This window comes from Herbidospora daliensis, assembly GCF_001570585.1.
GTDB classification, from domain to species: Bacteria; Actinomycetota; Actinomycetes; order Streptosporangiales; family Streptosporangiaceae; genus Herbidospora; species Herbidospora daliensis.
On record NZ_BBXF01000004.1, the window covers coordinates 221,918 to 335,679 of the forward strand.

At 70.9% G+C, this 113,762-nt stretch carries 105 protein-coding genes and 1 tRNA gene (2 of these 106 running past the window's edge); 47 read left to right on the forward strand and 59 right to left on the reverse strand.

What is annotated here, in order from left to right:
* A protein-coding gene (locus AW274_RS21345) for a TetR/AcrR family transcriptional regulator (RefSeq protein WP_062435397.1) crosses the window boundary here: on the reverse strand, positions 1–357 show its 5' portion. It extends 228 nt beyond the left edge of the window; only the first 357 of its 585 coding nucleotides appear in the window; the start codon lies at positions 355–357; its stop codon lies off the left edge, out of view.
* 56 nt (positions 358–413) lie between these two features.
* On the opposite strand from AW274_RS21345, the gene AW274_RS21350 reads away from it, so the two are divergent.
* Entirely contained in the window at positions 414–1,520 is a 1,107-nt protein-coding gene (locus tag AW274_RS21350; protein ID WP_062435400.1) for an FAD-dependent monooxygenase, read from the forward strand.
* On the opposite strand, the gene AW274_RS21355 is transcribed toward AW274_RS21350, so the two are convergent.
* Both AW274_RS21355 and AW274_RS42675 read right to left on the reverse strand, forming a co-directional pair.
* The gene (locus tag AW274_RS21355; RefSeq protein ID WP_062436174.1) at positions 1,510–2,367 is read right to left on the reverse strand and encodes a DMT family transporter; all 858 of its coding nucleotides are present in this window, start codon (positions 2,365–2,367) and stop codon (positions 1,510–1,512) included. The two genes, AW274_RS21350 and AW274_RS21355, sit on opposite strands and share 11 nt — an antisense overlap.
* Positions 2,368–2,412: 45 nt before the next feature.
* Positions 2,413–3,984 carry a phytoene desaturase family protein gene (locus tag AW274_RS42675; protein ID WP_062435403.1) on the reverse strand — a complete coding sequence of 524 codons (1,572 nt, stop codon included), beginning with the start codon at positions 3,982–3,984 and terminating at the stop codon, positions 2,413–2,415.
* A gap of 145 nt (positions 3,985–4,129) precedes the next feature.
* Between AW274_RS42675 and secA2 the strand changes: the two genes are divergently transcribed.
* Both secA2 and AW274_RS21370 read left to right on the forward strand, forming a co-directional pair.
* Positions 4,130–6,364, forward strand: coding sequence for an accessory Sec system translocase SecA2 (gene secA2, locus AW274_RS21365; protein ID WP_062435406.1), 2,235 nt, complete (start codon positions 4,130–4,132; stop codon positions 6,362–6,364).
* 106 nt (positions 6,365–6,470) lie between these two features.
* Entirely contained in the window at positions 6,471–7,460 is a 990-nt protein-coding gene (locus AW274_RS21370) for a S1 family peptidase (protein ID WP_232320268.1), read from the forward strand.
* On the opposite strand, the gene AW274_RS21375 is transcribed toward AW274_RS21370, so the two are convergent.
* Complete coding sequence (locus AW274_RS21375; protein ID WP_062435412.1) at positions 7,457–8,122, reverse strand: TetR/AcrR family transcriptional regulator; 666 nt, start codon at positions 8,120–8,122, stop codon at positions 7,457–7,459. The genes AW274_RS21370 and AW274_RS21375 overlap by 4 nt on opposite strands.
* A 67-nt stretch (positions 8,123–8,189) precedes the next feature.
* Between AW274_RS21375 and AW274_RS21380 the strand changes: the two genes are divergently transcribed.
* The gene (locus tag AW274_RS21380) at positions 8,190–9,080 is read left to right on the forward strand and encodes an SDR family oxidoreductase (RefSeq protein ID WP_062435415.1); all 891 of its coding nucleotides are present in this window, start codon (positions 8,190–8,192) and stop codon (positions 9,078–9,080) included.
* Positions 9,081–9,128: 48 nt separating this feature from the next.
* On the opposite strand, the gene AW274_RS21385 is transcribed toward AW274_RS21380, so the two are convergent.
* Positions 9,129–9,344 (reverse strand): hypothetical protein, encoded by a 216-nt coding sequence (locus AW274_RS21385; RefSeq protein WP_062435419.1) that lies wholly within the window; start codon positions 9,342–9,344, stop codon positions 9,129–9,131.
* Positions 9,345–9,581: 237 nt separating this feature from the next.
* Positions 9,582–10,802, reverse strand: a complete 1,221-nt coding sequence (locus AW274_RS43155) for a CHAP domain-containing protein (protein WP_439648779.1) — start codon at positions 10,800–10,802, stop codon at positions 9,582–9,584.
* Between the two features lie 126 nt (positions 10,803–10,928).
* Here AW274_RS43155 and AW274_RS21395 point away from each other — a divergent pair, with 126 nt between their 5' ends.
* Positions 10,929–11,735: a DUF1206 domain-containing protein gene (locus AW274_RS21395; protein WP_062435422.1), complete on the forward strand. Its 807-nt coding sequence runs from the start codon at positions 10,929–10,931 to the stop codon at positions 11,733–11,735.
* Positions 11,736–11,794: 59 nt separating this feature from the next.
* On the opposite strand, the gene AW274_RS21400 is transcribed toward AW274_RS21395, so the two are convergent.
* The 3 genes from AW274_RS21400 to AW274_RS21410 form a co-directional block, all read right to left on the reverse strand.
* Positions 11,795–13,351, reverse strand: a complete 1,557-nt coding sequence (locus tag AW274_RS21400) for a hypothetical protein (RefSeq protein ID WP_062435424.1) — start codon at positions 13,349–13,351, stop codon at positions 11,795–11,797.
* Position 13,352: 1 nt separating this feature from the next.
* Positions 13,353–14,012: a cysteine hydrolase family protein gene (locus AW274_RS21405; RefSeq protein ID WP_062435426.1), complete on the reverse strand. Its 660-nt coding sequence runs from the start codon at positions 14,010–14,012 to the stop codon at positions 13,353–13,355.
* 120 nt (positions 14,013–14,132) lie between these two features.
* On the reverse strand, positions 14,133–14,768 hold the full coding sequence (locus AW274_RS21410; protein ID WP_198169346.1) for a GntR family transcriptional regulator: 636 nt from the start codon (positions 14,766–14,768) through the stop codon (positions 14,133–14,135).
* Between the two features lie 271 nt (positions 14,769–15,039).
* Here AW274_RS21410 and AW274_RS21415 point away from each other — a divergent pair, with 271 nt between their 5' ends.
* A complete protein-coding gene (locus tag AW274_RS21415) occupies positions 15,040–15,771 on the forward strand; it encodes an endonuclease/exonuclease/phosphatase family protein (RefSeq protein ID WP_062435429.1) in 732 nt (243 codons plus the stop codon).
* Positions 15,772–16,017: 246 nt separating this feature from the next.
* On the opposite strand, the gene AW274_RS21420 is transcribed toward AW274_RS21415, so the two are convergent.
* Genes AW274_RS21420 through AW274_RS21455 form a run of 8 tightly spaced genes read right to left on the reverse strand, consistent with a single transcriptional unit; the run spans position 16,018 to position 30,166 of the window.
* Positions 16,018–16,191 carry an MbtH family protein gene (locus AW274_RS21420; RefSeq protein ID WP_062341273.1) on the reverse strand — a complete coding sequence of 58 codons (174 nt, stop codon included), beginning with the start codon at positions 16,189–16,191 and terminating at the stop codon, positions 16,018–16,020.
* Entirely contained in the window at positions 16,188–17,117 is a 930-nt protein-coding gene (locus tag AW274_RS21425) for a methyltransferase (protein WP_062435431.1), read from the reverse strand. Before AW274_RS21425 ends, AW274_RS21420 begins: the two co-directional genes overlap by 4 nt.
* Positions 17,098–18,396 (reverse strand): MFS transporter, encoded by a 1,299-nt coding sequence (locus AW274_RS21430; RefSeq protein ID WP_062435434.1) that lies wholly within the window; start codon positions 18,394–18,396, stop codon positions 17,098–17,100. Before AW274_RS21430 ends, AW274_RS21425 begins: the two co-directional genes overlap by 20 nt.
* The gene (locus AW274_RS21435; RefSeq protein ID WP_157520625.1) at positions 18,381–22,433 is read right to left on the reverse strand and encodes a non-ribosomal peptide synthetase; all 4,053 of its coding nucleotides are present in this window, start codon (positions 22,431–22,433) and stop codon (positions 18,381–18,383) included. The genes AW274_RS21430 and AW274_RS21435 overlap by 16 nt, the downstream gene beginning before the upstream one ends.
* Positions 22,430–23,077 (reverse strand): DUF6875 domain-containing protein, encoded by a 648-nt coding sequence (locus tag AW274_RS21440; RefSeq protein WP_062435439.1) that lies wholly within the window; start codon positions 23,075–23,077, stop codon positions 22,430–22,432. Before AW274_RS21440 ends, AW274_RS21435 begins: the two co-directional genes overlap by 4 nt.
* Positions 23,074–24,360 carry an FAD-dependent oxidoreductase gene (locus AW274_RS21445; RefSeq protein WP_062435443.1) on the reverse strand — a complete coding sequence of 429 codons (1,287 nt, stop codon included), beginning with the start codon at positions 24,358–24,360 and terminating at the stop codon, positions 23,074–23,076. Before AW274_RS21445 ends, AW274_RS21440 begins: the two co-directional genes overlap by 4 nt.
* Positions 24,360–27,245, reverse strand: a complete 2,886-nt coding sequence (locus AW274_RS21450; protein WP_062435446.1) for a non-ribosomal peptide synthetase — start codon at positions 27,243–27,245, stop codon at positions 24,360–24,362. The genes AW274_RS21445 and AW274_RS21450 overlap by 1 nt, the downstream gene beginning before the upstream one ends.
* Positions 27,242–30,166 carry a non-ribosomal peptide synthetase gene (locus tag AW274_RS21455; protein ID WP_062435449.1) on the reverse strand — a complete coding sequence of 975 codons (2,925 nt, stop codon included), beginning with the start codon at positions 30,164–30,166 and terminating at the stop codon, positions 27,242–27,244. The genes AW274_RS21450 and AW274_RS21455 overlap by 4 nt, the downstream gene beginning before the upstream one ends.
* Before the next feature lie 134 nt (positions 30,167–30,300).
* Here AW274_RS21455 and AW274_RS21460 point away from each other — a divergent pair, with 134 nt between their 5' ends.
* The gene (locus tag AW274_RS21460) at positions 30,301–33,456 is read left to right on the forward strand and encodes an AMP-binding protein (RefSeq protein ID WP_062435452.1); all 3,156 of its coding nucleotides are present in this window, start codon (positions 30,301–30,303) and stop codon (positions 33,454–33,456) included.
* A 740-nt stretch (positions 33,457–34,196) separates the two neighbouring features.
* Here the strand turns inward: AW274_RS21460 and AW274_RS21465 are convergent.
* Positions 34,197–35,207 carry an RNA polymerase sigma factor gene (locus tag AW274_RS21465; RefSeq protein ID WP_198169347.1) on the reverse strand — a complete coding sequence of 337 codons (1,011 nt, stop codon included), beginning with the start codon at positions 35,205–35,207 and terminating at the stop codon, positions 34,197–34,199.
* Between the two features lie 774 nt (positions 35,208–35,981).
* Between AW274_RS21465 and AW274_RS21470 the strand changes: the two genes are divergently transcribed.
* On the forward strand, positions 35,982–36,995 hold the full coding sequence (locus AW274_RS21470) for a zinc-binding dehydrogenase (protein ID WP_062436180.1): 1,014 nt from the start codon (positions 35,982–35,984) through the stop codon (positions 36,993–36,995).
* A gap of 28 nt (positions 36,996–37,023) precedes the next feature.
* Here the strand turns inward: AW274_RS21470 and AW274_RS21475 are convergent, their stop codons facing one another.
* The 8 genes from AW274_RS21475 to AW274_RS21510 all read right to left on the reverse strand — a co-directional run bounded on the left by AW274_RS21475 (position 37,024) and on the right by AW274_RS21510 (position 46,161).
* Positions 37,024–37,800: an ABC transporter permease gene (locus AW274_RS21475; protein WP_062435455.1), complete on the reverse strand. Its 777-nt coding sequence runs from the start codon at positions 37,798–37,800 to the stop codon at positions 37,024–37,026.
* Positions 37,793–38,545, reverse strand: a complete 753-nt coding sequence (locus AW274_RS21480; protein ID WP_062435458.1) for an ABC transporter permease — start codon at positions 38,543–38,545, stop codon at positions 37,793–37,795. The genes AW274_RS21475 and AW274_RS21480 overlap by 8 nt, the downstream gene beginning before the upstream one ends.
* A gap of 208 nt (positions 38,546–38,753) precedes the next feature.
* Entirely contained in the window at positions 38,754–39,671 is a 918-nt protein-coding gene (locus AW274_RS21485; RefSeq protein WP_062435461.1) for an ABC transporter ATP-binding protein, read from the reverse strand.
* Between the two features lie 67 nt (positions 39,672–39,738).
* Positions 39,739–41,274: a glycoside hydrolase family 13 protein gene (locus tag AW274_RS21490; protein WP_062435464.1), complete on the reverse strand. Its 1,536-nt coding sequence runs from the start codon at positions 41,272–41,274 to the stop codon at positions 39,739–39,741.
* A 44-nt stretch (positions 41,275–41,318) separates the two neighbouring features.
* Positions 41,319–42,293 (reverse strand): carbohydrate ABC transporter permease, encoded by a 975-nt coding sequence (locus AW274_RS21495; RefSeq protein WP_062435467.1) that lies wholly within the window; start codon positions 42,291–42,293, stop codon positions 41,319–41,321.
* 28 nt (positions 42,294–42,321) lie between these two features.
* Positions 42,322–43,245 carry a carbohydrate ABC transporter permease gene (locus AW274_RS21500; RefSeq protein WP_062435470.1) on the reverse strand — a complete coding sequence of 308 codons (924 nt, stop codon included), beginning with the start codon at positions 43,243–43,245 and terminating at the stop codon, positions 42,322–42,324.
* Between the two features lie 68 nt (positions 43,246–43,313).
* Positions 43,314–44,696, reverse strand: a complete 1,383-nt coding sequence (locus tag AW274_RS21505) for an ABC transporter substrate-binding protein (protein ID WP_063813529.1) — start codon at positions 44,694–44,696, stop codon at positions 43,314–43,316.
* A 454-nt stretch (positions 44,697–45,150) separates the two neighbouring features.
* Positions 45,151–46,161 carry a LacI family DNA-binding transcriptional regulator gene (locus AW274_RS21510; RefSeq protein ID WP_062341258.1) on the reverse strand — a complete coding sequence of 337 codons (1,011 nt, stop codon included), beginning with the start codon at positions 46,159–46,161 and terminating at the stop codon, positions 45,151–45,153.
* 564 nt (positions 46,162–46,725) lie between these two features.
* Here AW274_RS21510 and AW274_RS21515 point away from each other — a divergent pair.
* Positions 46,726–49,587: a discoidin domain-containing protein gene (locus AW274_RS21515; protein WP_062435473.1), complete on the forward strand. Its 2,862-nt coding sequence runs from the start codon at positions 46,726–46,728 to the stop codon at positions 49,585–49,587.
* Between the two features lie 66 nt (positions 49,588–49,653).
* Here the strand turns inward: AW274_RS21515 and AW274_RS21520 are convergent, their stop codons facing one another.
* Both AW274_RS21520 and AW274_RS21525 read right to left on the reverse strand, forming a co-directional pair.
* Positions 49,654–50,961, reverse strand: coding sequence for a lanthionine synthetase LanC family protein (locus AW274_RS21520; RefSeq protein ID WP_062435475.1), 1,308 nt, complete (start codon positions 50,959–50,961; stop codon positions 49,654–49,656).
* Positions 50,962–50,993: 32 nt separating this feature from the next.
* On the reverse strand, positions 50,994–53,108 hold the full coding sequence (locus AW274_RS21525; protein ID WP_157520629.1) for a HelD family protein: 2,115 nt from the start codon (positions 53,106–53,108) through the stop codon (positions 50,994–50,996).
* 324 nt (positions 53,109–53,432) lie between these two features.
* Here AW274_RS21525 and AW274_RS21530 point away from each other — a divergent pair, with 324 nt between their 5' ends.
* Positions 53,433–54,287, forward strand: a complete 855-nt coding sequence (locus AW274_RS21530; RefSeq protein WP_062436186.1) for an alpha/beta hydrolase family protein — start codon at positions 53,433–53,435, stop codon at positions 54,285–54,287.
* Between the two features lie 104 nt (positions 54,288–54,391).
* Complete coding sequence (locus AW274_RS21535) at positions 54,392–54,835, forward strand: hypothetical protein (RefSeq protein WP_062435478.1); 444 nt, start codon at positions 54,392–54,394, stop codon at positions 54,833–54,835.
* Position 54,836: 1 nt separating this feature from the next.
* On the opposite strand, the gene AW274_RS39370 is transcribed toward AW274_RS21535, so the two are convergent.
* The gene (locus AW274_RS39370; protein ID WP_062435481.1) at positions 54,837–55,361 is read right to left on the reverse strand and encodes an STAS domain-containing protein; all 525 of its coding nucleotides are present in this window, start codon (positions 55,359–55,361) and stop codon (positions 54,837–54,839) included.
* A 132-nt stretch (positions 55,362–55,493) separates the two neighbouring features.
* Here AW274_RS39370 and AW274_RS21545 point away from each other — a divergent pair, with 132 nt between their 5' ends.
* The 5 genes from AW274_RS21545 to AW274_RS21565 all read left to right on the forward strand — a co-directional run bounded on the left by AW274_RS21545 (position 55,494) and on the right by AW274_RS21565 (position 59,673).
* Entirely contained in the window at positions 55,494–56,738 is a 1,245-nt protein-coding gene (locus AW274_RS21545) for a sensor histidine kinase (protein ID WP_062435484.1), read from the forward strand.
* Positions 56,729–57,373, forward strand: coding sequence for a response regulator (locus tag AW274_RS21550; RefSeq protein ID WP_062435487.1), 645 nt, complete (start codon positions 56,729–56,731; stop codon positions 57,371–57,373). The genes AW274_RS21545 and AW274_RS21550 overlap by 10 nt, the downstream gene beginning before the upstream one ends.
* Entirely contained in the window at positions 57,370–57,777 is a 408-nt protein-coding gene (locus AW274_RS21555; RefSeq protein WP_062435491.1) for a hypothetical protein, read from the forward strand. Before AW274_RS21550 ends, AW274_RS21555 begins: the two co-directional genes overlap by 4 nt.
* A 43-nt stretch (positions 57,778–57,820) precedes the next feature.
* The gene (locus AW274_RS21560; RefSeq protein WP_062435494.1) at positions 57,821–58,315 is read left to right on the forward strand and encodes an FBP domain-containing protein; all 495 of its coding nucleotides are present in this window, start codon (positions 57,821–57,823) and stop codon (positions 58,313–58,315) included.
* Between the two features lie 200 nt (positions 58,316–58,515).
* On the forward strand, positions 58,516–59,673 hold the full coding sequence (locus AW274_RS21565) for an alginate lyase family protein (RefSeq protein WP_062435496.1): 1,158 nt from the start codon (positions 58,516–58,518) through the stop codon (positions 59,671–59,673).
* On the opposite strand, the gene AW274_RS21570 is transcribed toward AW274_RS21565, so the two are convergent.
* Positions 59,670–60,071 carry a DUF2000 domain-containing protein gene (locus AW274_RS21570; protein ID WP_062435499.1) on the reverse strand — a complete coding sequence of 134 codons (402 nt, stop codon included), beginning with the start codon at positions 60,069–60,071 and terminating at the stop codon, positions 59,670–59,672. The genes AW274_RS21565 and AW274_RS21570 overlap by 4 nt on opposite strands.
* Positions 60,072–60,172: 101 nt before the next feature.
* Here AW274_RS21570 and AW274_RS21575 point away from each other — a divergent pair, with 101 nt between their 5' ends.
* The 3 genes from AW274_RS21575 to AW274_RS21585 are packed head-to-tail and all read left to right on the forward strand — an operon-like array spanning position 60,173 to position 61,949.
* Entirely contained in the window at positions 60,173–60,643 is a 471-nt protein-coding gene (locus AW274_RS21575) for an Lrp/AsnC family transcriptional regulator (protein WP_304608157.1), read from the forward strand.
* 23 nt (positions 60,644–60,666) lie between these two features.
* Positions 60,667–61,368, forward strand: a complete 702-nt coding sequence (locus AW274_RS21580) for a MerR family transcriptional regulator (protein WP_062435504.1) — start codon at positions 60,667–60,669, stop codon at positions 61,366–61,368.
* A complete protein-coding gene (locus AW274_RS21585; protein ID WP_062435506.1) occupies positions 61,365–61,949 on the forward strand; it encodes a hypothetical protein in 585 nt (194 codons plus the stop codon). The genes AW274_RS21580 and AW274_RS21585 overlap by 4 nt, the downstream gene beginning before the upstream one ends.
* Here the strand turns inward: AW274_RS21585 and AW274_RS21590 are convergent.
* Positions 61,846–62,619 (reverse strand): hypothetical protein, encoded by a 774-nt coding sequence (locus AW274_RS21590; protein ID WP_157520639.1) that lies wholly within the window; start codon positions 62,617–62,619, stop codon positions 61,846–61,848. The two genes, AW274_RS21585 and AW274_RS21590, sit on opposite strands and share 104 nt — an antisense overlap.
* A 119-nt stretch (positions 62,620–62,738) precedes the next feature.
* On the opposite strand from AW274_RS21590, the gene AW274_RS21595 reads away from it, so the two are divergent.
* Both AW274_RS21595 and AW274_RS21600 read left to right on the forward strand, forming a co-directional pair.
* Positions 62,739–64,166 carry an alpha/beta hydrolase gene (locus tag AW274_RS21595; protein ID WP_062435511.1) on the forward strand — a complete coding sequence of 476 codons (1,428 nt, stop codon included), beginning with the start codon at positions 62,739–62,741 and terminating at the stop codon, positions 64,164–64,166.
* Positions 64,163–64,627: a hypothetical protein gene (locus AW274_RS21600; RefSeq protein ID WP_062435514.1), complete on the forward strand. Its 465-nt coding sequence runs from the start codon at positions 64,163–64,165 to the stop codon at positions 64,625–64,627. The genes AW274_RS21595 and AW274_RS21600 overlap by 4 nt, the downstream gene beginning before the upstream one ends.
* Here AW274_RS21600 and AW274_RS42680 read toward each other — a convergent pair.
* Together AW274_RS42680 and soxR are read right to left on the reverse strand one after the other, a co-directional pair.
* A complete protein-coding gene (locus tag AW274_RS42680; protein WP_062435517.1) occupies positions 64,595–65,818 on the reverse strand; it encodes a cytochrome P450 family protein in 1,224 nt (407 codons plus the stop codon). The two genes, AW274_RS21600 and AW274_RS42680, sit on opposite strands and share 33 nt — an antisense overlap.
* Positions 65,819–65,887: 69 nt before the next feature.
* Positions 65,888–66,328 (reverse strand): redox-sensitive transcriptional activator SoxR, encoded by a 441-nt coding sequence (gene soxR / locus AW274_RS21610; protein ID WP_062436188.1) that lies wholly within the window; start codon positions 66,326–66,328, stop codon positions 65,888–65,890.
* Between the two features lie 53 nt (positions 66,329–66,381).
* Between soxR and AW274_RS21615 the strand changes: the two genes are divergently transcribed.
* Both AW274_RS21615 and AW274_RS21620 read left to right on the forward strand, forming a co-directional pair.
* A complete protein-coding gene (locus AW274_RS21615; protein WP_369408658.1) occupies positions 66,382–67,272 on the forward strand; it encodes an NADP-dependent oxidoreductase in 891 nt (296 codons plus the stop codon).
* Between the two features lie 9 nt (positions 67,273–67,281).
* Positions 67,282–67,590, forward strand: a complete 309-nt coding sequence (locus tag AW274_RS21620) for a PRC-barrel domain-containing protein (protein WP_062435522.1) — start codon at positions 67,282–67,284, stop codon at positions 67,588–67,590.
* Positions 67,591–67,641: 51 nt separating this feature from the next.
* Here the strand turns inward: AW274_RS21620 and AW274_RS21625 are convergent, their stop codons facing one another.
* Positions 67,642–68,238, reverse strand: coding sequence for a nucleotidyltransferase family protein (locus AW274_RS21625; protein ID WP_062435525.1), 597 nt, complete (start codon positions 68,236–68,238; stop codon positions 67,642–67,644).
* Positions 68,239–68,296: 58 nt separating this feature from the next.
* Here AW274_RS21625 and AW274_RS21630 point away from each other — a divergent pair, with 58 nt between their 5' ends.
* On the forward strand, positions 68,297–68,791 hold the full coding sequence (locus AW274_RS21630) for a DUF1360 domain-containing protein (protein WP_062435527.1): 495 nt from the start codon (positions 68,297–68,299) through the stop codon (positions 68,789–68,791).
* Positions 68,788–69,294, forward strand: a complete 507-nt coding sequence (locus AW274_RS21635; RefSeq protein WP_062435529.1) for a DUF6328 family protein — start codon at positions 68,788–68,790, stop codon at positions 69,292–69,294. The genes AW274_RS21630 and AW274_RS21635 overlap by 4 nt, the downstream gene beginning before the upstream one ends.
* Here the strand turns inward: AW274_RS21635 and AW274_RS21640 are convergent.
* On the reverse strand, positions 69,261–70,208 hold the full coding sequence (locus AW274_RS21640) for a TIGR03557 family F420-dependent LLM class oxidoreductase (protein ID WP_062435533.1): 948 nt from the start codon (positions 70,206–70,208) through the stop codon (positions 69,261–69,263). The two genes, AW274_RS21635 and AW274_RS21640, sit on opposite strands and share 34 nt — an antisense overlap.
* A 62-nt stretch (positions 70,209–70,270) precedes the next feature.
* Between AW274_RS21640 and AW274_RS41410 the strand changes: the two genes are divergently transcribed.
* Positions 70,271–70,420 (forward strand): GPGG-motif small membrane protein, encoded by a 150-nt coding sequence (locus AW274_RS41410; RefSeq protein ID WP_169807523.1) that lies wholly within the window; start codon positions 70,271–70,273, stop codon positions 70,418–70,420.
* Positions 70,421–70,474: 54 nt separating this feature from the next.
* On the opposite strand, the gene AW274_RS21650 is transcribed toward AW274_RS41410, so the two are convergent.
* Entirely contained in the window at positions 70,475–71,194 is a 720-nt protein-coding gene (locus tag AW274_RS21650; protein WP_198169348.1) for a metallophosphoesterase family protein, read from the reverse strand.
* Positions 71,191–71,436, reverse strand: a complete 246-nt coding sequence (locus AW274_RS21655) for a BON domain-containing protein (protein ID WP_062435536.1) — start codon at positions 71,434–71,436, stop codon at positions 71,191–71,193. Before AW274_RS21655 ends, AW274_RS21650 begins: the two co-directional genes overlap by 4 nt.
* A gap of 276 nt (positions 71,437–71,712) precedes the next feature.
* On the opposite strand from AW274_RS21655, the gene AW274_RS21660 reads away from it, so the two are divergent.
* On the forward strand, positions 71,713–72,909 hold the full coding sequence (locus tag AW274_RS21660; RefSeq protein ID WP_062435538.1) for a glycosyltransferase: 1,197 nt from the start codon (positions 71,713–71,715) through the stop codon (positions 72,907–72,909).
* Positions 72,906–73,829 (forward strand): glycosyltransferase family 9 protein, encoded by a 924-nt coding sequence (locus AW274_RS21665; protein ID WP_062435541.1) that lies wholly within the window; start codon positions 72,906–72,908, stop codon positions 73,827–73,829. Before AW274_RS21660 ends, AW274_RS21665 begins: the two co-directional genes overlap by 4 nt.
* Here the strand turns inward: AW274_RS21665 and AW274_RS21670 are convergent.
* Positions 73,819–74,826, reverse strand: coding sequence for a glycosyltransferase family 9 protein (locus tag AW274_RS21670; protein ID WP_062435544.1), 1,008 nt, complete (start codon positions 74,824–74,826; stop codon positions 73,819–73,821). The genes AW274_RS21665 and AW274_RS21670 overlap by 11 nt on opposite strands.
* 111 nt (positions 74,827–74,937) lie before the next feature.
* On the opposite strand from AW274_RS21670, the gene AW274_RS21675 reads away from it, so the two are divergent.
* Positions 74,938–76,239 carry a PfkB family carbohydrate kinase gene (locus AW274_RS21675; RefSeq protein WP_198169349.1) on the forward strand — a complete coding sequence of 434 codons (1,302 nt, stop codon included), beginning with the start codon at positions 74,938–74,940 and terminating at the stop codon, positions 76,237–76,239.
* Positions 76,240–76,269: 30 nt separating this feature from the next.
* A complete protein-coding gene (locus AW274_RS21680) occupies positions 76,270–76,536 on the forward strand; it encodes a hypothetical protein (RefSeq protein WP_062435549.1) in 267 nt (88 codons plus the stop codon).
* Positions 76,537–76,594: 58 nt separating this feature from the next.
* Here the strand turns inward: AW274_RS21680 and AW274_RS21685 are convergent, their stop codons facing one another.
* The gene (locus AW274_RS21685; protein ID WP_062435552.1) at positions 76,595–77,122 is read right to left on the reverse strand and encodes a hypothetical protein; all 528 of its coding nucleotides are present in this window, start codon (positions 77,120–77,122) and stop codon (positions 76,595–76,597) included.
* Between the two features lie 146 nt (positions 77,123–77,268).
* Here AW274_RS21685 and AW274_RS21690 point away from each other — a divergent pair, with 146 nt between their 5' ends.
* Positions 77,269–77,775, forward strand: coding sequence for an RICIN domain-containing protein (locus AW274_RS21690; protein WP_062435555.1), 507 nt, complete (start codon positions 77,269–77,271; stop codon positions 77,773–77,775).
* Between the two features lie 54 nt (positions 77,776–77,829).
* On the opposite strand, the gene AW274_RS21695 is transcribed toward AW274_RS21690, so the two are convergent.
* Positions 77,830–78,093 carry a DUF6458 family protein gene (locus AW274_RS21695; protein ID WP_062435559.1) on the reverse strand — a complete coding sequence of 88 codons (264 nt, stop codon included), beginning with the start codon at positions 78,091–78,093 and terminating at the stop codon, positions 77,830–77,832.
* A 90-nt stretch (positions 78,094–78,183) separates the two neighbouring features.
* Between AW274_RS21695 and AW274_RS21700 the strand changes: the two genes are divergently transcribed.
* Entirely contained in the window at positions 78,184–78,690 is a 507-nt protein-coding gene (locus AW274_RS21700; protein WP_062435563.1) for a shikimate kinase, read from the forward strand.
* Positions 78,691–78,694: 4 nt separating this feature from the next.
* On the opposite strand, the gene AW274_RS21705 is transcribed toward AW274_RS21700, so the two are convergent.
* Entirely contained in the window at positions 78,695–79,735 is a 1,041-nt protein-coding gene (locus AW274_RS21705; protein ID WP_157520642.1) for a hypothetical protein, read from the reverse strand.
* Positions 79,736–79,822: 87 nt separating this feature from the next.
* Positions 79,823–80,248, reverse strand: coding sequence for an ATP-binding protein (locus tag AW274_RS21710; protein WP_062435568.1), 426 nt, complete (start codon positions 80,246–80,248; stop codon positions 79,823–79,825).
* A gap of 305 nt (positions 80,249–80,553) precedes the next feature.
* On the opposite strand from AW274_RS21710, the gene AW274_RS41415 reads away from it, so the two are divergent.
* Together AW274_RS41415 and AW274_RS21720 are read left to right on the forward strand one after the other, a co-directional pair.
* The gene (locus AW274_RS41415; protein ID WP_063813533.1) at positions 80,554–82,113 is read left to right on the forward strand and encodes a trypsin-like serine peptidase; all 1,560 of its coding nucleotides are present in this window, start codon (positions 80,554–80,556) and stop codon (positions 82,111–82,113) included.
* Between the two features lie 131 nt (positions 82,114–82,244).
* On the forward strand, positions 82,245–83,363 hold the full coding sequence (locus AW274_RS21720; protein WP_062435571.1) for a PP2C family protein-serine/threonine phosphatase: 1,119 nt from the start codon (positions 82,245–82,247) through the stop codon (positions 83,361–83,363).
* A gap of 56 nt (positions 83,364–83,419) precedes the next feature.
* Here AW274_RS21720 and AW274_RS42685 read toward each other — a convergent pair whose 3' ends face one another.
* Complete coding sequence (locus AW274_RS42685) at positions 83,420–85,786, reverse strand: glycoside hydrolase family 6 protein (protein WP_062435573.1); 2,367 nt, start codon at positions 85,784–85,786, stop codon at positions 83,420–83,422.
* A gap of 108 nt (positions 85,787–85,894) precedes the next feature.
* Positions 85,895–86,494, reverse strand: coding sequence for a TetR/AcrR family transcriptional regulator (locus AW274_RS21730; protein ID WP_062435575.1), 600 nt, complete (start codon positions 86,492–86,494; stop codon positions 85,895–85,897).
* Positions 86,495–86,811: 317 nt separating this feature from the next.
* On the opposite strand from AW274_RS21730, the gene AW274_RS39380 reads away from it, so the two are divergent.
* The 4 genes from AW274_RS39380 to AW274_RS21750 all read left to right on the forward strand — a co-directional run bounded on the left by AW274_RS39380 (position 86,812) and on the right by AW274_RS21750 (position 90,272).
* Entirely contained in the window at positions 86,812–87,453 is a 642-nt protein-coding gene (locus AW274_RS39380) for a hypothetical protein (RefSeq protein ID WP_083974628.1), read from the forward strand.
* A 52-nt stretch (positions 87,454–87,505) separates the two neighbouring features.
* A tRNA-Lys gene (locus tag AW274_RS21740) sits at positions 87,506–87,582 on the forward strand.
* Positions 87,583–87,750: 168 nt separating this feature from the next.
* Entirely contained in the window at positions 87,751–89,190 is a 1,440-nt protein-coding gene (locus tag AW274_RS21745; RefSeq protein WP_157520645.1) for a hypothetical protein, read from the forward strand.
* Positions 89,191–89,231: 41 nt separating this feature from the next.
* Positions 89,232–90,272 carry a hypothetical protein gene (locus AW274_RS21750; protein ID WP_062435580.1) on the forward strand — a complete coding sequence of 347 codons (1,041 nt, stop codon included), beginning with the start codon at positions 89,232–89,234 and terminating at the stop codon, positions 90,270–90,272.
* Here the strand turns inward: AW274_RS21750 and AW274_RS21755 are convergent.
* The 7 genes from AW274_RS21755 to AW274_RS21785 form a co-directional block, all read right to left on the reverse strand.
* Positions 90,250–90,867, reverse strand: a complete 618-nt coding sequence (locus tag AW274_RS21755; protein ID WP_062435583.1) for an HD domain-containing protein — start codon at positions 90,865–90,867, stop codon at positions 90,250–90,252. The genes AW274_RS21750 and AW274_RS21755 overlap by 23 nt on opposite strands.
* Before the next feature lie 35 nt (positions 90,868–90,902).
* A complete protein-coding gene (locus AW274_RS21760) occupies positions 90,903–92,105 on the reverse strand; it encodes a lamin tail domain-containing protein (protein WP_232320223.1) in 1,203 nt (400 codons plus the stop codon).
* Positions 92,106–92,174: 69 nt separating this feature from the next.
* Entirely contained in the window at positions 92,175–92,786 is a 612-nt protein-coding gene (locus AW274_RS21765) for a response regulator transcription factor (RefSeq protein ID WP_157520648.1), read from the reverse strand.
* Between the two features lie 90 nt (positions 92,787–92,876).
* Positions 92,877–95,054 carry a sensor histidine kinase gene (locus tag AW274_RS21770; protein ID WP_062435589.1) on the reverse strand — a complete coding sequence of 726 codons (2,178 nt, stop codon included), beginning with the start codon at positions 95,052–95,054 and terminating at the stop codon, positions 92,877–92,879.
* 59 nt (positions 95,055–95,113) lie between these two features.
* Positions 95,114–96,562: a SagB family peptide dehydrogenase gene (locus AW274_RS21775; RefSeq protein ID WP_062435593.1), complete on the reverse strand. Its 1,449-nt coding sequence runs from the start codon at positions 96,560–96,562 to the stop codon at positions 95,114–95,116.
* An 11-nt stretch (positions 96,563–96,573) separates the two neighbouring features.
* Complete coding sequence (locus tag AW274_RS21780; protein ID WP_062435596.1) at positions 96,574–98,526, reverse strand: TOMM precursor leader peptide-binding protein; 1,953 nt, start codon at positions 98,524–98,526, stop codon at positions 96,574–96,576.
* Positions 98,523–98,762: a hypothetical protein gene (locus tag AW274_RS21785; RefSeq protein WP_062435598.1), complete on the reverse strand. Its 240-nt coding sequence runs from the start codon at positions 98,760–98,762 to the stop codon at positions 98,523–98,525. Before AW274_RS21785 ends, AW274_RS21780 begins: the two co-directional genes overlap by 4 nt.
* A 239-nt stretch (positions 98,763–99,001) precedes the next feature.
* On the opposite strand from AW274_RS21785, the gene AW274_RS21790 reads away from it, so the two are divergent.
* The 8 genes from AW274_RS21790 (at position 99,002) to AW274_RS21825 (ending at position 105,444) form a co-directional block, all read left to right on the forward strand.
* On the forward strand, positions 99,002–99,868 hold the full coding sequence (locus tag AW274_RS21790) for a LysR substrate-binding domain-containing protein (protein ID WP_062435602.1): 867 nt from the start codon (positions 99,002–99,004) through the stop codon (positions 99,866–99,868).
* 10 nt (positions 99,869–99,878) lie between these two features.
* Positions 99,879–100,487 carry a DUF6461 domain-containing protein gene (locus AW274_RS21795; RefSeq protein ID WP_157520652.1) on the forward strand — a complete coding sequence of 203 codons (609 nt, stop codon included), beginning with the start codon at positions 99,879–99,881 and terminating at the stop codon, positions 100,485–100,487.
* A 97-nt stretch (positions 100,488–100,584) separates the two neighbouring features.
* Positions 100,585–101,070, forward strand: coding sequence for a hypothetical protein (locus AW274_RS21800; RefSeq protein WP_062435608.1), 486 nt, complete (start codon positions 100,585–100,587; stop codon positions 101,068–101,070).
* A gap of 109 nt (positions 101,071–101,179) precedes the next feature.
* Positions 101,180–103,078: a hypothetical protein gene (locus AW274_RS21805; protein ID WP_062435611.1), complete on the forward strand. Its 1,899-nt coding sequence runs from the start codon at positions 101,180–101,182 to the stop codon at positions 103,076–103,078.
* Positions 103,079–103,206: 128 nt separating this feature from the next.
* Positions 103,207–103,542 (forward strand): PadR family transcriptional regulator, encoded by a 336-nt coding sequence (locus tag AW274_RS21810; protein WP_062435614.1) that lies wholly within the window; start codon positions 103,207–103,209, stop codon positions 103,540–103,542.
* Positions 103,539–103,943 carry a DUF1048 domain-containing protein gene (locus AW274_RS21815; protein ID WP_062435618.1) on the forward strand — a complete coding sequence of 135 codons (405 nt, stop codon included), beginning with the start codon at positions 103,539–103,541 and terminating at the stop codon, positions 103,941–103,943. The genes AW274_RS21810 and AW274_RS21815 overlap by 4 nt, the downstream gene beginning before the upstream one ends.
* A complete protein-coding gene (locus tag AW274_RS21820; RefSeq protein ID WP_062435621.1) occupies positions 103,940–104,686 on the forward strand; it encodes an ABC transporter ATP-binding protein in 747 nt (248 codons plus the stop codon). Before AW274_RS21815 ends, AW274_RS21820 begins: the two co-directional genes overlap by 4 nt.
* On the forward strand, positions 104,683–105,444 hold the full coding sequence (locus AW274_RS21825; RefSeq protein ID WP_062435624.1) for an ABC transporter permease: 762 nt from the start codon (positions 104,683–104,685) through the stop codon (positions 105,442–105,444). The genes AW274_RS21820 and AW274_RS21825 overlap by 4 nt, the downstream gene beginning before the upstream one ends.
* Before the next feature lie 4 nt (positions 105,445–105,448).
* Here AW274_RS21825 and AW274_RS21830 read toward each other — a convergent pair whose 3' ends face one another.
* Positions 105,449–106,393, reverse strand: coding sequence for an acyltransferase domain-containing protein (locus AW274_RS21830; protein ID WP_062435627.1), 945 nt, complete (start codon positions 106,391–106,393; stop codon positions 105,449–105,451).
* 44 nt (positions 106,394–106,437) lie between these two features.
* Complete coding sequence (locus AW274_RS21835) at positions 106,438–106,974, reverse strand: TetR/AcrR family transcriptional regulator (RefSeq protein WP_062435630.1); 537 nt, start codon at positions 106,972–106,974, stop codon at positions 106,438–106,440.
* 96 nt (positions 106,975–107,070) lie between these two features.
* Between AW274_RS21835 and AW274_RS21840 the strand changes: the two genes are divergently transcribed.
* Positions 107,071–107,835: an SDR family NAD(P)-dependent oxidoreductase gene (locus AW274_RS21840; RefSeq protein ID WP_062435632.1), complete on the forward strand. Its 765-nt coding sequence runs from the start codon at positions 107,071–107,073 to the stop codon at positions 107,833–107,835.
* A 1-nt stretch (position 107,836) separates the two neighbouring features.
* Here AW274_RS21840 and AW274_RS21845 read toward each other — a convergent pair whose 3' ends face one another.
* The 6 genes in view from AW274_RS21845 to AW274_RS21870 are tightly spaced (at most 11 nt apart) and all read right to left on the reverse strand, a layout consistent with a single transcriptional unit that may run on beyond the window.
* Complete coding sequence (locus AW274_RS21845; RefSeq protein WP_062435635.1) at positions 107,837–108,994, reverse strand: sulfate adenylyltransferase subunit 1; 1,158 nt, start codon at positions 108,992–108,994, stop codon at positions 107,837–107,839.
* Positions 108,994–109,872: a sulfate adenylyltransferase subunit CysD gene (gene cysD / locus AW274_RS21850; protein ID WP_062436194.1), complete on the reverse strand. Its 879-nt coding sequence runs from the start codon at positions 109,870–109,872 to the stop codon at positions 108,994–108,996. Before cysD ends, AW274_RS21845 begins: the two co-directional genes overlap by 1 nt.
* A complete protein-coding gene (locus tag AW274_RS21855) occupies positions 109,872–111,746 on the reverse strand; it encodes a M20/M25/M40 family metallo-hydrolase (protein WP_062435637.1) in 1,875 nt (624 codons plus the stop codon). Before AW274_RS21855 ends, cysD begins: the two co-directional genes overlap by 1 nt.
* A 3-nt stretch (positions 111,747–111,749) precedes the next feature.
* Positions 111,750–112,517 (reverse strand): SDR family oxidoreductase, encoded by a 768-nt coding sequence (locus AW274_RS21860; RefSeq protein WP_062435639.1) that lies wholly within the window; start codon positions 112,515–112,517, stop codon positions 111,750–111,752.
* Positions 112,518–112,528: 11 nt separating this feature from the next.
* On the reverse strand, positions 112,529–113,431 hold the full coding sequence (locus AW274_RS21865; protein ID WP_062435642.1) for a sulfotransferase family protein: 903 nt from the start codon (positions 113,429–113,431) through the stop codon (positions 112,529–112,531).
* Positions 113,424–113,762, reverse strand: the final stretch of a protein-coding gene (locus AW274_RS21870) for a family 3 encapsulin nanocompartment shell protein (protein WP_062435645.1). The gene runs 486 nt beyond the window's last position; only the last 339 of its 825 coding nucleotides appear in the window; its start codon lies beyond the right edge, outside the window; the stop codon is at positions 113,424–113,426. The genes AW274_RS21865 and AW274_RS21870 overlap by 8 nt, the downstream gene beginning before the upstream one ends.

A 113,762-nucleotide genomic window follows, 5' to 3' on the forward strand; every position in this document is an offset into this window, starting at 1 on the left:
GCGCAGTTCCGGGCGCCGGGTGGCCTCCAGGGCCAGTTCGTAGCGGGCGACGCTGCGCCGCCGGTCGACTTCGATCATCTTGTGCGTCGACACCGCCAGCAGCTCGGCCATGGCCGCGCGCCGGTCGGCCGGCAGCGGCCGGGTGAGCAGTTCGCCGAAGTGCGCGTCCTCCAGCTCGGTCAGCCGGGCGAGGGCGAGCTCCAGCAGCGCGGCCCGGCTGCGGGCCAGGTTGGAGGTGGACCCGGGCGGCAGCCCGGCCGCCGCGTCGACCGCCCGGTGGGTCAGGCCGCGCATGCCCAGATCGCAGAGGATCTCGATCGCGGCGTCGCCGACGAGCCGTACTCGCTCAGTGCTCACTTCCGCAGACTACACATGTAGTGCATACTACAGATGTAGTTTCCCAAGGAGGCATCATGAGACACGCCGTGGTGGTCGGCGCCGGGATCGGCGGTCTGACCTCGGCAGCCGCGCTGAGACAACAGGGGTGGGCGGTGACCGTGCTGGAGCGGGCCGCCTCGATCGAGCCGGTCGGCGCGGGCCTGGCGATGGCGCCCAACGCCCTGCGCGCCCTCGACGTGATCGGGGTGGGCGACCGGGTGCGCACGTTGTCGGCGTTCCAGGGCTCGGCCGGCATCCGGACCAAGACCGGCAAGTGGTTGTCGCGCACCAGCGCCGAGGCCGCCGAGGCGCGCTACGGCGACCCGACCGTGCTGCTGCACCGGGCGGTGCTGGCCGAACTGCTCGCCGAGCAGGCCCCGGAGATCCAGCTCGGCACCTCGGTCGAGTCGGTCACCCCCGAAGGCGTGGTCACCACCACGAGGGGCGATCTGGACGCCGACCTCGTGGTGGCCGCCGACGGCATCCGCTCCCGCATCCGGCAGGCCCTGTTCCCGGCCCTGCCCGGCCCGGTCTACGCGGGCGTGACGAGCTGGCGGGTGATCGTCGACGGCGCCGCCCCGCCCGCCGAGTCGTGGGGCGACGGACAGGTCTTCGGCATGGCCCCCCTCGCCGGAGAACGGGTCTACGCCTACGCCACCGCACCCTCGGCCCCCGGCCTGACCAGCCCCGACGAGCTGGGCGAACTGCGGCGGCTGTTCGCCGGCTGGCACGACCCGATTCCCGGCCTGCTCGCCCGCGCCGACCCGGCGGCGGTCATCCGCACCGACATCTACAGCCTGGAGACCGCTCCCCCGGCCTTCCACTCCGGCCGGGTCGCGCTGGTCGGCGACGCCGCCCACGCCATGACCCCGAACCTGGGCCAGGGGGCCTGCCAGGCGATCGAGGACGCGGTCACGCTGGCGTACACGGACGATCTGGAGAGCTATTCGGCCGTGCGGATGGCGCGCACCGCGCCGATCGTGAAGCGGTCGCGGACCATCGCCCGGATGACCGCGTGGCGCAACCCGGTCGCGGCGGCGGCGCGGAACACGATGATCAGCATGGTCGGCCGGCTGGGCACCACGGCGATGTTGCGCCAGATGGACCCGATCCTGGGCTGGCGGCCGCCCGTCAGACCGTGACGGGCTCGGGCTTGGCCTCGGGCGCCGGCGAGTGGTCGGGCGCGAGGCGGCTGAGCGTGATGGTGCCCCAGACGAGGATCGCGGTCGCGATGAGCGCGGGCACGACCTGGCCGACCCCGGCCGGCAGGGGCTCGCCGAGCAGCACGGTCCCGGCGGTGATCGAGGTGATGGGGTCGACGATCTGCACGGTCGCGTAGGCGATGCCGAAGTAGCCGACCTCGTAGGACTTCTGCAGCAGCACCACGGCCGCGACCAGCAGGAGGGGGATCGCGAGGGCGAACCAGTGCAGCAGGTCGCCCCACGCGCCGGTGAAGTTGCCGCCGACGACGCGCACGAACGTCGAGACGGTCGCGGTCACCGCCCCCGCGCCGATCGACATCCAGATCGCCTTGCCGGGCCCGGCGAAGAACCGCGCCGACACGAAGCTGGCGGCCGCGATCAGCGCCACCACCAGGATCATCCCGACGCCCTCGCCGGTCGTCATCGACGGTTTCACGTTGTGGGCCGGGACCAGCAGCATCAGCCAGAGCAGCCCGACCGCGACGGCCAGCGAGCCGAGGTATTCGGCCCGGTGGGCCTTGCGCCCGTGCAGCCAGGCCGCGAGCGGCACCGCGAAGACGAGCGTGGCGACGCTGATCGGCTGGACGATGATGAGCGGCGCGAGGCTGAGCGCCACCGCGTGGAGGCAGGCGCCGCTGAAGCTGATGACTCCGCCGATCCACCAGCGCGGCCGGCGGACCAGCCGTAGGGTGGCTCCCTGGGCGACGGCCTCGAACTGCTGGAGGGCCGCGCCCAGCGCGTATCCGAGCGCGCCGAGCAGGGCGATGGTGAACCCCAGCCAGGTCATGGGCATGCTCCGGAAGATTCGTGGGTGCGGGTCACCCGATTCAGCTTAGGGACAATCTCCTGTTCCCCGGGTCGAGTCTCCCATATCTACCAGAACGGCCATTGCGGCATTCCGCCCATTGAGGGCGATCACACTGCCCCCCGGATGGGTCGCCGCGCCGCACAGATAGACCCCGTCCATGGGCGTACGGGGGGTCAGCCGCCGGTCCCACATCTGGTCGGGCCGCACCTCCCCCTGGAAGATGTGGCCCCCGGTCAGCCCCACGCGGGCCTCGATGTCGGGCGGCCCGAGCACCTCGTAGTCGACCAGGCAGTCGGCGAAGTCGGGGGCGTACCGGCCGATGAGGTCGATGAACTGGCGGGCCACCTCGTCGCGCCGGGCCTCCCAGCCGCCTTTGAGCCCGTAGGGGGCGTACTGCCCGAAGACGCTCATCAGGCCGTCCTGTACGTAGATCTCCCCGAACCCCACCGCCGGTTCGCCGGCCTGGCAGCGTTCGAAGGCGCGCTGGGCCTCGTCGAGGCCGGTCGTCACGTCGACCACGCCGTCGGCCATGAAGGTCTGGCCGGGGGCGGCCGTCCAGGAGGGCAGACGGCTCAGGGCGGCGTTGAACTTGACGACCGGGCTGCGCACGTCCCATTCGGCGATCCGCAGGCGGTAGTCGTCCGGCGCGTCGACCATGGTCATCAGGCGCTTGGGGTCGGCGTTGGAGACGACCCGGCCGGCGGCGATGAAGGTGCCGTCGTCGAGGCACACCCCCTCGCCCGGGAGCACCCGCGCCACCGGCACCCCGGCCGCCAGCACCGCCCCGGCCTCGCGGGCGGCGTCGGCGATGGCGAAGCTCACCATGCCCATGCCGCCCTTCACGTAGCCCCAGACCGCGCCGACGCCGTCGAGCTCGCCGATGAAGTGCATCAGCTTGACGGCCGCGGTGCCGGGGTCGCGCGGCCCGGCGTAGGTGCCGATGATCCCCTGGCCGAACAGGGCGTCCTTCAGGCGCTGGTCGGTGACGAAGTCGTCGATCACGTCGGCGATCGAGGCGTGGAACAGGACGTCGGACATATAGGTGTCGCCCAGGATCTCGCCGAGCTCCTCGCGGGAGGGCGAGTCGCCGGCCCAGGTGTCCCTGGCGCCCTTGCGGAGTTTGATCCGCATGCGGTCGAACAGGTCCTCGTAGGCGAAGTAGCCGTCGATCTCCTTCTGCGGCAGCCCGAGGTCGGTCAGGGCCCGGACCGTGCGGTCGTGGTCGAGCCACTGGGCGAAGGCGGTGCCGTCGTCGAAGGGGATCCAGAGCTGCGGGTCGGCGATGGTGAAATCGAGGCCGCGATCTTTCAGGCCGAGCTCGCGGATGACCGTCTCGTCGAGCAGCCCGACGACGTAGGCGCAGGGGCTCACGACGTACCGGGGATCTTCGAACGGGCGTTCCAGGGTGCACGCGCCGCCGAGGCGCTCCCGGGCCTCCAGCACCAGCACCCGTTTGCCCGCCCGTGCCAGGTAGGCGGCGCACGTCAGGCCGTTGTGGCCGCCGCCGACCACGATCACGTCCCAGCGGCGACGCGCCAGGTCTTTGACGGGTTCCGGGAGGCCCACCTGGCCGAGCTGGGCGGCGATCTCGTTCATCCATCAACACTGACTGGATAACCAGTCAAAGCGCAAGGGCCGCCCTTGGGTCTAGCATCGGTCATTCCGGGGTTTTTCCTACGGGGTGCCCAGGAACGACCTACTCGTGCGGCGCGTTGGAGCGGGCGTGGCCTCGATATCCCAGATGATCCGGCGCTTCCTGGAGAAGCCCGGCAGCGTCGACATCGCGCCGTTCGAGCGCACCGTCGCCGCCGCCGGGGCACTCGCCGACCGTGCGCGCGACCTCTCGATCGAGGAGTTGCGCGAGATGGCCGCCGGGAACGTCGGCTCGGCCGAGTTCTGCGCGGCGGTCCGCGAGGTCGCCGACCGGACCCTCGGCGAGCGCCCGTTCGACGTGCAGCTCGTCGGCACGCTCGCCATGTTGTCGGGGAACGTCGTCGAGATGGCCACCGGTGAGGGCAAGACCCTCGCGGGCGCGCTCGCGGCCGCGGGATTCGCGCTGCGGGGCAAGTCGGTGCACGCCATCTCGGTCAACGACTACCTGGCCCGCCGCGACGCCGAGTGGATGGCGCCCTTCTACACCGCGATGAACCTCACGGCCGGCTGGATCGCCGAGGCGTCCACGCCCGAGGAGCGCCGCGCCGCCTACGCCTGCGACATCACCTACGCCAACGTCAGCGAGATCGGCTTCGACCTGCTGCGCGACCGCCTGGCCACCGACCCCGAGGCGACCGTGCAGCCGGTGCCGCAGGTCGCGCTGGTCGACGAGGCCGACTCGGTGCTCGTCGACGAGGCCCGCGTGCCGCTCGTGCTGGCCGGGGCCACCGACGCGGGCGCGGCGGTGCCCGAGATGGCCGCGCTGGTCCGCCGCCTGTCGCGCGGCTACCACTTCGAGCTCGACGACGAGGGCCGCAACGTCTTCCTGACCGCCAAGGGCACCGACACCGTCGAGAGCGCCCTGGGCATCTCCCTGTACGACCACCCCGGCACCGTCACCGAGGTCAACCTCGCCCTCCACGCCCACGCGCTGCTGGTGCGCGACGTCGACTACATCGTGCGCGACGGCCGGGTCCAGCTCGTGAACCCCTCGCGCGGCCGGGTCGCCCAGCTCCAGCGCTGGCCCGACGGCCTCCAGGCGGCGGTGGAGGCCAAGGAGAAGCTGGCCCCCTCCGACACCGGCGAGATCCTCGACTCGATCACCATCCAGGGCCTGCTGACGCGCTACCCCGAGATCTGCGGCATGACCGGCACCGCCGTCGCGGTCGGCGAGAACCTGCGCGAGTTCTACAAGCTCAAGGTCGCGGTGATCGCCCCCAACCGGCCGTGCGTCCGCGAGGACGAGCCCGACCGCATCTACCCGTCGCTGATCGACAAGGAGATCGCGCTGGCCGACGAGATCGTCGCCCAGCACAAGACGGGCCGGCCGATCCTGATCGGTACGCTCGACGTCGCCGAGTCGGAGTCGCTCGACAAGGAGCTGCGCTCGCGGGGCCTCGAACCGGTCGTGCTGAACGCCAAGAACGACGCCGAGGAGGCGGCCATCATCGCCCGCGCGGGCGAGCTGGGCGCGCTGACGGTGTCGACCCAGATGGCCGGGCGCGGCACCGACATCCGCCTCGGCTCCCCCGAGGTCGCCGAGCTGGGCGGCCTGCTGGTCATCGGCACCGGCCGCCATCCGTCGAGCCGCCTCGACGACCAGCTGCGCGGCCGGTCGGGCCGCCAGGGCGACCCCGGCCGGTCGGTGTTCTTCGTCAGCGGCGAGGACGACCTGCTCAAGGCCTACCTGCCGGAGGAGACCCTGCCGAAGGCCGAGAAGGACGGCCGCATCCGCGACAAGCAGGCCGCCTACCTGGTCGGCCACGCCCAGCGCATCGCCGAGGGCGTCAACACCGAGATCCACCGCAACACCTGGCGCTACACCCGCGTCCTGGAGGAGCAGCGGACCCGGCTGCTCGACCACCGCGACCGCATCCTCTACGGCGACGCGGGCGCCGAGGCCCTGCGCGAGGCCCGTCCCGAGCGTTACCGGGAGCTGGTCGAGCAGGCGTCGGAGGAGGCCGTCGCCACGGCGGCCCGCCAGATCGTGCTGTTCCACCTCGACCGCTGCTGGACCGACCACCTCGGCTACTTCGCCGACCTGCGCGAGGGCATCCACCTGCGCGCCCTGGGGCGGCTCAGCCCGATCGACGAGTTCAACCGGGAGGCGCTCCCGGCGTACCGGAAACTGCTCGAAGAGATCGAGAAGCGCTCGACGGCGAGCTTCGACTCCCTCGACCTGTCCGCGCCGCTGGCCGAGCAGGGCATGAAGCGGCCGTCGGCGACCTGGACCTATCTGGTGTCGGAGAACCCGTTCGGCAGCGACTGGGACCGGGTGCTGCGCCGGGTGTCCTCGGCGCTGCGCGGCCGCAAGAAGGGCTAGCCCCGGCCGGAACGGCCGTGGAACACCGGCGGAACGCCGAACGGGTGTGACGTTCCATTCTCGAAGATGGACCCGCCCGCTGGCCGTGGTGGCCGCAGGCGTGCTGATGCTCCTGATGTCGGGCCGGGCCCTGGCCCAGCCCGACCCCGGGCCGGAACAGTCGATCGTCGGCGGGACGGTGTCCCCCTGGTCGGCCTACCCCTACGTCGTCCGGCTCTCCAACGGGTGCACCGCCACCCTGATCTCGCCGACGGCGGTGCTCACCGCCCAGCACTGCGTCGACGGCTACGGGCCGCTGAGCGCCCACTTCAGCAACGGCGGATCGTCGCCGTCGCCCGTCTACTCGGCGATGCCGGGCTTCGACCCCGACGAGCCCTGGGTCTACGACCTGGCGATCCTGTCGGTCGACCCGGCGGCGACCGTGGGGGTGACCCCGGTCCAGGTGGGGTCGCCGTGGAACCCGCAGATCTACCGGCCGGGGGTGCCGGCCACCATCGCGGGCATCGGCGCGACCGCCCCGAGCGGCGCCGGCTCCGGTGTGCTCCGGGCCGCCGACGTGCCCATCCTCAGCGACGACGCGATGGACGACGTCTACAACCCCTGGTACTGGTTCGACGACTGGATCGAGCACCTGATGATCGGCGCGGGCGGCTCGGCCCGGACGACCTGCTCGGGTGACAGCGGCGGCCCCCTGGCGGTCTGGGACCACGCCCGCGGCCGGGTCGTGCAGGTCGGCGTGACGTCCTGGGGACACGAGGACTGCAACAGGCCCACCGCGTTCATGGAGCTGGCGGGGCCGAACCTGGCGTGGCTGGCGTCCATGCAGCCGTCGGTCATGTACGCCTGGGGCCCCTGCACCACGCCCGCCGGGGAGACCGGCGTGCCCGACGTGGGCTGGGGCCAGACCTACGCCGGCGGGCCGAGCGAGAACGGCATCCCCTGGCGGCTGCGCTGCGTCGCGCCGCCGACCGGCCCGCTGCCGCCCGCGCCGGTCCCCGACCCGGAGGACGACCCGCCGCCCCCGCCGGACTGCCACTGGAACCTGAACGGCGGCAAGCCCGTCTCCGCGCCCTCCGCCCGGCACTGCCCCGACTAGCGGCCGGCGCCCGCCCGCGCCGACAGGCCGACGAGCTGGTTGACCAGGCCCTCGCGCAGCCCGGCCGCGAACATCTCGGCGGCCGGGGGCACGCCCATCTCGGCCGACACCCGGGCCACGGTCTCCGATGGGGTCGCGTAGGGCCACAACCCGGCGGTGACGACGAAGACGGCCCCCGCGAAGTGGCCGACCTGCGGCTTGGCCAGATGGGGCAACGCGGCGCCGACCGCCAGCGCGAGGCGGTCGGTGTTGGCGCTCGCCCGGCGTTTGAACTCGCGGGCGTAGTCGAGCGGCATGTTGCGTTCGAGCACCGAGGCCATCGCGGCGACCAGCTCGCACAGGCCCGGGTCGGCGACGACCGCCTCGGCGACCTGGGCGGCGACACGCTCCTCCTGGACGTAGCCGCCGCCCGGCTCCCCCGGGTCGAGGACGAGGCGGTCGAGCCAGGCGCGCCAGGTCTCGTCGAGCACCTCCAGGAAGATCACCTCCCGGCTGCCGAAGTAGCGCAGCACGTTGGACTTGGCCAGCCCGACCGTCGCGCTCAGCTCGTTGAGGCTGATCTCGGCCAGGGGGCGCTCGCGCAGCAGGTCGCGGGCGACGCCGAGGATCGCGGCGCGGCGCGCCTCCACCTGTTCCGGCTTGCGCGCCCGCTGGAAGTCCACCTGATCGACTTTATAGCAGACCGCCGGTCTCTTGCTAACAGACCGGCGGTCTCTTAATCTGGTCGGCATGTACGCAGTCATCACCGGAGCCAACTCCGGCATCGGATACGGCCTGGCCCGGCGCTTCGTCCGCGAGGGCGCCGAGGTCGTCATGGCCGTCAGGAACGGCGACAGGGGCCGCGCGGCGGCCGGCCGGATCACAGACGAGTTCCCCCGGGCGAAGGTGCGGGTCGAGCTCGTCGACCTGGCCGACCTGGGGTCGGTCGCGGCGCTGGCCGGGCGGCTGCTGGCCGAGGGGCGGCCGGTCGACCGGCTCGTCAACAACGCGGGCATCATGACCCCGCCGGTCCGCGACGAGACGAAGGACGGCTTCGAGCTGCAGTTCGGCGCCAACTACCTGGGCCACTTCGCGCTGACCCTGCCGCTCCTGCCGCTGCTGCGCGGCGGGCGGGTGACGACGATGAGCAGCCTGACCAACCGGTGGGGGCGGCTCGACTTCGACGACCTGCAGAGCACCCGGAACTACACGCCCCGCATCGCCTACGGCACCTCGAAGCTCGCCAACCTGATGTTCGCGCAGGAGCTCGACCGCCGCTCGCGCCGCAACGGCTGGGGGGTGCTGAGCAACGCCGCCCATCCCGGCGCGACCAAGACCAACCTGCAGGTCACCGGGCCCACCCACGGGGCCTCGGGGCTGCGCACCCGGCTGGTGGGCGTGGTCAACGCGGTGAGTTACCGCATCCCCGGCATGTGGCAGGAGGTCGACGGCGGGATCCTGCCCGCCTGGTACGCCGCGACGAGCCCCGACGCCACCGGCGGCGGCTACTACGGGCCGGGCGGCTTCGGCGAGCTGACCGGCCCGGCGAAGGCGGCCCGGGTGCCGGGAAAGGCGCTGCGCGAAGGCGACGCCGAACGGCTCTGGCTCGTCTCGGAAAGGCTCACCGGAGTGGTCGCGTGAAAAGGGCCCGGCCGTTCACCGGCCGGGCCCTTTATCGTTCAGGGGTATTTACCGCCACGCGGTGAAGTGCCACTTGTTCGGGGTCGAGTAGGTGCACGACGACACATTCCACCCGGCCGCCTTCACGGCGGACCGCCAGTAATTGCAGTTACCCGAGTCGGGGTAACCGCCGTAGAACTTGCTTTCCGCGTGGGCGGTTCCTGACATGGAGAAAACCGCTCCGGCGATGGCGAGACCGACGAACGCCCTTTTCAGAACTTTCATGGTGTTGCCTTTCCTGTGGCTCCGCGGGGAATTGCCGCTACACCGGTCATCCTCAACCGGAGATCACCCGCACGCAAGGCCGCCGAGACGCTGGAACGCGCCATTGGCAGAAATAGGCAAATCGCCGAAGCGATTCGAGCAGCTCGAAATTCACCGCGAATTCAGCGCCGGAACGCGAGACGATCCGCGCCCCCTGGGAGACGGGGCGCGGATCGCCGTTCGGGGCCCGCTTCTTCCTTATGCCCCGGTCTTCTCGTGCCTGCCCTTCCTGGCCTGGACGATCAGGAAACGCAGACCGACCGCGACCAGCGCGCAGGCCACCAGCCCGGAGGCGAGGACCGGCACGGGCGTCTCCGGCCGCGGGGTCGTGGTGTCGGCGGCCACGTGGCTCGCCGACGGGATGGCGATGGTCTTCGGCTTCGCCGCCGGCGAGGCGACGGCCTTCTTCTCGGGGACGGCCTTCTGCGGGGCGACCGCATGAGGGACCGCCTTCTGGGGGGCGACCGGCTGCGCCGCGATGGGCGCCTCGTCGGGCATGCAGTTGACGTCCTGGACGTCCGACTGCTTGAACGTGACGGGCGGGGCCTCGTCGGTGCCGCTGCGGGAGTTGTACGCGCCCGACGCGAACGGCTCAGGCGCGCCCTTCTTGCCGAGGCCGTCGCCCCACTTGGTGATGACGTAGTCGATGTCGATGTGGCCGGCGCCGCCGTTGCCCTCGACGGTCAGGCTGCCGTCGTTCCAGGTGCCGCCGGTGAGCTCGGCGAAGGTCTTGCCGTCGAGGTCGAGCATGACGCCGTTGCTCGACGGCGAGCCCGGCCCTCGGTCGCCGACGAAGAAGGGGGCCTTCCTGCCGTCGTGCATGACGTAACCTTCGGTGCCCATGGGCCAGCTCGGACTGGCCGCCAGTCCTTTCTGCATGGGCTTGCCCGACGCGGGGGCGCCGGTGTCTCCGTTGCGGCCCGAACCGTCGTCCCAGAAGTAGGACGCGGTGGTCGAGCCTTCGTACACGGGATGGACCACCAGGTCCGGCACGCCATACCCGGAGAAATCGGACGTGGACCGGGTCACCCGCTGGACCGAGCCGTTGAGGGCCTCGATCGTGGTGACTTTGCCGTCGGCGGTCTTCTCGACGACGCCGACCTGGCCGTGGTGCTTGAGGAAGGCGATCGCGCCGGGCTGGGGCTCCGAGGTCCAGGCGCTCTTGGACTTGAACCACTCGGCGTGGTCGGTGGAGGCGGCGAAGCTGCCGACCTGCTTCAGCACCCCGGCCGACTGGCCGGCGTACGAGACGAACGTGTCGCACCAGGGGGCGGAGGCGAGGGCGGGGTCTTTGCCCTCGCTATACCAGGCGCCGTACTTGCTCTGCGTACCCTCCTGCGCGCGGTAGCCCAGTTCCTGCCGGGCCGCGGCGAGCAGCGAGTCTGTGATGGGGGAAATGGGGGAATCTCCTTTGGTCACATCGAAGTAACCGGACATTAGGCCCCATTTACGACAGACCGTAAGAGAACACGACAAAACTTTGCCGTTGGTTTACTGATCGTCCTGGAAGGAAGAGGGGGTCCAGCCTCAACGAAGGGACCTCCCATGACGACCACGGAGACGGTCGGCGGCGCCGCCCGCAGGGCCGTACAGCACCCGCTGCTCGACAGGCTGGCGAAGGTCGGATTCGCCGCCCGCGGCGTCCTCTACGCGCTGATCGGACTGGTCGCGCTACAGATCGCCTTCGGCGGGTCCAGCGGGGAAGAAGCCGACAAGTCAGGCGCGATCCACATGGTGGCGGCACAGCCCTTCGGCTCCGTGCTGCTCTGGATCATGGCCGTCGGCCTGGCAGGCCTGGCGATCTGGCAGGTCGGCGAGGCGATCTGGGGCGACCCGAAGATGCGCGCCCGCGTCGAGTCGGTCGCCCGAGCCGTGGTGTACGCCGCCCTGGTGTTCTCCATCACCAGCCTCCTGCTCAAGGGCAAGGAGGCGACCAGCACCGACTCGCAGTCGCAGGACGCCACCCGCGCCCTGTTCGAACTGCCCGGCGGCCAGTTCCTGGTCGGCCTGTTCGCGCTCGGCATCATCGCCCTCGGCGTCTACTGGATCCACGAGGGCTGGACCGAGAAGTTCATGCGCGACATGCACGTGACCGAGCCGAAGGCCCGCACGACGGTGGTCCGCCTCGGCAAGGCCGGCTACATCGCCCGCGGCATCGTCGCCATCGCGGCCGGCGTGCTGGTCGGCCAGGCCGCGATCACCTACGACCCCGACAAGGCGGCCGGCATCGACGACGCCCTGAAGTCCCTCTCGGACACCCCGATGGGCCCCTGGCTCCTCGCGGCCGTGGCGATCGGCCTGATCCTGTTCGCCGCCTACTGCTTCGCCGAGAGCCGCTGGCACCGCACCTGATCCAGGGCGCGGAGAAAGGGGCCTCCCGACCGGCCGGCGGGAGGCCCCTTTCGCTTGTGTCAGACCTCGACGGCGGTCTCCTCCTTGGCCTCGGGGACCGCCTCGGGGGTGCGTCCACGCCAGAGCCCGAAGCCCGCCAGGACCACCGCGGCGAAGACGTAGCCCAGCGCGATCTGGCCGCCGACGTTCCAGCCGACCTTCTCCGCGTGCACCAGCCCGATGAACGACAACAGCGCGCCGAACAGCGCGTACCCGGCCGCCCAGTAGAAGTTGCGGTCGATGATGAACGCGACGACCGCGCCCAGCACCAGGCCCGCCAGGATCGCGCCGCCGCCCAGCAGCACCGTGCCGTGGTAGACCGTCCCGGCCGCCGCGATCTGGTCGGGCGTCACCGCCACGCCGGAGGCGGCGATGACGTTGTTCATCTGGGTGGCGGCCCAGGACGCGATGTTCGGGATGATCGCCATCACCACGGCGACCGCGTGGACACGCGGCACCTCCTGGAACGCCTGGGCGCCGATCAGCAGGCCGATGTAGAGCAGGATCGGCACGATCGCCGGGGTCGGCAGCAGCGTCGCCAAAACGCTGAACAGGCCGAGGAAGCAGAACAGCGCGATCACGACGCCGCTGGCCATCGAGTAGGCCGTGCGGCCGCCGGCCGCCTTCCAGCCCGGGTGGCCGATGTAGACGGCGGGCGGGAACGGCGAGCCCAGGGCCGAGCCGACCACCGCGCCGGCGCCGTCGGCGATCAGGACCGCCCGCAGGTTGTACGTGTCACCGGCGACGGCGGCCGACTCGACGTTGGCCATGCCCTCGGTGAAGTTGTAGATGCCCAGCGGGATGGCCGTCGCCAGCAGCGGCGCGACCTCGCTCAGCCCGTTGACCAGCAGGTCGAGTTTGAGCGTCGGCAACCCGACCGCGATGTCGCTGACCGCCGCGCCGACGGCCGCGGGCTCCATGTAGCCGCCGATCCAGCCGATGGCCGAGCCGACGAGCAGCGCCGCCAGCCCGATCGGGATGTTCCCGGGCAGCTTCAGGTCGGTGAAGAAGCCGACCAGGATGATGACCAGCACCGGCAGCGCGATCCAGAGCGCCTCCCACATCTGCGCGGCCGGGCGCATCGAGATGAACGCGATCGAGATGCCGGCCAGGGTGCCGAGCATGGCCGCCTGCGGGGTGTACTTCCTGATCACCGGGCCGATGAACGCGCCCAGCAGCACGATCAGGCCGATGATGAAGCACCAGGCGAGCCCGGCCTGCCAGGCGGCGATCGGGTCCTTGGTCGCGAGGTACGTCGGCAGCATGATCACGAACACGACGATGAACATGTGCGGGACCGACGGACCGTAGGGCATCGCGCAGACGTCGAGGCGGTTCTCCTTCTTCGCCAGCCGTCTGGCCAGGTAGGTGTAGTAGACGTTGCCGATCAGCAGCTGGATGCCGAGGGCCGGGAGGATCACGCCGTACACGTCGCCCTCGGAGATGTGCACCACGCCGACGCACAGGGCCGTCAGGGTCAGCACGTTGACCAGGACGTTGAAGCCCAGGCCGAAGAAGGCGTTGGTGTCGCCGGGCACCCACCGGGGCACCTTCACCGGCTCTGTGGTGGACGTCATCTCACATCACCTCGATGAGCTTGTCGGAGGGCGTGACCCAGCCGAAAATGCCGCCCTGCGCGGCGATCATGGCGAGTCCCGCTTCCTGGAACTCGTCGAAGTACGACCCGACGCAGTCGGACACGACGAGGCACTCGAAGCCCCGGTCGTTGGCCTCCCGCACGGTCGTGTGCACGCAGACCTCGGTCGTGACGCCGGTCACGATCAGCGAGGTCACGCCGTGGCCGGCGAGCAGCTCGCCGAGGTTCGTGGCGTAGAACGAACCCTTGCCGGGTTTGTCGATCACCGGCTCGTCGCCGAGGGGCTTGAGGTCGTCGACGATGTCGTGACCGTACTCACCCCTGATCAGGATCCGGCCCTTCGGGCCGGGATCCCCGATGCGCATCGACGGCGCGCCGCGGTTGCGCTTCGCGGGCGGGCAGTCGGACAGGTCGGGCAGATGGCCCTCCCGCGTGTGGACGACCAGCAGCCCCGCCGCGCGGGCCGCGCCCAGCAGCCGGACCAGCGGCGGGATGACCTTCCGCAACTTGCCGACGTCGTTCCCGAGGGTCTCTCCGAAACCGCCGGGCTCGACGAAGTCGCGCTGCATGTCGATGACGAGCAGCGCGGTTGACTCGGGATCGAACGTGAACGAATAGGGGGACGCGTCGACAGTGGGCACGCCGGCTCCTTGGTGATTCCAGGGCCGGTACGTCCCCCGACGCCAGACCGGCCGGACGGTCCATTCGTCGATTGTCGACAGAATATGTATCCGCTGCCGCCGCGCCGCGTTAACGGCCGGTTACCCGATATACGTCCGGGCGCCGTGGGAGGCGAGGGCGGCCAGCACGGTCGGCGCGTCCTGGCTCACGACGGCGTCGAGCAGCTTGCGGTGCCGGCGCACCCCGTCGCCCGGGTCGCCGACGTGCTCGACCTCGCGCCGCAGGTTGGCGGCCATGTAGAGCTGGAGCTTGCGGATGACGGGCCGGTAGGCGAGCAGCAGCTGACGCTGCCCGGCCAGCGCGACCATCGCGATGTGGAACCGGCAGTGGGCGTCGTTCTCCTCGCGGAGGTCGCCCTTGCGGGCGGCGACGTCCATGGCGTGCAGCGCGTCTTCGAGCTCGCCCACGTGGGTGCCCTCGGCCAGGGGGGTGGAGAGCGCGACGGCGTACTGTTCGAGCACGTCGCGCAGCCCGAACAGCTCGTCGACGTCGCGTTCGGACAACTGCGCCACCCGGACCCCGCGCCGGGGCAGGTGCTCCACGAGCCCCTGCTCGTCGAGCAGGCGCAGCGCCTCGCGCAGCGGCGCCCGGCTGATGCCGAAGCGCCGCGTGAGCTGCTCCTCGATCAGGCGCTCCCCCGGCTGGAGCGCACCACTCAGGATGTCCTCGCGGAGCTGGTTCATCGACAGCTCGACGAGGCTGGTCGCTTCGAGCACGCCCACCTCCTCAGACCCCAACTCTGGCAGATCATGCGCTTCTCCGGGCAGACCTTCCCACCAGCCCAAAAAGGCACTTCTGTACCATTAGAAGTGCCTTTGGGGGAGGTAAAGCGTGATAACACGAGTAATTACCATAATGGGGCTTTTGTCGACTCCAGCGTCGGCACCCGCGGCCACACCGGCACCGCCACCCGCGCCCTCGGCGCCCGCGCCCGCGCCGATTCCCGCGCCCACGCCGGCACCCGCACCGGCACCGGATCCGGCGGCCGTGACCACGCCGGATCTGGAGCCCATCGGCGACCCGCTCAGATTCCTCACCTTCAACGTCTGCGGCGGCCTGTGCGAGAACGGTTTCTCGCTGCGGTCGTGGACGTCGTCCCTGCTGCGCGAGACCAAGGACGCCGACGCCTTCTTCCTCCAGGAACTGTGCGGCCGGCAGTTCGACGCCCTCCGCAACCGGCTTTCCGGCCGGTACCACGCCGAATACGTGGTGACCGTGCGCAAGAACAGGTCATGCCGCCGGAATTGGGGCGACCGCCGTTTCGGCATCGCGGTGTTCGTGAAAGGCCCGGCGTTCGCCCGCGCGGTCTGGGCACTGCCGAACCCGCACCGCGACGAACCCCGCGCCCTGCTGTGCGTGGACGCCGTCCTCGCCCACCGGCCGACCCGCCTGTGCACCACACACGTCGACTACAAGGGCCACAACCGGGAGATGCACGTCAACTACATCGACGCGGTCGTCCGGGGCTGGACCGGCCCGCTCGTCATCGGCGGCGACCTCAACCTCAGCCCCGGCACCCTGCCGATCCGCAACCTCTACCGCCGCCTCCACGAGATCGACCCCAGGGCCCGGGTGACCTTCCCCGAACAGGACCTGAAGATCGACTACATCCTGCTGAGCGGCCACTTCTCCCACTTCACGGCGAGCGGCGGCGGCTGGCGCCCCTGGTTGTCCGACCACCGCGTACTCCGGGGGTCGGCCCGCGCCCAGGACATGTGAATACTTGCTCAGACGTTTGATCGAGGTGCGAACCGTCGATAACTCTCCGTAACCATCATCGTTCAGACGGAGGGGACATCGATGAACGACCACCCGCATCACGACCACGAGGACGCCGACCACGAGCACGAGCTCGACTGCGGCGCCGAGGCCGCCTGTGGTCCCGGCCACTGCCACGACCACTCGGCTCACTGAGAAGACACGTCCGGGCGGGCCGGCGCTTGGCCCGCCCGGACGCGTGTCTCGTCAGGCCGGGCGGGCGCTCTTGGGGCGCATGTCCGTCCAGACCTCCTCGATGTGGGCCAGGCACTCCTCCCGGGTGCCCTCGAAACCGTCCGGGTGCCAGCCGTCGGGGATCTCCCGTCCGGCGGGCCAGAGGGAGTACTGCTCCTCGTCGTTGCGGACGACCAGGTGGGTCACGACGTGCTCCTTGCGGTGATGAGGGTGTGCGTGGGGGAACGGGTCAGATCGGTTCGGGTGACGTCGGCGGCGCCCGCCTCGCGGAGCCAGCCCTCCAGTTCGCCCGCCGTGTAGAGGCGGCCTCCCTGGGTGAGCCACAGGTTCAGCGCGAAGCCCTCGGTGAAAGCCTGGTCGGCCACGCCGCCGCGCGGGGTCGTGGTGGTCTCCAGGATGTGGACGTCCGCTCCCGACGCCACCGCCTCGTGCACCAGGCCGCGGGCGCGGTCGCGGGAGAAGCCGTGGACGACGTTGAACAGCAGCACGTGGTCGTAGCCCGTCAGCGTCAGCGGCTCCGACAGGTCGGCCGCCACGAGCGGGACCGCGCTGGGCGTGCCCGGCAGGTCGACGACCACCGCGTCGAGGCCGGGGACGGCGTCCAGGAACGCCTTGGCGAAGACGCCGTGGCCGCCGCCGACGTCGGCCAGCCGGCCGGGGGTCATCGGGACCAGGCCGACGACCTCTTCGGCGAGCCAGCCCGCCAGGCCCGACTGCAGCCGGTGGAAGACCGCCAGCGGCTCGGGGCGCGACGACAACCAGTGGTAGAAGTCGGCGCGGGGGCGGCCGGTGGCCAGGCCGTCGTACAGGTCGCGCCAGAACTCGCCGACGATGGCGGCCCACAGGCGGATCGGGGTGTCCCAGCCGGAGCCGGTCCACATCGGCGAGGCCGTGTAGACGTCGTCGGCGCGGACGAGGTAGCCCGTCGTGGTCAGCAGGTCGAGCAGGAGGGCCAGGCCCTCCTCGTCGGCGCCGGTCGCCTTGGCCAGTCCGGCGGCCGTGCCGGGGAGCGCGTCGAAGACGCCCAGCCGGGCGGCCGCGTCGGCGGCGTACAGGGACATCGCGCCGATCAGGTCGGTCGACGGGCCGGGGTCATGCGGTGGCAACGGCATCGGGCACCTCCTCGGTCTCCTTCGGGGCGGGTTCGCGCAGGAACAGCACCCGTACCGCGACCAGCAGCAGGATCACGGCGTCGGCCAGGATGACGAGCGCGATGCCGCGGCCCTCGCCGGTGCCGATCAGCGAACCCGCCGTCGAGGCGAGCGCGCCGTCGGGCCGCATCAGCGGGCCGGCCACGTGCTCGGCCAGCGGACCGGCGAGCAGGTACGCGAACGGGGAGGCGATGCCGCCGATCGAGTGCACCGTGCCGAGCACCCGGCCGAGGCTGTCGGGTTCGATGCCCGACTGCAGCACCGCGTTGCCCGATCCCTGCACGACCGGCAGCGTGAACAGGAACGCCGCCGCCGCGAACGCGACCACCCACGGGTCGGGCCGAACGGTGTGCAGGACCAGGAACAGCGACCCGAGGAGCATGAACACGCCCATGCCCCGGACGCGCTTCTTCGGCCCGCCCCACACGCCCATCACCAGGCCGCCGAGGAACACCCCCGACCCGCCTGCGAACATCAGCGCGCCCAGCACGGCCGGCGACCCGAACGACAGGATCAGCGGCTGCACCAGCACCCCGGCCACGGCGAAGCAGAAGTTGTACGCCGTGAACGTCAGCGTCAGCGACATCAGGTCGCGCCGCCGCCGCAGGTAGTGCCAGCCGTACGACAGGTCGGCCAGCGGGGCCCTGGCCGATCCGGCCCCGGGGGCCTTCACCACCGAGGCGGGCAGCTTCACCACCAGCAGCGTGGTCACCGCCAGCGCGAACGTGACCAGGTCGAGCACCAGCACGCCGGTCATCCCGATCGCGCCGAGCAGCGCCCCGGCCGCCAGCGGGGCGGCGATCTGGGTGGCCACGGTGATCTGCATGAGGCCGTTGGCGCGGGCGAGGTGGCGTTCGGGGATGAGCAGCGGGGTCATCGCCTGGTACGTCGTCATGTGCAGGGTGCCGCAGACCGCGCCCACCAGCGAGCCGATGCAGATGTGCCACACCTGCAGCGCGTCGTTGTAGAGCAGCAGCGCCTGCACGCCGGTGCTGGCCGCCACGACGCAGTCGCTGATGATCAGGACGCGGCGGCGGTCGAACCGGTCGACGATCACCCCGGCGAACGGGCCGACCAGGATCGCGGGCAGCAGCCCCGACAACATGACCAGCGCGAACAGGGTGGTCGACTGGGTGTTCTGGTAGACCCAGACGCCGAGCACGAAGCCCGTCAGGCTCGATCCGACGCCGGAGACCAGCGACGACAACCAGACGATGCCGAATCTCACGAGGTCAGGCACATCGCCTCCACGTAACGCCGGATGAGCGCCCGGTCGGCGGGCGGGCAGGTGATCCCGGCGGCGGCCAGCGCCTTCCGGGTGCGCGAGCAGTCGAACCGCGGCCGGGGGAAGACCGGCCGCTCCTCGGGCAGTTCGCTGACGAACGCCGCGAGCGGCAGGTCGGGCAGCCCGTCGTGGACGGCCGCCCGCCACTCGGGCCAGGCCACCAGCCGCACCCCGAGGGCCTCGGCGATCTCCGCGTAGCCGATCGTCGCCTCGTTGAAGTAGTGGTGGTCCTCCCCCGCGCCGTGCAGCACGTGGTGGACGATGCCGTCGGCGACGTGGTCGACCGGGGAGACGTCCTCGTCGTAGGGCATGTCGGGGGCCATGCCGAGCCGGATCATGGTGGCGAGCAGGCGGCTGAAGTAGTCGCCGTCGTTGCCCCAGCCGGTCTGGCTGTCGCCGCCGATCCGGGCCGGGCGGTGGATCGAGACCGGGACGCCGCGCTCCCGCGCCCGCGCGGCGAGCCGGTCGGCGACCCACTTGGTCTGGTTGTAGCCGCCGCCCAGGCCGGTCGGGTCCTCCGGCACGTCGGCCTCGGTGATCCGGCGGTTCTGGTACGCCTTCCCCAGGTGGACCCCGAGCGTCGAGACGTGGTGGACGGGCACGCCTCCGCCGAGCGCCGCCAGCCGCAGCACCTCCAGGGTGCCGCCGACGTTGACGTCCTTCAGCCGGTGGTACGGCTCCGCGAAGTTGATCTGACCGCCGTTGTGGCAGATGACGTCGACCCGGTCGGCGAGCTCACGGAACTCCTGCTCCGACAGCCCGAAGCGGGGCGCCCCGAGGTCGCCGGGGATGCCCACGACCCGGGCCTCCGGCAGCCCCTGCGCGGCCAGCGCGGCCCGCACCCGCGCCTCGGCGGCGGCCGGGTCGTCGGCCCTGACCAGGCACAGCAGCTCGGAGACGGGGGCCAGCCGGGCGGCGAGGTGCGCCCCGAGGAAACCGGTCGCGCCGGTGAGCAGCACCGTGACGCCCGACCGCTCCCTCGGGACGGTCACCCGGACGTCGTCGGGCAGCACCGCCTCGGCGAGCAGGTCGGGTTCGCCGGAGGTCGCGTGGGTGCCCTCGATCGTGGCGGCGAGCTCGGCCAGGTCGGCGGTCTCGAACAGGGCGCGCAGCGGGAGGGCGACGCCGAGCCGGTCCTTCAGCGCCGCCAGCACCCGGGCCGCGAGCAGCGAGTGACCGCCGAGTTCGAAGAAGTTGTCGCGCCGCCCGACCCGCCGGTCGCCCGCGACGACGGCCGACCAGACGTCGGCGACCGCCTGTTCCGCCGGGGTGCGCGGGGCCTCGTACGGGGCCGAGACCGTGACCTCGGGCAGGGCGGCGGTGTCGACCTTGCCGTGGCTGGTGCGGGGCACCGTCTCCAGCGGCACGAACACGTCGGGCACGAGGTAGTCGGGCAGCCGTTCCCGCAGGTGGGCCCGGAGGTCCGGCTCCCCGGCGACGAACGCGACCAGCCGGTCGCCGACGGAGGTCACGTGGGCGTCGCGCACGCCGGGGTGCGCGGTCAGCGCCGCCTCGACCTCGCCCGGTTCGATGCGGTGGCCGCGCACCTTGAGCTGGCGGTCCTTGCGCCCGGCGAACTCGAAGCTGCCGTCGAGCCGCCGCCGGACCAGGTCGCCGGTCCGGTACATGCGCGCGCCCGGCGCCCCTGAGAACGGGTCGGGCACGAACCGGTCGGCGGTCATCGCCGGTTGCCCGAGGTAACCCCAGGCCAGGCAGTCGCCCGCGAGGTGCAGTTCGCCGTAGACGTTGTCGGGGGCGAGACCGCCGTGACCGTCCACGACGTGGGCCCGCACGTGCGGCAGCTCGGTCCCGATGGGCAGGTGCAGCAGGCCGGCGGGCTCGGCGGCCGTGTGCGTGGTCGCGCACACCGTCGCCTCGGTCGGGCCGTAGTGGTTGACCAGCGGGGTGCCGGTCGCGGCCAGCCAGGTCTCCAGCGCCGACGCGGGCACCGACTCGCCGCCGACCATCATCAGCCGGACCGGCCAGTCGACCTTGCGCCCGGCCAGCTCGTCGGCCCAGCGACGCCAGAGCGAGGCCGCCGTGTCGACGGCGGTGATGCCGTGGCGCTCGACGAAGGCCAGCAGGGCGTCCGCGTCGAGGCGGGCCGGTTCGTCGTGCAGGACCAGCGCGCCGCCGGTGGAGAGCACCGGGAACAGGTCGCCGACCGACGCGTCGAAGGTGAGCGGCGGGATCATCAGCACCCGGTCGGCGGCGGTGAAGCCGTGCGCGTCCACGAAGGCCTGCGTGAATCTCCGCAGGGAGTCGCGGCCGACAGCGACGCCCTTGGGCGTGCCGGTCGAACCGGAGGTGAAGATGACGTACGCCAGCGAACCCGGCTCCACCGGAGCGTGGTCGCGCGGGTGGAAGCCGTCGTGGTCGACGACGCCCACGGCGTTGGCCGCCGCCAGCAGCTGTTCCGTCCTCTCGTCAGGGTGGGCGGGGTCGAGCGGCAGGTAGGCGCAGCCCGCCCGCAGGATGCCCGCGATGGCGGCGACGGCGTCGGGCCCCGCGGGCAGGCGCACCCCGACGACGCTGCCCTGTGCGGCTCCGGCCAGCGGCGCCTCCACCTCGGCGGCCCGGCGCAGCAGCTCGCGGTAGGTCACGGTCTCGGCGTCGGTGATCACCGCGGGTTCGTCGGACGGCCGGATCTCCCACTCCGGCGCGTCGAAGGGCGCCGCGCGGGCGGAGCTGGTCTGGAGCGGGACGTCCCAGATGCCCTGGTCGGCGTCGTCGACGGTCGCGCGCAGGACGGCGACCATGTGGTGGCCGATCGCGTCGACCGACTCGGCGTCGAACAGGTCGGTCGCGTAGTCGATGTCGACGCCGCCGCCCTCGACCACGACTGTCAGGTCGAACCGCGCCGGGGGCGACGACAACGCGTAGGCCCGGCCGGTCAGCCCCGGCGCGACCTCGATCGCCCCGCCGGGCTCCCCGGTCACCAGCATCACCTGGAAGATCGGGTTGTGGCTGAGGTCGCGCCGCCCGCCGGTCAGCTCGACGACCGAGTCGAACGGCAGCGTGCGGTGGTCGAGCGCGGTCATGGTCGTCTCGCGGGCGAGCCGGACCACCTGCCGCAGCGTCGGGTTCCCGGTCAGCCGGGTGCGCAGCGCGACCGTGTTGACGAACATGCCGGCCGTGCGCTCGAGCTCGGGCAGCTCGCGGTCGCTGACCGGGGTGCCGACCACGACGTCGTCGGTGTCGGCCATCCGGGCCAGCACGACGTTCAGCGCGGCCAGCACGACCATGAACGAGGTGGTCCGGTTGGCCTGCGCCCACGCCCGCAGCTCGGCGGCGAAGCCGTCGGGGTAGACGACCGAGCGGCGCGCGCCGTCGAAGGTCGGCCGGGCCGGGCGCGGCCGGTCGAGCGGCAGGTCGAGCAGCCCGCTGACGCCGTCGAGCCGCTCCTTCCAGAAGGCCCGGTCGGCCGCGCCGGTGTCGCGGGTCGCCAGCCAGGCCGCGTAGTCGGGATACTGCGCCTGTACGGGCGGCAGGCGCTCCCCCCGGTAGAGGGCGTACAGCTCGTCGAACAGGATGCCGGTGGTCTCGCCGTCGCACACGATGTGGTGCCAGCACATCGCCAGCACGTGGCCGTCGCCGTGCGGGATGACCAGGACGCGCATCAGCGGGGCGGCGGCGAGGTCGAATCCGTACGAGAGGAACTGCTCGATGGTGCCCTCGGTGAAGAAGGGCACCTCGACCTCGTCGAGGACGTGCTGGTAGGGCACCCCGTCGCGGACCACGATCGCGGTGCGCAGGGACTCGTGCCGGGCCGCCAGCGCGTCGATCGCGCGGCGCAGGCGCGGCACGTCGAGGTCGCCGGTCAGCTCGTGCGCCGCCCAGCACAGGTAGCGGTCGCCGTCGAAACCGGCCTGGTCGAGGAACCACAGGCGTTCCTGCGACGGGGCCAGCGGCGCGTCGGCGTCCGGGGCGCGGCGCGGGATCCCCGACCGCTGGGCCGCGACCCGCGCCATGCGTTCGGACAGTCGGCTCACGAGGGCACCACGTCTCGCAGGTGGGCCGGGATCCGGTCGCCGAAGATGGCGCGGTACGCCGACACGTGCTGGTCGCGCGAGGTCAGGAACGGCAGGTCGGTGCTGACCATGTGCCGCACGACCAGCATCGGGACCGGCGCCTCCAGCGGGCGAAGCAGCGGGTTCCACAGGCCGCCCTTGTCGGGCGGGCCGTCGTGGAACTCGCCGACCATGACCCCGGCGGGCACGTGCCGGTCCTTGAGGATCTCCTGGGCGGCGTCGATCAGGTCGAGCCGGCGGCCCGCGTCGGGGAACAGCACCAGCACGGCCGTGTGCATCGAGTCGGCGATCGACCGGGGGGCGAGTTCGCCGAACCACTGGCGGTAGGGCTCGACGGCGGCGACCACCTCCTCGACGGTCTCGGGCCGCCCGGGGCGGATGGCGAGCAGGAACCGGCCGCGGTCGATGGAGCCCTGGGCGTACGGGCAGACCGGGCCCCGGCGGCCGAGTTCCGGGTGGGGGCGGCACAGGTACTCGCGCGCCCAGGCGGTCACCGTGCGGAGCTGGCGGATGTACATGGCGCCCAGCGGGTGGAGGGGTCGTCCGCTCTCGACGTCCTTGACGTCGAAGAGGCGTAAGGTCGGCTCGTCGGGGTGGGTGATCACTTCGGGTGCCTCCTGTCGCGGCGCCAGAGGAGGGCGGCCGCCAGCCCCACGGCCGCCGTCATCCCTCCCGCGCGGACGATCCGGTCCTGCGTTCGCGCACGCCGCAGCGCCTCGCCGTACGGCATGGTGGTGTGGCTGACCATCGTGTAGAGCGGTCGCCACATGTCGGGCAGCAGCCGGCTGAGCACGGTGTCCACCTGCTTGCGGGCCAGGTGGAGCGGGGAGCGCAGCCGGTCGCGGAGTTCCAGGAAGTTGTCGGCCGACAGGTCGGCGAGCACGTCGGTGTGCGGTTTCCTGCGCCGCTGGTACGCGGCGAACGCCGCGCCGAGGTCGCCGGGACGGGCCTCGACGCACTCGGCGAGGACGACGCAGTCCTCGAACGCCGAGTTCATGCCCTGCCCGTAGAAGGGGTAGACGGCGTGGCAGGCGTCGCCGATCAGCACCGCGCGGCCGTCCTCGTGCCACTTCGAGGTGCGCACCGTCACCAGGTGGCCGACCGGGTTGCGGGCCAGCTGCCCCGCCAGGTCGGGCAGGTCGGCGGCCGGGAGCACGCTCTTGACGAACGCCGCCAGGTCGGGCCGGGCGAGGTCGTGGTGGTCCATGAACAACGTGCAGGTCAGCGACCCGTCGACGTTGGGGTGGGCGACCATCAGGCCCTGGTCGCCGGGCCAGACGTGCAGCGCCTCCAGCCGTTCGGTGTGCGGCAGGTGCAGTTCCTTGTAGCCCCACGGCAGGAACTCCTGCCGGAAGTCGGCCGGCCGGCCGCGCAGGAGTTCGGCACGGACCGCGGAGAACGCTCCATCGGCGCCGACGATCACATCAGGGGTGATCGTCTCGCCGCCCGCCCGGAACGACGGGGCGTCCCGGTCGACGTCGGTGACCGGGGTGCCGAAGAAGAACCGCACTCCTTCGAGCTTCTCTGCGTGCTCGACCAGCGTCCTGCTGAGCGCGTCGCGCCGGATCGAGTGGAGGATCTCGCCGGGGTCGCGCCCGTACGGGTGGAAGAACGGCCGCCCCTCCCTCGGGTGGACGTACCGGCCGCGCATCGGGACGGTGTGGGTGCGCACCGAGTCCCACAACCCGGCCTTGCGGAGCGCGCCGATGCCCCGGGCCGACAGGCCCAGGTTGATCGACCGGCCCTCGTCGGGCGGCGCGACCCGGGGGTCGGCCCGGCGTTCGTAGACGTCGACGCGGTGGCCCTGCCCGGCCAGGTACACGGCCAGCAGCGAACCTGCCAGCCCCGCACCGACCACCGCGAAATGGATGTTCAGGTCGTCGCGCATCAGCGCTCGGCCTCCTCCAGGATCTCGTCGACCGCGGCCGCGAACTCGGCGACCGTACGGCTGGCGAACAGGGTGCGCACCGGGACGACCAGGTCGACGGCCCGGCGGATGCGCGCCACCACGCGGGTGGCGAGCAGCGAGTGCCCCCCGAGGGCGAAGAAGTCGTCGGCGGCCCCCACGCGGGGCACCCCGAGCACTTCGCCGAATATCTGTGCGACCAGCTCCTCGGCGTCGGTCCGGGGGGCGACGTACGCCTCTCCGGCCACGCGGGGGGCGGGCAGCGCCGTGCGGTCGAGCTTGCCGTTCCGGGTCAGCGGCAGCTCGGGCAGCGGGACGATGTGGCCCGGCACCAGGTGCTCGGGCAGGGTGCGCCGCAGGTGGGCGCGGAGCTCGGCCTCGTCGGGGTCGCCCGTGACGTAGGCGGCCAGCGAGCCGTCGAGCGCGATCACGGCGGCGCTGCGGACCGAGGGGAAGGCGGTCAGCGCGGCCTCGACCTCGGCGGGCTCGATGCGCACGCCCCTGATCTTGACCTGGTCGTCGAGGCGGCCCAGGAACTCCAGTTCCCCGTCGGCCCGGACGCGGGCGCGGTCGCCGGTGAGGTAGCGGCGGCCGTTCGGCGCGGGCACGAACCGTTCGGCGGTCAGCCGCGGCCGGTTCAGGTAGCCCCATGCGACGCCCGCGCCGCCGATGGCGAGTTCGCCGGGCACGCCGGGCGGGACCTCGCGGCCGGCGGAGTCGAGCACGGCGACCGTGGTGCCCGCGATCGGGCGGCCGATCGACGGCTTGCCGTCGCCGAGGTCGGCGGCCGTGGCGATGACGGTGGCCTCGGTGGGGCCGTAGGTGTTGACCAGCCGGACCCGATCGCCGAAACGGCTGCGCCAGCGCTTGACCGCCGAGGCCGCGACGGGGTCTCCGCCGAGGATGACGAGCCGAAGATTCGGCGGCCAGGCGATCTCGTCGATCTCCTCGACGAGGGCATGCCAAAAGGAGGTCGGCAAATCGAGCACGGTTACTCGGGCCCCTTCGGAAGTGGTCAGGAAATCCGGCAGGGTGCGCCCGCCATTGGGCAGCATCACGACCGTAGCCCCCGCTTCCAAGGATGGGAAGATCTCTTCCACGTGGGCGTCGAATCCCAGCTCGGAAAACTGCGCCACACGGTCGCCGGGCTGCAGGTCATAGGCCATGCGCATCCAGGAAACGCGTTCCGATACGCATTGACGATCGATCATGACGCCTTTCGGCAGACCGGTTGACCCCGATGTGTAAAGCACATACGCGGGTAAGGAATGGTCGGGGATTTCTGTCAGAATGGCCCCACTCAAATCCCCGGGACGCACGGCCGCAATTCCATCGGCGGTGACCGTCTCGGTCACCAGAATGCGCGCGCCGGCGTCGTGGAGCAAGGTCGAAATGCGCGCGGCGGGAAAGGCCGGATCGACCGGCAGATAGGCGGCCCCGGCCCGCCAGACGGCCAGCAGGACCGGCACCAGGTCGAGGGTGCGCCCGAGGGCGACGCCCACGACGTCGCCGGGCCGCACCCCGCGCGCGGCCAGCCCGGCGGCCATCGTCGCGACGCGTTCGCCCAGTTCCCGGTAGGTGAGCTCGACGCCGTCGCAGGCGACGGCCGGGGAGCCGGGGTCGACCTCGGGCGGCGGGTCGATCTCGGGCTCCGGCGGGGTCGTCGCGGTGTCCAGCTCGCAGAAGAGGTCGAGGTCGCCGCATCGTTCGCGGGGGCGCGAAGCGATGTCGTACAGGAGAGCCTGGAACCGATGCGCGAAGCGCTCGGCCGTCGCGTGGTCGAAGCGGCCCCGGTCGTAGGTGAGGACCAGCCCGGTCTCGGCCGGGCCCTGGTAGACGTCGAGGGACAGGTCGCACTTGGCCGAGGCGAGGCCCGAGTCGTAGATCTCGACGTCGAGGTCGCCCAGGCGGGGGCGTTCGGTGGTGGTCCGGGTGTACTGGAACATCGCCTGGAAGCGCACCCCGCCGGGCACGTCGCCGTGGTCGAACGAGCGCAGCACGGCGCCCCGCGCGCGGCGCAGCGCCTCGGTGAACGGCGGGTCGTCGCCCAGGTCGGCGCGGAGCATGGCCAGGCCGGTGAAGTAGCCGATCAGGGGCTCGGTGTCGACGCGGTCGCGGCCCAGCACCGGCACCGCGACGCAGACGTCGTGCTGGGCGGCGTGCCGGGCCAGGAACACCTGGAAGGCGGCCAGCAGCACCATGAACAGGGTGCCGCGCTCCGCCCTGGCGAGCGCCGCCAGCCCGCCGACCAGGTCGGACGGCAGGGTCGCGAAGATCTGGCCGCCCTCGCCGGTCGCGCGGGGCCGGTCGCCGGGCAGGTCGAGGACCGGCAGGCAGCGCAGCTCTTCGGCCCAGTAGCCGGGATGGGAACGCTCGCCGCGCGCGACGTGGTCGGCGAAGGTGATCGGCAGCGGCGGGAGCGTGCCGCCCCGGTAGAGCACGTCGAGCTCGCGCAGCAGCACGTCGACCGACCAGCCGTCGGCCGCGATGTGGTGGACGACCAGGCAGAGCACGTGGTCGTCGGGGGCGACCTTGATCAGGGTGAACCGGGCGACCGGCCCGGCGGCCAGGTCGAACGGCCGGTTGGCGCGTTCGGCCACGGCCGCCAAGGGGTCGCCGGTCTCGATCCGCTCCAGCGCCGGCCCGGCCGGGGTGACCAGCCTGACCGGGTCGCCGTCGTCGTTCTCGGCGTACCGGCCGCGCAGCACGTCGTGCCGCAGGGTGATCGCGGCGAGCGCGGCCTCCAGCGCCGCGTCGTCGAGGCGGCCCCTGATCCGCAGCGCGACCGGCATGTTGTACGACGCGTCGGCCGGGTCGAGGCGCTGCAGGAACCAGAGCCGCCGCTGCCCGGCCGACAGCGCAGTCACAAGTCAGCCCGGCGATCGGCCACGTCGGCGGCGATCCCGGCCACGGTCGGCACGTCGAAGAACACGTAGAACGGCACGTCGACGCCGAGCCGGTCGTGGATGCGGGCGGCGATCCGGGCGATCGTCAGCGAGTGGCCGCCGAGCTCGAACAGGCTCTCGTCGTCGCCGATGTGGTCGAGCCCGAGGACCTCCTCCCAGATCTCCCGCACGACCTCGGCCGTCTCGTCCCCCGCTTGGTGGACCTCCTCCTGCGTGAGCACGGGAGCGGGCAGGGCGGCCCGGTCGAGCTTGCCGTTCGGGGTCAGCGGCATCCGGTCGAGCGCCACGAAGGCGCTCGGCACCATGTAGGCGGGCAGCACCCGCGCCGCCTCCCGCCGCAGGTCGCCGGCGGCCCCGACCGTGTAGGCGACGAGCTCCTCGTCGTGTACGGCCACCGCCGCCTCCCTGGCGTGCCCGAGCAGCACGGCCTCGATCTCGCCGAGCTCGATGCGGTGCCCCCGGACCTTGACCTGGTCGTCGGTCCGCCCGAGGAACTCCAGCCCGCTGTCCCTGACCCTGACCCGGTCGCCGGTCCGGTACATGCGCGCCCCGGCGTCGCCGTACGGGCACGGCAGGAACCGTTCGGCCGTCAGCGCCGGCCGGCCGAGATAGCCGCGGGCCAGCCCGGCACCGGTGATGTGCAACTCCCCCGGCACCCCGGTCGGCACCGGCCGCAGGTCGTCGTCGAGCACCAGCAGCCCGGTCGCCGCCAGCGGCCCGCCGATCGAGATCCGCGCGGGGTCGGGCGGCACCTCGGCGATGGCCGACCAGATCGTCGTCTCGGTCGGCCCGTAGACGTTGAACAACCGCGCCACCTTGGGCCGCAGCCGCGCCGCCAGCGGCAACGGCAGCGCCTCCCCGCCGACCAGGGCGGTGACGGGCGCCTCGAACCCGGCGTCGGCCAGCAACCGCCAGGTCGACGGCGTGGCCTGGACGTGCGTGACGCCGTGGGCCGACACCAGCGCCCGCAGCGCTTCGCCGTCGCCGGCCTGCGCCTCGGTCGCCACGACCACCCGGCCGCCGGTGATCAGCGGCAACCACAGTTCGAGCCCGGAGATGTCGAACGACAACGACGTGACGGCCAGCCAGGTCGCCGAAGGGCCCGACCGGGTCTCGTCGCGGATCGACAGCAGCAGGTTCGTCAGCGCGGCGTGCCCGACCTCGACCCCCTTGGGCCGCCCGGTCGACCCGGAGGTGTAGATGACATAGGCCCGGTCACCGGGTGGTTCGTTCTCGCGGGTGGCGGGCTCGTTCCCTTCGAGGGGGACTCTGACCGGGCCTCTCAGGTCGGTGTTCGCGTCGGCCAGCAGGGCGCTCGCGCCGCTGTCGGACAGCACGTAGGCGAGCCGTTCGGCCGGGTAGGCCGGGTCGAGCGGCAGGTAGGAGGCGCCCGCCCGCCAGATGCCGAGCACGCCCGCGACCAGCCGCTCCGACCGCGCCGCCGAGACGGCCACCAGGTCGCCGGGGCGGACCCCGGCCTTCCCGAGACGGGCCGCGACGGCGTCGGCCTCGGCCATCAGCTCGCGGTAGGTGAGCGCCCGGTCGCCGATGACGGCCACGGAGTCCGGGGTCCGGGTGGCCTGGGCCGCCACCAGGTCGGGCACGGCCGCCGCGTCCGGGTGGGCCCGGGGGGACCACAGGCCCGGCGGGTCCTCGGCCACCGGCAGCGCGGCCAGCGGCGTCGCCGGGTCGTCGGTGACGTGCCGGAGCACGTCGAGCAGGTGGGCGGCGACGCGTTCGGCGTCCGGGCGCGGCATCGACGCGGGCGGGAACTGGAGCATCACGCCGAGCCCGTCGGGCCCGTCGACCAGGTGGAACCGCAGGGCGTTGCGGGCGACGTGGTTGAACGCCACCCATCTCACCTCGGCCCGCAGCCCGGGGAACTCGGGGGGCGCGATGCGCCGCCGGTAGGTGAGGGAGACCGGGGCCAGCGCGATGCCGGGCCGGGTGCCGGGGGCGGCCCGGCCGAGGGGCACCTCGCGCACCCGGTAGAGCTCGCGCAGCCCCGCCCGGATCTGGCGGGCGTGGTCGGTGAAGGCCGTCTCGGGCCGGGGGTCCGACGCGAACGGCAGTTCGTTGACGTGGACGCCGATGCGCTCGCCCGATTCGGCCTGGCGGGTGCCGAGGTCGAGGGCGGTGACCGGTTGACGGTTGCCGTACCGGAACAGGAGCGCGTGCACCGAGGCCACGACCAGCTCGAACCGGGTCACCCCCAGCTGGGCGGCGGCCTTCTCGAGGATCGGCTCGGTCAGGAGGAACTCGACCGCCTCCCCCGGCTGCACCGCGTCGTCGGGCCGGTCGAGCCCCGGCAGCACCACGTCGGGGAACTCGGTCGGCCGCCCCGACCAGTAGGCCCGCGCGGCCGGCAACCCTTCGGCGACCCGGCGCGCCTCGGCGGCGACGTCGAACGGTTCCGGCGCCTCGACCGGGACCGCCTGCCCGTAGAGGCGGGCCAGGTCGGCGACGAAGACGTCGGTCGACTGCCCGTCGAAGACCAGGTGGTGGGCCACGACCAGCAGCTCGTGCTCGGCCGGGCCGAGCCGGAACAGCGTGATCCGGGTCAGCGGCCCGGCGGCCAGGTCGAACGGCCGCAGGATCGCCTCCTTCTCGGCCCCGGCTAATCGGTCGGGATCGGTCTCGACGACCTCGAAGGGCACCGGCGGCCCCTCGACCTGGTAGGGAGCGCCGCCCTCCTCGCGGACGGCCGCCCGCAGGGCGGGATGCAGGGTGACCACGCCCGCGCAGGCGTGGCGCAGCGCGTCCACATCGAGGTCACCGGAGAACCGGATCGCGAAAGGCATGTGGTGGACGGCCCCCGCGCCGCCGAGACGTTCGTTGAACCAGATGCCGCTCTGCGGCACCGAAAGTGGTACTCGTGACATTACCTGCCCCAACGCTTCGCTTATTTCGTGAGTATGACCAGAAATTGCATTCACTTGCTAGATACTTGTGAGGATTCGTCTGGTCTGATTTACTCCCCTTCCAGCCGTCTGCCGGACGCGGAAGAGGTGGGCCCATGACCGCGACCCTCCCCCACTTACTTCGAGCGAGGGCGGTCGAACAACCGGACAGAACCGCCCTGATCAGCACAGACGGGCGAGAGCTGACGTTCGGCGAATGGGACGCGAAAGCCGGCTCCGGGGCCTGCGCCCTGCTCGGCAAGGGCTTGCAACGAGGCGATCGGGTCGGCCTGCTCTTCGATAACGATCGATGGGTCGATTTCGCCATCACGTGCATGGCGGTCTTGCGCGCTGGCGGCGTGGCCGTTCCACTGTCCGCGCGGCAGTCGGCGGCCGCCCTGAAGGTGATGACCGACGACTGCGGGGCACGGTGGGTGCTGACCGAGGCGCCGTCGGGCGCGGGGGTGCCCGACGTCGACCTCTCCCCTCAGGATCCCGCCCAGATCCTCTACACCTCGGGCACCACGGGGCAGCCGAAGGGCGTCATGGCCACCCACGCCAACCTGGCCTGGGGCCACGCCGAGCGTCCGCCGTTCCGGGCGTTCGGCCACTCGGCGCACTTCCTGCACGCGTTCCCGATCGGCACCAACGCCGGGCAGATGATGCTGGTCAACACCCTGACAGCACATCCGACGGCGGTGGCGGCGGCCCGCTTCGACGCGGCCGAATTCTGCGGCCTGATCGAGAAGTTCCGCGCCGGGACGGTCTTCGTGGTGCCCGCGATGGCGACCGAACTCCTCGACTCCGGGGCCTGGCGCGCCCACGACCTGTCGAGCGTGATTCTGCTGAGCTCCTCGGCCGACGCGTTGCCGCCGAGGGTGGCGGCCGGCCTGCCGGACGTCTTTCCCCGGGCCACGATCGTTAACTACTACACGTCGACCGAGGCGGTCCCCGCGCAGACGACGATGATCGTCGACCCCCGCCGTCCCGACTCGGTCGGGCGGGCGACCAGCCGCGGCGACCTGATGATCGCCGACGAGGAGGGCACGCCCGTTTCCCCGGGCGAGGTCGGCGAGGTGTGGCTGCGCGCTCCGGCCTCCGCTCAGCGGACCTACTACGGCGACCCGGGGACCAGCGCGAAGACCTTTCGGGACGGCTGGACCCGGATGGGCGACCTCGGCCGTCTCGACGGTGACGGGTATCTCTACCTCGTCGGCCGGGAGAGCGACGTCGTGAAGTCGGGCGGGCTCAAGATCTCACTGCCACAGGTGGAGACGGCGATCCGGGAACACCCGTGGGTCGCCGACGCAGCCGTGATCGGCCTACCCCACGCCACGATGGGGCAGATGATCGCCGCAGCGGTGGTCCGAAAACAGGCACAAACAGAGAAGCCATGTGCGCGCGACACCGCCGGGGAAACCCTCAAACCCGCCGACCACACGGTGCCAGAGAGTTCCGTCGACACCGCATCAGCATCTTCGACTTTTACCGACACTGCGGCGGAGACATCAGCGTCTGGCGACACCGCTCTGGAAACCCCGGGATCCGGCGATGACGCCCCCAAAGGTTGGATACTCGGCGACGCCGCACTGGAGGCTTCTAAGTCTGGTGGCCATGTTTCCGAAGAGCCTGTGTCCGGTGGTGATGTTCTGACCGCCGATCGGTTGCGGGCTTTTCTGCATCAGCGGCTGGCGCGTAATGAGGTGCCGTCGCGTTATGTCTTCGTCGACGCGCTGCCGCGGAACGAGCTCGGGAAGGTCGTCAAGGCTGAGGTTCGGGCGTTGTTCGCCGCCGCCAAGCCTGCCGGGCGGCCGTTGGAGTCCGCGGAGGAGCGGGCCCTTGCCCGGTTGTGGACGGGTGTGCTCGGGGTGCCCATCACCAGCGCGGACGACGACTTCTTCGCCCTCGGCGGGGACTCCCTCCGGGCCGCCCAGCTCGCCGCGCGGGTGGCCGAGAAGTTCGGGGTTCCCGTCGAGGGGACGTTCGCGTTCGACCGGCCCTCGCTGGGTCGGCAGGCCGCGCAGATCCGGGACGCGGTCGCCACCGTCTCCAACGGCGGTGACGTGGTGCTGGAGGACGGCGCCCTCTCCGGAGTGCAAGCCCACTGGTGGCGGTGGATGCACGCCTCCGGAGAGCGGCGCCACATGCCGCCCGTCCATGTCGCGGTGCGGGTCCCGGACGGGCTCGACCTCGGGGTGCTGAGGCGGGCGGTGGCGGAGCTGGTCCGGCGGCACGACAGCCTGCGGACGGTCTTCCGGCATCCCGGCGTCGGAGTGGTCGCGTCGGTGGAGGTGCCGATCGGCGTCCACCAGCGGGAGAACGAGGAGGAGGCGGCGCTGCTGGCGGCCGAGCGGGTGCGGGCGCCGTTCGACGTCGAGGGCGGGCCGCTGCTCCGGGTCGAGGTCATCGAGTTGCCGACGGGGTGTGTGCTCGTCGTGTCCGTCCACCACCTGGTCTTCGACGGCGGGTCGGCCACGGTGCTGCTGCGGGAGCTCGGCGTGCTCTACTCGGCCTTCCGGCACGGCGCGCCGTCGCCGCTGCCGCCGGCGGTCTCCTACGGCGACGTCGTCGCATGGGAACGCCTCGAATGGACGCGGCACCGCCCCTGGTGGGAGGCCGTCCTGGACGACGCTCCTGCGTCGCTGGAACGGCTCCCCGGTCGGGCCCGGGACGTGCGGCGCTACCTGGCCGACGCGCATCGTTTCCCGGTTCCGGACGTCCGGGAACTGGCCCGCTCCCGGGGGGCCACGGTGTCGATGACGCTGGCGGCGGCCTGGGCGCTGACCCTCGGCGCGTGGGCGCGGGCCCCCGAGCTCGTGCTCGCCACCCCGGTCAGCGGGCGGTCGAAGCCCGGGTTCGAGAACGCGGTCGGCTGCCTGTTCCGGTGGAACCTCATCACCGTGCCGGGCACGGGCGCGCTGCCCGACGTGGTCGACCACGTGAGGCGGGAGTCGCTCGCGGCCTCCGAGCGGCAGTTCCACGACTGGGGGCACCTGCACGCGGCGGTGCCGTTCCCGGCGTACTTCCGGTTCGAGAGCTGGGGTCACCCGGCCCACCTGCCGGGGGTGCCGTCGGAGGAGTTCGACGTCCCGGCCGGGCCGATCATGGAGTGGACGCTGCCCGACGACGACCCCGACCTGCACCCGCCGGAAATCCTGATCAGCGAGTCGCACGACGGGACGCTGCGCGGCCAGCTCATCTACAACCGGCACGCCTATGAAGCAGCCGCCATCGCCGACCTGGCCGCCGACTTCGTCCGGCGCGTCACCTGATCACAGCCGCGCCTCCGGCGTGGCCGGGCACCCGGCTCTGGTCGTCCAGGCCGGAGGGCGTGGTCCCGGGCGATGGCCTCCAGGCAGGGGCACTCTTCGGACCTTCGCAGAGTTCCTTCTTCGCACTGGGTGCGGCGTCAGAGTGTGAAGAGGAGCACGAAGTATGTGCCTGGAGACAGCGTCCATCCGCACCAGAACGGCAGAGTCGTCGGCGACCGGGTGGTTGTCGAGACGACGATGACTCTGAGCACGCCGACCACCAGGAACCCCAACGGCACCAGAACATGAGGATCGGTAGCACTCCGAGGCTGAACGTCAGGAAGAAGACGGGGATGGCCACGGCAACGTAGAGAGCGAGAGCCGCGCCGGCACCGAGCAGGCCCCGCCACAGATAGCTTGCCGACTGATTCACGATCGGATCATCCTTGGGCCTGCCGGTGACGACAAGCACAGAGGAAGCATGTGGAGCGCACGGCGACCAGGCGAGCATGGGTGCGGCGGCGGTAAGAGGTGGACGAAATCGGGATGATGCACCACCGCCGCACGATCCGGCCTGCACGGTTTTTGCCGACCTGGTGTCAGCGGTGGATCAGGCCCAGGACTGCCATGCGAGGGGCCGTCGTCGCAGCTCGGCGTTCAGCCGGAGAAGAGGTTCGGTGATGCCGGCATCCGTCACCCAGGTTCACCGTCAGCCGTCGTAACCCGCGGTGCCCCGGTCGGTTGAGATCATCCCGCTGGCGTCACCGATGGCCGTGGCAGCATCGGCATGGGACGTTCTCGTTGCGGTGCGGGTGGAACAGCCGGATTTCGCGGACACGATCCGCCTGCAGGAAGTTCATCCAGATGACGGTGGGCGGGCAGTCATAACGGTCATCAGGCGGGGTGATGAGGCTGTTCTCCCAGATGACCACGTCACGGCCGATCACCACGTTCGCGGAATTCTGCCGCACGCCGGCCTCGAGTTCGCGGTCCATCGTCTTCAGCAGCCAGTCGATGCCCTGGACGCGTTTGCGCTTCATCGTGGTGACCTCCACCTCGGGCGAGCAGAGGTTCGTCAGCGCCTCCGCGAACCTGCCGCGCCGGGCGGCCCGCAGCGTTTCCTCCGCCTCCTGGCGGCACCTCTTCTCCTGGACGGCCACGTCGTCGTGAGCCAGGCTCGCCGTCGTCAGCAGCGCCTCCGACAGTTTGGCCCGCGCCTGGCTGAGCCGGCTCCGCACCGTCCCGACCGGGATGTCGCACAGGTGGGCGATGTGCTCGTAGGCGGAGGCCGCGGTGAAGTAGCGCAACATCGTCACCAGACGCAGGCGGGGCGACAACTCGCCGAGGGCGTGCCAGACCCAGTCGCGTAGGGCGTGATCATCCAGCAGTTCCTCCACATTGGGCTCGCCGCGGGTCGAGATCAGTACCTCGACGTTCTCGACGGGTATCGACGTCGTAGCGCGAAACCGCATCCGGCAGGAGTTGCGCACGATCGCTCTCAGCCACGGCGCCAGGGCGGCGGGATCACGAAGCTCCCCGATACGGCGCAACACGATCAGAGCGGCGTCCTGAAAGGCGTCATCGGCGTCGGGGCCGCATCCGAGCATGCTCAACGCCACCGCCCGCATGTCCGCCTGGTGCCTGGCCAGCAGCAGACCGAGCGAGCCGACATCGCCGGATTGGGCTCCATGAACGAGATCGACGTCTGTGACTATGGCGTCCCCCATGCCATCGAGGCTAATGACACGAAATGGCCGCGGCGGACGTCCCATAATCCCGCTGCACCGGCGGGGAGACAGGATTCCCAGCCATCACCCCACGTCAGAGGCGATTCTGCGCGCAGGGCAGGTGACGGGGTTCCTGCCCGAGTAGGGAAAAGTACGCACTCAGGCGACCGAAACCGTGCGAATCGCCATGCACGAGCTCGCCGACTGCGCGGTCGGCATTGCGGCCTGACCCAAGCTGACACCGCTCTGCACGGCGACCGCTGCGACTGCGGGATTCGCGACGCTCCCCGTACCGACCGAGCAGAGGATCGAACTTTCCGTCCAGTGGGCGCATCTTGTCTGGGACCCGCGCACGCAGATGAGCGGTACGGGCCACCGGTGGCCGGACGTACAGAGAACAGGAAGATCACAGAAGGCGGGGATGGATGAACCTCAGAAACGCCCTCGGCACGGTCGCGCTGATCTCCATGGCGTCGGCGCCCGCCGGTACGGCCTCCGCCTCCGCTTCGAAGCTCGCCGGCCCCTCCCATCCAGCCCGACTGGAATTACGAGGATGACTCGTGTTCCAGCATCACTCTCAGCGCCCAGAACAGCACCCGGTACGTCTCCGCCGAATGGGCCTGCTCCGGGCACGCGCCGACTCCGTCGGGGTCTGGGAGAGGTTCTGGGTCGACCGCGCCCTCTACTGATCACGCCCGCTCACCCGCCGGGCAGCAGGTGAGAAGTCCTCGTTTCACCTCCTGCCCGGCCGCGGCGCTGGGGCACGTCCGTGCCATCAGCGGCCGCCGATCTGTCTGACCGATACGAAAGCAGGTGACCATGGCCGAGATGCTCGCAGCCCGGCTCCACATCCCCTCCCGCGAGTTGCGCATGGAGAAGGTACCGGTGCCCGAGCCCGGTCCCGGGCAGGTCAGGGTCGAGGTGCGTGCGGCGGGTGTGTGCCTGTCCGACGTGCACCTCGCCGACGGCACGCTCACACCCTTGCTGCTGAAAGGCGAGGTGGTGACGCTGGGCCACGAGGTGGCCGGCGTGGTGGACGCCCTCGGCGCGGGTGTGACCGACTGGGCCGCGGGCGACCGGGTCGTGCTGCAGGCCTTCGACAGGGACCGGCACGGCGTCTCCCAGACCCGGGGCGTCGACTACGACGGCGGCTACGCCCAGTACACGCTGGCCACCACCCGCTCACTGGTGCCGATCCCCGGCAGCCTGTCGTTCGAGCAGGCGTGCGTCATCCCCGACGCCGTCTCCACGCCGTGGGCGGCCGTGACCGTCACGGCGGCCACGCGTCCGGGTGACGCGGTGGCGGTCTGGGGCGTCGGCGGGCTCGGCACGCACGCGGTACAGCTGCTGCGCCTCATCGGCGCGGCCCCGGTGATCGCGATCGATCCTCTTCCGGCGGCCAGGGAGCGGGCGCTCAGGTTCGGCGCCGACGACGCGCTCGACCCGGCCGACCCCGGGCTGCCCGACACCGTCCGCAGACTGACCGGCGGCCTGGGACTGGACGTCGCCTTCGACTTCGCCGGCATCGGTCCGGTTCGCGAGCAGGCCCTGTCGCTGCTCGGCAAGGGCGGGCGGCTGATCGTGGCCGGGCTGGCCGGCGAGCCGCTGGCCCTGCCCAGCGACATCGCGCTGGCCTACTTCGGCCAGTCGGTGCGCGGCCACTTCGGCTCGCATCCGGAACACGTGCCGCAACTGGTCAAGCTGGCCGTGCGCGGGCGGCTCGACCTGACCGCGTCGATCAGCGACGTCCTGCCGCTGTCGCAGGCTCCGGCCGCTCTCGACCGGCTGGCTCGCAAGGAAGGCGACCCGATCCGCCTCGTCCTGCGCCCTTGACCGGTGCGGAGGCGGTGCGCCCCGGGCGTCACCTGGCCATCAACGTGGCCCAGCGGGTTTGGGCCACTGCCAGCATCACGCCGCCGAACACGGCCAGGTAGGCCGCGTTCAGCAGCAGCCCCGGGCCGACGTCGCCCAACGCCAGGCCCCGGCTGAGTTCGATCGCGTGGTAGAGCGGGAGCGCTTCCACCAGCAGTCGCACCCAGTCGGTGTAGACCGTGACGGGGTAGAAGGTCGTCGCGAACAGGAACATGGGCAACATCACGAGCTGGACGTACTGGAAGCTGTGCCAGCCGCGCGCATAGCCGGCCGCCGCCAGGCCGAAGGCGCCGAACGCGAACGCCGTCAGCAGGCCCGCCGGGACGGCCATGATCGCCCACGGCGAGCTGACCAGGCCGAACGCGGCGATCACGACCAGGAAGCCGACGCCGGTGACCAGGGCGCGGGCGGCGGCCCAGAGGAGTTCCCCGGCGACCATGCCGCGCACGGTCATCGGGGTGACCAGCAGCGAGTGGTAGAAGCGGTCGAAGGTGAGTTTTCCGTAGACCGTGTTGGTGGTCTCCTCCAGGGCGCTGTTCATCATGGCCACGGCGAGCAGGGCGGGGGCGACGAAGGCGGCGTACGGGACGTCGATCCCCGGGACCTCCCCGACGAGCGCGCCCACGCCGACGCCCAGGGCCAGCAGGTAGAGGATCGGTTCGTAGACGGAGAACAGGGCCATCGTCCACGGGGTGCCGCCCTTGTGCACCCACACGTTGCGCAGCACGACCAGGTGGGCGCCGCCGGCGGCCGGGAGCCTAGACATAGAGCACCTTCCGGAAGGTGACCCGCCCGATCAAAACCCCGGCGACGGCCATGGCGCCCAGGTAGGCGACGTGCAGGAGGGTCATGCCGGGGGTGGCGGTGCCGAGGGCCAGGGATCGGCAGAGGTCGGCGCCGTGCCAGAGCGGGAGGGCGTACATGATCGTCTGGAGGGCGGCGGGCAACTGTTCGACGGAGAAGAACGTGCCGGAGAACAGGTACATGGGCATGACCACGAACCGGAACACGGTGTTCAGGCGCGGGAAGTCGGTCACGGTCACCGCCCATGCGGCGACGACGGTCGCGGGCGCGATCCCGGTGAGCGTGGCGGCCAGCACGACGGCGAGGGCCGTACCGAAAGAAGAGAACAGCCCGAACAGGGCCATCACCACCACGAACGCGAGCGCTCCCACGAACACCCGCAACGCCACGAACAGCAGGTGCCCGCCCATCACCTCGCCGGACGAGAGCGGTGTGGCGACGGCGGTCTGGTAGACGCGCTCCCGGCCGCGCGCCGTCGCCACGCCGAACCCGGCGTCGATGAACGCGTTCTGGAACGCGGCCGCGGCCAGCACCCCCGGCGCGAAGAACTGCAGGTAGGACACGCCTTCGACGTCACCCCGCACCAGGGAGCCGAGCCCGGCGCCGATGGCCAGCAGGAAGAGCAGCGGGTTGGCGATCGAGACGACGACCGTACCCTGCCAGGTCCGGCGATAACGGAACAGCCAATAGGCCAGCGAGCGGGTCATCGGGCCACCCGCGAGGGCCGGCCCTCAGCCGAAGCGCACCGCCCACCGCCGACCACACCGTGAGCCGGACGAGGCCCCTTCACGTGACCGGCCATCGATCCTCCCGCGACCGCGCCATAGACCGTGCGAGGCCCTTTCACATGACCGGCCATCAGCCCTCCGGCGACCACGCCATGAACCGTGCGGCGTCGCTTGTCATGGCCGGTCATCAGTCGGTCAGTGATCGGCCGGTGAGGCGGAGGAAGACGTCCTCCAGCGTGGCGCGGCGCACGAGGGCCGTCAGGGGGCGCAAGCCGACCTCGGTCACCCGAGCCAGGGCCGCGTCGCCGTCGTCGGCGTAGCAGAGCAACCGGTCGGGGAGGACCTCCACGTCGCCGCCCAGTTTCTCGGCGGCCTGTTCTTGCTCCCCCGGCGGGAAACGCAGTTCGACGACCTCGCGGGTCACGTGGCGGTCGATGAGGTCGCGGGGGGTGCCCTCGTCGGCGATGCGGCCCTTGTCCATGATGACCAGGCGGTCGCAGAGTTGCTCGGCCTCGTCCATGTAGTGGGTGGTGAGGATCAGGGTGACGCCGGCGCTCTTCAGGCGGAACAGGCGGTCCCACAGGATGTGCCTGGCCTGCGGGTCGAGGCCGGTGGTCGGCTCGTCGAGCAGCAGGATCTCCGGGTCGTTGACCAGGGAGCGGGCGATGGTGAGGCGGCGGCGCATGCCGCCAGAGAGGTGTTCGACGCGCTCGCCCGCCTTGTCTGCCAGTTGGGCGAACTCCAGCAGCTCGGCGCTCTTGGCCCGCATGTGCTTCAGGGAGAGGCCGAAGTACAGGCCGTACACGATGAGGTTCTCGCGGACGGTCAGCTGCAGGTCGAGTGCGTCGTCCTGCGGGACGACGCCGAGCCGGGCCCGTAACGCGCGGCCGTGGACGACCGGATCGTCGCCGAGGATGCGCAGGCTGCCCCCGCTGGGCTGCGACACGCACGCCAGCATCCGCATCGTCGACGACTTCCCGGCCCCGTTCGGCCCGAGGAAGCCGAAGGCCTCCCCGCGCTCGACCCGGAACCCGATCCCGGCCACGGCTGTGAAGTCGGTCCCGGGATAACTCTTCTCCAGCCTCTCGGCCTCGATCAGTGCCATCGAAATACCCCCGTTGGTGGCGCGAGCCCGTGACCGCCTTCCCACGAGCGGTCACGGGCCCGGGTATCTAGCGCAGCCAGACGGCTGTGTCGGAGGGCAGTTCGTCGCCCTCCAGGGGGCCGCTGGCCAGCAGCACCTCGGTGTGCGGGGGCAGCGGCGCGGGTTCGGCGCCCAGGTTCACGACGCAGACCAGGCCCGAGTCGCGCTGGAAGGCGAGCACGTCGTCGCGCGACTCGCACCAGGTCAGGGTGCCGTCGCCGAGCAGTTCCCGGCGCAGCTTGAGGCCGGAGCGGTAGAGGCTCAGCATCGAGCCGAGGTCCTCGTTCTGCGCCTCGACGGTCAGCTTGTTCCAGTCGGCGGGCTGGGGGAGCCACGGCTCGCCGGCGCCGAAGCCGAACGGCTTCTCCTGGCCCGACCACGGCAGCGGCACCCGGCAGCCGTCGCGGCCCGGCACGGTGTGCCCGGAACGCACCCACATCGGGTCCTGGCGAAGTTCGCCGGGGATGTCGTCGACCTCCGGCAGGCCCAGTTCCTCGCCCTGGTAGATGTAGACGCCGCCGGGCAGGGCCATGGCCAGCAGCGCCGCCGCCCTGGCCCGGCGGTAGCCGAGCTCCAGGTCCGACGGGAAGCCGTCGCGGCGGGCGCCGTGGTCCCAGGAGGTGGTCTCCCGGCCGTAGCGGGTCACCACGCGGGTCACGTCGTGGTTCGACAACACCCAGGTGGCCGGCGCGCCCAGCGGGGCGTGCGTCTCCAGCGTCGTGGTGATCGAGGCGCGCAGCGCGGCCGGCTCCCAGGGGGCGGCCAGGAAGTCGAAGTTGAACGCCGTGTGCAGCTCGTCGGGGCGCAGGTAGCGGGCGAACCGCTCCTGGTCGGGGAACCACACCTCGCCGATGAAGATCCGGTCGGTGTACTCGGTGTCGGCCAGCCGCCGCCAGCTGCGGTAGACGTCGTGGACCTCGGGCAGGTCGGTGTAGCCGTCGGGGTCGCCGCCCTCGAAGTTCTTGACCAGCACGGCCGCCGAGTCGATCCGGATGCCGTCGACGCCGCGGTCGAACCAGAACCGCAGCACGTCGTGGAACTCCTGGTGGACCTCCGGGTTGGTCCAGTTGAAGTCGGGCTGCTCGGGCGCGAACAGGTGCAGGTACCACTGGCCGTCGGGCACCTGGGTCCACGCCGGGCCGCCGAAGATCGACTTCCAGTCGCCGGGCTCGTCGCGGAACCAGAAGCGTTCCCGCTCGGGCGAACCGGGACCGGCCGCCAGCGCCGCCTTGAACCACTCGCTCTGGTCGGAGTGGTGGTTCGGGACGACGTCGATGATCACCTTGATGCCCAGCTCGTGGGCCTCCTCGATGAACCTCTCGGCCTCCGCCAGGTCGCCGAACGACGGCTCGATGGCCCGGTAGTCGGCCACGTCGTAGCCGCCGTCGGCCATCGGGGACGGATACCACGGCACCAGCCACAGAGCGTTGACACCGAGGTCGGCGAGGTAGGCCAGGCGGCTGCGCAGACCGGCGAGGTCGCCGATGCCGTCGCCGTTTCCATCGGCGAAGCTGCGCAGGTAGACCTGGTAGATCGCGGCCCCCCGCCACCACGTTTCGGGCATGCTGGAACAACTCCTTAGGCTTTATTGGAGAGTGGTCGGCAGGGTCAGCCTTTTAGGCTTCCCGCCGTCAGACCGGCCATGATGCTGCGCTGGAACACCAGGAACACCAGGATCGCCGGGATGCTCGCGATGACGAGAGCCGCGATCAGGACGTTCTGCGGCATCTGAGCCGAAAGCGAGGAGATGCCGACGCTGATCGACATCTTCTCGCTGTCCGGCAGCACCAGCAGCGGCCAGACGAAGTCCTTCCAGACGTTGACCACCGCCAGGATGGAGACCACCCCGAGGATCGGCCGGGACACCGGAAGAACCACCGACCAGAGGATACGCATCGGCGACGCGCCGTCGATCTGGGCGGCTTCCAGCAGCTCACGCGGGATCGAGTCGAAGAACCGCTTGAGCAGGAAGATGAAGAACCCGTTGGCCGCCGCGGGCAACCAGATGGCCCACGGGGTGTTCAGCAGGTTCCATCCGAATATCGGCAGCTCCACCACGCTCAGGTAGGCCGGCAGCAGGATCACCATCGGGGGGATCATCAGCGTCGACAACACCAGCGCCAGGACCACCTTGCCGAACGCCGGCCGCAGCTTCGACAGCGCGTACGCCGCCGCCACGTCGAAGGTCAGCGTGAAGAACCAGGCGCCGGCCGCGTAGATCAGGGTGTTCTTCAGGAAGGTGCCGAGGTCGAGCAGGTCCCACGCCTCGGCGTACACCGAGAAGTTCAGCTCTTCCGGGAAGAAGGTCGGCGGCACCGCGACGAGTTCGTCGGGCGACTTCATCGCGCCGGTGACCATCCAGTACAGCGGGAACACGAAGGCGAGCGTGAAGCCGGTGACCACGAACGTCAGGACGGTCCAGTAGACGATCTTCCCGCGCCGGGTGGTCAAGGTGTGGGGCGACACCAGGCCGCGGAACTGCTGCGGCCGTTCCTTCGTCTTCCGGCGCCGGCGCGCGTGCTTGGGCGCCGGCGCGGAGTCCTTGACGGCCCTCGGGGGCCGCTGGACGGTGCTCTGCGACATCGGTGTTCCTCCTCTCTGCCGGTCTCGGCTAGGTACGGTCGCGCGAGACGCGCAGGTAGAAGGCGGAGAAGACGATGAGGACGAGCATCAGCATCAGCCCGAGGGCGCCGCCGCCGCCGAAGTTCCCGAAGCTGAACGCGTACTGGTACATGAGGTAGGCCACCGTCACGGTCGCGTTCTCGGGGCCGCCGCCGGTCAGCAGGAAGGGCTCGATGAAGACCTGCATGGTCGCCACGATCTGGAGCAGCAGCATGACCAGCAGGATCAGCCGCGTCTGCGGGATCGTGATGTGCCACACGCGCTTGAACAGGCCCGCGCCGTCGAGCTCGGCCGCCTCGTAGAGCTCGCTGGGGATGCTCTGGAGGGCCGCGAGGTAGATCAGCGTGCCGGTCCCGAGGTTCATCCAGGTGGAGACGATGACGAGCGAGGGCAGGGCGGTCGTGGTCGAGTCGAGCCAGCTCAGCGGGGGGATGCCGACCAGGCCCAGGGCCTGGTTGAACAGGCCGGCGCCCGGGTCGTAGAACCACTTGAACAGCAGCACCGCCACGGCGGGCGGCAGCATCACCGGCAGGTAGACGATCAGCCGGAGGTAGCCCTGGGCGTGCCGGAGTTCGTTCAGCACGACCGCGAACACGAACGGCACGACGTAGCCGAAGACCAGCGCCAGCAGGGTGAAGATCGCGGTGTTGACCCAGGCCGAGAGGAAGGCCGGGTCGTCGAGCACGGTGCGGAAGTTCTCCAGGCCGACCCACTCCGTGGAGTTCACGAAGTTGGTCTTCTGGAACGAGAGGATGAACTCCCGGACCATCGGGATCCAGGAGAAGAACGCGAAGCAGATCAGCGCCCCGGAGAGGAAGCTGTAGGCCGTGAGGTTCCGGCTCACCGCGCGCCGCAGGGCTCCGGGGGGCCGCTGCCGGGGCGGCCGGACGTCCTTCGCGGAGAGAGTCGTCATCGGTTTGCGCTCACAATCTCAACGTGTAAATCGGGGGCCGGCCCTGCGACCGACCCCCGAACTTCAGGTCAGCCCGCTGCCAGCAGCTTGTTGACCTTCTCCTCCGCGTCCGCCAGCAGCTCGTCGATGTTGGCGTCCTTGCGCGTCAGGACCGCCGACATCGGGGTGTCGAGGATGGCGTAGATCTCCTGGGCCTTCGGCGGCTCCAGCTTGAAGGTCACCGACTTCGTGCCGTCGACGTACGGGGCGAAGTGCTCGGTCGGGACGTTGGCGTTGGCCTCACGGTCCGACTGGATCTGCGCGCCGGGGGCGGCCGATCCGTAGAGGTCGGTGAGGGGCAGGCCGGTGGGCAGGCCGTCGGCCTTGTTGCGGGCGTAGTCGAACTGGCCCTGGCCCGGGGTGAGGAACTTGAACTCCAGCCACTTCAGACCGGCCTTGATCTGGTCGGGGGTGGCCTTCGCGTTGAACATGTAGCCGTCGCCGCCGGACAGCGACTGGGTCGACTCGGGGAGCGCGGTCACGCCGTAGTCCTCGAACTTGCCCTTGAAGTCGTTGTTCACGGCCTGGACGACGTCGGGGGCGCCGATCATCATGCCGAGCTTGCCGGAGCCCATCATCCGCATGAGGTCTTCCCAGCGGTGCAGCTGCTTGGTGCCCATGCTGTTGTCGTCCCACCGCATCTTGCGGAGGTTCTCCAGCACGGCCTTGCCCTGCTCGCTGTTGAACGCGGCCATCTTGCCGTCGTCGCTCACCATCGCGCCGCCGCGGGCGTAGATGGAGGAGGTGAAGTGCCAGCCGCCGGTGTTGCCGGCGGAGTACTCGCCGAAGCCGACGTAGCCGTTGCCGAGCCCGGCGATCTTCTTGGCGGCGTCCTGGACTTCGGCCCAGGTCTTGGGCGGCATGTCCGGGTTGAGGCCCGCCTGGGTGAACAGCGCGCGGTTGTAGACCAGGCCGGTGGCGTAGTTGGTGCGCGGCACGCCGTAGGTCTTGCCGCCGGACTCGAAGACGCCCTTCACGTCGGGGCGGATCTCCGCGAAGTGCGGGGCCTCGCTCAGGTAGGGCGTGATGTCGGCGGCCTGACCGGCCCCGATGATGCGGGCGGCGTCGGTGTAGTAGACGTAGAACAGGTCTTCCATCTGGCCGCCGGCGAGCTTCGCCTGGAAGGTCTCAGGAACGATGCAGGGGAACGCGTCCTTGCTCTCGATCGTGATGTAGGGGAACTTCGCCTGGAACGCGGTGACGTCCGCGTCCCACTGCGCGCGCTCCTTCGGGTTCGTCTTCGGCGGCTGGCAGCCGACGCTGATCGTCACAGGGGCGTTCTCGGCGGCCGGGGCCGAACCACCGGCAGAGGGGTTCGCGGCCGGGGCCGGGGTCTCCTCCGAGCCACACGCCGCAGCGGCGAGGGCGAGCCCCGCCACGGCCAGCAACGTCGCGATTTTACGGGATTGCATCAATGATTCCCTCCTGCCGTGGCCAACCACGACACCTTGAGAGCACCTGTCCGTCTGGCAAGTTCCGGAACGAGCCCCCCGAAGGCCCGATCGATGAAGGTGGAGTTACGAGTCCGCTTCGTGTTACCGGTTGCGAGAAACATACAGAGACGAACAAGGGCTAGCAAGAGTCATGTACTCAAGATGCAAAAAAGTGACAGTGCGACGCAGCGCACACTAACGAAACACGAACCCGCAGGTCACAGAGATGGCCTGCTTCGACGCTCGTTCTCGCGGCGCTGTCAGGCTTGAGGGGACGACTGACAGGGGCGTGACCGTTCCAGTCAAACACCGGGGATCAGCCGCAAACAAGCTCCTGCCAGCACGCAGGGAATCGACGATCAGATGAACCGGAACAACACAGAAGCCCCGCACTTCCGAGGAAGGCGGGGCTTCGGGTGATGGACGGGAGGGGTCAGACCGCGACTCCGACGCCGACCCCGGCGCCGATCCTGGCGGGGCCGGTGGAACCCCGGACGACCAGCTCCGGTTCGTAGAGCAGTTCCTCGGCCGTGACGGGGGTGCCGTCGATCTGGTTCACCAGCAGCGTGACGGCGGCGCGGCCGATCGCCTCGATCGGCTGGCGGACCGTGGTCAGCGGCGGGTTGGTGCAGTTCATGAAGTTCGAGTCGTCGAAGCCGACCACCGAGACGTCTTCGGGCACCGACATGCCCATGCGGCGCACCGCCCGGATCGCTCCAAGCGCCAGCGGGTCAGAGGCGCAGATGATGCCGGTGACGCCCAGCCGGATCAGCCGGTTGGTGACGGCCTGGCCGCCTTCGAGCGAGAACATGGCGTGCTCGACCGCGACCTCGGCCAGGCCGGCCTTCTCGGCGGCGGCGTTGATCGCGGCCAGCTTGCGGCGCGAGGGGATGTGGTCGTCGGGGCCCAGCACTATCCCGAGCCGCTCGTGGCCGAGCGAGACCAGGTGGCTGAACGCCTGCTCCACCGCGACGGCGTCGTCGGTGGACACCCGCGGGAAGTCGAGGTTGTCGCTGGCGGCGTTCACCAGCACGACCGGCAGGCCGATGTCGAGCAGCCGGAGGTAGTGCTCGTGGGGGGCGTCGGCCTCCATGTAGTGGCCGCCCGCGAAGACCACTCCGGAGACCTGCTGCTCCAGGAGCATCTCGACGTAGTCGGCCTCGGAGAGGCCGCCCGCCGTGCGGGTGCACAACACCGGGGTGAAGCCGCGCTGCGCCAGGGCGCCGCCGACCACCTCGGCCAGCGCCGGGAATATGGGGTTGCCCAGTTCGGGCAGGACCAGGCCGACCAGGCGGGCGCGCTCCCCCCGGAGCTGCGTCGGGCGCTCGTAGCCGAGGACATCGAGGGCGGTCAGCACGGCCGCGCGGGTCGCGTCGGAGACGCCCGGCTTGCCGTTCAGCACGCGGCTGACGGTCGCCTCGCTCACTCCGACTTTCTTCGCCACTTCTGCAAGTCGACGTGTCACAGCGCAAATCATACGCCCAAGGAACGCAACCTGCTTGCATTCCCCCGATGCCATCTCGCCATGAGAGCGTTTTCCACCCATCGACGCACGATCATGGAATGACCTCGCATCGGCCAACGCTCCAGGTCGTGACCGGAAAACGATCGTTTGCGAGGAGATACGCGCGCTTACGTGTTCTTTACACCGGGCCCGGGACATATGAACGTTACAGACGAACGGGCCGTGGGCGGTCGGCCGAAAGTTTGCGTACCGGCCCCTTCGAACTACTCATAAGGCCAGCTCAGCGGGGCTGCGGGAGAGCAAGCAGGGGCGGGTTGCACGTCCCGGACGCCATGACCGCAGAGGTCAGGCCCTGTCAGACGTCATCAGACCAGTGCTTTTGCGAAATCAAGTTGAAATATTGCGGACTTCTGTTGGCCATCCTATGGTGTGCTCATCTCGACACCGCCGATCGCGACGGAGGCGCCGAGCACCCTCAGGCCCGTGTGGCCCGCCGACCCCCCGGCGGCGGCGCGGGCCCGCACCTGACAGAAGGGTCCGCCGATGCCTGAATCGGTAATCCGCTCACGTCGCCTGTCCGCCGCCCTCGCGAGCGCCGCCCTGATCGCGGCGGGCGTGGTGGCCGTCCCCACCCTCTCCGGCACCGCCTCCGCGGCTGCCTCGGCCGACTCCGTGTGGGGCATCCCCGGTCGCGGCGCGACCGTCCCCTTCACCGAGTTCGAGGCCGAGGACGTCGCCCACAACGGCACCCTCATCGGGCCCAGCCGCATCTACACGACGCTGCCCTCCGAGGCCTCCGGCCGCCGGGCCGTGACGATCGACTCCCCCGGCGAGTACGTCGAGTTCACCCTGACCAAGCCCGCCAACGCGATGACGGTGCGCTACAGCATCCCCGACGCGAACGGCGGCCAGGGCCAGACGATCAACGCCGACATCCGCGTCGGCGGCGCCAAGCTCAAGGACCTGTCCCTGACCTCGGTCTACAGCTGGTTCTACGGCGGCTACCCGTTCAACAACAACCCGGGTGACACCAACCCCCACCACTTCTACGACGAGACCCAGACCCTGCTCGGCCAGACCTACCAGGCCGGGACCAAGATCCGCGTCCAGGCCCAGTCGAACGTCCCGATCACGGTGGACGTGGCCGACTTCGAGGTCGCCCCCTCGGCGATCCAGAGGCCGGCCGGCTCGCTGTCGGTCGACGAGTTCGGCGCCGCCCGCAACTCGTCGACCGACTCCACCGCCGCCTTCCAGGCCGCGGTCGACGCGGGCAGGGCGCAGGGCAAGGAGGTGTACGTCCCCGAGGGCACGTACACCCTCTGGGACCACGTCGTCGTCGACGGCGTCACGCTGCGCGGCGCCGGCCCCTGGTACACCAAGCTGACCGGCCGCCACCCGACCCAGCGCAACCGCGCGGTCGGCATCTACGGCAAGTACGTCTCCGGGGGCGGCTACCAGGGCGGCATCCGCTCCCACGAGGCCGGCGGGCCCAGCCGCAACGTGGTCGTCCGCGACCTGCACATCCTCGGCGACATCCGCGAGCGGGTGGACGACGACCAGGTGAACGCCATGGGCGGCGCGATGACCGACTCGGTCGTCGACAACGTCTGGATGGAGAACACCAAGGTCGGGGCCTGGATGGACGGCCCCATGAACAACTTCGTCATCCGCAACAGCAGGATCGTCGACCAGATCGCCGACGGCGTGAACTTCCACACCGGCGTGACGAACTCGACGGTGACCAACACCTTCGTCCGCAACAGCGGCGACGACGGCCTGGCCATGTGGCCCGACCGGATGGCGAACGTCAACAACACCTTCAGCTTCAACACGGTGATCGCGCCGATCCTGGCCAACAACATCGTCACCTACGGCGGCCGCGACATCAAGATCACCGACAACGTGGTCTCCGACACGCTGACCAACGGCGGCGGCATCCACATCGCCAACCGCTATCCCGGGGTCAACTCCGGCCAGGGCACCGCGGTCGCGGGCACCCACACGGTCGCCAGGAACACCCTGATCCGGACCGGCAACAACGACTACAACTGGCGCTTCGGCGTCGGCGCGATCTGGTTCTCCGGCCTCAACGAGCCGGTCAACGCCACGATCAACGTGACCGACACCGACATCATCGACAGCTCGTACGCCGCCATCCACTTCATCGAGGGCAGCACCCAGACGGTCAACTTCAAGAACGTCAACATCGCCGGCACGGGCACGTACATGATCCAGGCCCAGTCTGGTGCCCGGACGACGTTCGAGAACGTGCGGGCCAGCTACCTCGGCGCCGGGACGGCGATCCACAACTGCGTGGGCGGCTCGTTCACGATGACCGACCTGGGCGGCAACTCGGGCTGGTCGCCGGGCAGCACGACCTGCACCGGCACCTGGCCGAACCCGAACTACATCTATCCGGGCGGCGGCGGAGGCAACCCCAGCCCCTCGCCCAGCCCGCCCACGAGCCCGTCGCCGTCTCCGTCGCCCAGCCCGTCACCCAGTCCGTCACCCAGTCCGTCGCCCTGCACCAAGACGGCCACGGCGACCAGCCAGAACCAGTCGTTCACCCCGCAGAACGCGATCGACGGCAGCGCCGACACGTACTGGGAGAGCGCCAACAACGCCTTCCCGCAGTCGCTGACGGTCGACCTGTGCGCCCCGGTCAACGTGCAGCGGGTGGAACTGAAGCTGCCGCCCGCGTCGGCCTGGAACACCCGCACCCAGACCATCGCGATCGAGGGTTCGACCAACAACTCGACGTGGACGACGCTGTCGGGCAGCGCGGGCCGCACCTTCAACCCGGCGACCGGCAACACGGTGTCGATCAACACCACCGCCGCGACGGTCCGCTACCTGCGCGTCGTCGTGACGGGCAACACCGGCTGGCCGGCCGCGCAGCTCTCGTCGGTCGAGGTCTTCGGCACCCCGGGCACGAACCCGTCGCCGTCCCCCTCGCCGTCGCCCTCGCCCACTCCCAGCCAGCCGGCCGGGAACCTGGCGCAGGGCCGCCCGGCGACCGCCAGCGGCGTCGCGCAGAACTACGGCCCCGGCAACGCGGTCGACGGCAACGCCAACTCGTACTGGGAGAGCACCAACAACGCCTTCCCCCAGACGATCACCGTCGACCTCGGCCAGAACCGCACGGTCGGCCGGGTGGTCCTGAAACTGCCCCCCGCCACGGCCTGGGCCACCCGCACCCAGACCCTGTCGGTCCTCGGCTCGCAGGACAACGCGACGTGGAGCACCCTCTCGGCCTCGGCCGGCCGGGTCTTCAACCCGTCGAGCGGCAACACGGTGACCATCACGTTCACCGCGAGCAGTCAGCGTTACCTGCGCCTGAACGTCACCGGCAACACCGGCTGGCCGGCGGCGCAACTGTCCGAGTTCGAGGTGTACGGCTCGTAGCCCGGACCACGTGACCGGCGCCCGGGAGGAGGGAGGACGCCCCTCCCCCCGGGCGTCAACGTGTGTCTAAAGGGAGTCGGCCGGGACCGGGATCGCCGGGAACGGGTTGTCGGGCAGCAGGATCACCCGGCGGGCGTCGCGCCCCTCGCGGGCGACGGCCAGGTGCAGCAGCGCCGCGCCCACGCCCGCCGCCCCCACCATGTAACCGGTGTCGGCGGTGATCTCATGGGGCCGCAGCCGGCGGTACGCCTGGTACCAGCGCATGCCGCGCCCGTCGTCGCGGGTGGCCCGCTCGATCAGGTCGTCGCCCAGTTCGGTCGCCACGTCGAGGTATTCGCTGGTGCCCGTCGCCGCCCACAGGCCGACGAAGAACTCGATCAGCCCGGCCGCGCCGCAACACTGGCATGCCACGTTCCAGTAGCCCTCGCTGCGGCGTTCGGGCACGCCGCTGTTGATGACGCCGCGGGCCAGGCGCTCGACCCAGTCGAGGTCGCCGGGGTCGCCGGTCACCCGGTAGAGCTCGTGGAACAGCCGGGCCACCCCGGCCGAGCCGGAGCAGAAGCCCAGGTAGTTGAGCGCCCGCGCGTGGGGCACGTGGTGGGGCACCAGGGCGCACTTGTCGCTGACCGAGCTGACCATGCGGACGAAGTCGGCCGCCCGGCGGGCCGCCGCGAGGAACATGCCGTCGCCGGTCACGCCGTAGAGGCGCGCCATCAGGAAGCCCGATCCGGCGGTGCCGGACAGGAAGCCGGGGGTGACCGCGTCGACCGGGAGGTCGCCGCCCTCGGCGCCGAACTGGTGGCCGGGCACGACCTGGCCGGCGATGGTGCGGCCGGTCATGATGGCGACCTCTTCGAGGTCGTCGCGGCCCAGCATGCCGGCGATGTGGAGCAGGCCGAGAGCGATGCCGCCGTCGCCGCGCTGCGACACGTCGCCGGTCCAGGTCAGTCCTTCTCTGGACGGCCGCTGCGAGGCGAGCACCCGCTCGGCGATGCGCTCGGCCGCGACCTGATGGGTGGCGTCGCCGGTGGCCCAGTAGGACTCGGTCAGGGCGAAGACCAGGCCCATCAGGCCGTGGTAGAAGGTCGGGTCGGTGATGGTGCCGGAGACGGTGACCAGGTGGTCGGCGCCGGCGAGGGCCTCGTCCAGATAAGACTGGTCGCCGGTCGCGGCGGCCAGTTCGAGGTAGAACAAGACGATCCCGGCCGCGCCCGAATAGAGGGTGGCCGAGTGGCCGGCGTTGGCCGACCGGCCGCCGGGGTCGGGGTTGGCGAGCCAGTGGTGGCCGTGGTCGTCGTCGACGGCCGCTTCGCGGATCCACCGGGCGGCGTGGATCGCCGCGGTGACCGGCGTGTCGGCTTCCGTCCGCCCCATGTCGCCTCCCGGTATTTCCTACAAGGATAGTCCTATTTAGCGAGCCCGGCGAGCGGCGGCGGCAGCTCACGCTCATGGATCAGCACCAGGCGGCGGGTCGCCCTGGTCATCGCCACGTAGAGGTCGCGACCGGCCAGTTCCTCGGGCCACAAGACGATGACGCCGTCGAATTCGAGCCCTTTTGAGGTCGTCACGGTCATCAGCGCCACCGGCGAGTCCAGCGGATCGAGCGTAACGGCTTCCGGGACCGCCGACGCGACTTCCGCATAGCGTTCACCGGACGTGATGATGGCCAGCCGGCCCTCCCCGTCGGCGAGCAGATCGCCGGCCGCGGCGGCGATCTCCGCCCTGAGCACGTCGTTCAGCTCCGCCCCGGTGGCCCGGAGCACGCGGGGCGGCTCCTCGGCGGGCCTGACCGAAATCGGGGGTTCCTGGTCGGGGGCGACCTCCTTCAGGACCTCGGCGGCGGCGTCCATGACGTCCTTGGGGGTGCGGTAGTTGACGGTGAGGCGCTCCTCGCGCCAGGTGACGTACTGGTCGAGCATCTCACCCCAGCTCGTCGCGCCGGCCGGGGAGCCGGTCTGGCCGATGTCGCCGACGATCGTCATCGAGCGGGTCGGGATGCGCCGCATGATCATGCGCCAGGCCATCGCCGAGAGCTCCTGGGCCTCGTCGACGATCACGTGGCCGTAGATCCACTTGCGGTCGCGCTCGGCCCGCTGGGCGGTGGTGACCTCCTCGCCGGGGGTGGCGTTCCAGTCGGCCAGCAGCGCCGCCTCGACCTCCTCGACCCCGGTGACGGTGAGCACCTCGCGGGCGAACAGCTCCTGCTCGGCCCGGCCGTCGTCGCGCCGCGCCGGGGCGGGCTCCTCGCCGAGCAGCTCGGCGGCCTCGTCCAGGAGGGGGATGTCGCCGGTCGTCCACGGGTCGCCGGGCGACTTGCCGAGCATGCCGCGCACGAGCTCCTGCGGGGTGACGACCGGCCACAGGGCGTCGATGGCCGCCCTGACCGGCGGTTCGTGCCACAGAACCTTCCTGATGTACGCCAGCTCGTCGGCGTCGGCGGGCCGGTCGAGCTTGGCCGTCTCGTCGATCGCGAGCGCGCGCAGCAGGTCGAGCACCAGCAGCTTGCGGGCCACGTTGTGGGGGCGGCCCGACCGGCGGGCCCGGTCGCGGGCCTCGACGCAGAGGTGGTGCGGGACCGCCAGGTCGAGGCCGTCGACGTGGATCTCCAGGTCGCCCTCGGGCACCCGCTGCCGGTCGGCGACCGCCCGCGCGACCGCCTCGACCATGCCGAGGTCGCCCTTGATGACCGCCTGGAACGGCTCGTCGCCGGCGGTGGCGGTGACGCCGGGGAACAGGTCGCCCACGCCGGCCAGCACGACGTCGGTCTCGCCCAGCGAGGGCAGCACCTGGCTGATGTAGCGCAGGAACGTGGTGTTGGGGCCGACGACCAGGACGCCGCGGCGTTCGAGGGTCTCGCGGTAGGCGTACAGGAGGTAGGCGGCGCGGTGGAGGGCGGCGACGGTCTTGCCGGTGCCGGGCCCGCCCTCGACGACGAGCGTGCCGTGCAGGCCCGACCGGATCACCCGGTCCTGCTCGGTCTGGATGGTGGCCACGACGTCGCCCATCCGGCCGGTGCGCCGGCGGCGCAGGGCGGCCAGCAGGGCGGCCTCGCCGACGAAGCCGCCGTCGACGTCCTCGCGGTCGAGGTCGAAGACCTCGTCGTCGACGCCGACCACGGTGCGGCCCTTGGTCCGCAGGTGGCGGCGGCGCACCAGGGTGCCCGGGTAGGAGGGGGTGGCGGCGTAGAAGGGCCGGGCGGCGGGGGCCCGCCAGTCGACCAGGATCGTCTCGTGGTCGTCGTTGCGCAGCCCGACGCGGCCGATGTAGAGGGTCTCCTCCAGGACGTCGTCGATGCGCCCGAAGCACAGGCCGCGCTCGACGCCGTTGAGCTGGGCGAGCCGGCGGGCGTGCTCCTTGGCCGACACCTCGCGCTCGACCCGCGCCTGGTGGGTGCCGCCCGAGGCGCCCTTGGCGTACTCGGTCTTGAGGGCCTCGGCCGTCCGGCGCCGGACGGTGTCGAGCCGGTCGTAGAGCTGGGTGATCCGGCTCTGCTCCAATTCGAGCACTTGACGATTGGCCACGCGAGTGCTATCCTCTCCAACGGAGCTATGTGATTTGCGCAGCACAAGGGGCCCGCAACTCACCAGGATAGCTCCTTTTTCTTTGCCCGCATCCGGCGTGACCCGACCGGTGATTTCGCCGATGCGCCGCCCCCGGTTCGCTCCTGACTATGACGCAGTCAGCAATTCCGACAGGGCCGTCGTGCGGAGCCGGAAACGCGCCCGCAACACAGCGGCTCTTCCGAGAACCGGGAGACACCCCCCTTGCGACGTTTCTTCTCGGCAGATTCCGATCGCGGGACACGGCCGGGCTCCGGCCGCCCGCGTCTCGCTCGCTCGTCCCCGCTGTCCCGTCTCGCCACCACCGCCCTCGCGTTCATCCTGGCGACCGGGACCGCCGTCACTCTAGCCCCCTCGGCGCACGCCGCCGGGTTCGAGCGCGGCCCGAACCCCACCAGCTCGATCCTCGAAGCCTCGCGCGGCCCGTTCTCCGTCGCCACCACGAGCGTCTCGTCGCTCGTCTCGGGCTTCGGCGGCGGCACCATCTACTACCCGACCGACACCAGCCAGGGCACCTTCGGCGCGATCGCCATCTCCCCCGGTTACACCGCCCGGTGGTCGAGCCTCGAATGGTTAGGCCCGCGCATCGCCTCGCACGGCTTCGTCGTCATCGGCATCGAGACCAACTCGACCCTCGACCAGCCCGCCAGCCGCGGCAACCAGCTTTTGGCCGCCCTCGACTACCTGGTCAACAGCAGCTCCACCACGGTACGCAGCCGCATCGACCGCAACCGCCTCGCGGTCGCCGGCCACTCGATGGGCGGCGGCGGCACCCTGCACGCCGCAGAAGACCGCCCCTCCCTCAAGGCCGCCGTGCCGATCGCGCCGTGGAACCTCGACAAGACCTGGGGTTCGGTGCGCGTGCCGACCCTGATCGTGGCCGGTGAGAGCGACAGCGTCGCCTCCCCGACGACGCACGCCAGCCCCTTCTACAACAGCATCAGCCAGACGGAGAAGGCGTACCTGGAGCTGAACGGCGCCAGCCACTTCTTCCCGCAGACGACCAACACCCCGTTCGCCAAGCAGTTCGTCGCCTGGCTCAAGCGCTGGGTCGACGAGGACACCCGCTACAGCCCGTTCATCTGCCCCGGCCCGAGCGGCCTGGCGATCGAGGAGTACCGCAGCACCTGCCCGGTGTGACCGAGCCGGAGAAGCCCCATGACGGCGGTCATGGGGCTTTTCCCTTCGCGCCGGAACCCGGCGATCGGGCTGCGCCGGACCGTCCCGGGTTGTATGCCTGTGACGTGATCCGATTACGCGCCCTCGCCCCCGCGGCCACCGTGCTCGCGCTCGCCGCCTGCGGCGCCACCACCCCGCCGGCCCCCCTGCACACCGGCCTGCGGGCCGCCGACGTCGTCAGGGAGCTGCCCGCGCACGGCGTGAACGCCACCCTGGGCGCGATCTACCAGGAGGAGGGGATCAGCGGCGCCTCGTTCCAGTCGGACGAGATCGCCGTCACGGGTCCGGGCGGCGGCCCCGGCGACTTCGTGACCGGCGGCCTGATCCAGGTCTTCGCCGACGAGAACGCCGCCGCCGAGCACGCCAAGGGGATCGCGACGGCCGCGTCGCAGCCCCCGGAGCACACCTACCGGGTGGGCAACGTCCTGCTCCGCATCTCCAAGGGCCTGCCGGAGGTCGACGCGCGGCGCTACCGGACCGCCGTGGAGGAGATCCTCCGGCAGGACTGAGCTATCCGGCGAAGGCGGCGTCGACCGAGTCGTAGACCTTCAGGCGGGTGCGCAGGCCCAGCAGGTCGAACAGGCGGGCCACCCGGGGTGTCAGGGCGCAGTAGGCGGCCGGGCCCCGGCGGTGGGCGTCGAGGAGGACCTGCAGGCCCGCGCTGTCGATGAACGTCAGGCCCGAGAGGTCGAAGACCACCCGGTCGCCGGAACGCTCCCGGACGTAGTCGTGGAAGGCCGGTTCGGCCAGGGCGTCGATCTCGCCCTGGACCACGATGATCACGTCGCCACCACGACGGTGGGCGGTCACCTGGAAGGTGCGGCCCGCCAGACCGGGCTCGCCGTCGTCTTCCGCCGTCAATTCGCGCTCTCTCTCCAGAACGGCCCGCGCGGCTTCGCGGAGGTCGGCCCCGCCCCGCCACTCCGCCAGATGCGCCAGATGATAGGCGGCGGCGTAGCGGCGTTCGGCCGGGTGAGCGGCGCGCTGCCGCTGGTCCTGGCGGACACGCTCGGCGGCACGACGATGATCCTCCACATTCCCCACTCTTTCACTCATCCCCGGCGCCCGCCACATCGACGCCGGGGCCGGGGGTGGTGCCAGCACCACCTTTTTCCCGGGTACCTCGTGGATGGTGGCACCCCCCGCCCGGTCTCTACGGTTGTCCCCATGGCCCTCACCCAGACGCTCACCCCCTGGGACCGGCTGCGGTCCCACTGGGCCGCCCCGGCCTGGCTGCGCACCGTCCACGTGGTGACCGGGGCGCCGGTCGCGCTGCTGGCGCTGGCCGTGATCGGCGGCCTGGCCACCGTCTCGATCATCTTCATCTGGACCATCGTGGTCCCCCTGGTCGCGCTGCCGCTGATGTTCTGGCTGCTGCCACGCCTGACCGGGCTGCAGCGCGGGCGCTTCGCGGCCTTCCTGTCGGTCGACATCCCGGCGGCCCGGCCCCGGCCCGCCACCCGGAACCCCATCCGGTTCCTCTACGCCGAGATCCGCGACCCCCGCACCTGGCGGCAGCTGGCCTACCACCTGCTCGCCCCCCTCATCACCGGGATCGGGCTGTTCGCCATGATCGTCGCCTGGTCGGGGGCGCTGGCCGCCTTCACGGTGGCCATCAACTACTGGACCGACCGGGGCTCCGTCGAGGTCGAGGGCGGGCTGATGCTGGCGCTCGCCGCGGCGCTGGCCGTGGCCGGGCCCTGGGCGGCCCGGCTGATCTGCTCGGTCGACGAGGTGGCCGCGGTGTCGCTGCTCGGGCCGAGCGCCGCCGACGTGCTGACCGAGCGCGTCGAGAGCCTGCGCGAGAGCCGCGCCGAGGTGATCGACGCGGCCGACGCCGAGCGCCGCCGGATGGAGCGCGACCTCCACGACGGCGCCCAGCGCCGGCTCGTGTGGCTGGCGATGAACCTCGGCATGGCCCGCACCACCCTCACCGACCTGCCAGAACCGGCCAGGCAGGTGATCGCGCAGGCCCACGACGAGGCCAAGCTGGCGCTGAAGGAGCTGCGCGACCTGGTGCGCGGCCTCCACCCGGCGGTGCTCGACGAGCAGGGCCTCGACGCCGCCCTGTCGGGGGTGGCGGCGCGGTCGCCGGTGCCGGTGCGGCTGACGGTCGACGTCGACCGCAGGCCGTCGCCGACGATCGAGGCGGTGGCGTTCTTCGTGGTGTCCGAGGCGCTGACCAACGTCGCCAAGCACGCCGAGGCCCACGAGGCGTTCGTGACCGTGCGGCGCGAGGGCGACCGGCTGGTCGTCGAGGTGCTCGACGACGGCCGGGGCGGCGCCGACCCCGCCGAGGGCTCGGGCCTGCGCGGCCTGATCCAGCGGGCCGGTTCGGTCGACGGCGTGATCACCATCCTGAGCCCCGAGGGCGGGCCGACCACGATCCGGGCCGATCTGCCGTGCGGGTAGTGCTCGCCGAAGACTCCGTGCTGCTCCGCGAGGGCCTCGTCTGGGTGCTCCGGTCGGCCGGCATGGAGGTCGTGGCGGCCGTCGAAGACGCCGAGGGGCTGCTGCGGGCCGCCGAGGAGCACCGGCCCGACCTGGTCGTGACCGACGTGCGCATGCCGCCGTCCCACACCGACGAGGGGCTGCGCGCCGCCCTGGTGCTCCGGCGGCAGTGGCCCGACCTGTCGATCGTGGTGCTCTCGCAGTACGTCGAGGAGCGCTACGCCGCCACCCTGCTGTCCACGACCACCACGGGCGTCGGCTACCTGCTGAAAGACCGGGTGGCCGACGTGCCCGAGTTCCTCGACGCGCTGCGCCGGGTCGCGACCGGCGGCACCGCCCTCGACCCCGAGGTCGTCGCCCAGCTCCTGGTGCGCCGCCACAGCGACCCGCTCGACCGTCTGACCCGCCGAGAGAAGGAGGTGCTGGCCTTGATCGCCGAAGGTCGCTCCAACACCGGCATCGCCGAGGCCTTGTCGGTCTCGGAGAGCGCCGTGGGCAAGCACATCAACAACATCTTCGCCAAGCTCGACCTGGCCGGCGACGATAAGGACCACCGGCGTGTGCTGGCCGTGCTGCGATTCCTGAGGGTGTCGTGAACGCGGCGGCGCGGCTGCGCTGGCGCATCGCCGGCGCGGTCTTCACGGCCGGGGTCCTGGTGCTCGGCACGGCGGGCTTCGCCACCGCCGTGCTCGACGAACCGGCCGCCCCGACGGCCCTGCTGAACACCCGGACCACCGAGACCGTGCGCGACGAATACCTGCTCTACACGTCGCAGTTCGTGCTGGTCGACCACGCCGGCCCGGGTGTGCCGGTCAGCATCGAGCACGGTCCGGGCGACCGGGTGGTCATCGAGCGCGAGACCACCTGGGGCCGCGACCGGCCCGACCAGTCGCAGTCGTGGAACGGCCAGACCCTGACCATCGACGCGGGCGGCTGTTCCGACTGCTCGGTGCGCTACCGCATCAGCGTGCCGGAGCACACCGAGGTGATCCGGCGCTGATAAACCAGGTGAAACCGCCTGTCGGGGCGGGTACCGTCACCGGGTGATTCCGCTGGTAGAACGAGAGATCCGTGCCTCGTTCGTGAACTGTTCCAAAGGTGAGGCCTCGCGCCTCAACCTCCCGCGCGACCTGCGTGAGCTCGACTGGGAGTCGCTCGACTTCCTGGGCTGGCGCGACCCGCAGTCCCCCGAGCGGGGCTATCTGGTCGCCGACCACGGCGGGCGGCCGACGGGGATCGTCATGCGGTTCCCGCAGGGCGTCAAGCGCAGCGTCGTCAAGACCACCGTCTGCTCGGTCTGCGTGACCTCCCACGGGGGCACCGGCGTGGCGCTGTTCGTGGCGCCCCGCGTCGGCGCGGCCGGGCGGCAGGGCAACACGGTCGGCGCCTACCTGTGCTCCGACCTGGCCTGCTCCCTGTACGTCCGGGGCAAGAAGGCCACCGACCGGCTGGCGGGCGGCGAGACGCTGTCGCTCGACGACCGGATCGCCCGGCTGGTCGTGAACCTCGACGACTTCGTCGCGAAGGTGCTCGCCTAGGGAGGAGACCCCATGACCAGGCGGACGCCCCGCTTCCAACCCCGGCCCCGGGCAGGCACGACGCCTCCCGGGGCCTTCTTCGTCCGATTTATTTCTTAGGAAACTTTCCTAACCAGGTTGACCCGGACTGTCAGGACTGTGTTTGATGAGCGCTCAAGAGCGCTCGTCCCACCCGTCTCTTTTCTGTACGGAGTCTGCCGATGGCACGCTCGTTATGCGCACTTCTGGTGCTCTTGTCCGCCCTCGTCGCCACGCCCGCCCAGGCCGCCCCGGCCGTGTTCGCCCATCCGGGCGTCATGGTCAGCCGGGCCCAGCTCGACTTCGTCAAAGGCCGGGTCGCGGCGAACGCCCAGCCGTGGAAGGCCGCGTTCGACCAGATGGCGGCCTCGCCGTTCGCGTCGCTGACGCGCAACCCGACGCCCCGCGCGGTCGTCGAGTGCGGCTCCTACTCCAACCCGAACATCGGGTGCACCGACGAACGGCAGGACGCGCTGGCCGCGTACACGCTGGCGCTGCGCTGGTACATCACCGGTGACGCGCGCTACGCGACCAAGGCCATCTCGATCATGGACGCCTGGTCGGCCGTGCTGCGCGACCACACCAACAGCAACGCCCCGCTCCAGTCGGCCTGGGCCGCCTCCACCTGGCCGAGGGCCGCGGAGATCATCCGCTACACCTACAACGGCGGCTGGCCGAACATGCAGCGCTTCGCCACCATGCTGCGCAACGTCTACCTGCCCGAGGTCGTCAACGGGTCGTCCAGCAACGGCAACTGGGAGTTGTCGATGATGGAGGCGACGATCGGCATCGCCGTCTTCCTGGAGGACAAGGCCGTCTACGACCGCGCCGTCGCCCGCTTCCGGGCCCGCGCGGCGGCCTTCCTGTACGTCGCCGCCGACGGCCCCCAGCCGAAGTATCCGCCGGTGGGGAGCGTCGACACCTACGGCGAGCTGGTGAGCTTCTGGCACGGCCAGACCACCTTCGTCGACGGCCTGAGCCAGGAGACCTGCCGCGACTTCACCCACACCGGCTACGGCGTCAGCGCCATCTCGCACGTCGCCGAGACCAGCCGCATCCAGGGCCAGGACCTCTACCCCGAGCTCGCCGACCGGCTCCGGCACGCCCTGGGCTTCCACGCGAAGTACCAGCTCGGCACCGCCGCGCCTTCATGGTTGTGCGGCGGCTCGCTCAAGCTGGGCCTCGGCCCGGTGACCGAGGTGGGCTTCAACGCGCTGAACACCCGCATGGGCATCGCGATGACCAACACCCAGACCCTGACCGAGCGCCAGCGCCCGGCCGGCACGAACTACCTGTTCGTGGCCTGGGAGACGCTCACCCACACGAAGAACCCGAACTAGCGCATCAGGGCCAGGCGCTTGGTCAGCTTCGTGACCGGCGCCTTCGGCCCGAAGACGACCAGGCCGACGTAGTCGATCTCGGCCGCCGGGGTCGCCTCCAGGGTCCGCAGGTACTCGCCGTACTCGCGGGCCTTCCTGGCGACCTCGGTGAAGCCGACCACCCTGACCTCGTCGGGCGCGGCGTCGTGGAGCTCGCGCAGCTCGCCGCCCGACGCGGTCAGGATCGGCACGGGGTGGGTGTTAAGGCCGGGGTGCAGGTTCCCGTCCGCGTCCTTGCCGTCGGCGCCCAGCCAGCCGACCAGCTCGTCGCCGAGGCTGAGGGCCAGCACGGCGGCGGCGTTCACCGCCAGGCCGGCGGGCAGGTCGTCGCGGAGCACCATGACGAGTTTGGTCTGCATCGGACTCCGATCAATCGAGTGGTTCTGATGGGCGACTCTAGGCAATCGCGCCATCCGAAACCCCTCTCACCGAACGTTTGATCGGCGATAGCCTCGAATCCATGGATTTGGACGACATAGATTCGGCGATCATCGCCCAATTGCAGCTCGACGCACGGCAGTCGAACCGGGAACTGGCCCGCCGGGTCGGCATCGCCGCCTCGACCTGCCTGGAGCGGGTCCGCGGCCTCCACGAGCGCGGCGTCATCACCGGCTACCACGCCCGGCTCGACCTGTCGAAGATCGGCCGCGGCGTCCAGGCGCTCGTGGCGGCGCAGGTCAGGCCGTCGAGCCGGACCGTCATCGACGGCTTTCGCGAGTGGGCCCAGTCGCGGACCGAGGTGCTGGAGGTGCTGGTCGTGGCGGGCGGCGACGACTTCCTGATCCGGGTGGCCGTCCAGGACAACGAGCGCCTGCACGGCTTCCTCATCGACCACCTGGCCAAGCGCAAGGAGGCGGTCAGCTTCCGGACCCTGGTCGTCTTCCAGCACTCCGCCACGACCGCGATCACGCCGCTGTTGACCATGACGTAGCGGCAACGTTTCTAATCGGAGGCATGCGGATCGGGGAACTCGCCGAGATCGCCGGGGTGTCCACCCGGGCCATCCGGCACTACCACCACATGGGCCTGCTGGCCGAGCCCACCCGGCGGGCCAACGGCTACCGCGACTACCGGCTGCGCGACGCGGTCGTGCTGGCGCGCATCCGGCGGCTCGCCGAGCTCGGCCTGTCGCTCGACGAGATCCGCGACGTGCTGGCCGACGACGAGGGCCGGGAACTGCGCGAGGTGCTGCTGGAGCTCGACGCCGACCTGGCCCGCGAGCAGCAGGCGCTGGCGGCGAAACGAGCGCGCCTGTCCAGATTGCTGGCGATCGAGGGTGATCTGAGCGCCGACGCGGTGGTCTCTCCGGAGATGGCCGACGTGCTGCGGGCGCTGCCCGGCGAGGGCTTCGCCCGGTTCGACCGCGAGATGATGTCGCTGCTCCCGCCCGACGTGCTGGCCGAACTGGGCCCCATGGTCGAGGGCGCGGCCGACCTCTACGCCCGCCTCGACGCCCTCCACGACGCCGCGCCCGACGACCCCCGGGTGGCCGCGCTGGCCGCCGACGTGCTGCGCACGATGCCCGAGTCGATGCTCGGCGGGCTCGGCGAGGAGGCCGGGGAACGCTGGCTCGGCGAGCTCGGCGTCGAGGTCTCCCCCGCCCAGGCGGCGGTCTTCCACCAGGTCATGGCGATGGCGAAGGAGCGGAACCGGTGATCGTGCGGCTGCTGCGGTTCGAGGTCGACGGGCTCGTGTCGGTCGGCAGGTGGCTGCTGCGGCGGCCCGACGTGCCGCCCGGGGCGGTGGCGGTGCCCTACGCCAAGGGGCAGAACCTGCTCCTCACGGTCTTCCTCGTGGTCCAGGTGATCGAGACGGTCGGCGTGGAGCTGCTGCTGCGGGGGCTCGGCGCGCCCGAGGCGCTGCGCGTCCCGCTGCTGGCGCTGGGCGTCTACGGGACGGTCATGGTCGGCGGCATGATCGCCTCGGGGGTGGTCCGGCCCCATGTGGTGAGCGACGCCGAGCTCCGCCTCCGGCTGGGCCACTACCTCGACGTGCGGGTGCCGGCCGGCCTGATCGAGAGCACCGGCCCGGTCCGCGGCTACGAGTCGTCGCTGAAGGTCGACGGCGAGCGGCTGATCGTGCCGGTCGGCTCGCAGACCAACACCCGCGTCACGCTGCGCGAGCCGATCACCGTCACCCGGCCGCTGGGAAGGCGGGCCCTGGTACGAGTGATCGACTTCTATGCGGAGTCGCCGCCGTCGACAGTAGGCCGGGCTCCGTCAGCTCCCGGGCGGTGAGCGTCATCCAGAGCGCGTCGGCCACGACCGAGGCCTCCAGCAGCACCTCGTAGGCCGCCCAGTCGGGGTCGCCCTCGACGAGGAAGCCCGGCGGCATCGGCACGACCTGCCCCAGCACGTGCGTCCCCAGGGCGAGCAGCCCGACGAGCAGCGTGGAGGCGCTCCACCGCCCGTCGCCGAACTGGAGCAGCAGCACCAGCCCGAACCAGACGACGAAGACGATCGCCAGGGGCGGGCTCAGCAGGAAGCCGACCAGGCCGAAGGCGACCAGCATGTTGCGCACCGCCCGGTCGGGCTCCGTGAACACTCTCGGCAGCAGGATCGCGATGGCCGCCGCCAGGAAGACCTCCAGCAGCGCGTCGACGGGCTCCGGCAACTCCATCCGGAACGTCCACAGGAAGGTGTTCCCCGCCGCCATGGCGATCAGGGCCAGCCGCAACTCCCGGTAGGCGGTCAGCGGCGGCATGCGCAGCAGGGTCCAGAACAGCCACGCCTGCAGTGCGCCGACCGCCAGCAGCCCGGGGCGCATCGACCAGCCGCCGGCGTCGTCGTCCCACCAGCCGTTCACGGTCGCCACGGCGTGCAGGGACCGGAGGTCGCACACGAACGCGAAGTAGACCAGCACCACGCCATAAATGCCGACAATTGCCGCAACTAACGGTTTCGACATGTCATTCATCCGTTTTCAGGTCGCAAAGCGACGATCTTAGCGCGGATTATTCGGATGAATGTGGGTGAAGCGACAAGCGCCTGACCAGGAGCAAAGCGGACTGCGATCCTGTCTCGGTCATGGTGGACCAGACTGCCTCCCTCGAACGGGTCACCGCCATCGTCGCCGAGCACCACACGGCACTCGATCAGGCGACCCGCCTGGTGCACGCCATCGCCTGGACCGGCGGTGGCGCCTCGGCGTTCGCCGAACTGCTCACCGAGCAGCGCACCGCACTGCACGCGGCCCTCTCCGAATCGATTTCCCTTTTTTCCGGTACGCCCGAACCCGCGGCCGGAATACCCGAACTCCCCCGGCCGAAGGGCACGTTCGCGGGTTTCTCCCGGAACGTGCTGCCGACCCTCGCCGGTGAATTGTGCGCCGCCTCCCGCGGGCTGGAGGAAATCGCCGTATTCCTCTCCCAGGAGTTGAAAACGGCCGGGATGTCCGACCGCCCCGCGCGGGTCATCGCCGACATCGCGTTCTGGTCGGGCGAACAGGCCAGGGACATCCGCGCCCGGCTGCTCGAACTGCCCCCTGGAACGATCCTGCCCGCCGCCCTGGCCGCCTACGGCGTGTTCGGCGCCCACGCCGGCGACGCCGCCCTGGCCAACCCGCTGCTCACCCGGATCGGCGACGGCGACCCCGCTGCGGTCGACAGCCTGCTGGGCCTCCAGCACCGCTGCGCCGACCCCGGCCTCGCGGGCCGGGTGGCCGCCTGGTGGACGCTGCAGCACCCGCCGGTCAGGTCCACCTCGCTCGGCCTGCCCGCGTTCGGCGGCCTGCACGGCCTCCCGGCGGTGGTGCGCGACTCCGCCAACCGTGAGTTCCTCCAGGTCGAGCACGGCCTGCTCACCCACGACCTCCACCGGCTCGGCGCGTCGGTCATGTGGCAGTCCGACCGCGACCTGCCGCGCAGCTGGGACCGGGTGAACGTCCAGCTGAAACGCCTGGAGAAGATCCGCACGGTGACGGCGCCGGTGCCCGGCTACCCCGATCCGATGCTGCTCGGCTTCGACGTCACCGGACAGGGGCGGCTGACCGTCTCGTGGGGCGACCCCGACACCGCGCAGACGACGGTGATCTTCGTCCACGGCCTGAACACCGGCCTCGCCGACGCGACGACCAGCGTCACCCGCGCCCAGTTGTTGTGGCGGCAGGCCTCGACCATGGCCGGCACCCCGGTCGCCTGCGTCACCTGGGACGGCTACGACAGCCCGCTGGTCGACTTCGGCGCCTTCACCCCCGACCGCAACGCCGCGCTCGGCGGCCAGGCGCTGACCGCGTTCTGCCTGGGCCTGCGGGCCGCGCACACCCCGTCGGCGACGGCCAGGAACGTGCTGATCGGGCACGGCGACGGGGCGCTGACCGTCCACCGGGCCCTGGCCGGCCGGGGCTGGCTGGCCGACGACGTGATCCTCCTCGAACAGGGCGACGGTGACTGGCGGCCGGAGTCGGCCGCCCTGCGCGACGTGGCCACCATCGTCAACGGATCGGGGCCCCGATGAAGACCACGCTCGCGCTCTGCTTCCTTCTCACGCTCACGGGATGTGGCATGTCGGACGACGACGAACTGCGCGAGCTCCGGGCGACCGACCGGGTGGAGAGGCTGGTCCGCGACACGGCGGGGGCGCTGACGCCCCGGCCGCAGCTCGAACTCATCCCGGTGTCGGTGACCCCGACGGCCTGCCTCGACAAGAGCCAGTCGCTGCAGAAGATCGTGGTCAGCCGCGCCTACTGGCTGCGCGGCGTCGGCCGCAACCAGCACATGGTGGTCTCCCGCCAGGTCGCCGACTACTGGAAGGACCAGGGTTTCCAGGTCATCGCCAAGAACGCCCAGCCCGACAACCCCGACCTCAGCGGGGTCACCGAGCCCGACAAGTTCATCCTCGCGCTGACCTGGGGCTCCGGCGACCACATCTATCTGGCCGCGACCTCACCCTGCGTCTGGCCCGAGTCGTACCGGTAGCCGGTCGAGGGCGCGCAGCAGCGGCAGGGGCCGCCAGCTGAGCTCGCTCGCGGGCGCGGCCAGGCTCATCTCGGGGAACCGCTCGAACAGCCGGGCCAGCGCGATGCGGGCCTCCAGCCGGGCCAGCGGCGCCCCCAGGCAGTAGTGGATGCCGTGCCCGAACGCCAGGTGGGGGCCGTCGTCGCGGGTGAGGTCGAGCCGGTCGGGCTCGGGGAACTCCGCCGGGTCGCGGTCGGCCGCCGAGAGAGCCACCGCGACCAGCTCGCCCTTCGGGATGGTCACCCCGGCGATCGTGACGTCCTCACCGGTGACGCGCTGGGGCGCGAAGTTGAGCGGGCCGTCGTACCGGAGGAACTCCTCGACCGCGTCGTCGATCACGCCGGGGTTCCCGATCAGTTCGGCGCGCTGGTCGGGGTGGGTGAGCAGGGCCAGGACGGCGTTGCCGATCAGGTTGACCGTGGTCTCGTGGCCGGCCAGGAACAGCAGGAAGCAGGTCGAGATCAGCTCGACGTCGTCGAGCTTGTCCTCCTGGTCGCGGGCCTGCACCAGCCCGGTCAGGATGTCGTCGCCGGGCCTGGCCCGCTTCTCCTCGATGAGCGCGGAGAAGCGGTCGACCAGGCCGCCGATGCGGCGGTCGCGCTCAGTGGGGTCGTCTCCGGCGCGGAAGGGCCGCTCCAGCAGGCCGCGCAGGTGGGCCCGCAGGTCGTCGCGGTCGCGTTCGGGCACGCCGAGGAGCTCGCAGATGACCGTCATCGGCAGCGGGTAGGCGAAGGCGTCGATGAGGTCGACCTCGCCGTCCATGCCGTCGAGCAGCCCGGCGGCGATCTCCTCGACGCGCGGCCGGAGCCGTTCGACGGCCCGGGGCGTGAACGCCTTGCTGACCAGCCGCCGCAGCCGGGTGTGGTCGGGCGGGTCGCTGTTGAGCATGTGCGAGGCCAGCTCGGCGGGCTGGACGCGGGCGTCCGGCGTGGTGACGGCGCGCTGGAGGGCCTCGCGGAGGGCGGCGGCGTCCTTGCGCAGCCGGGGATCGGCCAGGGCCTCGCGGGCGTCGGCGTAGCGGGTGACGAGCCACATGCGGATCCCGTTGGGCATCACGACCTGGACGACCGGCCCCTCGGCGCGCAGCGCCTGGTAGGCGCCGTGCGGATCCCGCAGGTAGTCGTCACCGAGCTCGGGCAGACCATGCGACACGCGAGGCTCCTCTCCCCTCCCGTAGTCATGGCCCGCGGGCCCGGTCGCGACCCCGATCCGGCCGAGCCTTTACGGGAACCGGTGCGGACCTGGACCTTTCCGGCCCAGGACGTCGCCGGGGTTGGAGTAGGGGCACGACACCAGCGACAGGCAGCCGCAGCCGATGCAGTTGGAGAAGTTGTCACGCAGCGCGGTCAGTTCCTCGATGCGGCGGGTCAGGTCGTCGTGCCATTCGCGGCTGATCCTGGCCCAGTCGCGTTTGCCGGGCACGCCCTCGGCCGGGAGGCGGTCGAGGGCCTCCTTGATGCGGTCGAGCGAGACGCCGACCCGCTGGGCCACCCGGATGAAGGCGATCACCCGCAGTACGTCGCGGCGGTATTCGCGCCGGTTGCCCGCGGTGCGGCGGCTCTCGATGAGGCCGAGGCTCTCGTAGTAGTGGAGGGCCGAGACGGCCACCCCGGCGCGTTCGGCGACCTGGCCGGGCCGGAGCCAGACCGCGTCGGGATCGATCACCCTCGTCTCCCCATTGACGTCAAGTGCGCTTGATGAAGTGGACTCTACCCATGGCAATCATGCGGGCGGCCGGAGCGGCCGAGTTCGGGCCGGCGGACCGGATCGGGATCGTGGAGGTGCCCCGGCCGGTGCCGGGGCCGGGTGAGGTGCTGGTCCGGGTGCGGGCGGCCGGGGTGCAGCCGGCCGACGTGGCGGTGCGGTCGGGGTGGCTGCCTCCGGGTGCGCCGCCGGCGGAGTTTCCCGTCGTGCCCGGCAACGAGTTCGCCGGGGTCGTCGAGGGCACCGGCGAGGAGGTCGTCGGGTTCCGGGTGATGCGCTGCCACGCCGAATACGTGGTGGCGCCGGAGACTCAGGTCGTGCCGAAACCCGAGGGGGTCGAGTGGGCGTCGGCGGGGGCGCTCTCGGCGTCGGGGCAGACGGCCCACACCGCTCTCGAACAGCTGGGTCTGCGGAAGGGCGAGACCCTGCTCGTGCACGGCGCGGCCGGCGGGGTCGGCACCATGCTCACCCAGCTGGCCGTGCGGCGGGGCGTGCGGGTCGTCGGCACGGCGAGCGCCGCCAACCACGACCACCTGCGCGGCCTCGGGGCGGTCCCGGTCGTGTACGGCCGGGGCGAGCTCGACCGGCTGAAGGAGGCCGGGCCGTACGACGCCGTGCTCGACGCCGCCGGGCACGGGAGCCTGCGCACCTCGGTGGCGCTGGTCGCCGACCGGTCGCGGATCGGCTCGATCGCCGACTGGGAGCTCGCGCGGGAGCTCGGCTGCCGGTGGATCGGCAGCGACCGGAACCGGGCCCGGCTGGCCGAGCTGCTCGACCTGGTCGCCTCGGGCGAGCTGCGGGTGACCGTCAGGGCGGCGTACCCGCTGGAGGAGGCGGCGAAGGCGCACGCCGACGTGGAATCGGGGCACGGACGGGGGAAGGTCGTGCTGATTGCCGGGTAGGGGAGGCCGATGGACGAAAACGGACTCACCGTGAACCTCATCGGCTATCACGTCGAGGCCGTCGACGGCCGGATCGGCACCGTCGACGCCGTCAGCGACGAGATCGGCGAGGGCTACCTCGTCGTCGACACCGGACCGTGGATCTTCGGCCACCGCGTCATCCTGCCCGCCAGCGTGATCACGCAGGTGGACGCCTCGCACCGGAAGATCTACGTCGACCGGACCCAGAAGGAGATCAGCGACGCGCCCGACTTCATCACGGCCGACGACGCGCCGCAGCGCCCCTACGCCGAGCGGTTCCCCTACGGGATCGCGTAGACGGCGAAGGGCCCCGCCTCCCCATGGGGGCGGGGCCCTTCTTCCCGAGGTCTAGGGCCAGCGGTCGACCGGCACCGGGGTCGGCTTCTCGATCACGCCGAGGCGGTCGAGCAGCACCAGGAACGTCGAGGCGTACGGCGAGGGCTCCACCACGCCCGCCACGCGGTCCCAGTCGACCTGTTCCCGCATCGCCCTGACCGTCGGCAGCAGGCCCGAGTAGTCGCAGCTGTGCTCCGACAGCGGCAGTATCCACGAGATCACCAGGTCGGTCGCCTCCAGCACCGGCAGGCTCAGCGCCGCGGTGTTGATCATCGTGGCGCGCCCGATCATCTCGGGGGTGACGGGCCGGTCGGCCAGCTGGAAGATCAGGTCGACCAGCACGCCCTCCTCGTCGAAGGCCTTGACCAGCCAGTCCTCCGGTGGGCGTTCGGTCCGGAAGCCCATGTTCTCCAGCGTCTTCAGCGCCAGGGGGACGTCCTCTTCGACCAGCGCGAAGTCGACGTCGTGCAGGGACGGGGCCGCTCCCCTGGCGTATCCGGCGCAGCCGCCGGCCAGGGCGAAGCGCACGCCCACCTCTTTGAGGCCGGACCCCGCGCGCTTGAGCGTGTCCAGGATGGCGTCGGTTACCTCGTGACTGTGACTACCCACGCCGCACCGTTTGCCCCGGAACGTTCGACCCAAACAATCCGGGGTAATACGTCGCGCCATGACCGAGACCCTCAAAGAGATCAACGACGCGTATTCCGAGGAGCGTCCTTTGGCTTCTTACGCCAGGGTCCTCGGTGTGTACGGCACGGCCGTCGCCGCCCTCCTGGCCGCCGGGAAGCTGACCGGGCGCCAGGCCCCCGACCGGGTCGCCCCCATGGACCTCGCCCTGATGTCGATGGCCACCCACCGCCTGTCCCGGACGATCGCGAAGGACACCGTCACCAGCCCGCTCAGGGCGCCCTTCACGCGGTACGTCGGGGTTTCCGGCCCCTCCGAACTGAAGGAGGAGGTCCGGGGCGACGGCCACCGCCACGCCGTGGGCGAGCTCCTGAGCTGCCCGTTCTGCCTGGCCCAGTGGATCGCGACCGGCTACGCGGCGGGGATGGTCTTCGCCCCCCGCGTGACCCGGATGGTGGGCGCGACGATGACGGCCGTCGCCGTGTCCGACTGGTTACAGCTCGCGTACTCGAAAATGATCAAGGTGGCGAAATGAGCGAACAAGAGCACCGGATCCTGCTGACCAACCCCGAGGAGAACCCCAAGGAACGGGTCGACCGGGAGCTGAACGAACTCCTCCAAGGTCTGCGCGTCCAGTCGACCGGGGTGCAGGTGCTGTTCGCGTTCCTGCTGACCCTCCCGTTCTCCGCCGGGTTCAGCCGGGTCGACGAGTTCGGCAAGTGGCTCTTCTACGCCGCCCTGGTGTCGGCGGCGGTGGCGTCGATCTGCCTGCTGGCCCCGGCCGTGCAGAACCGGATCCTGTTCCGTTCGGGGCTGAAGGAGCTGATGCTCCATCGGGCCAACGAACTGGCGGTGGTCGGGGGGATCGCCCTGGCGGTGTCGATGACCTGCTCGACCGGGCTGGTCGTCGAGGTCTACCTGGGCGCCACCCCGGCCATCCTGATCGCGGCCGGAGTGGTCTTACTGAGCACCTGGTTGTGGTTCGTGCAGCCGCTGCTGACGCTTCAGCGGAACCGCGACAGGATCGCCGACTCGTAGAACTCGAAGAAGCCCTCCTGGTCGGGGCCGATCTGGGAGATGTAGATCTCGTCGTATCCGGCGTCCACGAACTGCTGGATCGCGGCGACGTGCACCTCGGGATCGGGGCCGACCGGGAGGGTCAGGTCGTCGGGCCGCACCAGTGTGGCGAGCTGCTCGAAGTGGCGCGGCAGCGGGAGCAGCTGGTTGGCCTCGCCGTCGATGCCCTCGGTCGGCCACAGGCGGTGGGCCAGCCGGCGGGCGTCGTCCTCGTCGGTCCCCCAGCAGACCTTCAGGCCGGCCTGCGCCGGCTTCCCCGCACCCCCGGCCTTCCGGTACGCCTCCAGCAGGTCGGCGTCCGGCAGCACCGACACGAAGCCGTCGCCGATCCGGCCCGCGAGCTCGGCCGAGCCGGGGCCGAAGGCCGACACGTAGATCGGCGGCGGTTCGTCGGGCAGCGTGTAGAGCCGCGCGTTCTCCACGTCGTAGAACTCGCCGTGGTGGGTGACCAGGCTCCCCTCCCACAACTCGCGGATGATGCCCACGGCCTCCTCCAGCATGCGCTGCCGGTCGCCGGCCGGGGGCCACGGGTCGCCGAAGATGTGCTCGTTGAGGGCTTCGCCCGTGCCGACGCCCAGATGGAAGCGGCCGTCGAGCAGGACCTGCGCGGTCGCCGCGGCCTGCGCGATGATCGCCGGGTGGATCCGCACCAGCGGACAGGTCACCGCCGTCGTCACCGGGAGCGAGACCACCTGCGACAGCGCGCCGATCACCGACCAGACGAACGGGCTCTCCCCCTGCTCGTCGATCCAGGGGTGGAAGTGGTCGGAGATCCACAGGCCATCGAAACCCGCCTGCTCGGCGAGCACGGCCTGCCTGACCAGGTCTTTCGGGCTGTGCTCCTCGGAGCTGAGGAAGTAACCAAAACGTGTCATGAAATCTCCCCTGCCCACGTTCCCTGACGTTAATGACCGCTTCGGGAGGGCAGTCGAGCTTCATGGCTACTTTGCTCTGGATCATCGCGGTTGTACTCGTCATCGCCGGGATCTACGTGATCCTCGCTCGTAGGGACATCCTCTGGGGGATCGTCCTCATCGTCCTCGGGTTCCTCGTGGGGCCCGGCGGCGTCAGTATCTTCAACGTATAGCGATCATGAAAACACGAAAATGGCGGCCGGAAAGCCCGGCCGCCATTACGTGTTCTAACACTCTTCGGAACCCAGGCAGTAGGTGGCGTAGGCCCGGCGCAGCACCGGCAGCGCCACGTTCCTGACCCGGATCCCGCCCGGGGTCATGCCCTTCTCGGTGCCCGCGTGGGCGTGGCCGTGGACGATCAGGTCGGCGCCCTCGGCGTCGACCGCCTCGGCGAGCAGATAGCTGCCGAGGAACGGGTAGATCTCCGGCGGCTCCCCGGCCAGGGTCTCCTTGACCGGCGAGTAGTGGCTGAGCACCACCCGGTATTCGGTGTCGAGGCTCTTCAGCGCGATCCGCCACCGGTCGGCGATCTCCCGCGTGTGCCGTACGAACGCCTTGGTCTCGGGCTCGCCGAACTCGCTGGCCGACTTGCCGGCGAAGCCGCCGCCGAAGCCCTTGCCGCCGGCGAGGCCGAGCCGTCCGTCGAGCAGCGTCTGGGCGTCGTCGTCGAGCACGATCCCGCCGGCCTCGCGCAGGACCGCGATGATCTCGTCCTCCACGTCGGAGTGGTAGTCGTGGTTGCCCAGCACGAAGACGACGGGGATCGGCAGGCCGCGGAACTCCTCCGCGACGATCTTGCCCTCGTCGAGGGTGCCGTGGCGGGTCAGGTCGCCGCCGACCAGCAGGACGTCGGCACGTTCCTCGATGCCCTCGAGCCGGGGACGGTAGCTGCCCCGCTGGGCCTCTCCCAGGTGGATGTCGGCGACGGCCGCGACACGGATGCTCACAGCTGCTCCTCCTCGCCGGGGTCGCGGACCTCCACACACGTCACCTCGTTGTGGACGGTCAGGCCGGGGGCGGCCTCCTGGGCCACCTCGGTCAGCAGGTGACGCTGGTCGTCGCCGGTCACCTGGCCGCGCAGGAAGACCTGGTCTCCGCGCACGTCGACCCGGATGCCGAGTTCGTTCGTCCGGCCGTCCTCCGCGATGGCTTGCTGCACGCGGGCGGCCACATAGTGCGGTGTGTCCATAGAGAAAACGCCTGCCCGCCCCTTTTCCGGCGAAACAGGATGTTTGTTGGACGACTTCATAGGTTAAAGTGGAGGCAATATTTGTGCCTAGGAAGCAGGCACCTCCCTCGCTGACGCATGCCGTCCCGGAGGTCCCTTGCTCACCGCACATTCCCCCCTTTTCGCCGCGTCTAACCGGCGTGCTCTCCTCCCGGCTCCCGTGACCCCGGACTCGGGCTTCCCGTTCGCTCGCGATCCCGCCCGCGAGCGGGACCAGCCGTTCCCGGAGGTAACCCCATGAAGATCGCCATGATCTCGGAGCACGCCAGCCCGCTCGCCTGCGTCGGCACCACCGACGCCGGAGGCCAGAACGTCCACGTCGACGCCCTGGCCAGGGCGGTCGCGGCACTGGGTCACGAGGTCGTCGTCTACACCCGGCGCGACGACGAGACGGTGCCCGAGAGGGTGCGGATCGCGCCGCGCGTCACGGTCGTCCACGTGCCCGCCGGACCGGCGCGGAAGATCCCGAAGGACGACATCCTCCCGTGGGTGCCGCACTTCGCGAAGTGGTTGCGGGAACAGTGGTTGTTCGACCGGCCCGACGTGGTGCACAGCCACTTCTGGATGAGCGGCCTGGCCGCCCTCGGCGCCGCCCGCGAGCTGGGCGTCCCGGTCGTGCACACCTACCACGCGCTCGGCTCGGTCAAGCGCCGCCACCAGGGCGCCGAGGACACCAGCCCGGCCGAGCGGATCGCGGCCGAGACCCGGATCGGCAACGAGGCCGACGCCATCGTCGCGACCTGCACCGACGAGGTCGACGAACTGCGCCGGATGGGCGTGGCCCGCCGGCAGGCCCGGGTCGTGCCCTGCGGGGTCGACCTGGCCCGGTTCAACCCGCACGTCGCGGCGCCGCCCACGGCCCGGCCCCGGCTGGTGTCGATCAGCCGCCTGGTGCCGCGCAAGGGCGTGGCGACGATCATCGAGGCGCTGCGCGGGATCAAGGGCGTCGAGCTGGTGGTGGCCGGCGGGCCGCCGGCCAACGCGCTGCACCACGACCCCGAGGTGACCCGGCTGCGCTGGCTGGCCCAGCGCAACGGGGTGGCCGACCGGGTGACCTTCACCGGCCAGGTCGCCCGCCAGCACGTGCCCGCGCTGCTGCGCTCGGCCGCCGCCGTCGTCACGGTGCCCTGGTACGAGCCCTTCGGCATGGTCGCGCTGGAGGCGATGGCCTGCGGCGTGCCGGTGGTCGCCTCGTGCGTGGGCGGCCAGAAGGAGACCGTGGTCAACGGCATCACCGGCGTGCTGGTGCCGCCGCAGCGGCCCAACGCGCTGGCCAGGGCGGTGCAGCGGCTGCTGGCCGACCCGGTGCGGATGACCGCGTTCGGCATCGCCGGGGCCGACCGGGCCCGGGCGCGTTACGGCTGGAACAGGATCGCGATGGAGACGGTCGCTGCCTATCGAGAGGTCGGCGTCCGGTTGGAGGCGACCGCATGACGACCGCACTCGTGCTGCGCGCGCAGGGCATCGGCCATCTGCTGACGGCCGTGCCGGCTCTGCGCGCCCTGCGCCGCAGTGGCATCAGGATCGCCCTGGCCTGCCCGCCGGAGCTGAGCGAGCTGGCCGCCCTCACCGGGGTGGTCGACCGGCTCATCCCGGCGTACGGCCTGGAGCCGATCATGTGGCCGGGGCTCACCGACCGCAACTCCGACCTGCCCTTCTTCCCCGAGATCGCGGTGAACCTGCACGGCCGGGGGCCGCGCTCCACGGAGCTGCTGGCCGACCTGCGGCCCCGGAGGTTGTGGGCGTACGCGGAGGAGGCCTATCCCCCGGGCCCGAAGTGGGACGACGACGAGCACGAGACCCGGCGGTGGTGCCGCCTGGTCGAGTGGTACGGGCTGAAGGCCGACCCCCGCGACCTGCTGCTGCCCCCGCCGATGATGCCGAGCCCGGCGCCCGGCGCGGTGGTGATCCACCCGGGCGGGACCGGCCTGTCGCGGCGCTGGCCGGCCGAGCGGTTCGGCGAGGTCGCGCGGGCGCTGGCCGGGGAGGACCTGCCGGTCGTGGTGACCGGGTCGCGCAAGGAGCGCCCGCTGGCGCTGCTGGTGGCGACCCAGGCGGTGCTGCCGCCGCAGATCGTGCTGGCGGGCCGGACCTCGCTCCGCGAGCTCTGCGCGGTCGTGGCCGGGGCCCGGCTGGTGATCAGCTCCGACACCGGGGTGTCCCAGCTGGCGACGGCCTACGGCACCCCGTCGGTGACGATCTTCGGCCCGGAGCGCCCCGAGCGGTGGGGCCCGCCCCGGGAACGCCCCCGCCACCAGGCCCTCCGGAACGGGGCCGACCCCGCGAGCGTGACCACCGCCGAGGTGCTGACGGCCGCCTCGGCGGTGCTCAGCGACGGCCTGGTCAGGCGCTGAGCAGTTCGTCGGCCTGGGCGGCCACCGCCTCGGCGCCCACGTCGGTCAGCCACGACACCGGGTGGTCGCAGCCGCCCGGTTCGCGCAGGCCCGCGCCGCCGCAGGTCGGGCAGTGCGTCGTCCACGAGATGAGGGGGCGGTGGTGGCTGCGGGTGAGGGGGCCCGCGTTGATCAGGTCGCCGCACCAGTAGACGCCGACGGTCGGGGTGCCGGTCGCGGCGGCCAGCCTCCGGGGGCCGCTGTCGTTGGCGATCACCACGTCGCAGGCGGTGTAGAGGGCGGCCAGGCCGCCCGCCGAGAGCGCCCCGACGACCGGGATCGACCTCGGGATCAGCGCCGCGACCTTCTCCACCAGATCGCGTTCGTGCTCCCCGCCGGTCACCGCGACCGGCCGCCCCAGACGGGCGGCGGCCTCGGCGAAACAGGCGGCCGGCCAGCGGCGGCGGGCGTCGCGGCCGCCCGGATGCACGGCGATCAGGCCGCGCGGCAGCTCGCCCAGGACTGATCGCAGCTCGGCGTAGTCGTCACGGGTCACCTGCATGCGCGGTTCGACGTTCTCGGAGCTCGCGCCCACCAGGCCCGCCACCTCCAGGAACCGCAAAGTCTCGTGCTGGTAGGGGACGTAGGGGACCCAGCGGTCGAGCGGCTGGGCGTCGTCGCCGCGCAGGCCGGCCGTCACGCGGGCGCCCAGGCCGTTGACGAAGGCGTTGGCGTAGTGGCCGTCGCCATGCATCTGGAGTGCCAGGTCGAAGCGCCCGACGAGGTCGGGCGGCGCGTCCGGCGACTGCTCCATCGGAGGCACCGGCACGACGTCGTCGACCGGGCCGGGACGTCCGCGCAGGAACGGCACCTGCCACTCGCGGCCGAGCAGAGTGATTCTGGCGGCCGGATAGGCACGGCGCAGCGCCTCCATGGCTGGGAGGATCAGCAGCAGGTCACCCAGGGCCGTCGCCCGCAGAACGGCGATCCGCTCGACGCTCTCGACGATGAGGTTCATCGCAGGACCTTCGATCGGTTCGGTTTCGGTACCCCGGCCCGGTTACCCGAGGGGTCCATGAGCAAACACGCTGCGGTTTTCCCGGCACGCCCCCGGGCAGCAGGGATGCCCATGACGGAAGAGACAGTGCGCCGCTTCCCCGGCCTCACGGCCGTGGTCGTCGGGGACGTGATGCTCGACTCGTGGCTCCAGGGCCAGGCCAGCCGGATGGCGCAGGAGGCGCCGGTCCCGGTGGTCAGCGTCGAGCAGATCGCGGACGCCCCCGGCGGCGCCGCCAACACCGCCGCCAATCTCGCCGCGCTGGGTGCCCGCGTGCACCTGCTCGGCGTCGCCGGCGCCGACCCTGCCGGGACGGCGCTTATCGGAGCCCTCCTCCGCCACGAGGTGGACGGGCCCATCGTCACCCGCAGCCGCCGGACCGCCGTGAAGCGGCGGGTCATGTCGGGCGGGCAGATCGTGGCACGGTACGACGAGGAGGACCGTTCCCCCATCCCGGCCGCGGTCGAGCGCGAGCTGGTCGCCCAGATCGGCGAGCTCGCCGACGTGGCCCACGTGGTCATCGTCTGCGACTCCGGCGCGGGCGTCTGCACCGACGAGGTCCGCCAGGCCCTCTCGGGGCTGCCGATGCTGGTCGTGGACGCCTACGACCCCGAACTCTGGCGCGACGCCGAACCGGCCGCCGTGCTGGCCAGGTACGACGCCTGCGACCTCGTCCCGGACGACTGCGCGCCCATAGTGGTCACCGACGAGGGCGACGGCGCGGTCGTCCACCGCGACGGCCGCCCGGCCTACCGGACCCGGCCCGGCTCCGGCGACCTCGTGGGCGCCGGGGCCGGCGACACCTTCACGGCGGTCTTCGCGCTGGCCCTGGCCGCCGGGGCCGACCCGGCCACCGCCGCCGACCTGGCCCAGGCGGGCGCCGACGTCGTCTCCCGCCGCCCCGGCACGGCGGTCTGCGACGCGGCCGACCTGCTCGCCGAGCTGGGCCCGCGCCCGGCCATGCCGGCCAAGGTGCTGGCCGAGCGGGTCGCCGCCGAACGGGAGCAGGGCCGCCGCATCGTCTTCACCGACGGCTGCTTCGACGTCCTGCAGCCCGGCCACGTGACCTGCCTGGAGCAGGCGCGCCGGTTCGGCGACGTGCTGGTCGTGGGGGTGCGCGACGACCAGAGCGCCGCCCGCAGGAAGGCCCCCGACCGGGTGGTCAACACCGCCGAGGACCGGGCGGCCGTGCTGGCCGGGCTGGGCTCGGTCGACTACATCACGCTGCTCGAGGACGACACCCCGGCGTCTCTGCTGAAGCTCATCCGCCCCGACGTCTACGTCAAGGGCGGCGGCGGCCATCCCGACCTGCTGCCGGAGGCCCGCCTGGTGCGGGAGCTCGGCGGCGAGGTCCGCGTCGTCGAAAGGCGATAGTGCACGAAATCGGAGGGTAGGGGATAAATCATGACAGAGCCGAGAAAGACGGAAGAGCAGGTCGACCCCCGGGGCAAGCCCATGGTGCCGGCGACGCCGCGCGACGTCGTCCACGTCAGGCTCGGGTCGTTCGGCCTGGTGATCGCGGTCGCCGTGGCGGTGATCGCCGGCCTCAGCGGCGTGTGGTGGCTGATGATCGTCGGCATCGTGGCCGCGGTCGCCATCGGCGTCGACATGTACGTCGCCACCCGCCGCCAGAAGTCGCTGGGAGGCGGGCCGCGCTCCGAAGCCGGCTAGCCGCGCGGAGCACGACCGGGCCGGGACATGGCGTCCCGGCCCTCGCTTTCCCTATTGACTATTCGCCGACGGAGAACCGGTCGACCGTGATCGAGCTGCGGGTGAACCCGCCGGTCAGGCAGGCCGCGGCGGCCGCGATGAAGTTGCCGGCGGCCCGCCCGTCGGCGCGCACCACCCCGCCCTTGAAGACCCCCGCCGCGACGTCGCCCTCGACGTGCAGCGACTTGCCCTCGCGGGTGAACGCCGACTCGGTGACCGTGGACCGGGTGCCGTCGTTCCAGGCGATCGTGACCTTGGCCGAGGCGGGGTCGATCGGCCCCGGGCACCTGCCCGTGACGGTGGCCCTGACCCTGACCACGCCCCGGGTGATGCGCGGGTGCCGCGCCGACTGGCAGGAGCTCAGGTCGCCGGTGCCGCGCACCCTGATGGTCTTCTCGGTGAACGTCAGCCCGGGGTTGTAGCGCAGGTGCAGGCTGCCCGACAGGCAGCTGACCCCGCCGATCTCGTCGTCGGCGACGGCCGGCTGGAGCGGCGTGAGGGCGAGGCCGGCGGCCAGGACGACGGCGGACCACTGGAGTGAACGCATGCGTCCCATGGTCGGCGCGCTCGTCTCAGGAGGCCCTCGGCCACACGCGGGCTTGACGAGGCGTTTGACCCCAGGTGCTTGATCCACTACGGAGAGTGAGGAATGGTGAGCACGCTTTGACCGACCCTCTCCGAAGGAAACCCACCATGACGATCATTCGCCGCACGCTGTCGGCCGCCGTCCTCGCCACCACCATCGGCGCGGGCCTGGCTCTGCCGGCCGCGGCCTCGGTCCGGGCCGCGAGCCCCGTCTGCGTCGACACGACCAACAGCAGGGCGAACAACACCGAGGTCCGCCTGTGGGCGTGCCTCGACCACCCCAACCAGAAGTTCGTGATCGACGCCGGTCAGATCAAGGTCAAGGACACCATCGGCACCGCCCGTGAAGTGTGCCTCGACACCACCAACAGCCGCGCCAACAACACCAAGGTCCGCCTCTGGACCTGCCTCGACCACCCCAACCAGAAGTTCGTGATCGACGCCGGTCAGATCAAGGTCAAGGACACCATCGGCACCGCCCGCGAGGTCTGCCTCGACACCACCAACAGCCGCGCCAACAACACCAAGGTCCGCCTCTGGACCTGCCTCGACCACGTGAACCAGAAGTTCGTCGTGGACGCCGGCCAGATCCAGGTCAAGGACACCCTGTCCTAGCAGACAGTCGAAGGCCGTGACCACGTCGTCGTGGTCACGGCCCTCGAACGCGGCTCAGATGGGGTCGTTGTAGCGGCGCTCCTCGTAGACGCGACGCTGGGTGGTGTGCACGTCGTCGACGGGGGCCACCGGGGTGACGACGGTGGAGGCTCGGCGGACGGCGCTCAGCCGGTAGAGGCCGAACAGCAGCCCCGCCAGGCCGCCCACCATGAGAATGACCCCGATGACCTGGATGTCGAGGCCCGCGAGGGTGAAGTCGACCGCCCAGGTGAGAATGGCGCCCAACATGATCAGGATGATGCTTCCGGCGATGGTCATGGCGTTCCTCCTTCGACCGGTGCACTATCCCGTGAGCGAATCTCAAACGCGTGGGGACCAAAACCGCACCACCCGGGCAGAATGCCCGTCATGAACGAGACCCCCGTCGTGATCATGGGTTTGATGGGCGCCGGCAAGAGCACGGTCGCGCGCCTGGTCGCCGAGGCGCTCGGCCGCGAGATGCGCGACAGCGACGGCGACCTGGAGGCCCGCTACGGGCAGACAGCCGCCCGTATGAACGAGACGCTCGGCGCCGACGTGCTGCACGACCGCGAGACCGAGGTCCTGCTCGACGCGGTCGCCGCCCGGCCCGCCGTGGTCGTGGCGGCCGCCGCCAGCACCGTCGAGGACCCGGCCGCGCGCGACGCGCTGACCTCGTCGTTCGTGGTCTTCCTGGACGGCCCGGTGGAGGTGCTGGCCGAACGCATGTTGTCGGGCAGCCACCGGCCGCACTTCGAGCCCGACCTCGTCCACATGCTGACGACGCAGCGCGACAAGCGGCGGCCGAAGTTCCTGGAGGTCGCCGACCACGTGGCCGACGCGACGGCGACCCCTCACGAGATCACGACGGCGGTGCTGGCGGCGTTCCGCCGGTAGGGCGTCAGTCGACGGCGCAGGTCCGGTATCCGCGGCTCACCGTCGTGACGACGCCGTCGACGCCGACCACTTCCAGACGCCACGAGGCCGAGTCGCCCAACCTCGAACCGACCACCTTGTGCACGGGCGCGCGGCCGCCCGCCGGGGAGGTGATCATGACGTTCTTCCACGGCTCACGCACCCACACGGCGTCCTCGGTGAAGCGGGACCAGGCGTAGGTGAGCTGTCCGGAGGTGTTGCTCTCGGCGTAGCCCTCCAACCGGTAGGTGAACGGCGTCCACGGAGCGCACGTGCCGGCGGTGCGGGTCAGGGAGGCGAAGTCGGCGCCGATGCGGTGGTCGCCTGCGCACGTCGTGCGGTAGGCCCCCCAGTCCACCGCGTCGGCGTGGGTCTCGGGGCCGACGATCCGCACCGAGATCCAGTCGGCCCCCAGCGGATTGGCGACCGGCAGGCGATGGAAGGGAGTGCTCACGCTCTTGGTGCCCGGTTCGGCGAAGACCACCTCGTGCACCCCTTGGGCGCCCCGCAGGTCCGTGCCGTCGGTGGTGATCCACCGGTAGCGGACGGTCTGCGCGATCGGCGAGGTGATCCGCGCGGTGGCCGTGTGCACGACGCCGGCTCCGCAGGGGCCGAGGTGCTCGGCCGCCGGCTGGATCTCCGGCGCGTGCGGCATGGGCTCGTCGCAGGCCAGGGTGTACGCGACGGTCGCCGTGCCGCCGATGCCGACCAGGCGGATGGTCGTGGACGTCGGCCCGTTCCCCCAGTGGTGCGTCTTCGTGGTGGTCACGGTCGCCGATCCGGCCTCGGCGAAGACCACCTGCTCGACGCGGCCGGTGCCCCACTGGTAGGCGACGGTGCGGGGGCCGTCGACCGTGATCGTGGCGCTGAGGATGATGCGCGCCGGCTCGGGATGGCAGGAGCCGGTGTGCGAGGGGGGTTGCGCTCCCACGGCCGCCACCGTGGCGTTCGGGGTCTCCGCCTGAGCGGGCGGCGCGCCGGCCAGTATCACGGCCGTCAGCGACACCAGGACACTCCATAACCGCATGTCTCGTCCTTCCGGGAGGGATCGAGATCATCCTGCGGAGGCCGGCTTGCGGCGCGATGGTGGATGGGTTGGAGCTCGGAGCCGTGCCTAGGAGTCCCCCAGCACGAACCAGACGATCTTGCCGCCCCGCGCACCCGGCGCGTGGCCCCACGACGCCGCCAGGGCGCCGACGATCAGCAGGCCCCGGCCGTCGGTGGCGTCGTCGCGCGGTTCGCGCGGGCGGGGCGGCATCGTGCCGGTGTCGAAGACCTCGCCGTAGACCCATTCGCGGGTGCCGCGCAGGCGGAGCGCGAAGGCGGTGCCCGCGTGGCGGACGGCGTTGGTGACGAGCTCGCTGACGATCAGCTGGCAGTCGTCGACGAAGGAGGCGCAGCCCCGGCTGGTGAGTTCACGTCGCACCAGGCGGCGGGCCTCGGCGACGCTGGCGCCGACGGCGGGGAGCAGGCACTCGGCCGACCAGGTCTCGAAGTCGTCGAGCCCGTCGAGCGCCGTGACGGCGAAAGGGACACTCATGCCCGCGTCCTCCTTCACCGTCTGATTTGGGAGCGCTCCCACCTATCTACCACGGTACGACACCACACCTCCCCTGTGAACCACGGGCGTCGAACTTGTTACATGCCGCGATGATCTACCGCTGGACAGGCGAATTGGACGGTGTCCAACGAGATCCGGTTCCATGAAAATAATGTGATCTGGGTCACAGTTATAACGACCAGGGGGTTCTATCCGAATCGTCACATGTAACGTCCTTGCCAATCCATTTACTGACGGATGGGGCGCGAGTGACGTCCCACGGCAGAGCAAGGGAGACCCCCGCAGTGCAGCGCACCCTCCTCATCGGCAGCACCTTCGCCGGATCCATCGGACTGCTGGCCGCCGCGCTGGTCGCGAGCCCCGCCGCAGCCGCCCCCCAGTACATCGAGAAGGAGGTGCTGGCCGGTTCCAGCGAGGCGCAGGCCATCGCCTACTTCTGGGACAAGGCGCAGCTCCAGGACGCGACCCCCTACAACGTCGAGACGACGGTCGCGGCCAAGCACATCTCCACGGGCGGCCCCACCGCCGACACCAAGGCGGGCACCGTGCCCGCGATCGGCGACGAGAAGAAGTCGACCTCCACCTCGAAGAACGTGAACCTGCCGCGCACGAGCGGCAAGGTCTTCTTCATGGGCGCCGACGGCAAGCCCCACTGGTGCTCGGGCACCTCGCTCCAGTCGAAGTACCGCAACCTCGTGGCCACCGCCGGCCAGTGCGTCTACGACACCGAGAGCAACAAGCCCGTCCTGAACAACTGGGTCTTCGTGCCCGGCTACTACCAGGGCAAGACCCCCTGGGGCATCTACGTCGGCAAGACCGCCTACACCCACTACGACTACGACGTCTACGAGGACGGCGACCGCAACTACGCGTTCGTCACCGTCTACAACGGCGTCAAGCTCACGGGTGACAAGGAGGTGGACAAAAAGGCCTATGACGCGTGGAAAGGCCAGAAGAAGATCCTCTCCGAGGTCGTCACCAAGGAGGAGTTCGAGGCCAAGTACACCGAGGGCGGCCCCTACTGGAAGAAGACCCTCGCGCCCGTGACCTCCCCGGTCGACCCGCCGAAGGCGTCGTTCACCCAGGCCGAGGCCGAGAAGTACTACACCGACGGCGTCGACGGCGTGAAGCTGACCACCGAATCGGTCAGCCCGGCCGCCTACGCCGCCGCCCCCACCGGCACCAACGCCATGAAGAACGGCGAGAAGTGCCCGACCTGGTGCGGGCCGGATTCCGGCAAGGAATACCCGATCGACGAGGCGACCTACAACAAGCTGAAGGCCGACCCCAACTTCAAGGGCGTGCTGCGCAAGACCGAGCAGAACCAGTTCTTCAAGAAGGAATGGTTCGTGAAGAAGTGGGTCAAGACCTCGGTGGCCGAGGCCTACTTCAAGGACCACTACATCGTCCGCGGCGTCGAGAACGTCGGCCGTCTCGGCGACAACGTCGGCGGCCAGGGCCTGGCCTACAACCAGAAGCTCGGCAAGGCCCACTACGTCTTCGGCTACCCGAGCGGCGCCCACCCCGACGGCAACCGCGTCTTCTCCGGCAACACCCTCAAGTGGTCGTACGGCAAGACCTTCGCCGCGTCGGCGTCGGCGATCAAGGCCCAGGAACTCGTCGGCATCAAGTCGTCGTTCACCGGCCAGGGCGCCATCGGCTCCTCGTGGCTGGCGGGCTACAAGAACACCCGCCGCCTCGGCTACCTGAACGGCGTGACCATCGCGGTCTCCGACCGTGACGGCAACAAGCGCATCGACACCTCCGTCTCGGCCTACTTCGACGGCGAGACCTACGGCGTCTACAAGCAGGCGGCCAACGTCTGGTCGGGCTCGATCCTGTAGCCACTGTTTTAGGGAGCGCCCGTATCCAGGGGGATGCGGGCGCCTCTCGTTTTTGTGACTTCGCATCTCAGGCGGGATCGTGAAGTATGGTCGCAAGCGCATACCAGACGGGATTAGAGGGGATTCGCCGGATGCCGTTGCGCCTCACCGGAGCGTTCCGTCCGGGCAAGGGGCGGCGCCGGGCGGCCGGGGCCCGCACGGCGCTCGCTCTGGCGGTGTTGCCGTTCCTGATGATGCTTCTCGTGTCGGTGCTCGATCTGAGCACGGGCCCCGAGATCGGGTTCCTGCCCCTGCTCGCCGTGGGGCCGGCCTTCGCCTCGCTCACCGGCGGGATCCGGCGGACCATGCTCGTCGGGGTGACCGCGCTGGTGCTGGCGATGGGGCTGGCGGCGTACAACGACCTGGAGCTGCGCAGGGCGTACATCACCATGGGCTCGATCGCCGGCGTGACGGCGGCGAGCGCCCTGGCGACGGTCGGCCGGCGGCGCAGGGAACGCGAACTGGCCCAGGTCAGGTCGGTGGCCGAGGTCGCGCAGCGGGTGCTGCTGCGGCCGGTGCCCCGCCGCGCCGGGCACATGCGGGTGGCCGTCTCCTACACCTCGGCCATGGCCGAGGCCCACATCGGCGGCGACCTGTACGAGGTCGTCACCGCCCCCACCGGCGTCCGGGTCATCGTGGGCGACGTGCAGGGCAAGGGCCTGGAGGCGGTCGAGACGGCCGCGCTGGTCCTGGGGGCCTTCCGCGAGGCCGCCCACGACGAGAAGGATCTCGAAGGGGTCAGCGCCCGGCTGGAGAAGGCGCTCAACCGGCGGTTGTCCGGCGAGGAGTTCGTCACCGCGGTGCTGGCCGAGTTCAGCATCGAGGAGACGACCATGACGCTCCTCAACTACGGCCACCCGGCGCCGCTGGTGGTCAGGGCGGGCGGCGAGATCGAGTTCGCCGACCCCGACGACCACGTGCCCCCGCTGGGGCTGGCGGTCCTGGGGCCCGAGGGGCCGGCGCCTTACTCGATCACCTTCGAACCGGGCGACCAGATCCTCTTCTACACCGACGGTGTCATCGAGGCCCGCGACGCCCTGGGCCGTTTCTATCCGCTGGCCGACCGGGTCCCGTTGCTCAAGGACGACGACCCGGAGGCGGCGCTGGAGTCCCTGCGCCGCGACCTGATCGCCCACATCGACGGCCCGCCGACCGACGACGCGGCCATGTTGCTGATGCGCTGCCGGGAACCCGGCATAGATCTGGTGTAGAGCCGTGGTCCCGCCGAGGAGGACCCCCAACCTCGGCGGGACCACGACGTTCGGGGCTAGCTGAGGGGCGGGTAGGCGTTGGCGAGCAGCTGACGGAACTGGGCCGAGAACCAGTGACCCGACAGCGGAGCGTTGCCCAGAGCGCCGGTGGCGTTGTTGCCGTTACGGTCGTTGCCGCCGTAGGTCGGGTCGCACATCCGGTCGAAGCCCTTGCCCTCGTTGTTCGGGATGGCCTCGGAGGAGCCGTCCGACTCGCCCGGAGGCTTGACCCACACGTAGGCGTCGATGCCGGTGGCCGGGTTGGCCCTCGGACGCTCGCCCAGACCCGCGCCGCTCTGGTTGCACCAGTTGCCGGCGTGGATGCGCCTGTCGACCTTGGACGCGTTGACGAAGGTGTTCAGGTCGGTCGACGTGCTGGGCCCGGTCGGGCGGGCCGAACCGCCCCAGCCGTTGCGCGAGGTGTCGATCAGCATGCCGATGTTGGAGGAGAAGCCCTCCTGGATCAACCGCGTGCGGAACGCCTGCGCGAAGGACAACTCGTCGATGTAGAAGTTCCAGTCGACCCACCGCGAGGAGCGGATCTGCTGGCCGTTCACCGAACCGCTGACGGAGAAGTAGGGCTCGACCAGGGCCGAGTAGTTGGCGGTGTTGGTGATGAAGCCGTGGACGGTGGCCTTGCCGCCGGTGGCCAGGGCCGCGGTGCTGCCGAAGAGCACGGCCGACGGGCCGAAGTTGGAGTCCCACCCGAGCCAGCCGTGGTGGCCGGCGTCGACGTAGTTGTAGACGTTCGGGATGGCGTACAGCTTGCTCAGGGCGTAGGCCACGCCCTGCTCGTAGGCGCCGGAGTTCTTGGCCTCCTGGCAGGCGGCCAGGTTGAGGTTGGTGACCAGGTTCGGCAGCGAGTCGATCTCGATGATGGCGACGATGCGCAGGTTGCGGTACGCGGTGTCGGACATGATCGAGGCGATCGGGTCGATGTACTCGGTCTTGTACCGGTTGAGACCGTCCTGCGCGACCTTGAGCTCACCGTTCGACGCGAGCGCCGAGCAGTCACGGTTGGGCAGGTTGTAGATCACGACCTGGATGGTCACCGGCGTGGAGCCGTTGGCGGCGTCCTGCGCGACGGCCAGGTCCAGGTGGTCACGCAGACCCTTGCTGTTGTTGCCGGCCGAACCGCTGGTGATCGCGGCGATGCGGTCGAGCCAGATGGCGGTCGAGGTGTTGGCCACGGCCGAGCCGCCCGGCTCGGAGGCCGCGCTGGCCGACCAGTCGGGGTTCACGTAGCCGGCCGCGCCCGCGTAGGGGTTGTCGACGCGGCCCGGGTTGGAGATGTCGTCGTCGCCCTCGGTCGCGGTGACGGTGACGCTGGTCAGGCCGGAGGAGGCGACGACGATCGGCCGGGTGCCGGCCGTCTGGTCGCTGTCCTGCGCCGCCGCGAGGGTGACGGTCTGCGGGGTCTGCCAGTTCGACGTGGTGAACGTCAGGCTGGCGCCCGAGCTGACGGTGATGTTGCTGTCACCGGAGCCGGCCGTGTTGGTCACGGTCACGTTGCCGCTCGGCGCGGCCGCGAGGCGGACGGTGTAGGAGGCGGTGCCGCCCTCGGGCACGGTCACGGCGGTCGACGAGACGACCAGCGACTGGGTCTGCGTGCCGTCGTCGTCGGCCTCGGTGGCGGTGACGTTGACGCTGGTCAGACCGCTGGAGGCGACCGTGAAGGTACGCGAGCCGTTGGTCGAGTCGCTGTCCTGCGCCGCAGCCAGGGTCACGTTCTGCGGGGTGTTCCAGTTGCTGCTGGTGAAGGTGAGGCTGGTGCCGGAGGTCGCGGTCAGGTTGCTGTCACCCGAACCGGCGCTCGTGGTCACGGTCACGTTGGAGCTGGGCTGCGACTGGAGGCGCACCGAGTAGGTGGCGGTGCCGCCCTCGGGCACGCTCACGCTGGTCGGGGACACGACCAGGGCCTGCTGCGTGGGGCTCGGCGACGCCGACGGCGACGGCGAGGTGATCGGGCCGTTGCAGACCGTGCCGTTCAGCGAGAACGACGTCGGGTTGGTGTTGGTTCCGCTGACCTGGCCGTTGAAGCCGATCTGCACCGACTGGCCGGAGCCCAGGCTGCCGCCCCACGAGGGCGCGACCACGGTCACGTTCTGGCCCGACTGGCTCCAGGTGCCGTTCCATCCCTGCTGGACCGTCTGGTTCCCCGGCCACGTGAACGTGAGCCGCCACGGGTTCACCGCGTCACCGAGGTTGTTGATCGTGATGTTGGCGCCGAAACCGCTGCCGTTGTCCCACTGCTTGGCATACGTGACCTGGCAGGCGACTGCGGCGCCCGCCGGGGTTTGCATGACGGCGAGGCCGGTGACGGCCAGCAGCATTGCCGCCGCCGCCATGGCGGCTCTGCGCCAGGAACTCAATCGGGGTCCCATAGCTTTCTCTTCTCCTCGGCATACACGATTGGGAGCGCTCCCAACATGAGTTCGTTTCGCCGAGGTGTACAGGATGTTTCGTGGTTCGGCGGGATCGGGCCAGGATGCCTATGAAAGATTCAGGGTCCGTGCGGCCAGCCGGTGGAGGTGCCGCCGGAACCGGGCGAGCACCTCGGGGTTCTCGGCCCCCAGACGGTCGCCTCCCTCGTCGAGCACGCCGCCCTGGACGAACCCGTGGACGCACCAGATCAGCGTCCACACGCAGTACTCCATGTCGGCCGTGGCGTCGATGTACCCGGCCTCGGCGGCCTGCTCGAGCACCGAGGTCGTCATGGTGATCAGCGGCTGGGAGTACTGCCGCTCCAGGCCGGTGAGGTCGGCCGCGTCGTACAGCCACCGGTGGATCCACAGGGCCGGGAACTCGGGATTGGCGACGCAGAAGTCGATGTAGCGGTCGACGATCTCGTGCACGGCCGCCGCGGCCGTGATGTGGTCGGCCGCCATCATGTCGTTGACGACGCCTTCGAGTGCCTCGGTCTCGATCCGGGAGGCCCGCTCGATGACGGCGAGGTAAAGGTCCCGCTTGGACCCCCCGAACCCCTCCTGGGCCGGGTCGATCCCGGTCGCCTCGGCGATCTGCTTCAAGGTCGTGGCGTCGTACCCGAGCGCGGCGAACAGCCGTGTGGCCCCCTGCAGCAGGCTTTCCATCCAGGGCTCCCGATCCCTCGGCTCCTTACCGTTTCCAAGTCCAACACCTGACCGGTCACGGGAGGGCAAACGGCACGCGTGACCACGGAATCCCCTTATTTATGGGCGTTTCATGGCTATCTGAGATGTTTTACTGTCTTAGGTTTGCCATGTCATGGTTTGGTGGCTAGTGTCGCTTTCGTTGCCAAGTGCTGACCAACCCACGAGACAGCGCTTGACCTTCGGATCCGGGAGCGGCCCCGCAGGGCCCACCGGACACGCCACCCCTGATGAACGCGTGGCAGTCCTGTCGTCGTACGGAAAGATCTCCCTTTTTCATGTACGCCCTCAAAGGCATCCTGAAGAACAAGACCGTGACCACCGCGCTCACCGCCGCCGGCCTGGCCGTCCTTGGACTGGGCACCACCGGCGCCGCCACCGCCCTGGCCGCACCTCCGCACGCGAACCACGTCCGGATCCACCCGCAGACGGCGGCCGTCGTCAAGCCCCTCGCGAAGGCGCCCGCCGCGGTCAAGCCCGCGATCAAGGAGCCCTCGTTCGTCAAGCCGGCCGTGCTGACCGGCAAGACCACCGCCTCCTACTTCTGGGACGACTCCTCCGGCCGCGCCGGCGACACCGGCCTGCCCGCCAGCGGCAAGCCCATGCAGAAGGGCATGGCCGCCTCCCCCAGCTGGCCCCTCGGCACCGAGGGCTACGTCGTCTACAAGGGCGTGAAGAAGCCGTTCTTCGTCGGCGACCGCGGCCCCGGCAACCCCTCGTCGCGCGGCGTCATGCTCGACCTCGACGGGCAGACCTTCGCCGAGCTGACCGGCGGCACCTTCGACATGTCGACGCTGGCCGTGAAGGACAACGGCGGCTTCGGCCACATCCCGATCGAATACCACATCACCAAGTGGGGCGACGGGATCGGCCTCAAGGCGGCGCCCGTGCCGTTCTCGACCGGCGCGTGGAAGAGCTGAGCCTTATCGATGTGCGTAGGGGGGCTCGGAGCTGCTAAAGTCTTCCTCGCGGGCGCCGCTAGCTCAGTTGGTTAGAGCAGCTGACTCTTAATCAGCGGGTCCGGGGTTCGAGTCCCTGGCGGCGCACCAAGCAGAAGCCCAGATCAGGAAACTGATCTGGGCTTCTTCTGCGTTAGGCCTCGCCCATATTTCCCGCCCGTAATACCGGGTGCCATTCTTGGTGATTCGAATATCGTCCTGACACGGTCGGGGACGCGTTCTATCCTGTGGTCCGGTGGGCGGATACGGGAGATGAATGTGTACATCACCATGAACGCACCATTGGCTGATCGCGATATCGAGAATTTCATCGCGGCGATACAGCCACACATCGAAGAGGACGCCGACACGATCGGTGTTCCCGTCCGGACGTTCGAAATCCAGGTGCGACTGCACCTGCCTCGCCTCGACCGGGCGGCGCTCGGTTCCCCGGAAAAGGCCTACGAGGCGATTCGCGTGCACGCGATCGTCAGGGCCGCCGAAGAACATCAATCAGCGCGCGAGGCCGCGTACCAGGCGCACGCGTCAGTGCTGCTCAACGTCGAGAAGGTGCGCAAGGACCTCAGCCTGTCCTTCTCCGACGACTACGGGACCACACTGCGCTTCGACGACGTGAAGCCCGCCGTGGGACACCGGATCCAATCGCGGTTGCACTACCTGCGCAGCGAGCGCGCCGACACCCTCTACCAGTTCGGGCTCCACCTGCCGGGCGCGACCATGCCCCTGACCTACGTGGCCTTCTCACGCTGCGACCGGCAGTACGTCATGGACGCCCTGACCGGCCACGGCCTGGCCGCAGCCCCTCACGAGATCCTCGTGCTCACCCGCATGCACGGGCTGGCCGGCATCCCGGCCAATCTGATGAGCCTGACCATCGGCCGGGCCGTCCGCGCGATAAAGGACAGGTCGGACACCAGATTCGTCATCACGGCCTTCAACCCCATGCTGGGTTTCGACGGCCGTTCGTTCCGGGCCGCCGGATTCCGCGCCATCGCGTCGTCACCGGTGACCTACGCCTATGATCAGAGGGGTTTCTTCCAGACCCGGCGCATTTCCCGGAAACTGTTCCCGCAGCGACTCGACACCCCGAACAACGTGCTGATGGTCCTGGGCGTGCCGACGGCGGCCAAAGACGAGGTCGCGACGCTGGACGGATTGGTGGAGATTCCGCCCGAGGTCCATTCCCGGGTCGACCCCATCAATCCGCCCGCGATCGATTTCTCGTCGGCCGGCTGGAGTCAATGGTTGTGCGAACACCGCGCCCTGCTGGAGAACCACTGGTCCGGCGCGACCGCCCATCCGAAGTATTTCGAGATCCCCCGGGGAGAGGCCGACCCGCGCGGCCAGTGCGGAGTGGCGTCGGTATGGCTGGCCCGCAGGCTCCGCACCGATCTCCGGGTCGAGCCCACCTACTGTTTCGGGCGGCTCAGCTTCGATGCGGCCGGTGTCGGCGACGTCGACCACCACTGCTGGGTCGAGATCGGTGAGGGGAACGACCCCCGCCGGACGGTCATCGACCTCACCGGCGACCAGGCCGAGGGAAACGCCGAACGGATCATCACGGGCCCCCACGACGAATTACGGGCCCGCGGAATCCATTACGAGCCGATCTCACGACTGCCGCTCGACGCGTTGCCCACCGATCGGGTATGGCCGCGATTCCTCGATCTCGATGACAGGCTCGGGCCCCGGCGTTAGGGTGACGCCGCCCGTTCTACGTTCAAATGAGGAAATCGAGCATGCCCGGCGACCGCCCCCAGGTTCTCCTCCTCTCGTCCAACCACAGGCGGAGGTACGCCGAGGACATCCTCAGCGCCCTGGCCCTGCCGAGAGGCGCCGTCATCCAGTTCCGCTACGACGCCGAATACGTGGCGCCCCGGCTCCGCGAGAAGATCGCCAACGGCACGGTGGTGACCACCCGCTGCCTGCTCGCGTTCGTGGCCGACGTCGAGACCGACGCCCCGTTCATGGTGCCCGTGCGCTTCGCGACCGTGGTGAGCGCCGAATCGGTCGCCGACGTCGTGCTCTTCCGGCTGCAGGTGGAGGACTATCCGAGCCTCGATGAGTTTCCGACGACCGAAACCGAGATCCGCGGAGCGGGCAAGCGGTTCGTCGACACGCTGATCCAGCGCAACGGGCAGCACTACTTCCCGGCGGCGAGCCAGTTCGCCGACCTGCACTGCCACGAGCCCGTCGGGACCGATCCGCAGTCGTGGCTCGGCGTGGCCCGGCGGCTGGCCCGGCACGACGAGTTCGCCAAGTCCTATTTCGTCCGGGTCGAACCACCCCGGACCCCCAGCGGAAAGACGATCAAGTTCGACGCCTCCGGACAACTGAGCGTGAGCGACCGTCAGCCGGTGAAGATCCGGGTGAACTTCTTCTCCGCCGACTACTCCGAGAGCCCCAAGCAGCTCACCTGCGCCACCGACGGCACCTACCTGCGGATCTCCTCCGACGACTCCTATGACGTCGCGCTGCGCTACGACTCGGTGGAGTTCTGGCTCCAGCCGGCGGTGCTCAGTTTCGACGCGCTGGCCCGGGTGACGGTCAAACTCTCGGCCGACCGGCTGACGACCAACGCCGGGTTCCCGGTGGTCGTGCGGCGGTCGCGGTCGCGGCTCGCGCTGCGGCTTGGGGCGAGCGGGCTGGGAGCGATCCTGGTGGCGCTGCCGGCCGTGCTGGGGAGCGGGGTCGCCCTCGAGTGGCGGCTGCTGCCGGCGGTCGCCGGGGCGGTGCTGCTGGCGTTGTCGACCGTCGTCATCTCACGGGGAGAGAAGTGACCCCGCCGGCGAAGAACTCGGGGCGGCGGGCGAACTCCTCGCACAGTTCGTCAAAGAGCGGCAGCAAGGCGGGGAAGGTGGCCGTGATCTTGCGCCGGGCCACCTCCTCCGTCACCTTGTAGGCCGACCAGGTGGGCCGCACGGGATGGCGGTCGCCCAGCAGCGTGGTCATGTGGGGAAGCAGCTTGTCGAGCGCGTAGACGAACCTGCTCTCGGCGTCGTCGAGCCTCTTGTAGCGGTAGAGGTCGTCGATCAGCCATGGGAACCGGTCGCCGAACTCGGCCCGGATGCGTTCCCTGGCCTCCTCTTCGCGCAGCTCCTTCTTGTCGAGGTCGCCCGCGTCGGCGTAGACCGACACGTCGCCGGAGTAGATCTCCGGCAGGTCGTGGATGAGGGCGTATTTGGCGAGCAGTCCCTGATCGAGCTTCTCGTCGACGAGCGGAGCGACGATGACGGCGACCAGTCCGAGGGCGAAGGAGTGTTCCGCATCGTTCTCGCGGCGGTCGACCGACTCGGGGACGACCGACACCCGCGCCACGTGGTAGGGCGGAACCGCCAGCTCACGCACGACGAGCCGCAGGATTCCCATGTCCATGGCCACGGCTCCACCCTAGACGACGTTGATCGAGGTCAGCGGCCGAAGACGATCGTCCGGCCGGTCTGGACCTGCTCCTTCTTGTACGTCACCGTGTCGATCACCACGTCGTCCGGCCCGACCAGCATGATCGAGTCGCTCTCGTTGTTGAGCCAGCCCACCTTCACGACCCTGACCTCGCCCGCCTCGATCGGGCCCGTCAACGCCGTCCGGTTGCCCGAGGTGTCGCGCAGGTGCCAGCCGTCGAGTGCGATCGGGCCGGGGGTCACGTTCAAGAGGGTGATCTTCTCGGCGCCCGCGTCGGCGCCGGCCGGGTTGGGCAGGGCGGCCACGATCACCAGGTCGCCGGTGACCGCCGTCGGCGGGGTGGTCGGGCCGGTGGCCGGGTCGGGGGCGATGACGAAGTCCTCGGGCCAGACCGTCAGTTCGATCTGGTCGCCCGACGCGCGCACGACGTCGTGCAGGTTGCCGTGTTCCCGTCGGCCGATCAGCCAGACGGCGTCGTCGCGGTGGACCGGGTCGGCGCGCAGCCAGGTGTCGAACTGGTCGAAGCCGGTGAAGCCGGCGGCGAAGTAGGGCACCAGGCGGCGGAACAACTTCGGCCAGATGACGGTCTCGTCGAGCGTTTCGGGGGTGACCGTGGCGGGGTTGCCGGGGTGGCCGTCGGCGTGGGGCCACAGGCCGGTGGCGGGGCGGGCGGCGCGGGAGACGCCCGCCAGGTGGTCGCGCAGGTCGACCGGCAGGGTGGCGTAGTAGGCCGGGTAGGCCAGGCCCTCGGCCAGCAGGGCGCGGTTGGCCGACGCGTCGGCCAGGTCGGGCGTCAGGAAGATCGGCGCGCCGTCGGGGGTGTCGGTGGCGCCGCCGTAGACGAAGGCGATCAGGCGGCCGTTGGCGTCGACGCCGTTCGTCAGGACGTGGCCGCTGATCGAGTCCTGGTCGGCGCGCTTCACCTTGTTCGGGAGGTCGTCGAAGAACTCGACGCCGGTGAAGCCGAGCAGGGCCAGCAGCCGGTCGCGGGCGGCGTAGGCCCAGTCGAGCCGCTGGTGGGTCTCCTCGAAGTGGGTCTCCAGGGCGTCGATCGCCTCCAGGCGGACCGAGACGCCGCGCCGGTTCAGGTCGGGCGAGGCGCCCGACGGCCTCGGGAGCGCCTCGATCAGCGCGGGCGTGTCGGGGAGGAACTTGATCGTGTCACCGTCGGGCTCGGGGCCCTGGCGCGGGAGATCGGGATATCTGATCACGAAATTGCCGCGCAATAGCGTATATGTCATCGCCTATCACCCCGTGGCGAGAATAACCGGGGCGGGAATTCAGATCCAGCCCGCTTCCGTGGCTATGCGTATCGCGTCCACCCGGTTTCTCGCGTTGAGTTTGGTGACGATTTTGGTCAGATAGTTTCGTACCGTTCCGACCGAAACGTGCATTTGCGCGGCGATCTCCGGGGGTTCCGCTCCCCCGGCCGCCAGGCGGAGCACCTGGATCTCGCGGCCCGACAGGGGGATGTCGCCGACGTCCCATGCGGTCAGCGCCAGCTGCGGGTCGATGATGCGGCGGCCGGCGGCCACCTCCCGCACCGCCTGCGCCAGGCGCTCCGACGGGGTGTCCTTCAGCAGGAAGCCCGACACCGAGACCGACAACGCCCGCCGCAGCGTGCCCGGACGGCCCAGGCCGGTGAGGATGAGCGTGTGGCACGACGGGAGTTTGGCGTGCAGTTCCTCGGCCGCCGACAGGCCGTCGACGACGGGCAGGTCGACGTCGAGGATCGCCACGTCGGGGCGGTGTTCGAGGGCGGCCGGCACGATGTCGGCGCCGCTGCCGACCTGGGCCACGACGGTGAGGTCGGGTTCCAGTTCCAGCAGGGCGGCCAGGGCGCCGCGGACGATGCGCACGTCCTCGGCGAGGAGGATCCGTAACGTCAGCACGCCATTCCCCCGGCCGGTCCACAAGGTCAAAATGAATCTTGTACCGAGGTTACGCGAATAGGCAATGCCGACATTCTTGACAGAACGTCATTATGGGATGTCGGCTTTAAGAAGGAACGTCCCGGCACTTCGTTCATATTTCAACGAACCGCCGATGGATTCGAGGCGTTCGGCCAGGTCATCAAGGGCGGTGCCGGGCTCGGCAGGGGCCATCAGCGTGACCACTCCGTCGTTCCAGACGGTCAGCGAGCCGTCGGCGAAGGTGATCTCGCAGGAGCTCGCGGCGCTGTGCCGCAGCACGTTCGTCACCGCCTCGCGCAGCACGACCGCGAGGATCGCGTCGGCCTCCGCCGGGACGTCGCAGGCGCCGTCGCGGACACACACCCCGGCCGCCGCCAGGGTCGCGCGGGCGGAGTCGAGTTCGGCGGTGAAGCTCATGTGGCGGTAGCCGCTGGCCACGGATCTGACGTCGGCGACGGCGCGGCGGGCGACGTCCAGGACGTCGGCGAGTTCGGCGCGGGCCCGGTCGCCCGAGCCCGGGAGCAGGCGGTAGGCGCGTTCGCTCTTGACCGTCATGGCGGCCAGGTCGTGGCCGAGCAGGTCGTGCAGTTCGCGGGCGACGCGTAATCGTTCCCGGGTGACCGCGCCGCGCGCGAGGTCGTCCCGGGCCTGGTCGACCTGGGCGACGAGGCCGGACAGTTCGCCGATGCCGTACACGACCAGGCCGGTCAGCAGGGTCGAGAGGGCCAGGTAGGCGGTCCACTCCCCCGTGTCGCCCTGGACGACCGACAGGCCCGCCACGCTGACGCCGACGGCGGCGTAGCAGGCCCAGCGCCACACGCCCGGCAGCACCATCAGCGCCGTGCCGGCCAGGAAGCCGCCCATGGAACCCCACGGTTCGCCGATCCAGAGCAGCGGCAGGTAGGTGGCGACCGCCTGGACCGGCAGCGCGGCCCGGCGCAGGAAGCCGAGGGAGACGGCGATCTGGACGCCGACCAGCACGGCCACGCACAGCGCGAACTCCAGCAGGCTCAGCGCCTGGGGATGCCGGCCGAGCACGTTCACGACCATCAGCACCCCGTAGCCGAGCAGCACGACGACGGCGATCGTGCGGGCCACCCGCAGGTGCCAGGGCTGGCCGGTGATCTGGGCGAACGTCCACGTCACCGGGTCGTCGGCGGCCTGCGGGGCCGGACCGGCGGCCGGGACCTCGGCGGTGAAGGTGAACCACTCGCCGTCGAGGGTCGTGGTGCTGACGCCCCCGGCCTCCTCGACGCGGGCCGCCAGGTTGTCCAGGCCCGCGCCCCCGCCGGGCTCGGAGCCGCCGACGTCGGCGGCGTCGTTGACCACCCGCAACACGACGCGGTCGCCCTCGCGGGCGGTCTCCAGCAGGCAGTACTGCGCCTTGCTGTGCCGCAGCACGTTGGTCACGGCCTCGCGCAGCACGATCGCCAGGACGGTGTCGACCTCCTCCGGCAGCGGGCCGGGGGCCAGCCGGACCTCGACGTCCATGTCGGCGGCGATCAGCATCGACTCGGCCGAGCGCGCCTCGGCGGCCAGCGACATCGGGCGGCTGCCGCCCGCGACCACCCGCACGTCGCCGAGCGCCTGGCGCGACAGCGTGAGCACGTCGCGCAGTTCGCGGCGGGCGCGTTCGGCCGAGGCGGGCAGCAGGCGGTAGGCCAGCTCGCTCTTCAGGGTCAGCGCCGAGACGTTGTAGCCGAGCAGGTCGTGCAGGTCGCGGGCCACCCGCAGGCGTTCCTGCGCGACGGCCACCCCGGCGAGCTCGCCCCGGGCGGCGTGCACGGTCAGCGCCAGCGACGCCAGCGAGCTCACGCCGTAGACCATCAGTCCCGTCAGGGCGGTGAAGTAGGCGCCGTAGACGACGTCGACGGTCGCCAGGCCCGTCCAGGTGAGCGCGAGCGACATGGCGGCGGGCACGGCGGCGTACAGTGCCCAGCGCAGCGGGCCCGCGACGGCGAGCAGCATCGAACCGGCGAGGAACCCGGCGAGGGACCCGGCCTGCGGACCGGCCCAGGCGAACGGCGCGAACGTGACGACGGCCTGCGCCGACAACGTCGCCGCCTTCAGCGGCGCCCGCCACGACAACACGTCGCGGGTCGAGTGGACGAGCTGGAGCCCGAAGCCCAGGAGCAGGCAGGCCGCGAACGCGCCGAGCGACCATCCGCGCAGGCCCTCGTCCCAGACGAACATCAGGGCGTTGAAGGTGTAGCCGAACAGCACGGCGCCGATGACGCCACGCGCCATCAGTACGGGGCGTATCCCTAACGACACCACGGAGCCCTCACTTACCGGGAAATGTCGGCTTATGCGAGAAGTGCGGCGGCCAGCATCGGCCACTCGGCGTCGTTGACCGGATAGCCGTCGCCGGTGAAGCCGGTCCCGGCGTGGCCGACGGCGTAGCCGCACACGCTCGACTCGGTCCGCCAGTCGAGCCCGAACACCTGCGCCGACGCCTCGATGTCCGGCCCGTCGAGACGGCGCCCGGCCAGCCCCAGCGCGGTCGCGACCAGCGACAAGGTCTGCACCAGCGCGCCCGCGTCGGTGAGCACGAGCGAGTAGCCGAGCCCGTTGTACTTCCACGACAACCGCCGGAACCGCGCGGTGACCATCAGCAGCACCGGCGGCGGGGAGGCCAGGTTGGCCGAGACGAGCAGCTCGTCGGGGTCGCCGTCGAGCGGGTTCAGGGCGTGCCGGTAGGGGTCGTAGTGGTAGACCCCGCGCGCCAGCCCGGCGCACCGATCGACGACGGCGTAGAGCTCCAGCTCGTGGCAGTCGCCGCTGGTCGGATGCGGACGGTCGCTCGTGGTGGCGGTCGCCTCGGTCGACGGGGAGCCGGTCAGCGACCGGACCCGGGCGGTCCGGTAGAGCAGCGCCCCCAGGTCGGTCAGGGTCATCGCCTCACCGGAGAAGGTCTGCGCCGGCCGGTGGGCCTCGGCGACGGCGGAGAAGGGCGGGTCGGCGGCCAGGTCGTCCCACGACGGGCGGGGCAGCGCGATGCCGTCGGCCGCCTCCTTCACGACCGGCTCGACGCTGCCGTGCTCGCCGAGCGGATAGGTCACGCCGAAGTCCTGGTCGTGGCGGCCCAGCGTGGAGCGGGTGTGGAACATCAGGTCGATCGGGGTCCACGCGGTCAGCGCGGGATCGTGGTCTTCGGCGAACTCCACCCGCTGGAACGGGTCGCCGCCGACGGCCTCGACGACCATGCCGGCCGCCATCAGGTAGGAGATCACCGACCGGGTCTCCGGCCCGGCGTCCGCGGCCAGGGCCGGGCGCATCAGCGTGCCCAGGTGGCCGATCGCGTCGGCGCGGTGCAGGATCACCCGATGGTGCGACAGCGGCGACTCCAGCAGGTAGTTGCCGCCGTCGGTGGTGAGCACGGCGAACCGCGACAACCTGACCGGATGGACCGGCGGCCGGTCGGGCAGCCGGAAGCCCGCCTGCGGGGTGAGCGGCACGACCGAGATGAGCGGCTGCTCCCGGTCGACGCCGAACGACCGCACGATCAGATGTCCGAGCCGGTCGAGCAGCACGCCGAGGGCTTGCCGGTCCGCGTCCGACCTGATGACGTTGCCGAGCGAGATCGGCCCCAGGCTCATCCGGCGCAGCGCCTCCACGACGGCCGGCGCGGGCATCGGGAGGACGGTGTCCTCCCAGCGCGAGTGCACGACGATCACACCCTGGTCCGGGTCGGGTTCGACGAAGACGTCCTCGCGGAACGACCACAGGGGGAACGGGGGGAGCGAGTCGTGCATGTCGGCTCCTCTCACATGAACAGGGCGACCGGGTTCAGGTCGTCGTAGGCGGTCGGCCGGTCGAGCCGCCCCAGTGCCACCGGGACGTCGAACAGCCGCCCCGGGGCGAACCGCGGCCAGAAATGCCGCAGCCCCGGCACGACGACCTTGACCACCGGCACCCCGATGTCGGGCCGGGTCTGGTCGAGGATCAACGGGTCGAAGGGCCTGATCAGGTCGATGTCGTTCTTGAGATCGTCGTTCGGGGTGTACGGATGCGGCGCCGTCACCCCGTCGGGCAGCAGGCACGGATGGCTGCGGGCCGACACCCGCCCCCACCACGGGCGCATGTCGATGTCCCGGGCGGCCGGCAGCAGCTGGCCGAGCTCGGTGAGCGCGCGGCGGGCGGCGGTCGCGGGGTCGAAGTGCGCGCCGAAGCCCAGCATGACCTCCTCGCCGTCCTTCGTCGACACCGCGGCCATGGCCGGGATGCCCAGGTCGGTGGTCAGGTTGAGGACGTGGACGTCGCGGCCCAGCCCCGCGTAGTCGTCGCGCAGCGCGGCGGTCCACGGGTCGTCGAGCACGACCTCCGGCTGTCGGGTGCGGTTGTACCACCAGATGCCGACCGCGTCGCGTTCGACCAGTTCGAGGAAGCCCTGCAGGATCGCGGCCTCGATCGACGAACCGGCGGCGTTGCCGTTGGAGTCGGCCTGGCCGCCCTCGGTGAAGTAGAGCAGATCGGTCGGCAGGTAACGCCTGCGGCCGTCGAGCGTGAACAGGGGCGTCCACTCGGTCACGGCGGTCTCGTCGAAGGGGGCCCGCTGGCGCGCGTCGTAGAGCAGCACGTCGTCGGGGTGCACGGCCGCTTCGCCCAGCCCCCGGTAGGAGTCGTGGACGACGTGCTCCTCGCCGAGCCGGGAACCGCAGTAGCGTTCGACCGCCTCGCAGAGCGCGCCCACCTTGGCCTCCATCGGGGTGCCGCCCTTGCCGCCGCTGTTGGCCCGCAGCCCGGAGACGGGCAGCGCCAGGTTGCGGCCGGACAGGTAGCTGTGGAGGAACCCGGGCGCGCGCGGATCGCGGCGCACCCGGTCGACCACGCCGGTGACGGGGTCGGTGAGGTGGACGTACCGGTCCCAGGTCTCCTGGAGCCCGGCCGCCCGGTGGGCGTGCTTCTTGGGCCTGGACGTGATCTCGACCGGCGCGCTCCGCACCAAGGGGTCGCCGCACGCCGGGCACTGCGGCCTTCGGGTGACCCGGTGGTGCGCGCCCTCCAGGGTGAGCGGGTCGAACGTCCACAGCGTGTCGAGCCGCCGGCCGGCCAGCCACCGCGCGACCTGCAGGGCCGCGAGCTGGGCGCCGACCGACGACGTGAGCGGCAGCGCGGCGCGCGGCGCGAGCCCGAGCGGCGCCTGCCGCCGGATCCGCAACCGGGCCGCCAGGCACTCCCAGCAGGCCGAGTCGTCTCGATGGAACCCGGGCCCGATCCACAGGTCGGGCCCGTTGACGGCGACGGGAAGCCACGGCCGCCCGTCGGCCAGCCGATCGGCGTTGACCGAGGCCAGCACGGGGTCGAGGTAGTCGTCGCAGACCACCACGACGGGCCCGCCGGTCCCTTCGCGCAACCCCAGGTCGGCCAGCGCCCGCTCGACGAGCGGAGAGCGCCCGACCACCTCGACCGTGCCGGCCGGCACGTCCAGCCCGGCCAGGTCCCAGTAGGCGGCGACCTCGGGCGGCACGCCGTCGTCGTCGGGCTGCGGCGCGACGAGATCGGCCTCGGCCAGCCGCCCGAGCAGCCGCCCGAGGTCGGCCGCGCCGAGCCCGGTGCGCTCGTGCAGCCCGGCCAGGTCGTGACTGCCGTCGAGCAGCGGGGCGACCTCCTCGATGTGGTCGCCGTGCAACGCGACGGTGGCCCGCGCCGAGGTCAGGTAGACCCCGTCACCGGGCACGGTCAGCGCCCGCCAGTGCCGCTTGAATCCGACTTTCATCCGCAATACGTCCATTTCGCCGACGTGAGGGACGGTTTGGTCAGGTCGGCGATGTGCAGGGGGTCACCGCCCGCCGACAGCGGGGGCGCCTCGTCGGCGCCGAGGTCGATGCCGAACTGGGCCAGGGTGCCGGCCGGGTCGTCTTCGTAGCGGGCGGCCAGCTCGGGTTCCGTCCACGCGCGCATCACCAGTTCGGCGAAACGCCAGTCTTCGTCTGCGTGAGTCATCGTGGTCATGCATTCGATTCTCCGGAGAGGGGCCGGATGGCCCTAGTCATCGATTCACGAGCCGGGTGTGAGATTTTCACATCGGGGTCGTGAAACCGAATGAAGACCCGGCGATGTAAGCGCTTCTAGGCTGAGCCGCGTGAATCGTATTCGAATCCGCCGGCCCCGGAGGCCGCGGCCCGGGACGGTCCGGGACATCGACACGCGTACGCCGTCAGGCGTCCATCTGCCTTATTGAGGGAAACCGCATGTATCACGATCTGCAAATCAATCGGCTGAGGGCTTTGGTGACCGTGGTCGAGCTCGGCGGGTTCCGTAAGGCGGCCGAGGCGCTGCACGTGACCCAGCCGGCGGTGAGCCAGCAGATCCGTCAGCTCGGCGGTCTCGTGAAGGGGCCCATCTTCACCTCGACCGGGCGCAGCCTGGAGCTGAGCACCGAGGGCGAGGAACTGCTCGGGTACGCCCGCCGGATCGTCGCGCTGAACGACGAGGCGGTGGGCCGGTTCGTGCCCCCGTCGGGCACGGCGCGGCTGACGATCGGGGTGGTCAACCAGCTCGCCGAGGCGCTGCCGGAGATCCTGCGGCTGCTGAACCGGGGTCTGCCGCACGTGCAGGTCGGGGTGCAGACGGGGTTGAGCGAGTCGCTGGAGAACCAGGTGGCGTCGGGGCAGCTCGACCTGGCCCTGCTGCTCCAGTCGGAGCCGGTCTCCGCGCCCGCCCACCAGCTGGGCGAGATGCGCATGGACTGGTTCGGCCGCCCGGCCCACGGCGAGGGCGCCGCGCTCCCGCTGACCCTCTTCACCGAGCCGTGCACGCTGCGGCGGCGCATCGTCGACGCCCTCGACGCCTCGGAGGTGCCGTGGCGGGTGGCCTACGAGGGGCCGGAACTCGTCGGGCTGCGCTCCGCCGCCAAAGCGGGGCTGGGGGTCGCCTGCCTGGTCGCCAACGGCGACGAGTTGTGGGGGCTGCCGCGCGCGGCGAGCAACGCGCTCCCGTCGGCTCCGGGCCCGCTGCCGGTGACCGTGGCCCTTTCCGCGAATGCGACCGATTCCGAATACGTGCCGATCGCGGAACGCGCCATTCAGCAGGCGCTGCGGGACTATCCGTTCGCCTGATGCTGCGATCATGAGGGCCGTGTATCGCGAACTGGCAGAGTCGGCCGACGGAATCACTTTCACCTATGTCAGGGGCGTCTCCCCCGCCGACCTCGTCGCCCGCTGGGGTGGTGACATCGCGGCCTTCACGCCCATGAGCTTCGAAGACATGGCGTGGAACTGCTACAGCCGGAACAAGCCCCTGCCGTTCCTGGCCGTGACCGCCATCGGCGACTGGACGCTGGCCGTCGACGACCACATGATCGGCGTCATCAACGAGATCATCCAGCCCTTGTCCCTGAACGGCCGGGTGGTCTCCCACTATCTGCAGGAGATCACGGGGATCTACGAGTTCCGCTGGGTCGAAGACGGCCGGATCGAGTTCGGCTTCTACGGTGAGGACGGCTTCATCAGCGGCGACCCGGACACGAACATGCCGGCGGGATGGGACGTGGTGCCGGAATCGTTCGCCGCGATCCTGGCCCGCTCCGACACGATGTTCCCCGACCGGCCGGAGATCAACAACGGCCCGGTCTTCACGTGGGCCGAAGACCTCACCGGCATCACGCTGACCCCTCCAATGCTCGACGGCCTGGAGTTCGTCGCCGGCCGCATCCCCCGTCCCGAAGTGGCCCAATGAGAGTGGCCCGCCACGTAGGAGCAGGTCAGGGCGGTGATCGGGTGGTTCGGTCGCCGGGTGTCAAGCCCGTCGCAAGCCGACCGGCCGACCGTGGGGCATGACCTCCTTCAGAAGCGCGGTCGCCGCGTTCGGCGTCACCGTGATCGCCCTGACCGCCCCCGCCCTCGCGGCCGACGAGGCCGGCAAGCTGACCGCCCGGCTGACCATCACGGGGAGCGGCAGCGAGTGCCGGGTGCTCACCGTCGGCAAGGTCGGCATGACCAACGCCCAGGCTCAATATCTGGTCGACAACGGCGCTACGGCGCGCGTGGAGGTCTGGGCCGAGGACCCGATCTACGACAACCGCGTCTACAAGGCGCCGAAGGCGAGCCTGAGCGCGATCTCCGATCGGAACGGGGGCGGGCTGTTCATCGTGTCCGACCTGAAGTTGTCGTGCGTGAACTACCTCGACGAGGACGACAAGCCGCCGTTCGACTTCGGCGACGAGATCTACACGAAGATCATCTTTGAGGCGCCCGGCTATTCGCGCATGACCAAGAGGTCGAACGTCGTGCACGACAACTTCGGCTTCGGCGAGCCGTAAAGCGACCGTATATTTTTACGTTTTCTTGACGCCCCGGTTCCCGGGCACGGACGTGTGCCGTCAGTAGCGTGACCACTCGTCTGATTTGCCCGGATAGCGGAGGTACTCGGTGACCGGCACGCTCCGGCGATGGTTGCTGAAGGGGCTCAAGCGGCCCGAAGGTCTGGTCGGCGGGACCCACGACGAGGAGCCGCCCGAGCACCAGCACTCCTGGTGGCAGGTCATGTGCCTGACCGGGGTCGACTACTTCTCCACCCTGGGCTACCAGCCGGGCATCGCCGCGCTGGCGGCCGGCGCGCTGAGCCCGGTCGCCACGCTGGTGCTGGTCGCGCTGACGCTGTTCGGCGCGCTGCCGACGTACCGGGCGGTGGCCGAGCAGAGCCCGCACGGGCTCGGCTCGTTGTCGATGCTGGAGCGGCTGATGCCGGGGTGGCGCGGCAAGCTGCTGGTGCTGTTCCTGCTCGGGTTCGTCGCGACGGCCTTCATCGTCACCATCACGTTGTCGGCGGCCGACGCGACCGCGCACATCCTGCACAACCCGTTCGTGCCACACGCGCTGGCGGGCTGGCAGGTGCCGGTGACGCTGCTGCTCATCGCGGCCCTGGGCGCGGTGTTCCTGGCCGGGTTCAGCGAGGCGATCTCGGTCGCGGTGGTGCTGGTGGCCGTCTACCTGGTGCTGAACGTGGTCGTGGTCGCCACCGCCGTGCAGCACGTGCTCACCGCGCCGGAGCAGGTGCACGACTGGCAGCAGACGCTGAACAGCGACTACGCCAGCCCGCTGGCGATGGTCGCGGTCGCGCTGTACGTGATGCCGAAGCTCGCCCTGGGCCTGTCGGGCTTCGAGACCGGGGTGGCGGTGATGCCGCTGGTCAGGGGCGACGTCGCCGAGCGGGTCAGGGGCGCGCGCAAGCTGCTGACCACGGCCGCGCTGGTGATGAGCGTCTTCCTGATCGCGTCCAGCCTCGCGACCACCGTGCTCATCCCGCCCGCGGAGTTCGCCGAGGGCGGCTCGGCCAACGGGCGGGCGCTGGCCTACCTGGCCCATCTGTATCTCGGCGACTGGTTCGGCACCGCCTACGACCTGTCGACGATCGCCATCCTGTGGTTCGCGGGCGCCTCCGCGCTGGCCGGTCTGCTCAACATCGTGCCGCGTTACCTGCCGCGTTACGGCATGGCGCCCGACTGGACGCGCGCCTCGCGGCCGATGGTGCTGGTCTTCACCGGCATCGCCTTCGTCATCACCGTCGTGTTCGGCGCGGAGGTCGAGGCGCAGGGCGGCGCGTACGCGACCGGTGTGCTGGCGCTGATCCTGTCGGCGGCCGTGGCGGTCGCGTTGTCGGCCTGGACGACCGGCCGGACGCGTCCCGCGCTCTTCTTCGGCGCGGTCACCCTGGTCTTCGGGTACGCCACCGTCGCCAACATCATCGAACGCCCCGACGGCCTGGTCATCGCGCTGCTGTTCGTGCTGGCCATCGTGGTCGTCTCGCTCGTCTCCCGGGCCACCCGCTCGACCGAGCTGCGGGTCACCCGCATCAGCCTCGACGACGCGGCCCGCCGGTTCGTCAACGAGGCGGCCGAGATCCACCTCATCGCCAACGAGCCGAACAACCGCGACGCGAAGGAGTACGTCGACAAGGCGCGCGAGGCATGGGAGCTGCACCGCCTGCGTACCCGAGAAGGACTGCTGTTCCTGGAGGTGACCGTGCCGGACGCCTCGGAGTTCGCCGGGGAGCTGCGGGTGATCGGGGAGGAGCGGCACGGGTTCCGCATCCTGCGCATGCAGAGCACGACCGTCGCCAACTCGATCGCGGCGCTGCTGCTGCACCTGCGCGACCTGACCGGCAAGACGCCGCAGGTCTACTTCCACTGGGCCGCCGAGGGCAACCCGATCGGCGCGCTGCTGCGTTACCTGGTGTTCGGCGGCGGCGACATCCCGCCGCTGACCCGCGAGGTGCTGCGCCAGGCCGAGCCCGACCCGTCGCGCCGCCCGGTCGTGCACGTCGGCTGACCCCCGCTTGCCACTCTCCTGACGGTATACGTATGCTTATGCGTATACCGGCCAGGTACTTGCGGCGCCGCTATTCAGCGTTACTATGTACCAGTAGCTAGCATTGCTGAGTAGTCGAGGAGCGCACCATGGGCAAGCAGCTCACCGAGATGCTCAAGGGCACGCTGGAGGGCATCGTGCTCGCGATCCTGGCCGGCCGGTCCGCGTACGGCTACGAGATCACCGCGTGGCTGCGCGACCAGGGCTTCTCCGACATCGCCGAAGGCACCGTCTACGCGCTGCTCGTCCGGATCGAGCAGCGCGGCTTCGTCGACGTCGCGAAGGTCCCCTCCGAGAAGGGACCGCCGCGCAAGGTCTACTCCCTCAACCCCCGGGGCCGGGAGCACCTGCAGGAGTTCTGGCGGAACTGGGCCTTCCTCGCCGAACGTCTCGACCACCTCCACAAGGGAGAACAATCGACATGACCCCCGAATCGACCGAAGAGAAGAGCCGCTACCGGCGATATCTGGAGCTCTTCACCGGTTCCCTCGACGACAAGAAGCGCTACCGGCAGGTCAAGGCCCGCATGGAACGCCTGCCCGGGAACTACCGCACCGCGTACGACGCGCTGGAGCGTTACCTGATGTTCTTCGGCCGGGCCGACGGCCCCCTCGCGCTGGAGATGTACGAGGATCTCGCCGACCTGTTCGAGCAGAGCGCCGCCAACGCGACCCCGATCCGCGAGGTGTTCGGCGACGACCCGGTCGAGTTCGTCGAGGCGTTCATCCAGAACTACCCGGTCGGGCGGTGGATGGCCAAGGAGCGCGAGCGCTTCACCAGCGCCGTCGCCCGCGCCGCCGGCGAGGCCGAGCGGAGGGCCTCATGATCCGCGTGCGGGCGCTGGAGAAGTCCTACCAGGACCTGAAGGTGCTGAAGGGCGTCGAATTCGAGGTGGCGAAGGGCAGCATCTTCGCCCTGCTCGGCTCCAACGGCGCAGGCAAGACCACGGTCGTGCGCATCCTGTCGACGCTGCTGCGGGCCGACGCGGGCAGCGCCGACGTCAACGGCTTCGACGTCGCCGCCCAGCCGGCCCGGGTGCGCGAGTCGATCAGCCTGACCGGCCAGTTCGCGGCCGTCGACGAGATCCTCACCGGGCGCGAGAACCTCGTGCTGGTCGCCCGGCTGCGCCATCTCGCCGACCCGGGGAAGATCGCCGACGACCTGCTCGACCGCTTCTCCCTGACGGAGGCGGGCGGCCGGAAGGTGGCGACCTACTCGGGCGGCATGCGCCGCCGCCTCGACATCGCGATGAGCCTCATCGGCGAACCGCCGGTCATCTTCCTCGACGAACCCACGACCGGCCTCGACCCCGAGGCCCGCATCGAGGTGTGGCAGGCGGTCAGGGAACTGGCCGGTCGCGGCACCACGGTGCTGCTCACCACGCAGTACCTGGACGAGGCCGAACAACTCGCCGACCGCATCGCCATCCTCCACGAGGGCCGGATCATCGTGAACGGCACCCTCACCGAACTCAAGCAACTGCTCCCGCCCGCCAAGGTCGAGTACGTCGAGAAGCAGCCGACCCTGGAGGACGTCTTCCTCACCCTCGTCGGCAAGGACAAACGATGACCAGGCACTTCTTCGGCGACACCACGGCCCTGCTCGGCCGGTCCCTGCGGCACATCACCCGCAGCCTGGACACCATCATCACGACCACCGTGATGCCGATCATGTTCATGCTGCTGTTCGTGTACGTCTTCGGCGGCGCGATCCAATCGGGCTCCGACTCCTACGTCTCCTACCTGCTGCCCGGCATCCTGCTCATCACGGTCGCCTCGGGCATCGCGTACACCGCCTTCCGGCTCTTCCTCGACATGCAGAGCGGCATCTTCGAACGGTTCCAGTCGATGCCGATCGCCCGGTCGGCCGTGTTGTGGGCCCACGTGCTGACCTCGCTGGTCGCCAACCTGATCTCGCTGGTGGTCGTCATCGTCGTCGCGCTGGTCATGGGCTTCCGCACCTCGGCGGGGATCGGCGCCTGGCTCGCGGTCGCCGGTCTGCTGGTGCTGTTCACGCTGGCCCTGACGTGGCTGGCCGTCATCCCCGGATTGACCGCCAAAACCGTCGACGGCGCGAGCGCCTTCTCCTACCCGCTCATCTTCCTGCCGTTCCTGAGCTCGGCCTTCGTGCCGACCGACACGATGCCGGGGCCGGTGCGCGCGTTCGCCGAGAACCAGCCGGTGACCTCCATCGTCAACGCCATCCGCGACCTGTTCACCGAGCAGCCGGTCGGCTCGGGCATCTGGGTCGCCATCGCCTGGTGCGCCGGGCTCCTCGTGGTCGCCTACGCCTTCGCGATGGCCGTCTACCGCCGCAAGATCTCCTGATCGGCTAGATCGGGAAGCTGCCGCGACACCACCGCCAGTGGCGACCGGCCCGGAGATGATCGATGATCGCGCGCTGCAGGACGCTGCGGCGCGGCAGCCGGTCGAGCGGCGTGGACAGCGTACGGAACACGAACCGCAGCACCTCGACGTCGGCGTCGATGCCCTCGGGCTCCTCATAGGGCTCCAGCTCGAACCTGCGCTGGAACCGGACCATGTTGGAGTCGGCCGGCAGATATTCGGCCAGTTGCGGGTCGAGCAACCACGAACCGCACGCGAACGCCGTGTAGGTCTCGCCGGGGAAGTGCCGGGGGAAGAAGTCGCGGGCCAGGTCGAGCGAGGCGTCGATGGCCTCGGGGGTCAGCGGTCCCGTCTCGGGGATGTGCAGATCGAGGGTTGCTCCCCCACGGTGGAACTGGAGCCGGCCCAGTTCGTAGACCGACCCCCGAACGTGCAGCGTCAGCCAGCTCTGCATGATCGGCCAGCCCTCGCCGTTCATCCGCCGGTCGATGGCCAGGTTGCGGCCGAGGTCGGACAGGCTCAGCCAGGTCACGTCTTCGGGCACGCCGTGGTCGCGGTGGAACTTCACGGCGACGTCGACCAGGGCCAGGTAGGCGTAGACGTACAGGTGCTTGAAGGCGAGATTGCGCTCGCGAGGCAGTTCCGGGCCGGGCGGGAGCCAGCCCGGACCGCCGAGGTCGGCGCGGACTAGGGCGACGGAGCGGTCGAGCAGCCAGCGCAATTCCGGCGTCCACCACGGGGAACCGGGGTCGGGCCAGCCCTCCATGATCTCGGCGACGTCGTCGGGCGCGACCGCGAGGCGGTCGAGGATCGCCGGCGCGTCGGCCTTGGCGGGCAGCGGGGCCGACGGCAGGTCACCGGCGAGCCGGTGCACGCGTTCGACCTCGTCGAGGGGAACTCCGAGCCGGGCGGCGATGGCGTCCAGGTCCACGCGGACGATCTTATGGGAACACCCGGCCCGAAAACGATCGGCCGTCAGGCGGGTGGCGGCCGCAGACCGTCCATCAAAAGATCGAGCAGCCGCCCCGCCTGGGCCCGCTGACCGGGTTCGCCGGCGATGAGGGAGATGCCTCCCAGCGCCATCAGCACGTCGAGGGCCGCGACGTCGTCGCGGCCCGAAGCGTCGGCGGCGAGCAGCGCGGCGAGCGCGCCGGTGATCCGGGCGCGGATCGCGAGCCGTTGCTCCTCGTCGCTCGCGAGCACGGCCTTCAGCGCGTCGGCCATGGCGCGCTTGGCCGCCAGGAAGCCGAGGAAGTCCTCCATCCAGGGGCGCAACCGCGCGCCCGGCGCCTCGGCCTCCGCGCAGATCCGGTCGACCTCGCCGCTGTAGACGGCCCAGACCAGGTCTTCCCTGGTGGGGAAGCGGCGGTAGAGGGTGCCGATGCCGACCCCGGCCTCCTTGGCGATCTCCCGCAACGAGGCGTCGGCGCCGTCGCGGGCGAAGGCCGCACGGGCGGCGGCCAGCACCAGATCCTGGTTGGCCTTGGCGTCGGCGCGCAGGCGGTCGCCCACCTGACCTCCTCGAACTTGCTAAACGGAGCACGCTCCGCTTATGGTCGGACGTATGCGGACGGCGCTCCGCTTACATCGAGTCTACGAGGAGGACCGATGACGGGAAGACTGAGCGGGACCGTCGCCCTGGTGACGGGCGCGAGCAGCGGGATCGGCGCGGCCACGGCGCGCGCCCTGGCGGCCGAGGGCGCGGCGACGGCGCTGGTGGCCCGGCGCGCCGACCGGCTCGCGGAGCTGGCGGCGGAGATCCGGGCAGGCGGCGGCACGGCGGCGGTCGTGCCGGCCGACGTCGCCGACCGCGATCAGGCGCGGCGCGCGGTCGGCCGGGTCGTCGACGGCTTCGGCCGCCTCGACATCGTGGTCAACAACGCGGGCCTGGCGCTGGTCGGCCCGGCCGAGGCGGCCCCCGAGGACGAGTGGGACCGCATGCTCGCGGTCAACGTCGAGGGCCTCCTGCACGTCACCCGGGCCGCGCTCCCCCACCTCGTCGGCGCGGCGGCCGACTCGTCCCGGCGGGTCGCCGACCTGGTCACGATCAGCTCGACCGCCGGCCGGGTCGCCCGCGCCGGACAGGCCGTCTACAGCCTGACCAAGTCGGGGGTGAACGCCTTCTCCGAGTCGCTGCGGCAGGAGCTGCAGCCGAAGCGGGTGCGCGTCGGGATCGTGGGGCCCGGGACCGTCGCCACCGAGCTCTCCACCCACCTGCGCGACGGGATCAGGGAGGCCGTCGCCGGTCAGATCGGCGCGCTGGAACTGCTGCGCCCCGAGGACGTCGCCGACGCCGTCGTCTACGTGGTCACCCGGGAGCGGCGGGTCGCGGTCAACGAGATGCTGGTCAGGGCCGCCGAGCAGACGTGGTGACTCAGCCGACCGAGATCATCCCGGCCGACCGGGTCGCGCCGTCGCCCGGGTCGATCAGCAGGCAGGCGCCGGTGATCCGGCTGTCGGCGTAGTCGTCGACCGCGAGGTCGGCGGAGGTGCGCACGACCACGTCGCCGATGTCGTTGACGCCCAGCGAGCCGCCCGCGCCGATGTGCTCCACCACCGCGTGGACGGTCCGGGTCGTGTGCTTGACCAGCACCTTCTCCCCCACCGTCAGCGCCTTCTCGTGCAGGTGGCAGACGGTCGCGCGCAGTTCGCGGGTGGGCTCCGGCGCGGTGGCGGCGGGTGAGATGAGCGCGCCGCGCGAGACGTCGAGGTCGTCGGCCAGCCTGACCGCGATCGACTGCGGCGCCCACGCCATCGCCACCGGCTCCCCCAGCACGTCGATGCCGGCCACCGTCGTGGAGTGGCCGCCGGGCTGCACGACCACCCGTTCGCCGACGTGCAGGATGCCGCCCGTGAGCTGGCCGGCGTAGGCGCGGCGGCCGCGGGTCTTGATGACGTACTGGACCGGGAGCCGCGCGGGCAGGCCGGTCAGGTCCTCACCCGCTTCGGCCGTCTCCAGGAACTCCAGCACGGTCGGGCCGCCGTACCAGTCCATGTGTTCCGACGGGGTCACCACGTTGTCGCCGGTCAGGGCCGAGATCGGGATGGCGGTCACCTCGCCGGGGTAGTCGAGGTCGTCGGCGATCGACGCGAAGACCTCCTCCGACCAGCCGACCAGGTCCATCTTGTTGACGGCCAGGACCAGCGAGGGCACCCGCAGCAGCCCGGCCACGGCGGCGTGGCGGCGGGTCTGCTCGGTCACGCCCCTGCGGGCGTCGACCACGAGCACGACCAGCTCGGCCGTCGAGGCGCCGGTGACCATGTTGCGCGTGTACTGCACGTGGCCCGGGGTGTCGGCCAGCACGAACCTCCGGCGCGGGGTGGCGAAGTAGCGGTAGGCGACGTCGATCGTGATGCCCTGTTCCCTCTCGGCGCGCAGGCCGTCGGTCAGCAGGGCCAGGTCGCTCGGGGAGGCGATCTTCTCCAGCTGGTCGGCCATGACCGACTTGGAGTCGTGCAGCAGCCGTCCGACCAGGGTCGACTTGCCGTCGTCGACGGAGCCGGCGGTGGCCAGCCTGAGCAGTGCGGACATCAGAAGTACCCTTCTCGTTTGCGGTCCTCCATGGCGGCCTCGGCCAGCCGGTCGTCGGCGCGGGTCGCGCCGCGTTCGGTGATCCGCGAGGCCGCGATCTCCTCGACGACCTCGCCGGGCGTGCGGGCGGTCGACTCGACCGCGCCGGTGCACGACATGTCGCCGACCGTGCGGTAACGGACCGTGCGGCGCACCAGCCGCTCGCCCTGGCCGCCCCACGCGCCGGGGCACAACCACATGCCGCGCCGGTCGAACACCTCGCGTTCGTGGGCGTAGTAGATCGACGGCAGCGCGATGTCCTCGGCCGCGATGTACTGCCAGACGTCGAGCTCGGTCCAGTTCGACAGCGGGAACACGCGCACGTGCTCGCCCGGGTTGTGGCGGCCGTTGTAGAGGTTCCAGAGCTCGGGGCGCTGGCGGCGCGGGTCCCAGCCGCCGAACTCGTCGCGGAGGGAGAACACCCGCTCCTTCGCGCGGGCCTTCTCCTCGTCGCGCCGCCCGCCGCCGAAGACGGCGTCGTGGCCGCCGGTCTCGATGGCGTCGAGCAGGGGCGTGGTCTGCAGGCCGTTCCTCTCCGGTACGTCCGGCAGCGCGCCCCGGTCGATGTAGTCCTGCACCGAGGCGACCTCCAGCCGCAGGCCCGCCGTCACGCGGTCGCGGAACTCGATGACCTCGGGGAAGTTGTGGCCGGTGTCGACGTGCAGGAGCGGGAAGGGCACCGGCGCGGGGGCGAACGCCTTCACGGCCACGTGCAGCATGACGATGGAGTCCTTGCCGCCGGAGAACAGCAGCACGGGCCGCTCGAACTCGCCGGCGGTCTCGCGCATGATGTGCGCGGCCTCGGCCTCCAGCGCCTCCAGACAGGTCGTGGTGGTCATCACGCCGCCCTCTCGACGAGCCGGGTCTCCGCCGCGATCCACTCGGCGACCGCGCGCGACAACACCGCGCGGGCCCGCCGGTATTCGACCGCGTCGAGGTGCTCGTGCGGGGTGTGGTCGAGCTTGGCGTCGCCGGGGCCGTACGCCACCATCGGCACGCCCTGCCACGTCGTGGCCAGCGTGTTCATGTCGCTGCTGCCCTTCTTGGCCAGGAACCGGTTGACGACGCCCTCGGCCCGGAAGGCCCGCGAGAAGGCCTTGACCAGAGGGCTGGTGCGGGCGGTGAGGTGGCCGGGGGTGGCCCGCAGCACCTCGACCTCGACGGGATGGGCGACGTTCCTGATCAGCCGGGTCAGCTCGTCGACCGACAGGTCGGCCGGCACCCGGACGTCCAGGACCGCTTCGCCGCGCTGCTCGTCGCCGCCGTTGACGGCGTGGATGCCGAGCACGGCCAGCAGGGCGTCGGGCCCCGCCTCGGCCAGCGCGGCGCGCAGCCGGGCGAGCACGTCGACCATCTGGTCGGCCGCCGTGGTGACGCCCTGGCCGGCGGTGTGCCCGACGGGGTCGGCGACGGCCACCCGGACCTTCAGCAGGCCGTAGTAGCCGATGGTCAGCGCGCCCGCGCCCGACGGCTCGCCGATGACGACGGCGTCGGCCCGGTAGTGGTCGCGGACGAAGAACGCGCCCGCCGAGGTGATCTCCTCCTCGACCGCGCCGACCACCCTGACCTGGGCGTCGGGCGGCACGTCGAGCTCGTGCAGGGTCTCCAGGTAGGCCACCAGGCTGCCCTTGGCGTCGACGCAGCCCCGGCCGGAGATGGTGCCGCCGTCCCAGCGGACGGGCCAGCGGTGCGGGACGGTGTCGAGGTGGCCGAGCATGAGGAGGCGGCGGCGGCCGGAGCCCTTCGAGGCCACGAGGTTGCCCGCCGCGTCGATCTCGGCGTCGATGCCGCGGTCGCGGCACCACGAGACCAGGTATCCGGCCAGCTCGCGCTCGTCGCGGGAGACCGAGGAGATCTCCACGGCCCGCGACAGCAGCGTGAGGTCTCCGGCGGGCGCGGGGGCCCGCCAGAACCGGGTGCCGACCTCCAGCGAGTGGGGGCCGGTGATCGCCACGTCGGCGCTGCCGTCGAGGGCGATCTCGGCCGCGCGCACCTTCTGCCGCATGCGGCCCTTCGCGTAGCGCAGCCCCTCGCCTCGGGCGAGGTCGGAGAGGCCGGAACGATCATCGGCGGGATCCGCCAGCAGGCCCGGCGTCCCCGTCACCAGCCGCAGGTGGTCGGCGTCGAGCGCGTTGGCCAGTTCGGCCGCCAGCACGTCGGCGTCGACGTTGAGCGGCGACCCGCCGTCGGAGGCGGCGGCGGGAGGCGAAAGGCAGACGACGTCGAACGCGTCGAGCAGGGTGGCCAGGCAGTCGGCGTCCACCGACGAGACGACCCCGGCGCGGTGGTCGCGGACGACCACCGTCCGGCCGTCGTCCACCGCCTTCAGCGGCGGGTTGGGCCGGGCCGTCACCAGCGAGCCCGCCTGGGCGGTCGAGGTGAAGCCGGTCAGCTCGCGCGCGGTCAGCGCGGCCTGCACGCGGGGCAGGGTGACCCGCTCGTAGGCGGCCACGATGTGGTCCATCTCCTCCGGCGGGCAGTAGCGCGCCGTGGAGCCGTTCTTCAGGGTGAGCGAGCGCACCGGGCGGCCGGCGGCCGCGTAGTGGGACTCGATGCCGGCCGCGCCGCCCGCCACCAGGAGGATCCTCGCGCCGCGCCCGCGCAGGCGGGCCACTTCGTCGAAGACGCTCTCGTGGGCGAGGCTGGCACTGCCGATCTTGATGACGTAGAGGGCCGCCGTGTGGGTGGTGGCGACCTCACCGAGAACAGACACTTCTCACACTCCTCTGGTGTTGCCGCCGTCGGCCAGGAAGACCGTGCCGGTGACATAGGCGGCCTGGTCGCTGGCGAGGAAGGCGGCCAGCGCGCCGAAGTCGTCGACGTCGCCGATCCGGCCCAGCGGGATGCGCCGGGCGACGGCGGCGAGCTCCTCCTCCACGGAGGCGCCGAACTGCTCGTCGAGGATCGGGGTGCGGTGGAAGCCGGGGGCCAGCACGTTCACCGTCACCCCGCTCGCGCCCAGCGCCGAGACCAGGCCCTTCATGTAGCCGAGCAGGCCGAGCCGGGCCACCGACGACAGGCCGCTCTCGGGGTGCGGCTGCCGGACCGACTCGGAGGCGATCATCAGCAGCCGGCCCCAGCCGTCCTTCTTCAGGTGGGGCAGGGCGGCCAGCGTCAGGGCGATGTGCGGGATCAGGTTGGCGTCGATCGCGGCCCGGTAGTCGGCCACGCCGAACGCGTCGACGGGGCCGAACGGCACCCCGCCGGAGTTGGTCACGAGGATGTCGACGCCGCCGAGCGTGGCGGCGGCGTCGCGGACCCAGGCGGCCGCGGCGTGCTCGTCGCACAGGTCGACGGGCACGCTCAGCACGTCGCCGTCGCCCATGGCGCTCACCTCGACGTGGGCGCGGGCGAGCTTGCCGGGGTCACGGCCGCAGATGGCCACGCTGGCCCCCTCGGCGGCCAGGGCCTTGGCGACGCCCAGGCCGAGGCCGCTGCTGGAGCAGGCCACCAGGGCGACCCGCCCTCTCAGGCGCAGATCCATGGCATGTCCCCTCAGGTCAGAATCGGGTAGCCGTACCTGCCGAGCAGGGGCAGGGCCGGGGCCGTGGCGGCGGCGCGGGCGCGGGCCGGCAGCCCGGTGCGCCAGCGTTCGTCGGCGCGGATGCGCGCCGGGCCGGCCGACAGCCGGTCGGGGTTGCCGGTGACCGTGTGGTTCACGCTCAGCGTGACGTTGCCGTCGGCGTCGGCGGGCGGGTCGTCGTCGAGGCCGGCGAACCGCAGCACCCGGGCGAGCGTGCCGCGCGGGTCGCGGCACAGGTCCTCGTGGCGCACCCGCAGGTAGCGGTCGGGGGCGGCGTGGCCGGACAGTTCGGAGGCGAGGTTGAAGCCGGTCCAGAAGCCGCTGCTGCGGGCCGGGCTCATCGGGTCGATGTAGTCCTTGGCCTTCGTGTAGGAGAACGCGGTCGCGCGCGGGTCGCGCACCATGTGCAGCACCCGCACGTCGAGGTCGGCGCGGCCCAGCAGGGCGGCCGCCTCGGCCGGGAACTTCGACCCGTCGACGACGAGCCGTTCGCCGCCGTGCGAAGCGAGGGTGCGGTAGATGTCGGCGGTGCGCCCGACGGCCTCGGCCACCCCGGGCGCGGTCGGCACCCGGCCGGTCGACTCGGCGATCCGGTCGCGGGTGTGGCGGGTGCGCAGCAGCGCCCGCTGCTGGAGCGTCATCAGCCGCGCCTCGCCCTCGGACGAGGTGATCACCTTCGACCACAGCTCACACGCGGTCACGTCGGCGCCGCAGCCGCAGGTCGAGTTGGTGCCGGACTTCAGGATGCCGTTCTGCCACAGGTAGTGCAGCTCGCCCGCGTGCAGCACGCCGGGCAGCTCGCCCAGCACGTTGCCGAGCATGGTGCTGCCGCTGCGCAACCAGCCGGTGATGTAGAGGACACGCGGCTCACCCATGCCACTTCACCGCCATCAGGTGCTGCGGCAGGTGCACCGCCAGCCCGATCCTGGACGTGGCCCGCACCGCCCCCGGGACCAGCGCGATCGACGCGACGCCCGGCATGAGCAGCGTGCAGGCGGCCCGGAAGTCGCCCATGAGCAGGGTGTCCTTGGGCATCATGCGGGTGCGCGAGACGGTGATGCCGGCGTTCTGGAACCGCACCAGCAGGTCGTCGCGGACCATCTTCCAGTACGTCTCCGGGTGCGCCACCACGCCGTCGCACGACCCGCCGGTCTCCTCGATCTCCCCGGCGGCCCGGGTGACCGTGGTCGCCAGGTCGTCGTGGCT

Bases quoted from the DNA above. Each gene is read 5' to 3' on its own strand.
- AW274_RS21385 (WP_062435419.1), bottom strand. From the start codon at position 9,344: ATGAAAGTTCTGAAAAGGGCGTTCGTCGGTCTCGCCATCGCCGGAGCG.
- AW274_RS21580 (WP_062435504.1), top strand. From the start codon at position 60,667: ATGCGGATCGGGGAACTCGCCGAGATCGCCGGGGTGTCCACCCGGGCC.
- AW274_RS21705 (WP_157520642.1), bottom strand. From the start codon at position 79,735: ATGCGGTTATGGAGTGTCCTGGTGTCGCTGACGGCCGTGATACTGGCC.
- AW274_RS21660 (WP_062435538.1), top strand. From the start codon at position 71,713: ATGAAGATCGCCATGATCTCGGAGCACGCCAGCCCGCTCGCCTGCGTC.
- AW274_RS21455 (WP_062435449.1), bottom strand. From the start codon at position 30,166: ATGTCACGAGTACCACTTTCGGTGCCGCAGAGCGGCATCTGGTTCAAC.
- AW274_RS21635 (WP_062435529.1), top strand. From the start codon at position 68,788: ATGAGCGAACAAGAGCACCGGATCCTGCTGACCAACCCCGAGGAGAAC.
- AW274_RS21575 (WP_304608157.1), top strand. From the start codon at position 60,173: ATGGATTTGGACGACATAGATTCGGCGATCATCGCCCAATTGCAGCTC.
- AW274_RS21395 (WP_062435422.1), top strand. From the start codon at position 10,929: ATGACGACCACGGAGACGGTCGGCGGCGCCGCCCGCAGGGCCGTACAG.
- AW274_RS21380 (WP_062435415.1), top strand. From the start codon at position 8,190: ATGTACGCAGTCATCACCGGAGCCAACTCCGGCATCGGATACGGCCTG.
- AW274_RS21720 (WP_062435571.1), top strand. From the start codon at position 82,245: ATGCCGTTGCGCCTCACCGGAGCGTTCCGTCCGGGCAAGGGGCGGCGC.
- AW274_RS21495 (WP_062435467.1), bottom strand. From the start codon at position 42,293: ATGTCGCAGAGCACCGTCCAGCGGCCCCCGAGGGCCGTCAAGGACTCC.
- AW274_RS21400 (WP_062435424.1), bottom strand. From the start codon at position 13,351: ATGACGTCCACCACAGAGCCGGTGAAGGTGCCCCGGTGGGTGCCCGGC.
- AW274_RS21620 (WP_062435522.1), top strand. From the start codon at position 67,282: ATGGACGAAAACGGACTCACCGTGAACCTCATCGGCTATCACGTCGAG.
- AW274_RS21865 (WP_062435642.1), bottom strand. From the start codon at position 113,431: ATGGGTGAGCCGCGTGTCCTCTACATCACCGGCTGGTTGCGCAGCGGC.
- AW274_RS21600 (WP_062435514.1), top strand. From the start codon at position 64,163: ATGAAGACCACGCTCGCGCTCTGCTTCCTTCTCACGCTCACGGGATGT.
- AW274_RS21465 (WP_198169347.1), bottom strand. From the start codon at position 35,207: ATGGGACGTCCGCCGCGGCCATTTCGTGTCATTAGCCTCGATGGCATG.
- AW274_RS21770 (WP_062435589.1), bottom strand. From the start codon at position 95,054: ATGGCGCGTGGCGTCATCGGCGCCGTGCTGTTCGGCTACACCTTCAAC.
- AW274_RS21590 (WP_157520639.1), bottom strand. From the start codon at position 62,619: ATGTCGAAACCGTTAGTTGCGGCAATTGTCGGCATTTATGGCGTGGTG.
- AW274_RS21545 (WP_062435484.1), top strand. From the start codon at position 55,494: ATGGCCCTCACCCAGACGCTCACCCCCTGGGACCGGCTGCGGTCCCAC.
- AW274_RS21565 (WP_062435496.1), top strand. From the start codon at position 58,516: ATGGCACGCTCGTTATGCGCACTTCTGGTGCTCTTGTCCGCCCTCGTC.
- AW274_RS21670 (WP_062435544.1), bottom strand. From the start codon at position 74,826: ATGAACCTCATCGTCGAGAGCGTCGAGCGGATCGCCGTTCTGCGGGCG.
- AW274_RS21570 (WP_062435499.1), bottom strand. From the start codon at position 60,071: ATGCAGACCAAACTCGTCATGGTGCTCCGCGACGACCTGCCCGCCGGC.
- AW274_RS39380 (WP_083974628.1), top strand. From the start codon at position 86,812: ATGTACGCCCTCAAAGGCATCCTGAAGAACAAGACCGTGACCACCGCG.
- AW274_RS21800 (WP_062435608.1), top strand. From the start codon at position 100,585: ATGACCTCCTTCAGAAGCGCGGTCGCCGCGTTCGGCGTCACCGTGATC.
- AW274_RS21785 (WP_062435598.1), bottom strand. From the start codon at position 98,762: ATGACCACGATGACTCACGCAGACGAAGACTGGCGTTTCGCCGAACTG.
- AW274_RS21775 (WP_062435593.1), bottom strand. From the start codon at position 96,562: ATGCACGACTCGCTCCCCCCGTTCCCCCTGTGGTCGTTCCGCGAGGAC.
- AW274_RS21685 (WP_062435552.1), bottom strand. From the start codon at position 77,122: ATGCGTTCACTCCAGTGGTCCGCCGTCGTCCTGGCCGCCGGCCTCGCC.
- AW274_RS21700 (WP_062435563.1), top strand. From the start codon at position 78,184: ATGAACGAGACCCCCGTCGTGATCATGGGTTTGATGGGCGCCGGCAAG.
- AW274_RS21665 (WP_062435541.1), top strand. From the start codon at position 72,906: ATGACGACCGCACTCGTGCTGCGCGCGCAGGGCATCGGCCATCTGCTG.
- AW274_RS21480 (WP_062435458.1), bottom strand. From the start codon at position 38,545: ATGACCCGCTCGCTGGCCTATTGGCTGTTCCGTTATCGCCGGACCTGG.
- AW274_RS42685 (WP_062435573.1), bottom strand. From the start codon at position 85,786: ATGGGACCCCGATTGAGTTCCTGGCGCAGAGCCGCCATGGCGGCGGCG.
- AW274_RS21730 (WP_062435575.1), bottom strand. From the start codon at position 86,494: ATGGAAAGCCTGCTGCAGGGGGCCACACGGCTGTTCGCCGCGCTCGGG.
- AW274_RS21810 (WP_062435614.1), top strand. From the start codon at position 103,207: ATGGGCAAGCAGCTCACCGAGATGCTCAAGGGCACGCTGGAGGGCATC.
- AW274_RS21655 (WP_062435536.1), bottom strand. From the start codon at position 71,436: ATGGACACACCGCACTATGTGGCCGCCCGCGTGCAGCAAGCCATCGCG.
- AW274_RS21790 (WP_062435602.1), top strand. From the start codon at position 99,002: ATGTATCACGATCTGCAAATCAATCGGCTGAGGGCTTTGGTGACCGTG.
- AW274_RS21475 (WP_062435455.1), bottom strand. From the start codon at position 37,800: ATGTCTAGGCTCCCGGCCGCCGGCGGCGCCCACCTGGTCGTGCTGCGC.
- AW274_RS21370 (WP_232320268.1), top strand. From the start codon at position 6,471: ATGCTCCTGATGTCGGGCCGGGCCCTGGCCCAGCCCGACCCCGGGCCG.
- AW274_RS21485 (WP_062435461.1), bottom strand. From the start codon at position 39,671: ATGGCACTGATCGAGGCCGAGAGGCTGGAGAAGAGTTATCCCGGGACC.
- AW274_RS21680 (WP_062435549.1), top strand. From the start codon at position 76,270: ATGACAGAGCCGAGAAAGACGGAAGAGCAGGTCGACCCCCGGGGCAAG.
- AW274_RS21780 (WP_062435596.1), bottom strand. From the start codon at position 98,526: ATGAAAGTCGGATTCAAGCGGCACTGGCGGGCGCTGACCGTGCCCGGT.
- AW274_RS21505 (WP_063813529.1), bottom strand. From the start codon at position 44,696: ATGCAATCCCGTAAAATCGCGACGTTGCTGGCCGTGGCGGGGCTCGCC.
- AW274_RS21755 (WP_062435583.1), bottom strand. From the start codon at position 90,867: ATGGACATGGGAATCCTGCGGCTCGTCGTGCGTGAGCTGGCGGTTCCG.
- AW274_RS21355 (WP_062436174.1), bottom strand. From the start codon at position 2,367: ATGACCTGGCTGGGGTTCACCATCGCCCTGCTCGGCGCGCTCGGATAC.
- AW274_RS21840 (WP_062435632.1), top strand. From the start codon at position 107,071: ATGACGGGAAGACTGAGCGGGACCGTCGCCCTGGTGACGGGCGCGAGC.
- AW274_RS21695 (WP_062435559.1), bottom strand. From the start codon at position 78,093: ATGACCATCGCCGGAAGCATCATCCTGATCATGTTGGGCGCCATTCTC.
- AW274_RS21515 (WP_062435473.1), top strand. From the start codon at position 46,726: ATGCCTGAATCGGTAATCCGCTCACGTCGCCTGTCCGCCGCCCTCGCG.
- AW274_RS21815 (WP_062435618.1), top strand. From the start codon at position 103,539: ATGACCCCCGAATCGACCGAAGAGAAGAGCCGCTACCGGCGATATCTG.
- AW274_RS21750 (WP_062435580.1), top strand. From the start codon at position 89,232: ATGCCCGGCGACCGCCCCCAGGTTCTCCTCCTCTCGTCCAACCACAGG.
- AW274_RS21690 (WP_062435555.1), top strand. From the start codon at position 77,269: ATGACGATCATTCGCCGCACGCTGTCGGCCGCCGTCCTCGCCACCACC.
- AW274_RS21845 (WP_062435635.1), bottom strand. From the start codon at position 108,994: ATGTCCGCACTGCTCAGGCTGGCCACCGCCGGCTCCGTCGACGACGGC.
- AW274_RS21595 (WP_062435511.1), top strand. From the start codon at position 62,739: ATGGTGGACCAGACTGCCTCCCTCGAACGGGTCACCGCCATCGTCGCC.
- AW274_RS21640 (WP_062435533.1), bottom strand. From the start codon at position 70,208: ATGACACGTTTTGGTTACTTCCTCAGCTCCGAGGAGCACAGCCCGAAA.
- cysD (WP_062436194.1), bottom strand. From the start codon at position 109,872: ATGACCACCACGACCTGTCTGGAGGCGCTGGAGGCCGAGGCCGCGCAC.
- AW274_RS41410 (WP_169807523.1), top strand. From the start codon at position 70,271: ATGGCTACTTTGCTCTGGATCATCGCGGTTGTACTCGTCATCGCCGGG.
- AW274_RS21520 (WP_062435475.1), bottom strand. From the start codon at position 50,961: ATGGGGCGGACGGAAGCCGACACGCCGGTCACCGCGGCGATCCACGCC.
- AW274_RS42675 (WP_062435403.1), bottom strand. From the start codon at position 3,984: ATGAACGAGATCGCCGCCCAGCTCGGCCAGGTGGGCCTCCCGGAACCC.
- AW274_RS21630 (WP_062435527.1), top strand. From the start codon at position 68,297: ATGACCGAGACCCTCAAAGAGATCAACGACGCGTATTCCGAGGAGCGT.
- AW274_RS21460 (WP_062435452.1), top strand. From the start codon at position 30,301: ATGACCGCGACCCTCCCCCACTTACTTCGAGCGAGGGCGGTCGAACAA.
- AW274_RS21350 (WP_062435400.1), top strand. From the start codon at position 414: ATGAGACACGCCGTGGTGGTCGGCGCCGGGATCGGCGGTCTGACCTCG.
- AW274_RS21425 (WP_062435431.1), bottom strand. From the start codon at position 17,117: ATGCCGTTGCCACCGCATGACCCCGGCCCGTCGACCGACCTGATCGGC.
- AW274_RS21795 (WP_157520652.1), top strand. From the start codon at position 99,879: ATGAGGGCCGTGTATCGCGAACTGGCAGAGTCGGCCGACGGAATCACT.
- AW274_RS21825 (WP_062435624.1), top strand. From the start codon at position 104,683: ATGACCAGGCACTTCTTCGGCGACACCACGGCCCTGCTCGGCCGGTCC.
- AW274_RS21615 (WP_369408658.1), top strand. From the start codon at position 66,382: ATGGCAATCATGCGGGCGGCCGGAGCGGCCGAGTTCGGGCCGGCGGAC.
- AW274_RS21500 (WP_062435470.1), bottom strand. From the start codon at position 43,245: ATGACGACTCTCTCCGCGAAGGACGTCCGGCCGCCCCGGCAGCGGCCC.
- AW274_RS21820 (WP_062435621.1), top strand. From the start codon at position 103,940: ATGATCCGCGTGCGGGCGCTGGAGAAGTCCTACCAGGACCTGAAGGTG.
- AW274_RS21470 (WP_062436180.1), top strand. From the start codon at position 35,982: ATGGCCGAGATGCTCGCAGCCCGGCTCCACATCCCCTCCCGCGAGTTG.
- AW274_RS21675 (WP_198169349.1), top strand. From the start codon at position 74,938: ATGACGGAAGAGACAGTGCGCCGCTTCCCCGGCCTCACGGCCGTGGTC.
- AW274_RS21490 (WP_062435464.1), bottom strand. From the start codon at position 41,274: ATGCCCGAAACGTGGTGGCGGGGGGCCGCGATCTACCAGGTCTACCTG.
- AW274_RS21710 (WP_062435568.1), bottom strand. From the start codon at position 80,248: ATGAGTGTCCCTTTCGCCGTCACGGCGCTCGACGGGCTCGACGACTTC.
- secA2 (WP_062435406.1), top strand. From the start codon at position 4,130: ATGATCCGGCGCTTCCTGGAGAAGCCCGGCAGCGTCGACATCGCGCCG.
- AW274_RS21445 (WP_062435443.1), bottom strand. From the start codon at position 24,360: ATGCGCGACGACCTGAACATCCATTTCGCGGTGGTCGGTGCGGGGCTG.
- AW274_RS21860 (WP_062435639.1), bottom strand. From the start codon at position 112,517: ATGGATCTGCGCCTGAGAGGGCGGGTCGCCCTGGTGGCCTGCTCCAGC.